At 42.3% G+C, this 115,343-nt stretch carries 92 protein-coding genes and 3 tRNA genes (1 of these 95 running past the window's edge); 39 read left to right on the forward strand and 56 right to left on the reverse strand.

Annotated features, from left to right (window positions below; translation table 11 throughout):
• Positions 1–870 (forward strand): response regulator (locus tag PQR79_RS08130; RefSeq protein ID WP_274408443.1); only part of this gene is annotated, 870 nt, incomplete at its 5' end.
• Positions 871–884: 14 nt separating this feature from the next.
• On the forward strand, positions 885–1,880 hold the full coding sequence (locus PQR79_RS08135; RefSeq protein WP_303648408.1) for a response regulator: 996 nt from the start codon (positions 885–887) through the stop codon (positions 1,878–1,880).
• A gap of 447 nt (positions 1,881–2,327) precedes the next feature.
• Here PQR79_RS08135 and PQR79_RS08140 read toward each other — a convergent pair whose 3' ends face one another.
• The 3 genes from PQR79_RS08140 to PQR79_RS08150 form a co-directional block, all read right to left on the reverse strand.
• Complete coding sequence (locus tag PQR79_RS08140; protein ID WP_238103250.1) at positions 2,328–3,941, reverse strand: PepSY-associated TM helix domain-containing protein; 1,614 nt, start codon at positions 3,939–3,941, stop codon at positions 2,328–2,330.
• Positions 3,938–4,237 (reverse strand): hypothetical protein, encoded by a 300-nt coding sequence (locus PQR79_RS08145; RefSeq protein WP_238103251.1) that lies wholly within the window; start codon positions 4,235–4,237, stop codon positions 3,938–3,940. The genes PQR79_RS08140 and PQR79_RS08145 overlap by 4 nt, the downstream gene beginning before the upstream one ends.
• Before the next feature lie 371 nt (positions 4,238–4,608).
• A complete protein-coding gene (locus tag PQR79_RS08150; RefSeq protein WP_238103252.1) occupies positions 4,609–6,744 on the reverse strand; it encodes a TonB-dependent siderophore receptor in 2,136 nt (711 codons plus the stop codon).
• Positions 6,745–7,017: 273 nt separating this feature from the next.
• On the opposite strand from PQR79_RS08150, the gene PQR79_RS08155 reads away from it, so the two are divergent.
• Positions 7,018–7,194, forward strand: a complete 177-nt coding sequence (locus PQR79_RS08155) for a DUF6435 family protein (RefSeq protein WP_238103253.1) — start codon at positions 7,018–7,020, stop codon at positions 7,192–7,194.
• 245 nt (positions 7,195–7,439) lie between these two features.
• Complete coding sequence (locus PQR79_RS08160; RefSeq protein ID WP_238103254.1) at positions 7,440–7,769, forward strand: hypothetical protein; 330 nt, start codon at positions 7,440–7,442, stop codon at positions 7,767–7,769.
• 8 nt (positions 7,770–7,777) lie between these two features.
• Here the strand turns inward: PQR79_RS08160 and msrQ are convergent, their stop codons facing one another.
• Positions 7,778–8,383, reverse strand: coding sequence for a protein-methionine-sulfoxide reductase heme-binding subunit MsrQ (msrQ, locus tag PQR79_RS08165; RefSeq protein WP_238103255.1), 606 nt, complete (start codon positions 8,381–8,383; stop codon positions 7,778–7,780).
• A complete protein-coding gene (gene msrP / locus PQR79_RS08170) occupies positions 8,383–9,420 on the reverse strand; it encodes a protein-methionine-sulfoxide reductase catalytic subunit MsrP (RefSeq protein WP_238103256.1) in 1,038 nt (345 codons plus the stop codon). The genes msrQ and msrP overlap by 1 nt, the downstream gene beginning before the upstream one ends.
• A gap of 268 nt (positions 9,421–9,688) precedes the next feature.
• On the opposite strand from msrP, the gene rmuC reads away from it, so the two are divergent.
• The 8 genes from rmuC to recD all read left to right on the forward strand — a co-directional run bounded on the left by rmuC (position 9,689) and on the right by recD (position 27,244).
• Positions 9,689–11,206 (forward strand): DNA recombination protein RmuC, encoded by a 1,518-nt coding sequence (gene rmuC, locus PQR79_RS08175; protein ID WP_238103257.1) that lies wholly within the window; start codon positions 9,689–9,691, stop codon positions 11,204–11,206.
• 89 nt (positions 11,207–11,295) lie between these two features.
• Positions 11,296–13,224, forward strand: coding sequence for a transglycosylase SLT domain-containing protein (locus PQR79_RS08180; protein WP_238103258.1), 1,929 nt, complete (start codon positions 11,296–11,298; stop codon positions 13,222–13,224).
• Between the two features lie 116 nt (positions 13,225–13,340).
• Positions 13,341–14,252 carry an AAA family ATPase gene (locus PQR79_RS08185; RefSeq protein WP_238103259.1) on the forward strand — a complete coding sequence of 304 codons (912 nt, stop codon included), beginning with the start codon at positions 13,341–13,343 and terminating at the stop codon, positions 14,250–14,252.
• Between the two features lie 20 nt (positions 14,253–14,272).
• Positions 14,273–15,370, forward strand: a complete 1,098-nt coding sequence (locus tag PQR79_RS08190; RefSeq protein WP_238103260.1) for a DUF58 domain-containing protein — start codon at positions 14,273–14,275, stop codon at positions 15,368–15,370.
• A complete protein-coding gene (locus tag PQR79_RS08195) occupies positions 15,367–17,418 on the forward strand; it encodes a transglutaminase TgpA family protein (protein WP_238103261.1) in 2,052 nt (683 codons plus the stop codon). The genes PQR79_RS08190 and PQR79_RS08195 overlap by 4 nt, the downstream gene beginning before the upstream one ends.
• Before the next feature lie 126 nt (positions 17,419–17,544).
• Entirely contained in the window at positions 17,545–21,294 is a 3,750-nt protein-coding gene (recC, locus tag PQR79_RS08200; RefSeq protein WP_238103262.1) for an exodeoxyribonuclease V subunit gamma, read from the forward strand.
• The gene (locus PQR79_RS08205; RefSeq protein WP_238103264.1) at positions 21,291–25,103 is read left to right on the forward strand and encodes a UvrD-helicase domain-containing protein; all 3,813 of its coding nucleotides are present in this window, start codon (positions 21,291–21,293) and stop codon (positions 25,101–25,103) included. Before recC ends, PQR79_RS08205 begins: the two co-directional genes overlap by 4 nt.
• The gene (gene recD, locus PQR79_RS08210) at positions 25,097–27,244 is read left to right on the forward strand and encodes an exodeoxyribonuclease V subunit alpha (protein WP_238103265.1); all 2,148 of its coding nucleotides are present in this window, start codon (positions 25,097–25,099) and stop codon (positions 27,242–27,244) included. Before PQR79_RS08205 ends, recD begins: the two co-directional genes overlap by 7 nt.
• A gap of 105 nt (positions 27,245–27,349) precedes the next feature.
• Here recD and PQR79_RS08215 read toward each other — a convergent pair whose 3' ends face one another.
• The gene (locus PQR79_RS08215; RefSeq protein ID WP_238103266.1) at positions 27,350–29,248 is read right to left on the reverse strand and encodes an alpha/beta hydrolase family protein; all 1,899 of its coding nucleotides are present in this window, start codon (positions 29,246–29,248) and stop codon (positions 27,350–27,352) included.
• The gene (locus PQR79_RS08220; protein ID WP_238103267.1) at positions 29,245–29,802 is read right to left on the reverse strand and encodes a hypothetical protein; all 558 of its coding nucleotides are present in this window, start codon (positions 29,800–29,802) and stop codon (positions 29,245–29,247) included. Before PQR79_RS08220 ends, PQR79_RS08215 begins: the two co-directional genes overlap by 4 nt.
• A 224-nt stretch (positions 29,803–30,026) precedes the next feature.
• Here PQR79_RS08220 and PQR79_RS08225 point away from each other — a divergent pair, with 224 nt between their 5' ends.
• Positions 30,027–30,383, forward strand: a complete 357-nt coding sequence (locus PQR79_RS08225) for a YkgJ family cysteine cluster protein (RefSeq protein WP_238103268.1) — start codon at positions 30,027–30,029, stop codon at positions 30,381–30,383.
• A 64-nt stretch (positions 30,384–30,447) separates the two neighbouring features.
• Here the strand turns inward: PQR79_RS08225 and PQR79_RS08230 are convergent, their stop codons facing one another.
• Together PQR79_RS08230 and PQR79_RS08235 are read right to left on the reverse strand one after the other, a co-directional pair.
• Complete coding sequence (locus PQR79_RS08230) at positions 30,448–30,921, reverse strand: PA2404 family protein (protein ID WP_238103269.1); 474 nt, start codon at positions 30,919–30,921, stop codon at positions 30,448–30,450.
• Positions 30,921–32,090 carry a PepSY-associated TM helix domain-containing protein gene (locus PQR79_RS08235; protein WP_238103270.1) on the reverse strand — a complete coding sequence of 390 codons (1,170 nt, stop codon included), beginning with the start codon at positions 32,088–32,090 and terminating at the stop codon, positions 30,921–30,923. Before PQR79_RS08235 ends, PQR79_RS08230 begins: the two co-directional genes overlap by 1 nt.
• 253 nt (positions 32,091–32,343) lie before the next feature.
• Between PQR79_RS08235 and PQR79_RS08240 the strand changes: the two genes are divergently transcribed.
• Together PQR79_RS08240 and PQR79_RS08245 are read left to right on the forward strand one after the other, a co-directional pair.
• Positions 32,344–34,446: a TonB-dependent siderophore receptor gene (locus PQR79_RS08240; protein ID WP_238103271.1), complete on the forward strand. Its 2,103-nt coding sequence runs from the start codon at positions 32,344–32,346 to the stop codon at positions 34,444–34,446.
• Positions 34,447–35,069: 623 nt separating this feature from the next.
• Positions 35,070–36,080, forward strand: coding sequence for a D-alanine--D-alanine ligase (locus PQR79_RS08245; protein ID WP_238103272.1), 1,011 nt, complete (start codon positions 35,070–35,072; stop codon positions 36,078–36,080).
• 114 nt (positions 36,081–36,194) lie between these two features.
• Here PQR79_RS08245 and PQR79_RS08250 read toward each other — a convergent pair whose 3' ends face one another.
• The 7 genes from PQR79_RS08250 to PQR79_RS08280 form a co-directional block, all read right to left on the reverse strand.
• On the reverse strand, positions 36,195–36,782 hold the full coding sequence (locus tag PQR79_RS08250) for a cytochrome c3 family protein (protein WP_238103357.1): 588 nt from the start codon (positions 36,780–36,782) through the stop codon (positions 36,195–36,197).
• Positions 36,783–36,802: 20 nt separating this feature from the next.
• Positions 36,803–37,273, reverse strand: coding sequence for a nitrate reductase cytochrome c-type subunit (locus PQR79_RS08255; RefSeq protein WP_238103273.1), 471 nt, complete (start codon positions 37,271–37,273; stop codon positions 36,803–36,805).
• 11 nt (positions 37,274–37,284) lie between these two features.
• Positions 37,285–39,774 carry a nitrate reductase catalytic subunit NapA gene (gene napA / locus PQR79_RS08260; RefSeq protein WP_238103275.1) on the reverse strand — a complete coding sequence of 830 codons (2,490 nt, stop codon included), beginning with the start codon at positions 39,772–39,774 and terminating at the stop codon, positions 37,285–37,287.
• Between the two features lie 2 nt (positions 39,775–39,776).
• Complete coding sequence (locus tag PQR79_RS08265; protein ID WP_238103277.1) at positions 39,777–40,034, reverse strand: chaperone NapD; 258 nt, start codon at positions 40,032–40,034, stop codon at positions 39,777–39,779.
• A gap of 45 nt (positions 40,035–40,079) precedes the next feature.
• Positions 40,080–40,238 carry a periplasmic nitrate reductase, NapE protein gene (locus PQR79_RS08270; RefSeq protein ID WP_160053316.1) on the reverse strand — a complete coding sequence of 53 codons (159 nt, stop codon included), beginning with the start codon at positions 40,236–40,238 and terminating at the stop codon, positions 40,080–40,082.
• Positions 40,239–40,692: 454 nt separating this feature from the next.
• Complete coding sequence (locus PQR79_RS08275; RefSeq protein WP_238103278.1) at positions 40,693–41,601, reverse strand: class I SAM-dependent methyltransferase; 909 nt, start codon at positions 41,599–41,601, stop codon at positions 40,693–40,695.
• 33 nt (positions 41,602–41,634) lie between these two features.
• Positions 41,635–42,783 carry an AI-2E family transporter gene (locus PQR79_RS08280; protein WP_238103280.1) on the reverse strand — a complete coding sequence of 383 codons (1,149 nt, stop codon included), beginning with the start codon at positions 42,781–42,783 and terminating at the stop codon, positions 41,635–41,637.
• Between the two features lie 154 nt (positions 42,784–42,937).
• Here PQR79_RS08280 and folX point away from each other — a divergent pair, with 154 nt between their 5' ends.
• Both folX and PQR79_RS08290 read left to right on the forward strand, forming a co-directional pair.
• The gene (gene folX / locus PQR79_RS08285) at positions 42,938–43,306 is read left to right on the forward strand and encodes a dihydroneopterin triphosphate 2'-epimerase (RefSeq protein ID WP_188740430.1); all 369 of its coding nucleotides are present in this window, start codon (positions 42,938–42,940) and stop codon (positions 43,304–43,306) included.
• 81 nt (positions 43,307–43,387) lie between these two features.
• Positions 43,388–44,278 carry a TIGR01777 family oxidoreductase gene (locus PQR79_RS08290; protein WP_238103282.1) on the forward strand — a complete coding sequence of 297 codons (891 nt, stop codon included), beginning with the start codon at positions 43,388–43,390 and terminating at the stop codon, positions 44,276–44,278.
• A 566-nt stretch (positions 44,279–44,844) separates the two neighbouring features.
• Here the strand turns inward: PQR79_RS08290 and PQR79_RS08295 are convergent.
• Complete coding sequence (locus tag PQR79_RS08295) at positions 44,845–45,741, reverse strand: LysR family transcriptional regulator (RefSeq protein WP_238103284.1); 897 nt, start codon at positions 45,739–45,741, stop codon at positions 44,845–44,847.
• A gap of 126 nt (positions 45,742–45,867) precedes the next feature.
• Positions 45,868–46,587, reverse strand: coding sequence for a pseudouridine synthase (locus PQR79_RS08300; protein ID WP_238103286.1), 720 nt, complete (start codon positions 46,585–46,587; stop codon positions 45,868–45,870).
• A gap of 108 nt (positions 46,588–46,695) precedes the next feature.
• Between PQR79_RS08300 and PQR79_RS08305 the strand changes: the two genes are divergently transcribed.
• Positions 46,696–46,950: a TIGR03643 family protein gene (locus PQR79_RS08305; RefSeq protein ID WP_238103288.1), complete on the forward strand. Its 255-nt coding sequence runs from the start codon at positions 46,696–46,698 to the stop codon at positions 46,948–46,950.
• 91 nt (positions 46,951–47,041) lie between these two features.
• On the opposite strand, the gene PQR79_RS08310 is transcribed toward PQR79_RS08305, so the two are convergent.
• Together PQR79_RS08310 and PQR79_RS08315 are read right to left on the reverse strand one after the other, a co-directional pair.
• The gene (locus PQR79_RS08310) at positions 47,042–49,525 is read right to left on the reverse strand and encodes an ABC transporter permease (RefSeq protein WP_238103290.1); all 2,484 of its coding nucleotides are present in this window, start codon (positions 49,523–49,525) and stop codon (positions 47,042–47,044) included.
• The gene (locus PQR79_RS08315; RefSeq protein ID WP_238103292.1) at positions 49,525–50,274 is read right to left on the reverse strand and encodes an ABC transporter ATP-binding protein; all 750 of its coding nucleotides are present in this window, start codon (positions 50,272–50,274) and stop codon (positions 49,525–49,527) included. Before PQR79_RS08315 ends, PQR79_RS08310 begins: the two co-directional genes overlap by 1 nt.
• A gap of 61 nt (positions 50,275–50,335) precedes the next feature.
• On the opposite strand from PQR79_RS08315, the gene PQR79_RS08320 reads away from it, so the two are divergent.
• Together PQR79_RS08320 and PQR79_RS08325 are read left to right on the forward strand one after the other, a co-directional pair.
• Complete coding sequence (locus PQR79_RS08320) at positions 50,336–50,893, forward strand: arylesterase (RefSeq protein WP_238103358.1); 558 nt, start codon at positions 50,336–50,338, stop codon at positions 50,891–50,893.
• Positions 50,894–51,303: 410 nt separating this feature from the next.
• Positions 51,304–52,374 carry a DUF3083 family protein gene (locus PQR79_RS08325; protein WP_238103293.1) on the forward strand — a complete coding sequence of 357 codons (1,071 nt, stop codon included), beginning with the start codon at positions 51,304–51,306 and terminating at the stop codon, positions 52,372–52,374.
• Between the two features lie 72 nt (positions 52,375–52,446).
• Here the strand turns inward: PQR79_RS08325 and sohB are convergent, their stop codons facing one another.
• Positions 52,447–53,457 carry a protease SohB gene (sohB, locus tag PQR79_RS08330; protein WP_238103360.1) on the reverse strand — a complete coding sequence of 337 codons (1,011 nt, stop codon included), beginning with the start codon at positions 53,455–53,457 and terminating at the stop codon, positions 52,447–52,449.
• Between the two features lie 121 nt (positions 53,458–53,578).
• Complete coding sequence (locus PQR79_RS08335; RefSeq protein WP_238103295.1) at positions 53,579–56,068, reverse strand: VolA/Pla-1 family phospholipase; 2,490 nt, start codon at positions 56,066–56,068, stop codon at positions 53,579–53,581.
• Positions 56,069–56,327: 259 nt separating this feature from the next.
• Between PQR79_RS08335 and PQR79_RS08340 the strand changes: the two genes are divergently transcribed.
• Positions 56,328–57,065 carry a YciK family oxidoreductase gene (locus PQR79_RS08340; protein WP_238103297.1) on the forward strand — a complete coding sequence of 246 codons (738 nt, stop codon included), beginning with the start codon at positions 56,328–56,330 and terminating at the stop codon, positions 57,063–57,065.
• A gap of 62 nt (positions 57,066–57,127) precedes the next feature.
• On the opposite strand, the gene PQR79_RS08345 is transcribed toward PQR79_RS08340, so the two are convergent.
• The 6 genes from PQR79_RS08345 to pspA form a co-directional block, all read right to left on the reverse strand.
• Positions 57,128–57,472, reverse strand: a complete 345-nt coding sequence (locus PQR79_RS08345) for a ComEA family DNA-binding protein (RefSeq protein WP_238103299.1) — start codon at positions 57,470–57,472, stop codon at positions 57,128–57,130.
• Between the two features lie 165 nt (positions 57,473–57,637).
• Positions 57,638–58,723: a TIGR01620 family protein gene (locus PQR79_RS08350; protein ID WP_238103301.1), complete on the reverse strand. Its 1,086-nt coding sequence runs from the start codon at positions 58,721–58,723 to the stop codon at positions 57,638–57,640.
• A 23-nt stretch (positions 58,724–58,746) separates the two neighbouring features.
• The gene (locus PQR79_RS08355; protein WP_238103302.1) at positions 58,747–60,189 is read right to left on the reverse strand and encodes a YcjX family GTP-binding protein; all 1,443 of its coding nucleotides are present in this window, start codon (positions 60,187–60,189) and stop codon (positions 58,747–58,749) included.
• A 69-nt stretch (positions 60,190–60,258) separates the two neighbouring features.
• Positions 60,259–60,654, reverse strand: coding sequence for an envelope stress response membrane protein PspC (gene pspC / locus PQR79_RS08360; RefSeq protein WP_238103303.1), 396 nt, complete (start codon positions 60,652–60,654; stop codon positions 60,259–60,261).
• Positions 60,641–60,880 (reverse strand): envelope stress response membrane protein PspB, encoded by a 240-nt coding sequence (pspB, locus tag PQR79_RS08365; protein ID WP_238103304.1) that lies wholly within the window; start codon positions 60,878–60,880, stop codon positions 60,641–60,643. Before pspB ends, pspC begins: the two co-directional genes overlap by 14 nt.
• A 20-nt stretch (positions 60,881–60,900) precedes the next feature.
• Positions 60,901–61,584: a phage shock protein PspA gene (gene pspA / locus PQR79_RS08370; RefSeq protein WP_238103305.1), complete on the reverse strand. Its 684-nt coding sequence runs from the start codon at positions 61,582–61,584 to the stop codon at positions 60,901–60,903.
• 192 nt (positions 61,585–61,776) lie between these two features.
• On the opposite strand from pspA, the gene pspF reads away from it, so the two are divergent.
• The 7 genes from pspF to fabV all read left to right on the forward strand — a co-directional run bounded on the left by pspF (position 61,777) and on the right by fabV (position 69,549).
• Positions 61,777–62,847 (forward strand): phage shock protein operon transcriptional activator, encoded by a 1,071-nt coding sequence (gene pspF, locus PQR79_RS08375; RefSeq protein ID WP_238103306.1) that lies wholly within the window; start codon positions 61,777–61,779, stop codon positions 62,845–62,847.
• An 83-nt stretch (positions 62,848–62,930) separates the two neighbouring features.
• Positions 62,931–64,556 (forward strand): ABC transporter substrate-binding protein, encoded by a 1,626-nt coding sequence (locus PQR79_RS08380; RefSeq protein ID WP_238103307.1) that lies wholly within the window; start codon positions 62,931–62,933, stop codon positions 64,554–64,556.
• Positions 64,557–65,588 carry an ABC transporter permease gene (locus PQR79_RS08385; RefSeq protein ID WP_238103308.1) on the forward strand — a complete coding sequence of 344 codons (1,032 nt, stop codon included), beginning with the start codon at positions 64,557–64,559 and terminating at the stop codon, positions 65,586–65,588.
• The gene (locus PQR79_RS08390; protein ID WP_238103310.1) at positions 65,575–66,465 is read left to right on the forward strand and encodes an ABC transporter permease subunit; all 891 of its coding nucleotides are present in this window, start codon (positions 65,575–65,577) and stop codon (positions 66,463–66,465) included. Before PQR79_RS08385 ends, PQR79_RS08390 begins: the two co-directional genes overlap by 14 nt.
• Before the next feature lie 2 nt (positions 66,466–66,467).
• A complete protein-coding gene (locus PQR79_RS08395; protein WP_238103312.1) occupies positions 66,468–67,475 on the forward strand; it encodes an oligopeptide/dipeptide ABC transporter ATP-binding protein in 1,008 nt (335 codons plus the stop codon).
• A complete protein-coding gene (locus PQR79_RS08400) occupies positions 67,456–68,241 on the forward strand; it encodes a peptide ABC transporter ATP-binding protein (protein WP_238103313.1) in 786 nt (261 codons plus the stop codon). The genes PQR79_RS08395 and PQR79_RS08400 overlap by 20 nt, the downstream gene beginning before the upstream one ends.
• Positions 68,242–68,346: 105 nt before the next feature.
• Complete coding sequence (gene fabV, locus PQR79_RS08405) at positions 68,347–69,549, forward strand: enoyl-ACP reductase FabV (protein WP_238103314.1); 1,203 nt, start codon at positions 68,347–68,349, stop codon at positions 69,547–69,549.
• A gap of 331 nt (positions 69,550–69,880) precedes the next feature.
• Here fabV and PQR79_RS08410 read toward each other — a convergent pair whose 3' ends face one another.
• Positions 69,881–71,641 (reverse strand): flavocytochrome c, encoded by a 1,761-nt coding sequence (locus tag PQR79_RS08410; protein WP_238103315.1) that lies wholly within the window; start codon positions 71,639–71,641, stop codon positions 69,881–69,883.
• 271 nt (positions 71,642–71,912) lie between these two features.
• Here PQR79_RS08410 and PQR79_RS08415 point away from each other — a divergent pair, with 271 nt between their 5' ends.
• From PQR79_RS08415 to PQR79_RS08425, 3 genes are all read left to right on the forward strand, one after another.
• Positions 71,913–72,968 (forward strand): porin, encoded by a 1,056-nt coding sequence (locus tag PQR79_RS08415; RefSeq protein WP_238103316.1) that lies wholly within the window; start codon positions 71,913–71,915, stop codon positions 72,966–72,968.
• 190 nt (positions 72,969–73,158) lie between these two features.
• The gene (locus tag PQR79_RS08420) at positions 73,159–74,037 is read left to right on the forward strand and encodes a LysR family transcriptional regulator (protein ID WP_238103362.1); all 879 of its coding nucleotides are present in this window, start codon (positions 73,159–73,161) and stop codon (positions 74,035–74,037) included.
• Between the two features lie 13 nt (positions 74,038–74,050).
• Positions 74,051–75,295, forward strand: coding sequence for a DUF819 family protein (locus PQR79_RS08425; protein ID WP_238103317.1), 1,245 nt, complete (start codon positions 74,051–74,053; stop codon positions 75,293–75,295).
• Positions 75,296–75,356: 61 nt separating this feature from the next.
• On the opposite strand, the gene PQR79_RS20275 is transcribed toward PQR79_RS08425, so the two are convergent.
• From PQR79_RS20275 to PQR79_RS08475, 10 genes are all read right to left on the reverse strand, one after another.
• Positions 75,357–76,262 (reverse strand): AraC family transcriptional regulator, encoded by a 906-nt coding sequence (locus PQR79_RS20275; RefSeq protein ID WP_238103318.1) that lies wholly within the window; start codon positions 76,260–76,262, stop codon positions 75,357–75,359.
• A gap of 116 nt (positions 76,263–76,378) precedes the next feature.
• Complete coding sequence (gene ppiD / locus PQR79_RS08435; RefSeq protein WP_238103319.1) at positions 76,379–78,256, reverse strand: peptidylprolyl isomerase; 1,878 nt, start codon at positions 78,254–78,256, stop codon at positions 76,379–76,381.
• Between the two features lie 219 nt (positions 78,257–78,475).
• Positions 78,476–78,748 carry a nucleoid-associated protein HU-beta gene (gene hupB, locus PQR79_RS08440; RefSeq protein WP_160053351.1) on the reverse strand — a complete coding sequence of 91 codons (273 nt, stop codon included), beginning with the start codon at positions 78,746–78,748 and terminating at the stop codon, positions 78,476–78,478.
• Between the two features lie 263 nt (positions 78,749–79,011).
• Positions 79,012–81,363: an endopeptidase La gene (lon, locus tag PQR79_RS08445; RefSeq protein WP_238103321.1), complete on the reverse strand. Its 2,352-nt coding sequence runs from the start codon at positions 81,361–81,363 to the stop codon at positions 79,012–79,014.
• Positions 81,364–81,493: 130 nt separating this feature from the next.
• Positions 81,494–82,774 (reverse strand): ATP-dependent protease ATP-binding subunit ClpX, encoded by a 1,281-nt coding sequence (gene clpX, locus PQR79_RS08450; protein WP_238103322.1) that lies wholly within the window; start codon positions 82,772–82,774, stop codon positions 81,494–81,496.
• Positions 82,775–82,906: 132 nt separating this feature from the next.
• The gene (gene clpP / locus PQR79_RS08455; protein WP_238103324.1) at positions 82,907–83,518 is read right to left on the reverse strand and encodes an ATP-dependent Clp endopeptidase proteolytic subunit ClpP; all 612 of its coding nucleotides are present in this window, start codon (positions 83,516–83,518) and stop codon (positions 82,907–82,909) included.
• A 90-nt stretch (positions 83,519–83,608) separates the two neighbouring features.
• On the reverse strand, positions 83,609–84,913 hold the full coding sequence (tig, locus tag PQR79_RS08460) for a trigger factor (protein WP_238103326.1): 1,305 nt from the start codon (positions 84,911–84,913) through the stop codon (positions 83,609–83,611).
• A 385-nt stretch (positions 84,914–85,298) separates the two neighbouring features.
• Positions 85,299–85,374: transfer RNA gene (locus tag PQR79_RS08465), tRNA-His, on the reverse strand.
• A gap of 8 nt (positions 85,375–85,382) precedes the next feature.
• Positions 85,383–85,459 (reverse strand) — tRNA-Arg (locus PQR79_RS08470).
• A gap of 94 nt (positions 85,460–85,553) precedes the next feature.
• Positions 85,554–85,630: transfer RNA gene (locus PQR79_RS08475), tRNA-Pro, on the reverse strand.
• Between the two features lie 281 nt (positions 85,631–85,911).
• Between PQR79_RS08475 and folD the strand changes: the two genes are divergently transcribed.
• Positions 85,912–86,766: a bifunctional methylenetetrahydrofolate dehydrogenase/methenyltetrahydrofolate cyclohydrolase FolD gene (gene folD, locus PQR79_RS08480; RefSeq protein ID WP_238103328.1), complete on the forward strand. Its 855-nt coding sequence runs from the start codon at positions 85,912–85,914 to the stop codon at positions 86,764–86,766.
• A gap of 88 nt (positions 86,767–86,854) precedes the next feature.
• On the opposite strand, the gene cysS is transcribed toward folD, so the two are convergent.
• A complete protein-coding gene (gene cysS / locus PQR79_RS08485) occupies positions 86,855–88,234 on the reverse strand; it encodes a cysteine--tRNA ligase (protein WP_238103329.1) in 1,380 nt (459 codons plus the stop codon).
• Between the two features lie 143 nt (positions 88,235–88,377).
• On the opposite strand from cysS, the gene PQR79_RS08490 reads away from it, so the two are divergent.
• Positions 88,378–88,872, forward strand: a complete 495-nt coding sequence (locus tag PQR79_RS08490) for a peptidylprolyl isomerase (RefSeq protein ID WP_238103330.1) — start codon at positions 88,378–88,380, stop codon at positions 88,870–88,872.
• A 2-nt stretch (positions 88,873–88,874) separates the two neighbouring features.
• The gene (locus PQR79_RS08495; RefSeq protein WP_238103331.1) at positions 88,875–89,600 is read left to right on the forward strand and encodes a UDP-2,3-diacylglucosamine diphosphatase; all 726 of its coding nucleotides are present in this window, start codon (positions 88,875–88,877) and stop codon (positions 89,598–89,600) included.
• Positions 89,601–89,635: 35 nt separating this feature from the next.
• Here PQR79_RS08495 and miaE read toward each other — a convergent pair whose 3' ends face one another.
• On the reverse strand, positions 89,636–90,400 hold the full coding sequence (miaE, locus tag PQR79_RS08500; RefSeq protein ID WP_238103332.1) for a tRNA isopentenyl-2-thiomethyl-A-37 hydroxylase MiaE: 765 nt from the start codon (positions 90,398–90,400) through the stop codon (positions 89,636–89,638).
• Between the two features lie 387 nt (positions 90,401–90,787).
• On the opposite strand from miaE, the gene PQR79_RS08505 reads away from it, so the two are divergent.
• Positions 90,788–91,384, forward strand: a complete 597-nt coding sequence (locus tag PQR79_RS08505; protein ID WP_188919214.1) for a Yip1 family protein — start codon at positions 90,788–90,790, stop codon at positions 91,382–91,384.
• Between the two features lie 63 nt (positions 91,385–91,447).
• Here PQR79_RS08505 and glnS read toward each other — a convergent pair whose 3' ends face one another.
• The 15 genes from glnS to PQR79_RS08580 all read right to left on the reverse strand — a co-directional run bounded on the left by glnS (position 91,448) and on the right by PQR79_RS08580 (position 111,156).
• A complete protein-coding gene (glnS, locus tag PQR79_RS08510; protein WP_238103333.1) occupies positions 91,448–93,118 on the reverse strand; it encodes a glutamine--tRNA ligase in 1,671 nt (556 codons plus the stop codon).
• Positions 93,119–93,335: 217 nt separating this feature from the next.
• A complete protein-coding gene (feoB, locus tag PQR79_RS08515; RefSeq protein WP_238103334.1) occupies positions 93,336–95,648 on the reverse strand; it encodes a Fe(2+) transporter permease subunit FeoB in 2,313 nt (770 codons plus the stop codon).
• Positions 95,641–95,880, reverse strand: coding sequence for a FeoA family protein (locus PQR79_RS08520; RefSeq protein WP_238103335.1), 240 nt, complete (start codon positions 95,878–95,880; stop codon positions 95,641–95,643). Before PQR79_RS08520 ends, feoB begins: the two co-directional genes overlap by 8 nt.
• 184 nt (positions 95,881–96,064) lie before the next feature.
• Positions 96,065–96,613 carry a GNAT family N-acetyltransferase gene (locus PQR79_RS08525; RefSeq protein ID WP_238103336.1) on the reverse strand — a complete coding sequence of 183 codons (549 nt, stop codon included), beginning with the start codon at positions 96,611–96,613 and terminating at the stop codon, positions 96,065–96,067.
• An 89-nt stretch (positions 96,614–96,702) separates the two neighbouring features.
• A complete protein-coding gene (locus tag PQR79_RS08530; RefSeq protein ID WP_188739788.1) occupies positions 96,703–96,981 on the reverse strand; it encodes a peptidylprolyl isomerase in 279 nt (92 codons plus the stop codon).
• Between the two features lie 82 nt (positions 96,982–97,063).
• Positions 97,064–98,893 carry a DUF885 domain-containing protein gene (locus PQR79_RS08535; RefSeq protein ID WP_238103338.1) on the reverse strand — a complete coding sequence of 610 codons (1,830 nt, stop codon included), beginning with the start codon at positions 98,891–98,893 and terminating at the stop codon, positions 97,064–97,066.
• A 278-nt stretch (positions 98,894–99,171) separates the two neighbouring features.
• Positions 99,172–100,419, reverse strand: coding sequence for a tetratricopeptide repeat protein (locus tag PQR79_RS08540; protein WP_238103339.1), 1,248 nt, complete (start codon positions 100,417–100,419; stop codon positions 99,172–99,174).
• Positions 100,419–101,039: an energy transducer TonB gene (locus PQR79_RS08545; RefSeq protein WP_238103340.1), complete on the reverse strand. Its 621-nt coding sequence runs from the start codon at positions 101,037–101,039 to the stop codon at positions 100,419–100,421. Before PQR79_RS08545 ends, PQR79_RS08540 begins: the two co-directional genes overlap by 1 nt.
• A gap of 1 nt (position 101,040) precedes the next feature.
• The gene (locus PQR79_RS08550; protein WP_188739792.1) at positions 101,041–101,445 is read right to left on the reverse strand and encodes an ExbD/TolR family protein; all 405 of its coding nucleotides are present in this window, start codon (positions 101,443–101,445) and stop codon (positions 101,041–101,043) included.
• A gap of 13 nt (positions 101,446–101,458) precedes the next feature.
• Positions 101,459–101,986 carry a MotA/TolQ/ExbB proton channel family protein gene (locus PQR79_RS08555; protein ID WP_188919228.1) on the reverse strand — a complete coding sequence of 176 codons (528 nt, stop codon included), beginning with the start codon at positions 101,984–101,986 and terminating at the stop codon, positions 101,459–101,461.
• Positions 101,986–103,341 carry a MotA/TolQ/ExbB proton channel family protein gene (locus tag PQR79_RS08560; RefSeq protein WP_238103341.1) on the reverse strand — a complete coding sequence of 452 codons (1,356 nt, stop codon included), beginning with the start codon at positions 103,339–103,341 and terminating at the stop codon, positions 101,986–101,988. The genes PQR79_RS08555 and PQR79_RS08560 overlap by 1 nt, the downstream gene beginning before the upstream one ends.
• Complete coding sequence (locus tag PQR79_RS08565; protein WP_188924960.1) at positions 103,341–104,123, reverse strand: DUF3450 domain-containing protein; 783 nt, start codon at positions 104,121–104,123, stop codon at positions 103,341–103,343. Before PQR79_RS08565 ends, PQR79_RS08560 begins: the two co-directional genes overlap by 1 nt.
• Positions 104,124–104,506: 383 nt before the next feature.
• On the reverse strand, positions 104,507–105,469 hold the full coding sequence (locus tag PQR79_RS08570) for a class I SAM-dependent methyltransferase (RefSeq protein WP_238103342.1): 963 nt from the start codon (positions 105,467–105,469) through the stop codon (positions 104,507–104,509).
• Between the two features lie 92 nt (positions 105,470–105,561).
• Entirely contained in the window at positions 105,562–108,171 is a 2,610-nt protein-coding gene (locus tag PQR79_RS08575; protein ID WP_238103343.1) for a TonB-dependent receptor domain-containing protein, read from the reverse strand.
• A 582-nt stretch (positions 108,172–108,753) separates the two neighbouring features.
• A complete protein-coding gene (locus PQR79_RS08580; RefSeq protein WP_238103344.1) occupies positions 108,754–111,156 on the reverse strand; it encodes a DNA polymerase II in 2,403 nt (800 codons plus the stop codon).
• Positions 111,157–111,269: 113 nt separating this feature from the next.
• Between PQR79_RS08580 and dinG the strand changes: the two genes are divergently transcribed.
• The 4 genes in view from dinG to PQR79_RS08600 are tightly spaced (at most 9 nt apart) and all read left to right on the forward strand, a layout consistent with a single transcriptional unit that may run on beyond the window.
• Positions 111,270–113,345, forward strand: a complete 2,076-nt coding sequence (dinG, locus tag PQR79_RS08585; protein WP_238103345.1) for an ATP-dependent DNA helicase DinG — start codon at positions 111,270–111,272, stop codon at positions 113,343–113,345.
• Positions 113,346–113,353: 8 nt separating this feature from the next.
• Positions 113,354–114,127, forward strand: coding sequence for a TSUP family transporter (locus tag PQR79_RS08590; RefSeq protein WP_238103346.1), 774 nt, complete (start codon positions 113,354–113,356; stop codon positions 114,125–114,127).
• A complete protein-coding gene (locus PQR79_RS08595; RefSeq protein ID WP_238103347.1) occupies positions 114,124–114,786 on the forward strand; it encodes a primosomal replication protein in 663 nt (220 codons plus the stop codon). Before PQR79_RS08590 ends, PQR79_RS08595 begins: the two co-directional genes overlap by 4 nt.
• Positions 114,787–114,795: 9 nt before the next feature.
• Positions 114,796–115,343 carry the 5' portion of a DUF2057 domain-containing protein gene (locus tag PQR79_RS08600; protein ID WP_238103348.1) on the forward strand. Its footprint extends 157 nt past the window's final position, so 548 of the gene's 705 nt are visible here — the first part of the coding sequence; its start codon is at positions 114,796–114,798; the stop codon falls past the right edge of the window.

The following is a 115,343-nucleotide window of genomic DNA, read 5'->3' on the forward strand; positions in this document are numbered from 1 at the left end:
ATCGATATTGTCTTAATGGACGTGCAAATGCCCATCATGGATGGATTAACGGCATCACGTCTGCGCCGCGAACTCGAAAAAAACCAGCAATTAACACGTATGCCCATTATTGCATTAACGGCGAGCGTACTGCCTGAAGATAGGCTTGCGGCTATAGATGCCGGCATGGACGGCTTTGCCAATAAACCCATTGATATAGCCTTGTTAAATAATGAAATAGCGCAAGTATTAAAGCTTGATACCAATATAAACATACCTGAATCAACGGCAATAACTGCAGAACCCACACAAGTGGTTAACGAGCAAAAAGGCATGAGCTTGTGGGGCGACAAAGCCACACTAGTGAAAGAGATCAGCGGCTTTAACGTCAAACAACAGCATTGTATTACCGAGTTAACACAGTTAATTGCTGAAGATAACTGGCGAGCAATACAGGCACAGATCCACGGATTAAAAGGTTTAGCCGGTAATTTAGCACTGCCGCAATTAACCCGCTTACTCACCGATGCTGAACGGATCGCGATGATAAAGTCTGCAAAAGACTTACTGGCAATCTTACCCAATATTGAACACGCATTGAGCAAGGTAAATGACTATGTTCAGCAACAACAGATAGTCCCTGAAAACATCGATAAAGCGCAACAAGAAATCTGCTTCAACCCCATTAAGTTGAAACAGATTATCAATCGAATACGCCTTGCAGCTAAAGATAACGAATACAATGAGGCCGATCTCAACTCATTGATGGCAAGTACGCCTTCTGCGTATCGCCTTAAATGTATATCAATACAGCACGCCTTAGACGATTTTGAATTTGAACAAGCATTAATTGAACTCGATAATCTCGACGCGCACATTAATGCACAGTAACAAGAATTGAGCAGATGATATTTAACCGACAAGACAGTAAACAAACCATCCTGATTGTGGACGACGAGCCAGCAAACCTTAGAGTACTAAAAAAAATGCTCGAGGAACAATACCGCCTCATTTTTGCTAAAAGTGGTGAAGAAGCATTGCGCTTAGTGCAACGTGAACTTCCAAACCTAATTTTGCTAGATGTCATGATGCCAGGCATGACGGGGTTTGAAGTTTGCGAACAACTCAAAGCAGACATGCTTAGCAAAGCCGTACCGGTTATTTTTGTCACCGCACTGAATGATGAAGTAGATGAGGCCAAGGGATTTGAGGTGGGTGCAGTTGATTACATCACCAAGCCAGTGTCACCTGCAATCGTTAAAGCGCGAGTGCGAACACACCTATCACTGGTGCAGGCAGACGATTTACGCCGTACTCGTTTACAAGTCATTCAACGCTTAGGCCGTGCATCAGAGTACAAAGACAATGAAACAGGCATGCACATTATGCGCATGAGCCATTATTCAAAAATCATTGCTCTTGCCTATGGTTTATCTGATTTTGCCGCAGACAATTTACTCCACGCAGCGCCTATGCACGACATAGGTAAAATCGGCATTCCAGACAGTATTATGCTTAAGCCAGGTAAATTGACCGACGAAGAATTTACCATCATGAAGACTCATCCTGAAATTGGTGCAGAAATTCTCGGTGATTCTGATTCCGATTTAATCGCATTGGCTAAAGTGGTGTCCCTCACCCACCACGAAAAGTTCGATGGAAGCGGATATCCTAAAGGCTTAAAAGGTAAAGAAATTCCTATAGAAGGTCGCATTGTGGCCATTGCCGACGTATTTGACGCGCTCACCAGTAAACGCCCTTACAAGGAAGCCTGGACCGTCGAGCAAGCCATGGACTTTATTGAAAGCCAAAGCGGTATTCACTTTGACCCAGATTTAGTGGTGTTAATGCAACAATGTCTGCCCAGTATTCTGTACATTAAACAACGCTGGCAAGATTAATAAGGTCATGTCGATACCTTATAAGTTAACGCATCAACTAATGGAAACACAGTGCCACAAAGGGCAAGTTTTACACGCGATTAAGCTGTGGCTCTTGCTCATTTAACTGATTTTTGGAAAGGGTTAAGTATTACCCGAAATCAATTTCTTGCCTAAACACGTGTAAATTCTTGCTTGAATCGAGCATCTTAAGGTTAATTGAGTGTAAGTGTCTAATAAATTCCATTTTCATTTATTATGTGACCAATCAGAGACACTCAGACAGTTCAGTTTGAGGCGCATTGTTGACACAATGGTTATTCCGCGACAAAGAAATGGACTGTCAGAGCGTCTCCTAYATGACAGGTTTCTTCGCCTACAATCCTATTACTTGCCTATAAGGCACAGAGCAGCCTGATAATGAGTGGATTAGGTATACAAGTTCATGGGCTTAACAATTGCCACGATTTATGCTTTGTTTAACATTATAGAATCCACTGGTGTCTCTGGGTTTGGCAAGGCCCATATGCTATTTCTTTCACCTTGATATGCTCTTTTTTTAGTTTTAAGAAAACAATAAAAGAACACAGCTGAAAATAACAATGCTATCCCCTCAATCGCCAAACTTGAAAATATTATAGGTTGTATTAATCCTATACTCGGAAACAATAAAGCTACAACCGAAGTTAACGGGATCAATAAACACGTTACAAATAATATAAATTGTAAATCAATCGCACTTTTAGCCGCTCCTCGAATAAAACTGTATATAAAGGCACTAATAAAACAGACGTAATAACACCAAAGGTAATGAGTGTTAACCTCTGACCCAACTAGATATAACCATTTGCTGATTAATAACGTTATCACAACGGCCACCATTGAACCTAAGCAGACACCAATAGTAAGCGACGCCATGATACGGCTAGATTGACTTTGTTGAGGTTGCTTTTTACGACGTTTTTCCAGCCAAAGTAAGTTACCACTGTAAAATATAAAGGCTCCTAACAACCCTAAAACGAAATACACCCAGCGCCCTAAATCACCAGCAAACCCACCAAAGTGTAATGAAAAAAATCCGGCCACGATGGGTATATATATATCTTCATCACTCAATGGAATACTGCTGTAATTTACTTTAAAAGTATATGGATTCATGTAAATAAAATCACCCGAACTCACTCTCATCATTTCATGTTGATTAATAATAGTGATTCCAACACTAGGGTTTGCTGATGATAAATTTGAAAACGCCATTGATTCAATTTTATACCCTTCAGCAATATCATCAATTTTGTTAAGGTAACTCGAAATAGGCGGGAGTTGTTCAACAGTATATTCAATTGAGGGCTTATCTCTTATTTCAAACATCGGTTCGTCACCATAAACAAGGCTTAAACCGCCATAGAAAAAATCATGAAAAGCGAACACAATAACTGTCCAAGCGATAATCAAATGAAATGGTAAACTAATGATACCTACTAAATTATGACTATCAAGCCACAGTCGATTACTGCCTTTATGTGGTCTTAATGCAAAAAAGCTTTTAACTAACGTCGGCAATAAAATAACAACACCAGAAACTAATGCTAGAAAATATAAAACGGATGCGACACCTAGAATTAACACACCTACATCTTCATGCCCCGCTTTACCGGGTATGCCTGCGGTTCGATGGAGCATGTCAATTAACTCACCCAACTCATTTGTTGGATTAACTTGAGTGATTAATTGACCGTCCGCGGATAGCGTTGCATGTTGCATCACATTATCGAGTGCCAACTCTCGACCGCCACCGTGTTCAAACCAAGTTAATGGTGACAAGTGCTCATTAAAGTTAACAGTAAAGCTTTGTCCTGCTTTAGAAAATTGGGATGAAGCTTGTTGTATCAGTTTGTCGAATTTCTCAATAGGGATCTGTGCTAACTGGTGACTCGCAGGTGTAGCCCAGTGAGTGATCTCATGCTTAAACATGGTTAGCGAGCCAGCATAAAAGCCAATAAATAGCACTAATCCCGCAATGATGCCGGTCCAAGTATGAATCGACTGATAGGTGCGTAAAATATCTCCACGAACTCTCATGACAACCACCTTAAGATGAAAAAAACACCATAAACAACGGCATTTACAGAGAGTAAATAAACAACCGCATTAAAACCGGTTTTAAATAAATAACTCAATGATAAAACCAAGATCCAAATAGGGCAGATCATCCACATGTTAAATTGAACTTTTACTGGCGCATCAATTCCGCCATAACCATACCAAGCAAAAATGCCGACAATGCCATAAGCCAACATTAAACCTAAGAGAAGTCCCGCAAGCGTTTTACTCCACCAATGCGGCTGTATCTTTTCATTAGCTGATAACCTGACCATTATTGACTACCTTTAACATGAAATAAGTGATTAAGGCTTAATAGAGGGATAACCGTAAGGGCGATAATGATTGTCAATATCCAAATAAAAATCGCGGCACTCACCACAAACAAAGAAAGCCATAAAAATAAGGATATGCTCCAACATAAAAGGGTTACCCACCTCCAATATTTAACCAATGGCTTCGTCATTAAGTTCTGATTTTTGTTGGTGAGATAAAGAACTGCCGCACCTGTAAATGTCAACAGCAATGATAAAAATGTAAACATCGATATAAACCTTTAAATAAATAACAAACCATGAATATCTGCCGCGAATAAATGATTTATTCGCGGCAAATTAATCGTTGGATAATGTGTATTAAACGATATTTAAATACTCATTTTTACTTTTACCGCAAAAGTACGAGGCTCACCAATGCGTAATGCACCGTATGCATCACCAACGGCCCAAAACTCTTTATCAAACAAGTTATCTACAGAGCCAATAATCGTTAACGACTTATCATAAAGTGTAGTGTTGTAGCTTGCCCCTGCATAAAATAAGTTATAAGCAGGTAACTCCCAATTATTATTGGAATCCAGTGTTGTTTTTCCAAAATGTTTAGCGCCTAAATTAACCGCTAAGCCCGGTATCGCATCAAAGTCATAATTAGTTTGTATCGTAAATTGCTCGTTAGGTGTACCAGCAACATCATTACCTTCCACTGCACTATTGGTTTTATCGTATGTCGCATCTAACAACATTAAATCGCCATATAAAGATAAATTATCGGTCACTTCCCATGCTGCACTAAATTCAAAACCTTGGTAAATACTCAGTCCATCCTGAATAAGGTAGTTATCATCCGTGACCAATGTTGCACCACGTTCAATACGGAACAGTGCAGATGTCATTGACCAACCGTCACCTGCGGTTTTAACCCCTAATTCATATTGCAGGCTTTCTAAAGGTGGCAATAATTCATCAGCATTGGCATACGTCTCACCCACATAGGAAGTCGTACCTTCAAATGATTCAACATAGCTAACATAATAGGTTGTATTCGTATCAGGCTTGTACATTAATGCCGCAGTAGGAGTCACGGCGCTGTCTTCATTATATGCTTGATATGAAGAGAAATACTCGCTTGGAGTGTGCTCAATTTGAGTGCCCCTAATACCTAATAACACTTCCCATTCGTCAGTAAGCGATATAAAGTCACTAACATAAAAAGACTCTTGTTTATCAGTCCAAGCCAGCGATAAATTATCTTCTAAGGTTGAATTATAAGCGGGTAAATCGACTGGGTCGTAAAGATTATCGGTGCCATAGCCCCAAGTCACTTTGCGGTCAGGGTCATTTCGGTAGGTAGTCGACTTTTGATAAGACGCGCCAACTAATAAACTGTGACTTATGCTGCCAGTGTCAAATTCGCCATTAACTTGCACCTGTACTTGGTCATAATTAACATCAAAATATTGGTCATATAAGGCAATATCGATGTCGCCGGTGGAACTTTCTAAATACGCTAAGGTTTTTACCCAACGAGTTTCATTTTTAGAATAGTCATACTCAAAACGAACACTCCACGTTTCATCAATGTCCCAATTTAAGCTCGTAAGTGCCACGATATTTTTATAATCATCAAAGGTACCTTCAGGGGCAATGCTACGAGTACCACTTACAGTATCAGGCAATGATTCACTACTATCTAAATTATTGCTCATGGTTGTCCATGAGTTTTCAGTTAAACGGTCACTGTAAATAACATCAACGGTCCAATAAAGAGAATCGGTGAGTTGCGCATCAAACGCTAATGAGGCGGTTTCACGATCAATGGTGCCATTTTCTAAATAAGTGTCACCTTCTTCTTTAACTAAATTAACTCTAATACCATATTCATCATATTCGCCTATCCGAGTACTGGCATCGACATGCCCACTGAAGACACTGTCACTGCGCAAACCAAAATCAACAATAAGTTGATCTTCTTTGGCTTTTTTAGTGACATAATTCACTACCCCACCTGGTGCAGCCATACCATACATGAAACCAGAAGCCCCCTTTAGTAAGGTGACTTGTTCAAAAGCTTCATAAGGTAATTCGCCACTAAAATTATTAATAGACATGCCATTTATTTTAAAGCTATTGGTATAATCTAATGGCAGACCACGCACCCGAATAGTCGAACCAAAGGTGCTATATGCGCTACCATCAACTGATACTGAAGCTTCTCGGCTAAAAAGACTATCTAAGGTATTTACCTGCCGAATTTCCATATCTTCAAGAGAAATCACATCGACCGAAAAAGGGGTTTCTAATAACGTTTTATTGCCTAACGCCCCCCCATTATTACCAGCGCTTAGCTCTGTCAATTTATGACCGACAACACTGATCGATTCAATGTCATTATTATGTTGTTCAACGTCATCCTCTGCGGTCTCTGCGTAACTGTTTAGAGACAATGCACAAGCACATAAAGCAGCTAATTTGTTTTTTGAAAAGTTTAAACCATTGTTTATCATCGAATATCCTATTTAGTATTTATAAAAAAATACACCTCTAAATAGATGTTTGCTTACTCGTTCAACATCACAAGATGAAAAAACTTTAATACTAACGATAATCGTTATCAATATTATTTACATTAAGAATGTAATCTTTACTTTACTAAAGGCGGATGATGAAAATTAAAGCCGCAAAAGAGCGAACTTCAACCAATAAATAAAAGCGGAAAACGTAAACCACGAACCGATTTACGTCGTATCAGTAACACTACCTATAACAGAGTGCCTTCAATGTTTTCATTTTTAAAGTCAGACCCAATCAAAAAACTGCGTAAAACCTACGATCAAAAGCTTGAACAAGCCATGCAAGCACAGCGTAAAGGCGACATTAAAACCTACTCACTATTAACCGCTGAGTCAGAAAACATTTGGCAGCAGATTGAAGCGCTAGAAAAATCGAGCACATAAGTTAACGATAAAGTGAAAAACTGGCTATATTTTGAAATACTGCAGTCTCGCTCAAAGAATGATAACCATGGGGTCGGTCTGCAAAAATCGTCTACGTTGGCTCAGGTCAAGGTTTACTATAAAAGACAGCGGCAAATGACATTTCATTAAATTAATATGAGCAATTTGTGAACAAGCATAGAGAATAAATGTCCCATAAGGCTTATGCTAAAGCCCTGATCGATTGCTAGCTTGAGGACAACATTATGTGGTGGCGTGTCATCATTATTACCTTAGCCTTTTTATTGTTAGGTGCGCACTTTGTTCGCTTTAGTCAAACTGAGTGGGCCATCATCGCTTGTGTCATGCCATTGTTGATGTTTATCCGTCACAATATCATCAACCAATTATTAAAGTTTACCCTACTGTTAAGTGTTATTTTTATCTGGGCGGTCACGACTTTTAACTTTATAGACATGCGCATGACTTTATCTGAACCTTGGCTCAGACTGGCAATGATTATGGGTGGGGTGATGATATTTACTTTGTTTGCTGCGTTTTGTACCGATGGCTTAAACCAACGATTACGCCATTAATTGGCTCATTAACGCTTTGGCATCAGCCATTTTTTAATACTGACTCTACGGTAAAGCAGTAATCCAACAAACAGCGCAATGTAAATGCTCGGCTCAATAATTTCAGACTTTACTGACCAATAAAAATGAACCGGTGCCAACAGTGCAACCACATAAATCCAATTGTGGAGTGATTGCCATTGTTTGCCCATTTTGCGCTTAACCTTATTCGGTGATGTGAGCGCAAGCAAAGTCACAATGATCAACGCGGCAGCACCCACTAAAATGTATGGCCGTTTAACCACTTCCTCAAACAACAATCCCCATGCAAACAACAAATCTAAGCTAATAAATGCAGCAATGTGCAATAGTGCATAGGCAAACACATACAAGCCCACTAAACGTCGTGTTTGTATTAACGCAGCCAACTTAACGCGTTTCGCAATGGGTGAAATCAATAACGTGGCAAGCAAGCTATTTATCGCCCCCATGCCGGTGTAATGGATAATATATTGCACCGGATCGCCACCCGCATTGTCAGTCATCACAAGTGTAATAAGGTACAAAGCCGGAAATAAAAATACTATGTGCAGCACAACCTTAAGCCAAAACACACCTTGAGGGCTTAAACGCATTAGTAAAACTTCCTTAAATCCATGTTTTTATATAAATCTGCGACAAACTCACCGTAACCATTAAACATTTGCGTCGGAATACGCTTAGCCGAAAACAACCCGCCCTCACCAATGCTACGTTCGCTTGCTTGCGACCAGCGAGGATGATCAACCTCTGGGTTTACGTTGGCATAAAAGCCATATTCATGTGAGGCTAATTGGTTCCAGCTCGTTGGTGGCTGCTTATCCATGACACGAATTCGCACCACAGATTTAATGCTTTTAAAACCGTATTTCCAAGGTACAACTAAACGGATCGGTGCGCCATTTTGTGGCGGTAAGGTTTTACCATACAAACCCACGGCTAAAAAAGGTAATTCATTCATCGCTTCTGCAATCGTTAAACCTTCAACGTACGGATAATGAATACCGCCGCCCATTAAACGGCTTTTTTGCCCTGGCATTTGCTCGGGGTCAAATAAGGTTTCAAATGCCACATGGGTGGCATTGTGTTTCACGCCCGCTTCTTTTAATAATGCGGCCAGAGAAAAACCTACCCAAGGGACAACCATCGACCATGCTTCGACACAACGTAATCGATAAGTTCTTTCTTCAAGAGCAAAACGCTTTGTCAGTGCTGCTAAATCAAGGGTAATGGGCTTATCAACTAGTCCATCAATCACCAATGTCCATGGATCGACGTTAAAACCTTGGGCGTTGTCATAAGGGTCAGACTTACCGGTACCAAATTCATAAAAGTTATTGTGGCGTGTGACTTTATCTTCGGGTGTTTTCACATCAGGCAGCACAAACTGACGCGGCACAGAATAATTTAAGCTTTGGGTGGTAAACGCATTCTTAGCTTGTTGTTCACCAAATAAATCAAATATGCCCGCTTGTACTTGCCCAGGCAAACTGGCGCCTAACGCACCTAAACCTAATACCTTAATAATATTACGGCGGTCATTAAATACAGATTCAGGCGTGACATTGTTGTCTGCGACATGCCATGGAGCCCGTTGTAATATGCCTTGAGTAAATCGATTTTTACGCGCCATAAATCACCTCTTAAAAGCCTATTATTTAGTTATTTTTACCATCTGTCATGAATAGACAGGTAAACTGATGTTTTTATTTCAAATGACTTAAAAATACTTGCTAACGTTTTTTAACAAAAGCCTGATATCACTAACAATACGCCTTTACCAATGGATTAGTTTTAAATTTAATCATTAACAATAAAAAATCATTAATTCCTTATTTTGCCTCTTGCAGGCAATTATTAGCCGTGCGACCCTTAGCCATTATTTTCTATCGGTTTTTGTTATGCCTTTTGCTGTGTCGTTAACTCCTCCTCAAATTGCTGCGCTGATTGCGGTTGCGTTTCTTGCCTTTTTGATAGGTGCTCTAATCAATCAACGCTTAACCCGCCAACGCTGGGAACAACTAAAACAACAACATGAGCAAGAAAACCTCACATTAATCAACGAAGCCCATGCAGAAGTGTCGAGATTGCAAGATATGCTCGACGATAAAATTGATCACAGTAATCACCTGCAAAATAAAATCGAAAGCTTGATTTCACAATTGTCGACAGCAGAAACCAAAGCCGACCGTGTTTATACCGTTGAACAGCAATTAGTCGATGCTCAACATCGCCTAATGGAGTCACAACTGAACTTAGCCAAATCAAATGCAATACAACAAACTATATTGGTTAAAGCCGAGACTGAGCAAAAATCCTTACAAGACAAAATCGCTTTACTCGAATCAGCAGAAGAGCGGCTTAAACTGCAATTTGAAAACTTAGCTAACCGTATTTTTGACGAACGTAGCGAGAGCTTTAAACAGCAAAACGTCTCACAAATGGACGGTGTACTTGGCCCGTTAAAACAACAACTTGAGGGTTTTAGACGTCAAATTCATGAGTCGTATACCCATGAGCAATCTGAACGCAGCGCGTTAAAACACCAGTTAGATCATCTGCGCGAACTTAATTTAAAAATGAGCCAAGATGCTATCAATCTCACCAAAGCATTAAAAGGTGATAACAAGCAACAAGGCAACTGGGGCGAAGTGATTTTAGAGCGCGTATTGCAAGAAAGCGGCCTGCGTGAAAGTCATGAATACCAGATACAACAAGATTTAAAAGACGATAACGGCAAACGTTTTAAACCTGATGTCATCGTCCATTTACCAGAACAAAAAGATGTGGTCATTGACGCAAAAATGTCGCTTGTGAGTTACGAGCGTTATTTTAATAGCGAAGACAAAGACATCCGTGAGCAAGCCATCAAAGAACACGCACTGTCGATTAGGCAGCACATCAAAGGCTTGAGTCAAAAGGACTATCACAAACTGCATGGGCTTAAGAGTCTTGATTATGTATTGATGTTTATTCCTATTGAGCCAGCCTTTTTGTTAGCCATTGAATACGATCCAAGCTTGGTTAACTTTGCCCTAGAACATAATATTATGCTGGTGAGCCCAACCAATTTATTAGTGGCCTTGCGGACCATTAACAACATTTGGCGCTATGAGTATCAAAACCAAAATGCCCAAAACATTGCCAAACAAGCCAGTCGAATTTACGACAAGCTTTGCGGCTACTTAGAAGACATGGAAAAACTTGGCCGCGCATTAGACAGCGCAGAAAAAAGTTATCAAAACGCCATGTCAAAATTGTCATCAGGTAAAGGTAACCTCATTAGACAAGCACACTTCATGCAACAACTAGGTGTCGACACCAGCAAGCAACTCGATAAACAATTGTTAAACCGCGCGTTAGACGAGTCAATTGAAGATGCCGATGATGAAACAGATGCGCAATCAGTACAGAATTAATCTTTATTTAATTAAGGCACGCAATAGTAACCCATAGGCGTAAGTCAACCGTACAAACACGAAATATTGAGGCGGAGATTCTCTTTTAAATGCGTAACACTTGGGCTAAAAAACTGATTACTGGTGCATTGATTTTATCAGCACCCTTGGCTTTTATGGGCCAAGCCAGCGCGTTAACCGCGCAGCAGCAAACCTATCTTGACGCCCGCAAAGCACTAGACAACAAACAGCTGGGCCAATATCAAACATTACGCAATAAATTAGCGGATTATCCGCTCACCGTTTACCTTGACTACCATGCTAAAATGGATAGCATTGTGCAATTATCTGGCAACGCTGCGCTCAGCGCAATTAACCAGTTTGATACCACTCCTTTGTACAATAATCTTCGTTATCGTTACCTGCTCAATGCGGGTAAAAAGCAGCGTTGGCATGATTTTTTGGTGATTTCTCCAGATACACCGAACGACATTCGCCTACAATGCTATTACTACCAAGCGCAGCTTGATGCAGGTAATAAAGACATGGCCTATAAAGGTATTGAACGTTTATGGGTGCACGGTTACTCACGCCCAAATGAATGCGATCCCGTATTTGATATATGGACAAAAGCGGGTTATCGCACTCAAGAAGTGATTTGGCAACGTATGCTACTGAGCTTTAATGCGGGGCAAACCAGCCTATTGAGTTATTTATCGAATAAAATCACCCAACATAAAACCCAGGCTAACTTATTGATGTCGGTGTATCGCGACCCCAATATATTGCGCCACATGAATAAGTTTGACAGTTCAAAACCCATTATCGGCGATATTGTCGATGTGGGATTACGTAAACTTGCCCGAAAAGACTTACATCAAGCTATCAAATTGTATGTAAGGTACCAAAAAGCCAATCGTTTTAGTGACTTTGAAGCACGTCAGCTTAATCGTTATTTAGTGCGCAGAGCATTAATAAAACAAGACTCTCAACTGGTCGGCCATATCGACAACATGTTGCCATTACTGGCATCTGACGACTTATACGAAATGCGATTGCGCTGGGCACTGCGCGAGCTTGACTACCGCACAGTCGACACCTATTTGGGGTTATTAAGCGACCAAGGTAAAGCCAATCCACGCTGGCTTTACTGGCAGGCAAAAATGATGGCACGCAAAGATAAAACCAAATCCACAGAGTTACAGGCGGCGTTAAGTCGTCAGCGGAATTTTTATGGTTTTAGTGCAGCACAAGCATTAGGTAATCCACTGTCAATGAACAATGACAACCTTGCATCTAATCCAGAACTACAAGCTAAACTACATCAAGACAAAGGCCTTGCTCGTGTGATTGAGCTCATGGCATTAGACAAAATTATCGACGCTCGAAACGAATGGGTTTACCTGATGCGCCGACATAATAATGACATGACTGGACAATATGGATTGTACGCGCTAAAGCAGGGGTGGCATGGATTTAGTGTTGAATCGAGTATCCAAGGCAAATTATGGGACTCGTTAGTACTGCGCTTCCCGCTTGCTGCCAATGATGAGTTTGTTGAGGCCAGTAAAAAGTATAATGTCAATATTGATGAAATTAGAGCGATATCTCGCCGCGAAAGCGCATTTTATCCCTATGCAACATCAGGCGTTGGCGCCCGGGGGTTAATGCAATTAATGCCTGCAACCGCCAAACAAACCGCTAAAAAGAACAAAATACCATTTAAACAGGTTAAAGACTTATACGACCCTAAAGTCAACATCATGTTAGGCAGTGCTTATTACAGTGAATTGCTTAAACAGTTTGACCAAAACAGAGTCTTAGCCACAGCCGCCTACAACGCAGGCCCAGGCAGCGTACGTCGTTGGCTTAAAGCTTCAAATGGTACCTTAGATGTAATGACATTTATTGAAACCATTCCGTACACCGAAACCCGTGAGTACGTTCAAGCCGTATTAAGTTATAGGATGATTTTTCAACAAAAAGATCAATCAACCAATAGCATGTTTAGCCCTAAAGAACTGAGCTATCGATACTAGCTTTAGATGTGCTCTCAGGGTAACGTATCAGATTGATGAGCGACGTTGTCATCAATCTGCAAACCACCAATTAGCTAAAACCTCTATCGTTAGAGGTTAATATACTGGGAGCGTTCGTGTCGCAATCAACTATCGAAACCTTAATCTCACAGCTTGGTAAAGTATTATTAGGTAAGCCTGAACAAATTAAACTTGCGGTAACCTGTATTCTGGCAAAAGGTCATTTACTGATTGAAGACCTACCTGGCATGGGAAAAACCAGTTTATCTCAAGGCATCGCCAGTAGCCTAGGCATGAGCTACCAACGCATTCAGTTTACCAGCGACATGTTACCAGCAGACATTCTTGGGGTGTCAATTTACAGCAAAGAGCAGCAACAGTTTGTGTTTCATAAAGGGCCGGTATTTAACCAAATGCTGCTTGCCGATGAAATCAACCGTGCCAGCCCTAAAACCCAAAGCGCGCTGCTGGAAGCCATGGCTGAGCAGCAAATCACGATTGATGGTATTACTCATCACTTAAGTTCACCCTTTTTTGTCATCGCGACCCAAAACCCATTAGATCAAGCTGGTACGTTCCCGCTGCCCGAATCACAGCTTGATCGTTTTATGATGCGAATTTCGATTGGCTACCCAAGTCATGAAGCCGAATTGGCCATGCTAAAAACCCACACCCAAGCCACCAAACAAGCGGCATTAGCGCAATGCATCACACCACAAGAGTTGTTATTACTTCAACAACAAGTGGCACAAGTGTCAGCGTCAGATGCGGTGCTTAATTACCTTATTGCCTTGGTCGATTTTTCACGCCAGCACGATGTTGCCAGTGGTTTGTCGCCAAGGGCCAGTATTGCCCTATTGCAAGCAGCCAAAGCATGGGCATTTATTCACCAACGCCAATATGTAGTACCCGAAGACATACAAGCGGTATTTGCCTCCGTTGCTGAGCATCGTATTCGCAGTAGTAGCCAGTTCCAGGGTCAGGCGCTGTCTGACACGATCCTGGCCAGTGTTAACCCCATTCGCTAACGCCAAGGGCAACCGTTAACATGAGCAAACACCACGCCAACAAAGCTCAGTCAGGTTATAACAAACCTTCGTGGCTGCAACGCCTTATTCCTGCGTCACTATCTAAACGTTGGGACCGTTGGCTCACTAGGCGTTTACCGCCTCAAAAGCACATCACCTTAAACCATCGCAGCATTTTTATTTTGCCCAGCGGCTTTGGTTTATTTTGGATGGGGCTGATTGTGCTGCTCTACTTATTTGGCACAAACTACCAAAACAATTTAGTGATTGCTCTAAGTCTATTGTTAGCTAGCGTATTCCATACGTGCATTATTTATAGCTACAAAAACCTTGCAGGGCTCAGTTTTAATGCCGTCAATCCGCCCATTGCCTATGCAGGAGACGACAGTCCATTTCCTATCATGCTAACCGGTCACACACGCAATAAACACAGTGACACCACTCATCAACAAATTTGTTTGCAGTTTAGTCACCAGCGTCATGTTCGCTTAAAACACATGGAACAACAATCCGTGGCAACCGTACCATTTGAGCATCCTAAACGTGGGCACTTAAATCCTGGGCGCATTAAAGTGTCGTCCAACTTTCCATTAGGCTTGTGCCGCGCATGGTCATATGTCGACCTTGATATTCATCATGTGATATTTGCCAAACCCGAAGCCTGTGACATTGTACTCTCTAGCCAAGTGAGTGATAGCGACAGCCAATATGAGCACGGCAAATTACGCCCAGGTGTTGATGATTACAAAGGCTTGCGCGCTTATGTACCGGGAGAGTCACTTAAACAAGTCGCTTGGAAACAATGGGCCCAAGACAAAGGCATGTTGTCAAAAGAATTTGCCGAGCCAGAAGGTTTACCCGTCTGGCTTTCGTTAGCCCAAACCAGTGGTAAAGATCTTGAACAACAACTCAGTCGCCTTGCCTGGCAAGTCGATAAACTCAGCCAAACCCAACAAATTTTTGGTTTAGTACTTGGAAGCACCGTCATTAATCAACACACAGGCGAAGCTCATCGCATAGCTTGCCAAACGGCAATTGCAACCTATCAAGCCTATGGCCGCATCAATCCTCACTTTACCCCAAGCTCGGCTAACATCGATGCAGAGGCGACATCATGAAAGATAATTTTGACGCCATCATCAGCCGTAACACCCTATTTTGGTTACTCGTGACCAATGTCGCTGTATTAAGTCCACTCTATGAAAAAGCCACACTGTGGAGCATCGGCATCTGTGCTATTTGCTTCGTATGGCGAGTCGGGATTTACCTTGGAAAAGTGGCCGCGCCGCCTAAGATATTAGTCACATCATTAGCCATTGGCGCAGCCATCACCCTCGCCTTAGTGTCATCTGAAATTGGCTTACTTAACGCGTTAGTCAATTTGCTGATTTTAGGATATGCCCTTAAATACATTGAGATGCGCGAGCAGCGAGATGTTAAAGCCATTGTATTGGTTGGGTATTTTTTGATTGCGCTTACCTTGCTAGACCAACAAGGCATGCTCAATACCTTGCATTTATTGGCTGTGGTAGTCATTAACACCGGTATTTTAATCAGCGTATACCAAGACAAATCCAACAAATTCGCCAACCTTGGCTTTAGCGTTAAAATCATCATACAAAGCCTACCCCTAGCCATTTTATTATTTGTGGTGTTTCCACGCTTAGGTCCTTTATGGTTAGTGCCCAACATGAAATCGGCTACCACAGGCTTATCTGATGAAATGTCTTTTGGCGATATCAGCAAATTAACCCGCTCAGCAGATCTCGCCTTTAGGGTTGGCTTTGAAAATCTAGACGGCAGCACCACAGGCCCATCAAACCAGGATTTATACTGGCGCACCTTGGTAATGGAAAACTACGATGGCAAAACATGGCGCCAAGATCCCAGCATCAAAAATTTACAACGTCAGGCATTTTTTCAAAAACCACAACGCGATAAAGCCTTACAGAGTAAGCAAAATCGTAAAATTGATTACATTGTCATTAGCGAACCCAGCCATCAAAAGTGGTTGCATGGCCTCGATGAAGCCTTTAGTGAAAACAATCAAGTGGTTGAATTACCAGACTACCGTTTATATTCGCTTAGACCTGTCGATCAGCGCATGAGTTATCGCGTAACCTCATATCCAGACAGCATCATGGAGCCTACATTAAAAGACAACACCAAAAAATTAAATTTGACATTACCTTCCAACAGTAATCTAAAAACCCAAGCTTTAGCACAGCAGTTTGCGCAAGAATATCCCGATCCACAGGCACGTTTAAATGCCATGATGAATTACTTTGCCGAGCAAGCCTATTATTACACTTTGAGCCCACCACCCGTTGGCGAACAGCAAATTGATGACTTTTTATTTGAAAATCGCGCTGGTTTTTGTGCGCATTACGCCTCAGCAATGGTGTTTATGGCCCGAGCAAGCGGCCTACCTGCACGTATGGTCACCGGTTATCAAGGTGGCGAATACAACCCACAAGCAGGTTACTACAGCATTTATCAATACATGGCCCATGCTTGGACAGAAGTGTGGCTAGAAGGCAAAGGTTGGCAACGATTTGACCCCACCGCCATGATTGCACCGCAGCGAATTTTAGATGGTTTTGACGCCACATTTGACAGCCAAAGTAGCTACCTGCAAGACAGTCCGTTTAGCACGTTAAGGATGAAACAATATCCTTGGCTTAATGAATTACGTCAGCAATTGTCTAGCCTCGATTACTATTGGAGCGTGTGGGTACTGGGCTTTGATGAAGAACGTAAACAGCAAGTGTTATCTAAACTGCTAGGGGATGTTACCAGTAGTAAAATTGCCTTAATGATGATTTTTAGCTTTATCATCATCGCCTTAGTGATCGGTTACTATGCCGGATTATTTAGTCAAAATACTCAACAAGATCCGCTGAACAAACGTTATCAATTGCTCTGTCAGCGTTTAGCTAAACGAGGTATACCGCGCCCACAAGGCCAAGCGCCACAAGATTACGCTAACGATGTAGTGGCACGTCTCAGTGACAAGCATCCACGTTTAGCGGCCGACTTTAACGCACTAAGCCAGGCCTTTATGGCAATCAAATATCAACCGCTGACGCCAGAACAAAGCCAGCAACAACAGCAGCAATTTATGCGCTTATACCGCAAATTACGACTCCGTTTATTGCGCAGTTAATCCTCAGCACTGGTTAAATAAAACAATGCATATTAGTTCAGCAAATAATATGCTTTTACACTGTTTTGATTGCTGAAATTCTCCAGAGTCCATAGAATGAATTAATGTCAAATCAGCGAGTTGCTCATGCTTACCTTAATTCAATCAAATCAAATGGAAGTGTTATCGCAACAGCTAGCCAAATTGCTGGCGATTAGCTCCGATAACCTGAATGTATTGAGCGGTGAACATATTCTGGTACAAAGTCCCGGTATGTCGACGTGGTTACGATTAGAAGTGGCCAAGCATAATGGTATTGCGGCGGCATTAACCTTTCCCCTGCCATCGAGTTTTACTTGGCAGTTATGCCATGACTTACTGCCCAACGTGCCAAAAGATAACGCATTTACTAAAGCGGCAATGACCTGGAAATTAATGGATTTATTGCCAAGTTTGCTAGACAACAGCGACTTTAGCCCATTAAAGCAATATTTAAGCCCGCAGATCACCCCAGACAATAATCTGAACGACACAGTAACCGTCGAGCACGATGACGAAACAACTAACGCTCCTGATGATACCGGCAAGCATAGTCACGCATTGCAAACTAACGACACCGCCCACGAGGCGATTAAGTTATTTCAATTATGTGGTCGCATTGCCGATATATTTGACCAATATTTGGTGTATCGCCCTGAGTGGATTCTCGCCTGGGAGCAAAACCAGCCTCTGAGCCAAACAGATGAACAACTTGAACTCGATGACAATCAACGTTGGCAACCTATTTTGTGGCGCGCACTGGTCGATTACAATCGCCACCAGCTACAAGCTAGCCATTATCATCGCGCTAATTTACATGCCGACTTACTGGCCGCGCTGATAAACCCTGACACCGATTTATCCATGTTACCTGAGCGCTTATATGTGTTTGGTATTTCATCCATGCCACCACAAACCCTTGAGGTGCTTTACCATTTAGCTTCAAGAATAGACGTGATTATGTTGTCGCTAAGCCCGTGTCAGCATTATTGGGGCGACATAATCGAGCCCAAAGCCAGAGCGCGCATGGCACTGCAATATGCCAACAAAAAACAACTCGACCAGGGCTGGGAAGACAAGCTAGAAGTGGGCAACCCTTTACTGGCAAACAATGGCCAAATGGGCCGCGAATTACTCGATTTAATGCTCAGTTTGCCACCCGAGCACACCGACTTTGGTTACGATTGTTATGTTGAGCCCACACCAGATAATCTATTACATGGCGTACAGTACGACATTTTACAAATGGAAACCCTAGGCCAACCATTAGGCCCAGATGCTGACATTTACCAGGACTTAAGCGCAAGACGAGAGCTGCACATTAACGACAACTCCATTACGCTACGCAGTTGTCACAGCGCCTTAAGAGAAGTCGAAACCCTACACGATCATTTACTTGAGCTGTTGTCTAATGACAGCAATTTACGCCCTAAAGATATTGTGGTGATGATGCCAGACGTCGCTGCATATGCGCCGTTTATCGACGCCGTATTTGGCACAGCAAATAGCCAATACTTTGCCGACACAAACCCGCAAAAAGGCGACTACTACCTGCCCTACGCCATTGCCGATCGCGGCGCAGCGCAAGAGTCACCACTGATAAATAGTTTTTTAACCCTGCTCAATATCAATCAAAGTCGCTTTGGCTTAACTGAAATTATCAGTATTTTAGAAGTACCGGCTATTTTACGCCGTTTTGATCTCGATGATGACGAGCTGTCGCTTATCCGCCGCTGGTTAGACGAAGCCAATGTACGTTGGGGGCGCGATCAAGATACACGCAGCCAATTAGGCGTGGCCCCCTTTGCACAAAACTCATGGGCCTTTGGCATTAAACGCTTAATCTTAGGTTATGCGTTTAACGACCAGGCGGAGATATATCAAGGCACGTTAACCGTACAAGGCGTTGAAGGTCAGTCGTCACAAGCATTAGGTAAACTGCTTAACTTTTTAGAAACCATCGACACCTACTACAGCTTATTTGCCGGCGACTTTAGCACCCAACAACGTTTGGCCCAATTACAGCAATTATTGGCCGACTGTTACGACACCAATGATGACGAACGTGAGCAAATTCAAGCAATACGTGACGCCTTGGTGGTACTAGAAACAGAGCTTGAAAGTGCCGGACACCAGGGACAAGTGAATATTGAAGTATTAAAGCAATGGTTTAACCAACGCCTTACCGAGTCTCGTGTTGGCCAACGCTACCTTGCCGGCAGCATAAACTTTTGTACCCTAATGCCAATGCGCTCAATCCCATTTCAGGTGGTGTGCCTACTGGGCATGAACGATGGCGTTTATCCTCGAGTACAACACCCTGTCGGCTTTGATTTAATGGCCCACTTTGGCCCTAAAAAAGGTGACCGATCGCGCCGTTTAGACGACAGATACTTATTTTTAGAAGCACTCTTATCCGCCAGACAACAACTGTACATCAGCTATATTGGTCACAGCGAACGCGACAATGCTGAACGGATTGCTTCAATGCTAGTGTCAGAATTAATTGAATATTGCCAATTAAGTTACTTGCCATCAACACTTAAACATCAACTTGAAAAGGGCAATGAGGTCAGCAATGATGACGCCGACAACCTAGTATTACAACAACTGATCCAAGCACAACCATTACAGCCATTTGATGCTAATTTATTTAGTAGCAACCGCAATAACATCTCACTACAGCAAAGCTATAATTCACAGTGGTGTCCACCTGCTAAACAAGGAATGATTAGTATGCCATTTTTTAATCAACCATTGCCCTTATCAGCCGAACAGGCTGACGAAGTGTTTGCTCATAGTCATATTGATAGCCAAGGCATTAAAGTGGTCGAATTAGAGCTGTCATCGCTAATCCGCTTTTATCGAAACCCAGCTCAGTTCTTTTTTAATCGCAGTTTAAAAGTGGATTTATCATTAGATATTCAAGCAGACGATAACGATGAGCCATTTAGCCTCAATGCATTAGAGCGCTTTATATTGCAATTATCGATGATAGATAACGCCATCGACAATAAACTCAGTGTACCAAGTGATGCACTCATTAACCGCCTTAAAGCCAGCGGCGAATTGCCTATGGCGCCATTTGATAATATCTTGCTGGCGCAATATCAACGCGACATCGTGCCACTAATTAACCGAGTGCAGTTTTTGCAAGACGAGCAACCTATGCACACGGTGAATATCGACCTCAATTTTGACTTACTCACCGAAGATGACAGCACCAACATTCGGGTTAATTTGCTTGGCCGCATAGATGATATCTTGCCAAAAGGTCTCGTTAATTATCGCCCGGGCACCGCACACGGCCGCGACTTTATTAGAGTGTATTTACGTCACTTATGCCTCAATGCCATGGCTGATCAAGCTTCGCCAACAGCGCAACATAAAGCCAAACAAGGCTACAGTTACTTGCTCGACATTGGTCATTTTCATGCTTTTGCCCCCATCACTGCCGAGCAAGCCCGCGAACAACTGATGCGCTTTATTGTGTGCTTTATTCAGGGCCAGCGCCAACCACTGTGCTTTATGCCTAAAACCGCCTTTGCCTATGCCGAAGCTGAGGGTGATCACGAAGATAAACTGCTTAAAGCCGAAGCGAAATGGGACGATGGCCAAACCCAATTTGGCGAAGCCTTTGACCCGCACAATCAGCGTTTATTTAACTTCCCTGATGATTTTAGCCAGGAACGTTTTGGCCAACTGGTCGAGCATTTATTACAACCCATGATAAGTCTGTATCACAAAGATAAGCTGGCTGAACTTGAAAGCTTTGTCAGTGAAATAACCACTCCTAATGCGCCAAAATCAGCTGATGTAGTCAGTATTACCCGTTCGACCACGGGATCGAAACAATGAAGCAAGCCAGCAGCGACAATAAAGTCACCCCGTTAAACGCATTAACCCTGCCCTTTGCTGGCTCAAGTTTAATTGAGGCCAGCGCCGGTACTGGTAAAACCTATACCATATCGGGTTTGTATTTACGTTTATTACTCGGCCATGGCGGCAATACACCACTGAGTTGTGAACAAATTTTGGTAGTAACCTTTACCAATGCCGCAACCGAAGAACTGCGCGACAGGATCCGCAAACGTATCAACTTAGCGTTTAAACGTTTTTTAGGCTTGCCCATTGACGATCCGTTTATTGAAAAGCTATATCAAGACATTAGCGAAGATGAGCGCCCTATCGCGCTGCGCCGCTTAGATTTAGCCTTAAAATCGTTAGACGAAGCCGCCATTTTTACCATTCATGGTTTTTGTCAGCGTATTTTATCCGACATGGCTTTTGAATCCTCACTCTTATTTGAGTCTGAGTTTACCCTCGATGACAGCGAATTTTTACATCATGCCGTGCGCGATTTTTGGCGTGAAGTCTGTTATCCATTGCCGGCTTTTTTAGCCGAAGCCATTAGCGATAAATTTGCCGAACCCGATACCTTGGCAAAAAATTTACGCCCATTACTTGGCGCCAGCCAGGCCCAATTGTCAAATCAGCCACTGGCATTTGATAAACTCAGCTCAGAGTTAAGCATAAGCCTAAATCGCTTTAATTTATTATGGCGAGGTAAGCACAACGACACCTTAGCATTACTGCATAAACTGCCCCTCAATGGCCAACGTTTTGGTAAAGCAAGCGATGGTTACCCTAAGCTTGCCAAGGTGTTTGACGACATCAGTAACTGGGCAACATTCAGCCAGGGTTTACCGCCAATTAAAGCCTTAGAGCAAATTGCATTATCAGAACTTAAGCTTAATAAAGGCGGCGTACTGCCAAGCGCAGCTGAAGCCCCCTTACTTGAACATATCGACAAGTTACTTGAGCTCATTAATCAACTAATTCCATCATTTTTAGTGCGCGCTCGTGAAGGGATCCGCCAACGTTTTGCCGGGCAAAAGCAGCAACGCAACTTAATGACGCCCGACGACTTGTTACTCAGTTTAGCCATGGCATTAAGCCAAAACCCGCATACCTTGGGTCAGGCAATAGCCAAGCGATTTCCAGTGGCATTAATCGATGAGTTCCAAGATACCGATCCGCTGCAATTTACTATTTTTAACCAGGTCTATCAGCAACCACTGGCCTCCCAACTTGAACTTGTTGCAGAGAACAGCCCTGAGCCAATTGAAGCAAGCAGCCCTGAGCAAAATGAAACAAACAGCCTTGAGCAACCCGATGCAAACAACGAGCAAGCTGGCAAGCTCAGTTTGTTAATGATTGGCGACCCTAAACAAGCCATTTATGCCTTTCGCGGCGCCGATATTTACACCTACATCGCTGCCCGCCAACAAACACAAGCGCACTATAATCTAGAGACAAACTATCGCTCATCGACCAAGTTAGTCGACGGCGTCAATCAATTATTTAGCCAGCACAGCAATCCGTTTATTAGTGATGAAATTCCTTATGACCAAGTCAATACGCCACCCACTTCGGCTCATAAACTGTTAAAAGAAGCCAATACAGACCCAAGCGCATTACGGATTAAATTACTCGCCGAAGACAGTGAACTTGGCTTAAATAAAGCCACCGCCCGACAGATACTTGCCGCCGACGCCGCCAGTGAAATAAAACGTTTATTAACCGAATCGCAGCAAGGGTTATGCACCATAAACAACAAAGGTAACGCAGAAGGCGAACCGCTCATTGCGAAACACATTGCCGTGTTGGTGCGCGATCGCAACGAAGCCGCGGTGATGAAAGCCGAGTTGTCAGCACGTAAAATTGGTGCGGTATTTTTAAGTCGCGACAGTGTATTTAATACTCTAGAAGCACGTGAAATGGCGCTGTTGTTGTATGCCCTCGCCACCCCAAAAGATGAGCGAGCCATTCGTGCAGCTCTCGCCACCGAGTTAGTGGGCTACAGCGCATTACAAATTCATCAATTTAATCAGGATGAAGAGCAGCGCCAACAGGTACTCAATCAATTTATTCACTGGCACGAGTTATGGCTTAAACGCGGCGTCATGCCAGCGCTGCTCAACTTTGCCAGCGAAACCCAATTAATTTATCGCTATCTGTCGCAAGCTGAGCAACTTAAAAGCGAGCACATTAACGATATTGACGACAGTGACAAGGCCACAAACAGTAAAGGTTCAGGCGAGCGCCGTCTAACCGACTTTAGGCATTTGGCTGAATTGCTGCAACAAAAGGCCACAGAACTTGACGGCAGTAGCGCCTTAATCAATTGGTATGAGCAACAACTCATCGACACTCAAGGCGGCGATGAGCAACAGCTGCGCCTAGAGAGTGAACAAAACTTGGTGCAAATTGTGACGATTCACAAAAGTAAGGGGCTTGAATACCCCGTGTGTTTTGTGCCGTTTATTAGCCTCGCCAGAAACAACAGCCGACGACCATCACCGATGCTGTATCACCAAAATGAACAATTAGTGTGGGACATAGACGCCACAGATGAAGGTTGGGAACAGCTTAAACAAGAAACCCTCGCCGAAGATTTACGTTTATTGTACGTTGCGTTAACCCGGCCGATTTATGTGTGTTATTTATACATTGCCAATCAAAGTCGCAAGCTCAGAGCGGGCATCAGCAGCCAACTGCACGAAACCGGAATTGGCTATTTATTGGGGATTGTCGATAAGCACACCGAGTTTAATTTAATCAAAGCGCAGGTCGACAAAATAGCCACCATAGAGGCCATCAGTGTAAGCCAAATAAGCGACAGCATCGATACCTCGGCATTAGCCAGCATAGATAACAACGATGTGCATTTAAGCGCTAAAGTGGTCACGCGTAAGCCAAGTTTAGCGTGGCGAGTCGGCAGTTACTCAGGCCTCGTGAAACATTTGCCCCATGAGCGCGTCGCCCCAGGTGCCGATGATGAAGACTTTAGTGATGAACTACTGCAATTGCAGTTACAAGATGACGAACTCCTTGAGCCACAACTTGACCGCTTTAGCTTTGAGCGAGGCGCTAACGCCGGTAGCTTTATGCACTTAGTGTTAGAGCTATTTGATTTTACCCAAGCAGACACTGAACTTGCCGGCGCGTTGCAAAAAGCCATGAAGCAATATGGTTTTGATGAAACATTATGGTTTGAACCGTTAAGCCTGTGGTATCAACATATTTTAGCGACACCGTTAGCCAAGCATCAATCAATTCACCATGACTCAGACGCGATTAACCTAATGCAATTGCCGTCCAAACAAACCAGTGTCGAAATGGAGTTTTATCTGCCTATCTCCACCTTACAAGCGCAGCAGTTAAACCACATATTACAGCAACACGGCTATGTCGCCGGGCTCGACTTTGACACCTTGCAAGGCATGCTAAAAGGCTTTATCGATTTAACCTTTGAGCACCAGGGCCGCTATTACATTGCCGATTATAAGTCTAACCATCTTGGCGACAAGTTTAGCGATTATAGCGAAAGCGCTATGGCACAAGCCATTAATAGCCACCGCTATAACTTGCAGTACATCTTGTATACCCTGGCATTGCATCGTTATTTACGCTTACGCTTACCCGGCTATGATTACCAGCAACACCTGGGCGGCTGCTATTACTTATTTTTACGCGGCATGAGTCCAGAACACCCCGGTAGTGGCGTATTTTTTGACAAACCACCACAAGCGTTAATTGAGCAACTCAACAGCCTATTTAATGGCGATGCGACTCACGCTGTTATGGAGACGCCAACATGCTAATGCTCAGTCAGCCTATCGATATATTGCTTAAACAATGGCAACAACAGCGCTTATTAACCCCGCTTGACCGCCATTTTGCTCTTGAACTTGCCAGTATTGAATCTATGCCAACTCAGGTGTCGGCTGACGCTTCTGTACAGAACACAGCTGCTAATACTGAAAACGTGCAACAGCCATTACAGCCAGATAACAGTTCAACATCGCTGTTTTTGTTAGTGTGTGCTTTATTGAGTCAGCAGTTGTCTAATCAACACAGCTGTTTGGTTATTAAGCAAATTAATTTAGCTAACCCAATGGCAGAAGACAGTCACAAATATGCACAAATTAACTGCCAAATCAGCCTAAGCCATAGCCAGCTGGTTGAACAAATCAGTCAGTTTGACGCTGTCGGTTTACCCGGTGACAATAAGCCATTAATTTTAGAGTATGGCCGTTTATACCTTAATAAATACCACTTTTTTGAAACCCAAGTCGCTAATAAACTGACCCAGCTTGCCAGCCAGCAAATCAATATTGATTTAAGCCAAAGTCAGTTGCCGCAGCTTATCGACAGCTTATTTCCCAATAAACAAACGGATAATTCTGCCACTATCGATTGGCAAAAAATCGCCACTGCAACCGCGCTCATCAACGCATTAGCGGTGATCACTGGCGGCCCAGGCACAGGTAAAACCACCACGGTAACCAAGTTATTATTACTGCTACTTACCCAATCGAATTTAACCATTCGCCTAGTCGCGCCCACAGGTAAAGCGGCTGCACGCTTAAGTGAATCGATTAAAGCCTCAAAGCAGCGTTTACACAAAGAGCTAACCCAATTAGCCGATCAAAACATTGCAAACGTGCTAATTGAAGCGCTCACCAAGATCCCTGAAGAAGCTTCAACACTGCATAGGCTCTTAGGGGTTATACCTAACTCGCACCAATTTAGGCATCATCAAGACAATCCATTACGGCTCGACTTATTAGTGGTCGACGAAGCCTCAATGGTCGACCTACCCATGATGCACAAACTGCTCAGCGCCTTACCCGCCCATGGCAGATTGATTTTACTTGGCGATCAGGACCAGCTCGCCTCCGTTGAAGCAGGCGCTGTATTAGCCGACATTTGCATTGGTTTAAAGCATGGGCAAGATAATATGCCTTCACCATGGTCAATGCGTTACAGCCAGGCCCAAGCGCTGCAAATTGGCCAACTAACAGGCCAAGATGTGAGTCAGTTTATTCACCCACAACCGAAAATCGGCGACAGCTTATGCATGTTAATGCACAGTCATCGTTTTAAAGGTGATGCCGGCATTGGCTTACTCGCAAATGCCGTCAATCAGGCTAACGTGACTGCTATCCGTCAGGTGTGGCGTCAGCAACACGCCGAACTGAATTGGTATGAACACCAACAAAATGCCCAAGGTGACAATACAGGTAAACAACAGTTACTGGCGTTATCGGTACAGGCTTATGGTGAATATTTACAGCAAGTTAACGCCAATCAACAGGCGATTTTGGCATACACTCAGCGACAAACTGACCCAGAGACAGAATCCCATGGGCCAATTGTGTTACCACACAGTGAACAAGCCATTATCGACAGCTTTAACCAATACCGTATTTTATGCGCCATGCGTGCCGGTGAATTTGGCGTTGAAGGCATCAACATTGCGGTGACCGAAAGCCTAAAACAAGCTAGGTTAATCCATGTTCAAGGTGAGTTTTATCTTGGCAGACCGATCATTATTCAAAGTAACGATTACAACCTAGGCTTATTCAATGGCGACATTGGCTTAATTTTACAAGACCGCAATAAACCAGAGCGCTTAATGGCGCATTTTGTGATGGCAGATGGCAGCTTATTAAAAGTATTGCCCGCCAGATTGCCAAGCCACGAAACCTGCTACGCCATGACAGTACACAAAAGCCAGGGCAGCGAATTTGATAAAGTCAGCTTTGTGCTGCCCACACGCCCGAGCAACGCCCAATGGCAGTTACTCACCAAAGAACTGCTATACACCGCCATCACCCGCGCCAAAAACCATTTTTATTGCCTAGGCAGCGCAAACATATTTGAAAAAGCCAGCCAGCAAGCCACCTCACGCGCATCGGGCTTGGCCTGGCGATTGTGGGGAGAGGGTAATCAAAATTGAGTTCGGAGATAATCGCGCTCGAGTTAAATCGATTATGTTGACAACTAATGAGCAAAATAAAGCGTCCACCTTTTGAACAAGGTGGACGCTACATATGTTTAAAGATTAATGAGCTGAAGCGACATCACTTTGAGCAAAACTTTGCTGCATGAATTGATCAATACTGCTGTATAGCGCTTGTTGTGTAATGATGTAATTAAAACCATGAACCTCATTACCAAAAAACATCGACTCATACGGCTTGCCTAATTTATCCAACACGTACTTCAAGCGGAAATAGTGCTCCGAATCAACCACACGGTCCCTGCCACCTTGAGCAATAAAAATAGGAATAGATAATTCATTCATTCTATACACTGGTGAGTACTCAACTAAGGTATCCCAAGATTCATTTGGATCGCCGAGAATATCAATCAACACCCGGCGTGAATCATCTTTTTCAGAAATATTATGATCAGAAAACAGCAATGGAATGTCTGTTACTCCAGCATAAGAAATAGCACATTTATACAAATCAGGTCGTCTTATAGCACTAATTAATGCAGAGTAACCACCGTAACTTATGCCAAATATACATACTTTTTGGCCATCAATATCTTGCCTAGCAATGGCTTGAGTCACCGCAGATTCAATATCATCTTCAATGAGTCGCCCCCATTGGCGCTTGCCACTATTAAGAAATTTTTTGCCAAAACCTGATGAGCCACGATAATTTGGCGTTAATACCGCATAGCCTTTTTGCACAAAATAATGCACATCCACTGAAAAATGTCGCGTGTCATTAACACCTAATGGCCCGCCATGAGGCATCACCAATAAAGGCACATCTTTCACAGAAGGATTGCTTGGCATGGTCAGATACGACTCAACTTCAACACCATCTGAAGAAATCGATTTAATCACTGAGCTTTTGCCTAATGAGTATTTATTTAACCAGGGACGTTCTTCACCAATTAGCTGACTATGACCTGTTTTAGTGTCAAATAAATAATAAGCTGAAGGTGAGTCAATCGATTGATTAATGGTGACGATTTTTTGGTAATCTTGGTCAAAGTGAATCACATAGCTGTCTTCTTTGTCCTTTGATGCACTGGTGTATGTCGACAACTTATTATCATAATTTTGCACCAATACACCGCCCTGCATGTAGGTATAACCTATGATGCTGCTGTCATAAGGGTTTTGAATAATGCCAACAATATCTCGCCCAGGCAAACTGTATACTTCGCCGCTAAACGTCTGAGACGGAATATCATAACGAGATAAATTCTGATACCCACTTTGCTGCTCAGATAAAACTAACAATTCATTTTTAGCATCATCAAACCACACGGGAATAAATTTAGTTTGATCACTTTGCCGCCAAACTTGTTGCCACTTTCGACTGTCGGCTCTTTTAACATGAACTTCTGTAACACCACCTTCGCTAATAAAATTAACGTTGGGTTCACCAAAAGAGTTAAGTAACCATCCCCCTTCAGGAAATGGGCCTTTTGATATACGCTTTTTACTCCGAAACTGCGATTCAAAACTATCATCAGCCATATTGATAGCAAATAATTGGGCTTCACCATTTTTATAGCGCTGAGCAATAAAGGTATCGTCAACCGCAAGTAGTGGGTCGAATAAATAAGTATGTTCTAGCAGGGCAACCTGACTCACACTATTAGTTTCATCCACTTTGTACACCAATAACTGCATACCAGAGTGGCGATCAAATGTGGTAACACTAAAATACGCTTTACCTAACCAGTCAAAATCACTAATGGTTCTTTTTGACTGCTGGCTGAAACTAATTACCTTTTCATCCCAACTGAAATCTGTGCCGGCAAGTACCACGGTATAATTGTTATCGACCAGCTTTTTATACAGTAAGTGTTGCCCCTGTGGACTTAACTTAGGCGCGACGACATCTGGGTTTCTGAAGAAGTCGTCTTCAAGGTTTGCTGTAGCGGTCATCGAAAAAAACGTTAGTGCGAAGAGAATACCGTTAATTAGCTTCATAATTGATTCCCTTCAATTGCTTTAGCATATTCAAAAAAGTGATCTTTCTCTTTGCCTGTGTAATTCAAATTATATTGCGCTAACACTTCAGGATGACTGGCTTCCATGTATTCCAACGCTTGGCTGGCTTTGTTATTAAAATAAAACCGAGCCCCACCAATCAAGAAATTTAAGCTGCCATTCATTTCGGTATACATTGAAAGGTGGCCAGCATAATTAATCTTTCCGGCCTCGACATTAATCACGTAATCTTGTTCGGATATATCAATGTAGGTCTGTTTAGCTAGGTACACACGGTCCCATGTGTAACTGCCTGCATCAACGACTTCGAGCCAGTAATTATAATTTGACGTAACGTCTTCAAACCTCAAGTCTGACAACCACCCATCAGTATCTAATGTAATATGACTCGGTACGTAACCTTGCTCAATTTTCATCGCAACAAGAATATACCCCTCGTCGTCACTCAATTTGGGAAGGCAATAGCCTAAAGTTGACACTCCACATAACGCCATACCAAAGACGCCTAACACCCATTGTCGATATTGATTCACACAACCACTCCATGTCGATTGTTATTATTATTGATGAAGTCGATAAATAACTGACCTCACTATCACTTTTAACTTTTTCAGCACAAAAAGATAACAAATAAAAGCTTAAGATAAAATAGACATTCTTAGGGTCAGTGAAAAATAACGTCGCCAATGTAAACTAAATTTTCTTCCCTCTGCCAATTTACGCTATCCTTAGCCAAAATAGTTAACCGCAGCCTTTAATGCCTTCAAATCTTATTGCCAAGTTTACCGATATTGCGCCGAGCGCCTCACCTCAATCAGGCAGTGCTATCGACACCGCTACGCCAAGCCAAAACCCGATAACCTGCTCAAATTGCCAAGCCTGTTGCTGCCGATTAGAAGTGATGTTAATCACCGAAACCGGCGTACCGAAGGCCTATATAGCCAAAGATAATTGGGGCGGAGAAGTGATGCGCCGACTTGATGATGGTTGGTGTGCAGCCCTAGACAGAGACACCATGATGTGTTCGATTTACGAACTAAGACCGCTGATTTGCCGTGAATTTGAAATGGCTGAATATGAATGTGAATCTGAGCGTAAGGCATTTGGCATTTAACGATTGTGCGTTATTGCTGGCGACTGATAGTTAGCCACCAGCAAATAACACACAAGGCTAGCAATCAGTGGTGAGAATATAATACCTCAGGTAAAGCCCAGCTCGTCACTTGTTGCTGCCCTTGCCAGTCTTCAATGGTCAACCAAATTTTATGTTCAGCAAGTAACACTTCTGGTGCAATGGCATGCACTTCTTGTCCATGTTGGCTACCGTGTAAAATCCCTGCGTCACCCGAGGCTAAAGTCGCTAATGGCAAAGGTGCTGAACCAATGGTTAAATATGCTTGGCGGATTGCACTCACCTGCCCTTTACTGAATAAGAGTAAAAAGTCTTTGGTATAAGTGCCATCATGCAAGTATGGGGCATCCACATTATAAGGAATTGGGGTGACTTCAAATGCACCAAGCTCCTGAGTAGGCAGCGCATCAGGAAATTGCGGAAACAGAGACTGATATAAAAAATAGCCCACCAGCACTAATATTAATCCATTGATTTTATATTTGTAACGGTTCCAAAGCGTGTTTTGCATGCGGGCCATTAGTGACTCTCCTGTTTAACAAAATGCGAGTTAACACTCGAGGTGTCGTCTACATTAGCTTTGGCTGCTTTAACGGTTCGCCCTGCCCACATTAAAAAGCCTGTAATAGACATGCCCGTTAGAAAAATGCCAAAAACAAACCAAATCGCTTTTGTCCACAACCCACCAATTGTGCCGTAATGCAGCGGATCGGCAATGTGCGATAGCGTTTGTAACGTGGTCATTTTTGCTGGTGTTCGCTCGCTTTCAACATTGCCGTTCCAGGGGTTAACTGTTACCCCATAGGCATACTGGTCATAAAAAATATGATCGCCTTGACCATACACTTTATACGTATCTCTTTGGTGTTCAGGCAACATCACATAGGTACTTTTAAAGTCAGGAAATTGCTGCTCAGCAACGTGTAATGCATTAGACAATGTATAAGGTCGTGTCGGCGCGTCATTAGACGACATAGGCACCTGACTCACTTCTATTAACGGTGCATGCTCTTCAAGCTCAATATGATTGTGCCACATGATTGCTTGTGCCAAATACCACAAACCAGTAATGCTCATAAGCAGTAAAAACCACATAGACCATACACCAGCTAAACGATGTAAATCTGCGAGCAGTGTTTTTTTGCCTTGAGTGACGCGTAATTTAGGTTGAGTGAAAGCCCGCCAGAAATTTTTATACACCACCAGCCCAGTAATGAGCGCCCCAAGCATCACAATGGCCATGGCACAAACAATGTAATAGCCTACGCTGTAATTACTATGCCAAGGAAACAGCAACCAGCCATGCAAAGACCGCATAAAATTAATGAAGGTGATGCCTTGGTTAATCTCCTGGATGTCACCTGTGTATTGGTTGACATAAGCAATAGCAAACGGCACGTCCTTATCGGTAAAAATAACCGCATTAACCAAATAAGGCTCAAAACTCATTACCGTTGAAATACTGGCCGTTGGATGCGCTTGCTGAACAATCTCTACCAGTTCCGACATCGGTTTTTCTTGGGCATGCTGCGGATTACTTGCCCGTGCTTCAGGGTTAGTCAGCCAGGTTAACTCATGGCTAATGACTGAAATGGTCCCTGTAAGGCACACAAAACAAAAAATGATCCACACGGGTAATGAAAACCAGCCATGCAGCCTAAACCAAAATCGATTATTAAGTTTTGCCATCTGTCTTCCGAATCTGTTCGCGGCCTAAGTAAAGACCAATATTGCCCATATGCTAATACGATTGATAACCAATCTCAACAACAATAGAATGATAATCATTATTAATTGTAAATAATGATTTATTGATCGCGTTTTGTGTTTTTTATCTCAATACTGGGTTGTAAATGATAATGATTAACAATACTATTCGCACATCTTAACATTGTGTCACGGTGTTAATTCCAGTCATTTTAGTAATCAGGTAAGGCAAACCATGCAACCTAAAAATATTTTTGCACTTTCAACATTAGCTTTGGCGATGGGCCTTTTCGTGCAGCCCCAAGCCCATGCTGCCGAGCAACAAAATGCAGATAGCAATGAGCCAAATATCGAAAAAATCCAAATTATAGGCGTGCGCTATAAACGTGTTAGCCAAGGCGCAACCGGATTAACCATGGAGATTGATGAGACACCGCAATCAATCAGTGTGGTCAGCAACGAGCAAATCACTAACTTTGCCGCTAACAACCTTAATGACGTGCTTCGTCTGGCGACAGGTATCAATGTCGAAGAGTGGGAAACCAACCGTACGCAATATACCTCTCGCGGTTTTGAAATTAAAAGTACCCAAATTGATGGGGTCGGCTTACCCAATGATTGGGGGATTGTGACCGGCGCAATGGAAGCTTATGGTTACGAAAAAATTGAAGTCATTCGCGGTGCAAACGGCTTACTTACAGGTATTGGTAATTCTGCTGGTACCATTAATTACGTACGCAAACGCCCAACAAACGAAAATGAAGGTGAAGTGGGTGTGTCATACGGTACGGACGATTTTAAACGCGTGCAAGCCGATTACTCAGTCCTGTTAACAGACAGTGGCAGTTGGGCTGCTAGGGTTGTCGCGGTTGCCGAAGATAAAGACTCCTACTTAGACGGCCTAGAAAATGACCGTGGCTATCTTTATGCTGTCGTTGACGGACAATTAACCGATAATTCAACATTAGCATTTGGCTTTTCTTACCAAGATGCCAACACCGATGGCAATACCTGGGGCGGATTAGTGTTTAATTACACTGACGGCACCCAGGCCGAATGGGACACAAGCGCAACAACCACCCAAGAATGGACCATGTGGGACACCCTCAATACCACAGCGTTTGTTGAATACACTTACACATTACCTAATGACTGGGATGTTAAAGTTGCTTATAACCATCAAGGCCTAGAAGACCAAAGCAAATTATTTTACGCCTATGGCACTATCGATAAAGACACGGGCTTAGGCTTAACCGGTTGGCCAGGACGCTATGACACTGATTTTTCAGCTGACTTGTTAGACATTACCACTCTTGGGCATTACAGCTTGTTTGGTCAAGATCACGAGATGACGTTAGGATTGAGCGGCTCTCAAAGTAAAAAGTACATGTACCAGTACCCATTTGATTACGCAACAACAACTGCATTTGGCCCTACCCCAGCTTTCCCATATGACATTGATGCCATCCCTGAACCTGAATGGGGCGATAAAGTGGAGTATTCTGACATTGATGTCAGCTTACTGCGTGCATATGGTTCAACCAAATTCAATATCAATGACAGCCTATTCTTAGTCGCAGGCTTTAATGCAATAAAATACACTCGCGAGGGTGTAAATAGCGGCGTTGATATCGACAACGATGAAAGTGAATTCAGCCCTTATGCGGGTGTGGTGTACAGCATCACAGATGATATCAATACCTATTTTAGTTATTCAGACATTTACCAACCGCAAGAGCAGTATGATTACGACGGCTACTTTTTAGCGCCCACTAAAGGGGTTAACTATGAGCTAGGGCTTAAAACCCTTTGGCTTGATAACGACTTAATGGCGACCTTTGCGTTATTTAGTGCTGAGCAAAATAACCTTGCAAGCTACGCAGGCCTTAATGCCAACGGCAATTACTACTATAAAGGGGTGAATGTCGAATCTAAGGGCTTTGAAGTTGAAGTCACCGGACGTATTACAGACAACCTTAATGCAGTATTTGGTTATACCTTGCTTGATGTCGAAGATGAAAACGGCGATAAAGCAAACGAATGGGCCGCTCGCAACGTGGTGAACTTCTCGATGGATTATACCCTGCCACAATTACCCGAAGTGAGTGTTGGCTTGGGCGGTCGATGGCAGTCTAAAACCAAAAATGTTGATTACAACGTTGAGCAAGATGCCTACCTAGTCGTTAATGCTTTTGCCAGCTGGGATGTGTCTGACGACCTCACCTTAAGAGCAAACATTAATAACCTGACTGACGAGAAGTACATCAATAGTTTAGCAACTGTTGGCTATTACGGCGCACCGGTTAACGGTTCTGTTAACGTAACCTATCGCTTTTAAACGCACGTTAGCCGTGGCTGATGTTAACGCCTTAGCCATGCTAATCTAGCCGATACCTCATGACACCTCTTTTATAAATATAAAGAGGTGTCATTTTTATATTGCTAGCCTAGGGCCTGTTGACCTTTCAAGGTTGTTTTTGCAGCGAATTGTTGGCCATTACTCATATACAAGTGCGCGGCAGAGACTTTGAGGTGTAGTTATTCTACATAAAAAGTCGATAACGCAGTAAAAATGACCAACAAACGCTGCCCACAGGGTTCGGCTAAAAACGTTTTACTCTTTGTTGAACAGATTTTGCTTAGGTGACTAGGCTACAATCCATTCGCCTCGATTAAAACGTTTTTAACTCGAACAAAATTCAACCAGCAAAGATCAACAGGCCCTAGCCACTAAACTCCCGCCCGAATACGCAATGCTTTAAGCATGTGAGTAACTTATAAGCGGTATACCCATTTATTACCTTAAATCAGCAATCAACCTCAAAAACCAGACTAAATATGCTGAAATATTATTAACTCTTACTTGCGCTGCATGGCTGTGGGTCTTTATCATAAGCACTTATTTTCAGGGCTAATCGGACAACACCCAAGCCCATTTTGTCGGTCTTTTCAGGAGTAAACATGCCAAAGATTAATCTGCTGTTATTGTGCGGCGGTGGCGGTGCAGAACACGATATTTCGTTAATGTCTGCACGTTTTTTTGAGTCATCACTGGCAACGTCAGATAAATTTTCGCTACTAAAATTAGTACTCGACAAGCACGGGCATTACCACACTGAAGACGGTAAGTTATGTGACCTAACCAACCGTCGTGAAATTCGTTTTGAAGATGACAGCACCCCAGCTTGGCCGGTAGATTATGTCATTCCTTGTATTCATGGCTTCCCGGGTGAAACGGGCGATATTCAGTCTTACTTTAATTTAATCCAACTGCCCTACTTTGGCTGTGAGTCAGAAGCCTCAAGCAATTGTTTTAATAAAATTACCGCAAAAATGTGGTTTTCAGCCCTGGGCGTGCCTAATACGCCGTACATTTTTTTACACCAACTCGACGATGATGCCATTAAGCAAACTGAAGCGGCATTTGATCAATGGGGCTCGGTATTTATTAAAGCGGCCTCTCAAGGCTCGTCGGTAGGCTGTTATAAAGTCGATGATAAAACCAGTATCGCCAAAGTGCTTCACGATGCCTTTAGTTATGCTCCCTACGTGGTCGTAGAGCAAACTATTCGCGCTCGCGAATTAGAAGTGGCCGTGTACGAATATCAAGGTGAAGTGGTTGCAACCTTACCGGGTGAGATTATTTGCGACAGCAATACCTTTTACTCATTTGACGAAAAATACGCAAAAAACAGCAAGGCACGCACCGATGTGGTGGCTAACAATTTGTCTGCCGAACTTAGCCAGCAAATTCGAGATTATGCCATAAAAGCCTTTAAAGGCATGAAACTACGTCATTTATCGCGTATTGATTTCTTTTTAACCCAAGACAATCAAATTCTACTCAATGAAATCAACACCTTTCCAGGGCTAACACCGATTTCGATGTTCCCGAAGATGTTACAACATCACGGCCACGATTTTACTGAGTATTTAATTGATGTGATTGGCAGACAAGTCGATTTGTCGTAACTCATTTTTTCATGAACAGGATTGCGATAAGCACTACGTGTTAAGTGTGAATACCAGACAAAAAAGAAGGCCAGCAAATTGCTGGCCTTGTTCATTTTATGATGATACTGAGCTTTAGAAACCTTCTACACCCGCCATGTCAGGTAATTGGTGTGCAATCCCCTTATGACAATCGATACAAGTTTTTTCACCGCTAGCTAAAGACGTTGAATGCATTTGCGATGCACGCTTAGACTGACGGGTAAAGTCCATGTAATCAAAGTTATGGCAGTTACGACACTCTAAAGAGTCGTTGGCTTTAAGGCGGTTCCATTCATTTTCAGCTAAATGGCGACGCTTTGCTTCAAACTTTTCACGGGTGTTAATGGTGCCAAATACCTTACCCCACACTTCTTTAGACGCTTGCATTTTACGGGCAATTTTATCTGTCCAATTATGCGGTACGTGACAATCAGGACACGTTGCACGCACACCACTGCGGTTAGTAAAGTGAATCGTTGTTTGCAACTCTTGGTAAACGTTGTTTTCCATTTCGTGGCAGCCGATACAAAATTCCTCGCGGTTGGTTAATTCTAAAGCCGTGTTAAAACCACCCCAGAAAATAATCCCCGCAATAAAGCCACCGATGGTCAAAAAGCCAAGACTGTAATGGACACTCGGACGACGCAGAATTTTCCATACCAGTTTTAGTTGTTCAAGCAGTTTTGCTAACATATTGACTCCTAGTGCTTAACCGCAGCTTTCGCTTTAATTAAGTGATCAATGTCAACGAAGTCATTTTCAACTAACAATTTCGCATCCAATTGCGGTGCATGACACTGGGTACAAAAATAACGACGTGGCGACAGATCTGCTAAGAAATTATTGTCGCGGTCCATATAGTGCGTCACGCTAACCATCGGTGCTTGTGTATGGCCTGTGCTGGTACGAGCATGGCATTGCATACATTTATTCACTTTAAGATCAACCTGATAACCGTCAATCTTATGTGGAATAACCGGTGGCTGCATTGGGTAATTGCGCACCTGTTTAACGTCAGTATTGATCACCGCTTGCATGGCTGGCGGAGTCGGTTCTACGTTAATGGGTGCTAAACGCAATGTGTCGATTTTTTCTTCAGGTACGCTGGTCGCCAAAACGCTAACAGAGAAGCCGAGCAACGCGATAATCGATAATAATTTACCTGTTTTCATGGTCTGTCTCCTTAAGCCTTTACAATCTTAATCGCGCATTTCTTAAAGTCGGTTTGTTTAGACAAAGGATCTGTCGCATCTAACGTCACTTTATTAATGAGCTGGCTGGCATCAAACCAAGGTACAAACACTAAGCCGACGGGCGGTTTGTTGCGACCACGGGTTTCAACACGAGTTTTAATTTCACCACGACGAGAAATCACCCGGATTTCATCACCACGACGTAAGCCGCGCTTCTTAGCGTCTTCTGGGTGCATAAAGCACACCGCATCTGGGAAGGCTTTATACAGTTCAGGTACGCGTTGGGTCATTGAACCTGAATGCCAATGCTCAAGCACACGACCTGTCGATAACCAGATATCGTATTCTTCATCAGGCTCTTCTGCTGCAGGCTCATAGGGTAATGCGAAGATAACCGCACGGCCGTCTGGCTTACCATAAAACTCAAAACCTTTACCCGGTTTGACATAAGGATCTGACCCTTCACGGAAGCGCCATTTGGTTTCTTTGCCATTCACTACAGGCCAACGTAAACCGTGCTCTTTGTGGTAAACATCAAAGTCAGCTAAATCGTGACCATGGCCGCGACCAAAGGTAGCGTATTCTTCAAACAAACCTTTTTGAACATAAAAGCCAAAGTGCTTCGCTTCATCATTTAAGTATTTAGGATCTGCATCGCTTAATGGGAACTTCTCAACATTGCCATTTTGGTAAAGCACTTCAAACAAGGTTTTACCTTTAAATTGTGGGTTAGCCGCTAGCACGTCAGCAGGCCACACTTCATCAGTGGTAAAGCGCTTAGAGAATTCCATTAACTGCCAAAGGTCTGATTTTGACTCACCCGGTGCTTTCACCATTTGGTGCCAAAATTGAGTACGACGCTCGGCGTTACCATAGGCACCTTCTTTTTCAACCCACATGGCTGTTGGTAAAATCAAGTCGGCAGCTTGAGTGGTCACTGTTGGGTAAGCATCTGACACTACGATAAAGTTTTCAGGATTACGGTAACCCGGTAAACCTTCTTCATTAATGTTAGGGCCAGCTTGCATATTGTTGTTCACTTGCACCCAGTAACAGTTCAAATCACCATCTTTTAAACGACGGTTTTGCTCAACAGCATGGTAGCCAGGCTTAGCAGGAATAATGCCGCTTGGGATGTGCCAAATGTGTTCTGCGTGTTTTCTATGCTCAGGGTTGGTTACGACCATATCGGCAGGTAAACGATGCGAGAATGTGCCCACTTCACGTGCAGTACCACAAGCAGATGGTTGCCCCGTCAACGAGAATGGGCTGTTACCTGGAGTAGAAATCTTACCCACAAGTAAATGAATGTTGTAAATCAGGTTATTACACCACACACCACGAGTATGTTGGTTAAAGCCCATGGTCCAGAATGAGGTCACTTTACGATTAGGATCTGCATACAATTCAGCCAATTCAATCAGTTTGTGTTCTGGCACGCCCGATAGTTTACTGACCGATTCAACATCGTAGTCTGCAACAAATTTAGCAAATTCATCAAAGTCGATTGGCGTTGAGTCGCCCGCTGTCGCCACGTTTTTGGCTTTCATTTCTAATGGGTGCGTTGGGCGCAAACCATAACCAATGTCAGTGGTGCCTTTGCGGAAGTTAACATGCTTGCTAATAAAGTCTTTATTGACCTTATCATTTTGAATAATGTAATTGGCAATGAAGTTAAGGATGGCTAAATCGGTTTGCGGCGTAAATACAATCGGCAAGTCAGCCAAGTCAAATGAGCGGTGCTCAAAGGTAGAAAGCACTGCCACTTTTACGTGTTGTGCACTTAAACGACGGTCGGTAACGCGAGTCCATAAAATGGGGTGCATTTCGGCCATGTTAGAGCCCCAAAGCACAAATGCATCAGCCGCTTCCATATCGTCATAACAACCCATTGGCTCATCAATACCAAAAGTACGCATAAAGCCACCTACCGCAGATGCCATACAGTGGCGCGCGTTAGGGTCGATGTTGTTTGAGCCAAAGCCCGCTTTCATTAACTTAACTGCAGCATAACCTTCAAATACAGTCCACTGACCAGAACCAAACATGCCAACAGCAGTTGGACCTTTAGCTTTAATGGTCGCTTTCCAGCGCTCAGCCATAGTGTCGAACGCTTTTTCCCAGCTAATTGGAGTGAACTCACCGTGTTTATCGTATTTACCATCGGTCATACGTAACATAGGCGTTTGTAAACGGTCACGACCGTACATAATTTTAGAAAGGAAGTAACCCTTAATGCAGTTTAATCCACGGTTAACTTCACTTTTTGCGTCACCATGGGTAGCAACCACTTTACCGTCGCGGGTAGCAACAATAACAGAACAACCTGTACCACAAAAACGGCAAGGTGCTTTGTTCCATTCAAGTTTGGTTTGCTCAGAGCTGGTAATGAGGTTTGTTGCACTGGTTGGTAAAGCCAAACCAGCAACACTTGCCGCAGCCATAGCAGCGTTGGCTTTCATAAAATCGCGTCTATTCATTTTCATTTTTCACCTTCTTCAAGCTCTTCACTTTGGTGATACACCATGGTGGCCGACAACACACCGGGAATGGCATTGATTGTTGAGATATCATCCATCAACGATTTTTGGCTTGTTCCTTCAACGACAACAACTAACTTAACGTCATTATTGGCTGATAATTCAGCATTTGGGATGGCCATAATTTTTTGTCTTACTTCAGCCATTTGCTCAGGTTGTACTTGGACAATTAGGCTGGTTACGTGAAGTTCACTGCTCATTACATCGCTCTCATATTTAATGTTTTTATTAATTTTATGGATGGATTAACCAGCGCCTGGAGGCCCTGTTAAAATTTGGCTAAACCAAATGCTAAAGCCCAGTGCACTGACCAGTAGCACTGATAAAATTGGCGCTAAAAACACGGTCAAAAAGATGAAGATTTTCAGCTCTAAGCCTTTCAGATTGGTAGTATCTTTACTCATAGACCCTCCAGTAGTGGGGGATAAAACAACCCAGACAAAATATGTGTTGTTCTTAATTAGGACTCGTGTGAATTTTAGCGTTTATCAATTAACAAACTATATACTCACAAATTGGTAAACGAAGGGTTATATGATCTAGATCATCAAATTAGCCAAATCATCGGCTAGATCAGGGTTCTTAAACATAAATATCGATTAAATAAAGGATTATTTAACGACAACCTGATCAATATCACCTTTTACTAAAATAAGTGTATTTTTACTGTCGAGAAGAGAAACTGTATAACCGTTTTGATTGAGATTTGTTCGAAATATAAACGTGTTAAATACAAAAGCTAGATTATAGTGTGATACAACATCACCTTATAAGCGGCCCTTAAGTTATGATTAAGCCATAAAAAAACCGACGCCTTAGCGGTGTCGGTTTTATACAATCTACAAAACGATGTTGTTATTAACTTAAACGATAACGCAATACTTTAAGCGATTTTTGCTCATCAATGTCAGCAAATACAACTGGATTGTCAATTCGCTCAACATAGGTCAATTGCGGTGCTGTATTGGTCACTTGTTGCATTAAAAAATCACATCCCAGCTCAGGCGCATTAAGACACAATAACACTTCTCCTTGCGGCGCTAACAAGTCGGGTAAACGTTTTAACAACCGCTCATAATCTTTGGTGGCCACAAAACTGCCACGTTGATTACTTGGCGGATCGGCAACAATTAAGTCATAAGGTCCAAGTTTTGTGAGTTTGCCCCATGACTTAAAAATATCATGGCCTAAATACCGAGCGCCTACCGGTAAATCGTTAAGTAAATGGTTTTGCTTACCAATACTCAACGCACCTTTACTCATATCCATATTAACCACTTCATCGGCGCCACCTTGCAGTGCCGCAACCGAAAAACCACACGTGTAGGCAAACAAATTAAGCACTTTTTTATGCTTGGCATGTTGCTTAACCCATGCACGACCATTGGCCATGTCTAAAAATAGGCCATGGTTTTGACCACGCAATAAATGCACTAAAAAACGACAACCGTTTTCAGTTACCACGTGTTGCTCTGGCACATCCCCAAACAATAATTCGCTAACGGTTTGGCCACCATGACGATATTGATAGACTAAATTAAGTGGCTGGTCCGAGTAAGTCGCTTGCCAAAACGTGACAATGGCACTCACCAATTCATCTCGTTGTTCATCGTCTAACTTTTTAAAGCTAGTGAGCAGTAATACCGGTTTATACCAATCTAAACAAAGGTGCTCATCGCCAGGAAATAAACCGCCACGACCATGAAATAAACGGCAAACATCTTCGCCAACAGTCAAACTGGGTAACACTTGTAAAAAACGCTTCATACTCTCTCTTACTTACGCTATTGACTCATCAATTTATGATGGTTTGGATTGTTCATCATCAGTATTAACTGGGCTTTCATCCGTCTGTTGCGCGGTGACATCCGTTGAGGAAGCAACAACTTGCTCGATATTTTCTGTTTGATTAACGATATCTTCGACATCATCGGACAATAATATCGACAACCAGCCGCCCGACTCACTTGATTCAAGACCAATTTTAACAATCATGGTTAATGGCACCGACAATAACATACCTACCGACCCCAATAGCCACCCCCAAAATATCAATGACAAAAAAACCACAAGAGTAGACAGGCCTAGTCCGCGCCCCATAAAGCGTGGCTCAACCACATTGCCCATCACCATATTCGTGCCAACATATAACAGTCCGGTAATACCTGCTGCACCTGGCCCCATTTGAATAAACGCTAACAATACGGCCGGTATTGCGGCAATAATAGAACCAATATTAGGAATGTAGTTAAACAAAAATGCAATCACGGCCCACAACAGCGCATAATCAACACCGATAATGCTCAGGCCGATCCCAATCACGCCTGCGGTGGCTAAGCTCACTAAGGTCTTAATTACCATGTATTGATTTACAGAGTGCAAAAACTTGTCAATTTGCTTTAAACGCATATCAGGGTCGTCTAACGCTAAATGGAATTTTTTGGGCATTGATTGCGCTTCAAATAACATAAACACAATCGTCAAAATGATCAGAAACAAATTCGCCATTACATTGCCGACCCCAGAGAGCATATTGGTGGTCATTGATAACGCCATACCGGGGTCGAAATAATCGAGCACTTTTTGCTTAGAGATTTGAATATTAAAGCTTTGTAGCTTTTCAATAATCCAAGCAAACTGCTCAATTAATTGTTGGCGGTACACTGGCATTTGTTTAGAAAACTCATTGATAGAACTGCCCACCAAACTGGCTAACCACAAGCCCATTAGCACGATAAATGTCATCAATAAAATAATGGATAACCATTTAGGGATCCGATACCTAGACATAAGCACAATCGCTGGATTACAAATTACCGCTAAAAAAGCCGACAATACAAAAGGCACCACAATAGGGCTGGCAGTTTTAATCCCCGCTAAAATAATCACTACACACGCCATAACCACAAAACTGCGTACAGTCACCGTTGATTGCTGTATTCCTTTCATAGAGTAAAAAATCCTTATTGCTACTTTTTAAAATGATTGATTATGCTAAGCTAAACTCAGTAACGTATTGCTAATTAAGTTAAAATTTATTGTTCTACTGTATCAGTTTGTTGATATTAGCAGCGAATCACATTAAGGGAATAACACAAATAATATGAAACCAGAAACCGCTATTATACGCATTAAAAACTTACGGTTACGTACTTATATCGGCATTAAAGAAGACGAAATCAATAATCAACAAGATATTATCGTCAATGTGGTTATTCATTATTGTGCTGATAAGGCCCGTAATAGCAACAATGTTGCCGATGCGTTGAATTATCGCACCATTACTAAAAAAATCATTGCCTTGATTGAAAATAATCGTTTTTCGTTATTGGAAAATCTTACAAATCAAACGCTGGCGATTGCCAGCGAACATGATTGGGTTGAATTTGCCAGTGTCGAAATAGACAAACCCCACGCGCTGCGCTTTGCCGACTCCGTGTCGATGGAGTTGTGTTACCAAAAACCGCAATAAGCCAACAGTATTCGCGGATGATCATTTTGATGTTGATGGCCGTATAATTAAGTTCTATCGGCATACTATATTGAGGGTGATATGAAAATATTAATCACTGGCGCCACCGGCTTTGTAGGCCAACAGTTAGTGGGCTCGCTCACACAGCATCAACTGGTGATATTAAGCCGTAATATGAGTGCTGCTAAAGCCAAACTGGGTGAGCAACATCAATACTGGTCAAGCCTAGCGGATAAAACTGACCTTAACGACATTGATGCGGTGATCAATTTAGCTGGCGAGCCCATAGTCGCAAAACGTTGGTCTCCTAAACAAAAGCAACTAATTTGCCATAGCCGCTGGGATATTACCGCCGCCATTAGCCAGCTTATACGCAACAGCAGCAACCCGCCTCACACCTTTATTAGCGGCTCAGCAATAGGTTATTACGGTGCTCAAAGTGCAACCCCTGTTGATGAAAAAAGCGGGTTTCACGCCGAATTTGGTCACGATATTTGCCAAAAATGGGAAGACCTCGCCCTACAAGCACAATCGCAACAAACCCGTGTGTGCATTACTCGCATAGGGATTGTATTGGGCAAAAATGGCGGCGCATTAGCCAAAATGTTACCACCATTTAAGTTAGGGCTTGGCGGGCCAATTGGCAAAGGCGATCAAGGCATGAGCTGGATCCACATCAGCGACTTAATTGGGTTAATTAACTATTTACTCGAGCACCCTCCTTTGCAAGGCGTGTTCAATGCCACTGCGCCAAATCCGGTAAGTAATAAAGTATTTTCACAAACATTAGGCAAAGTGCTCAACCGCCCAGCGATTATCACCACACCACCGTTAGCACTGAGACTAGCTATGGGCGAAATGTCACAGTTACTTATCGAAGGCCAATTTGTACTTCCCACCAATGCGCTCAAAGCCGGTTATGAGTTTAACTATACCAATATTGAAGCTGCACTTACTGATGTGGTGAGTTGAATGTGTTGTGAGTTAAATGTGTTCTGAATTGGGTCTGTAGTGAATTGAATGTGTAGTGGTAAAAGAAAGCCGAACAGTTGCACGGCTATAATAAAATATAATCACTTTCACAACTGACTCTTGGAAAAAGTGATTTATTTATCTGATGATTCTAGTCTAATTGGTCTTTGGTTAGCTTATTTAATATCAATAATCCTTTATTACTCATTGCCTGCCGCAACTGATTTACAGGCCGCAACGAATATCGCGAGCTCAAGTATGCGGAAAACCGACTGCCGCAGATGATTAAGTGAGACGCCACAAGCACATCCATGTGGGCTTAACCAAAACAACCCTGTTTTGGACACTCGCTGACTCATCTGCACCTGTCATTATCTCTCTTCGATTAAAACTTCGTGTAACTGATGGTGATAACTCAAAAAGCAAAAACGTATGATAAAAATATATATGTCTAGAAAACTCGAAGGTTATACCATTGCGCATTAATAAGTGACCACTCAGAATGCGTCCAGCGGTTTTTGATTAAGGCGTCGCTATGTAGTAATGGTTGTTCATCATAAACAGACTCAAACCAAATTATGAATAATATCGATGATGGGTTGGTAACGTTTTGCCAGCGGGCGGTGCTTTTTATTGATTAAAAATAATGGCTCACTAACGCCCTGCTTTGGCTCACCTGCGCTATCAAACGTTGCAATGCATATTTGTGTTTGCTGGGCAAAACTGTCTACGGCAGATTGAGGCAACACGGCAAAGGCTAAGCCTTTGGCAACAGGCACAAGTATTTGATTCAGCTGGTTAACATAACTTCTTATTGGCACTTGCTGTGCCGTGGCTTGTTTGTCATTAAAGTAATGATTCACGATTTGCTGCCAATAATGCATGCCATCGGGATGCGCTACCATGCCAAGTGCCATTAATTGTTCAAAGTTTATGGCGCTATCTTGATACTTTTTCGGCATCACAACACATAAGGCTTGCTGGCCAAGTGGCGTGAGATTGAGCTCATCGATATGAACGGCTTGGGTGATAATACCAAGTTCGACCTGGTTGGCTAATACATTGTCGATGATGCGTTTGTTAGGTGCTGCTTCTAATGAAATTTGTAATTGCTGGTGCGGCTGCTGATAGTCTATTAAATGCGGATAAAGTAAGAGTGCCAACGAGCCAGAGCAGGCTATTCGACACTCGCCAACATAAACATCATCAACAGCCAGTTGTGACAACAATTGTTGCTGCTGTTGCTGCCAAAGTAAGGCTTGTTGATGTAGTTGAATGCCCGCTTCAGTCAGCTCAAAACGTTTTCCAACCCGATATAACAATGCCACACCCACTTGCTCTTCCAACTTTTTAATGTGTTGGCTCACGCCGGGTTGGGTCATAAACAGTTGTTCTGCGGTGTGGGTAAAATGCCCGACTTCAACTAACTTAATAAAGGTGGTTAACCATTGCTGATTTAACATGCCAAACTCCAACGCTAAACGATGTCGATAGCATAACAGCTTTGATAATTTTAAATTATCGATAAGTCTATTTTTGATAAGTCTTTTATTGATAAGAAATGTTGAAAAACGAGTTTGATGTTGATGTTAGCTAAGAGCCCCTCCATCTTCGCTATTTACCGAGTAAAAAGAGCTGATCTCCTCTGCGGTTAAATAGCGCCACTGACCTTCATGTACATCGAGTTCTATGGCACCAATACGTTGCCGATGCAGCGCGACCACTTTATTGCCCACGGCGGCAAACATGCGTTTAACCTGATGAAACTTACCTTCAGTGAGTGTAAGCAACACCTGTTGTGCCGAGAGAACCTCTAACCTTGCAGGTAAGGTTAGGCCTTTTTCGCCCTGTAATAAGATCCCATTAGCAAAGCGCTCGGCCACATCCTCTTTTATCGGTTTTGCCAAATGGACCCGATAAGTTTTATAACACGCGTATTTGGGCGAGGTGATATTAAATGTCCAACGGCCATCGTCGGTTATTAACACCAATCCGGTAGTATCGGCATCTAAGCGCCCGGCAATATGAAGCTCTGAGGGCCGCTCAATATCCAGTAATGAGAATACCGATGGATAAACCCCGTCGACGTTTGAGCACAAGGTTTGCTGCGGCTTATGTAATAACAGATAACGAAAAGGACGCGGTACTAAGGTTTGCCCATTGAATTGCACCAGATTATTTTCATGCACTTGAGTGGCTTCATCGGTAACGGCCACGCCATTAACCCACACAGTGGCTTGGGAGATACAGTCGCTCACTTGCTGCGGCGTTAATTCGGTACTTTTACTGACAAAACGGTCAAGACGCATGTGATAGTGATACCCAGGATAATGATTTAAACATTTATAAACACGCTATAAACTAAGTCAGGCTGTTTAACGTATGTATTGGCAAACCCAATAACGACATCATACGCAATGCTTTCAGTGCAAGATACCTCAAGAATTATTGAAATGGCCTGGGAAGACAGAACCCCATTTGAAGCCATAGAGCACCTTTATGGCCTAAACGAATCTGCTGTTATCAAATTGATGCGCAGTAACATGAAACCAGGCAGCTTCAAACTGTGGCGAGCACGTGTTACAGGCCGAAAAACCAAACACCTTAAGCTGCGCCCAGAGGGAATAGCTCGTAGTTATTGCCCTACACAATATAAGCCGCGATCTAAATAGCCTGAGCTTGGGGTCTAAGAAGTAAAAAGCAAAAGGGAGATGACAATGCATCTCCCTTTTCGCTCATTTAGCGGTTATTCAGCTCAGTGTGCTAACCCGCTTTTAACATGTCGCTGCACGACTTGTTTAACAGCTGCCTGCAACGCCACACGCCGAGTGTTGAAACAATGGCGGCGCCAGCGACAGGCGCGATCCCCCACCATGGCCAATGCATATATACCACCAGCTCAAATACCTGCGTTTTTAGCATATACAATGCAAACTCAGCCACGATGACCGCTAACAAGCCAGCAATGGCACCCAGTAGGGCAAATTCAAACCCGGTTGATGCCCGCAATAACCAACCCGATGCGCCAAAGGTGCGTAATACCGCTAACTCACGTTGACGAGTGGCCATACCGGCCTCGGTTTGGGCAATCAGCACGAGTGCACTGGCCAACAACACCAATGCTAATACTAACGATAAAGACAAAGACACTTGCTCAATAATTTGCCTTAACTGCCCTACCATGGCGCCAACATCAATAATCGACACCGTCGGGAATTGCCTAATTAATTGCAACACCACTTGGTCTGCCGTTAACGTGCTGCCATCGGCGGCCAAAAGTTGATCATTAAGATGAAAACTGGCCATAGACGTATACGCAAAAGGCTCAAGTGCTTTTGGCGTAAAAATCATATAAAAGTTTGGCTGCAAGGTTTCCCACTGCACCTGTCTAATACTGGCAACAGTGACCGACAAATCTTGGTTATCGATTCGATAAGTCAGTTTGTCGCCCAGTTTCAGCGCCAAACGCTCAGCCACACCAGATTCAACAGACACCTCATCGTCAGTTTGATTAAACTGGCCCTCAAGCAATTTGTTATTGGGCGGCAAGGTATCGCGATAGGTTAAGTTTAACTCACGAGAGATCCCCACTCGACCTTCGATGCCCTCTTCTGATTGGCGACGAGAAATTAACTCTTCATCATTAATGTGGGTTAAACGTCCACGCACAACCGGATATATATCGGTAGCTTTTATATGATTGAGGGTTAAAAAGTCATCGAGCGGTTTACTGTCTTCAGGGGCAATGTTCACCAAAAAGTAATTCGGCGCATTTTCTGGTAACTGCTTTTGCCACTCGTTAAGCAAATCTTGTCTTAGTGCCAAAATAGTCAGCAGCAATACCAAAGCACTGCTAAAACCGACTAATTGCACCGCATTTTGTCTAGCGCGGCGACGCAGCCCAGCCAAAGCAAGTTGCAATGGATTGGTGGTTCTCATGCCAATGCCGTGGCCGAGGCGGATCATCACAAACCCTAATAGGCTCAGTAACACCCCCAGTAACATGACTGCCAACACTACCGTCATGGTGAGTGCGAGGCTTCTTGAATACAAATAGCCTAAAAGTGCCATGGCCGCTAGGCTGAGGAGCAAGTGCAACCACATGCCGAGCTGCAAACCCTCAAGCTGGCGTTGCAATACTCGAAGCGGTGGTATTGCTAATAAACGCATTAGTGGATAAGCCGAAAACATAAATGCGCTGATTAACCCGGTACTGACACCTAATACTACAGGGCGCAAGTAAGGCGGCGAATACGCTGCGATTTCGGGCGGTAAAAACGCCGTGATACCAAGGTCGAGTAACAAGCCACCGATTAAACCAAGCGCAATACCGAGCAATGTCACCAAAGATAAATGTAACCCAAATAACACACGGATTTGTTTACCCGATGCACCAAAGGTTTTCAACATCGCCACCACGTCGTAATGGCGCTGACAATAGCGCTGCGCTGCAATGCCAATTGCAGCACATGCCAATGCAATACCCAATAAACTGGCTAGCAATAAAAAGCGTTCTGCACGCTGTACCGCTGAGGCAATCGGTGAGTCGCCCGACTGCACATCAACCCAACGTTGGCTGTTATTGAGTAGCGGTTTAGCTTGTTGCTCAAAATCAACCAATTGCTGCGCATCACCGGTAAACTGGTACAGGTAAGTTACGCGGCTGCCCGGCTGAATAATCCCTGTTGCAGCAACATCATTTAGGTGAATAAGTAACACTGGTGATGAGGCAAATGGATTAAAACCGGCGTCAGGTAAGCGACTTATCTCTTCGGTTAGTGATAACTCACTGTTACCTAACTCAATGCTTTTAGGGTAATTAAGTAATCCACCTAAACGATTTTCATACCATGCCTGGCCTGTTTGCGGTAACGCTTGTGTGATACCTGTGCTGAGCTCAATGTCGCCTTTAAGTGGATAACCATCACCCACGGCTTTCACTGTAACTAACTGAAATTTATCGCCAGAATACACCATTGAGTTAAATTGCATATTGGTGACATGGGCAAGGCCAATCTCGTCTGCAATGGTTAACACTTTAGGGTCTAACTCAACGGGTGAATCAATAATGCGATCGGCTGCAATAAAGTTTGCGGCTTCACCATTAATCGCCACTTGTAAACGCTCGCTAACCCGAGCAAGCCCAGTGACCGACAATACGGCTAGCGTTATCGCTAACACAATTAAAACTAATTGGCCTTGTGCAAGCTCACGCTTAAACAAACGCCAAGCGATGCGCCATTCCATTAGTTTGCCTCCACTAGTTGTGCTTCTGATGTACTATTGTGCTGACCGTCTTCCGCTGCAGGCTCAGATAAATGACCGCTTTCCATCACAAGTTGCCTTGCACAGCGCTGGGCAAGGTGTAAGTCATGAGTGACCAGTACCAAAGTGGTGTCGCTTTCTTGGTTAAGGGCAAATAACATGTCGGCAATTTTGTCGCCATTTACACTGTCTAAGTTACCTGTGGGTTCGTCGGCAAATAACACTTTTGGTTCACAAATAAATGCTCTGGCAATCGCCACACGTTGCTGCTCACCGCCCGATAATTGTTTCGGTAAGTGGTTTAAGCGATGCGACAAGCCAACGCGTTCAAGCATGGCTTGGGCTTTTTGCTTGGCATCGGTAACGCCAGCAAGTTCAGCTGGCAACATGACGTTTTCTAACGCGGTTAAAGTATCGACCAACATAAAGGATTGAAAAATAAAACTGACTTTTTGTTTACGCAGCGCGGCTTTTTGCTCTTCATTTAAACCAGATAATGCCACCCCATCAAGGACAATTTCACCTGAAGTTGGTGTGTCTAAAGCCGCTAATAATCCAAGTAAGGTTGATTTACCCGAACCCGATGGTCCAAGAATAGCAATACTGTCGCCCTGCTTGACTTCTATATTAATGCCGTTGAGGATAGTCAACTCTCCCTCTTGGGTCACCACAGTTTTATTAAGGTTAGTTACAGTTATGGCACTGGTATTTCGAACGCTATTATTAGACATACAATCCTTCTTATTTTTGTCGCTTAAACGCATGTTAGCTGCTGCATTTACGTTAATGTTGATGTGCGCGCCTGCCTATGCTGCCACGGTTTTGATACTGGGCGATAGCCTTAGTGCAGGTTATGGCATGCCAGAAAACCAAGGTTGGGTACAATTGTTACGCAATGAACTGCCACAACACACAATTGTTAACGGCTCTGTTAGTGGTGAAACAACAGCAGGAGGATTACGTAGACTCCCGAGTTTACTGACCTCTAGCCAACCAGACATTGTTGTAATCGAACTCGGCGGCAATGATGGACTACGCGGTTTTCCACCCAATCAGTTGAAATCAAATCTTACAAAAATCATTACGCTAGCCGAAGAGCAAGGCGCAAAAGTGTTATTAACTGAAATTATGGTGCCACCTAATTACGGTCCTCGTTATAGCAAAATGTTCACTGAGGTTTATCATCAATTAGCTGACGAATATGCTATTAACTTAGTGCCGTTTTTTATGCAAGATATTGCCGCAGACAAAAGCTTAATGCAACGTGACGGTATACACCCCAATGAACAGGCTCAAGATAAAATTACGCAATGGATGCTGCCTTGGATCACTCAATTAATAGCGGAGTAACTATTTAAATTTTATGACTTTCACGACAAATGTTAAAAAGATTTTAATAAAATGAATGAAAGTCATATTAATTTCAGTTTCAATGTTTAAAATGGATACCAGCAAGCAACTCAATAACGATAAACTTTAGACAACAGCTTGGGTATGTTGCGCTTTCAATTTTTTGTGGTTATTTAAGGCTTTTAGTACAACACCGCGAAGGCTAAAGATGGATTAACAGCCAAGCGTTCACGTTACATAACAGCCCAAATGCAACCTACAGATTAGGTTAAAAACAGAGTGTCACATGGGTTAGCTCACTTCATTATTAAAGTAGCAAACACTGTGAACACATCAATAGAAACACTAACCTCTGTCTCGAAAAATTGACGATGAAAGTACAGCAACCCTCAGACTATAAAGGAAATAATATGTCCGTCAGTCGTCAAAAAAAAGTATATTTACCCAGTGCGACCCGTAAAAACCAATACATCACGATCGGATTTCCATTAACCGACGATTATCTCAGCAAGTACAGTAGTTTAGAAAATTGCTACGAAGAATTCAGCAAACTTGTATACCAACTCGCTGAAAAAAACGAACTGTATAATGTTCATGTTGTGACTACCGATAAATTGCCTATGGTGCGCTTTCACAGTGAAGCTTACTGTTTAAACTCCAATGAACAACTGCGCTTCTTTTATAACCCTGCCTATCATGAAGCAAACAGTTTACACAGCACCCCGGGGTTCAGAGCGCGTAAATTACGGATTGTCTTTTTAGCCACAGGGGCTGATTTACGCAGCAATGCAGCCGGTTTTCATAATAAAGTGAAGCAATTTATTGCCGATCTAGCCCCCCAATTACCTGTTAAAGATTTGCCGATTAAAATTCGCGATCATCAACATATTTCCTATGACTTTTTTGCTAAAGCAAAGGGCTTAAAAGAAACATACGGTTATAAACTGCGTGCGGTAGACAGTCGCTATCACCGACGCCAGTGCGAACTGCCTGAAAACGTCAGTACCTTAAACTACGTCACGATCAACATTCCTATTGATCGCCGGATTAAAAAGCAATTACTGGCAAATGATTCGGTTGATTTGGCTTCCATTTATCAAAATGTGTATGACAAATTTGTCGATGCAACCAAAAGTAAACAATTAAAACGTGTTGCTATGGTTGCCAACGGTAAGTTGCCCTTGGTTCGTAACAGTAAATATGAGCAACTCACCAGCACTGATGAGTTTCAGATGATTGGTTTTGACCCACACGCTCAATCTCCAGAACCTATCGGGCATTGGGACAGCAGTAAATTAGTCGACGTATTTCGATTTGTCATTGTTGCGGGTAAAAGTGATGAAACCGATGAGGGTTACGGCCGCTTTATGAACCAAGTAGAAGATGCACTGCGCACGTTTACTCAAGCATTTGATATCGATAAAGAACATGTTGATGTGATTCTACGCTTCCACCAACACATCAGTTATAAAGCTCAATAATGACGTCATCATTATAATGCTTACCAAAAAAACGACAGCCTAGGCTGTCGTTTTTATTCATCAAAATCTGTATTACACCGATTGATTACGCTCAATGAGCTTGTTCATCACGGCATTAACCGATAATGATGCACCATGGGCGATTTTATCAGCCAGCTTCTTCTTCATTTGATATCTAATTTTGATCACTTGATGGGTATTGGCTAAGTTTAAAATGACATCATCACTGGTTGATATTTCATCAATTAAGCCTAATTCAATGGCCTGCTGACCATACCAATGCTCACCCGTCGCCACTTTACTAATGTCCATCTCAGGACGATAACGGCCAACAAACGCTTTAAATAGCACGTGCGTTTCTTCAAGTTCTTGTTGAAACTTAGCACGGCCTTCATCGGTGTTTTCACCAAAAATGGTTAACGTACGCTTAAAATCGCCCGCGGTATGTTGCTCGTAATCAATATCATGCTTTTTAAGTAAACGATTGAAATTAGGCACCTGCGCTACAACACCAATTGACCCGACAATGGCAAACGGTGCGGCATACACTTTATTCGCCACACAAGCCATCATATAGCCGCCACTGGCTGCTACTTTATCAATACATATAGTCAATCGAATGTTCGCTTGGCGTAAACGATCTAATTGGCTTGATGCTAAACCATAACCATGCACCATGCCGCCGCCACTTTCTACATTCACCAACACTTGGTCATCTTTATCAGCAATGGTTAAAACAGCCGTCACTTCCTCACGCAAAGAAGCCACTTCGCTCGCATCTATACTGCCTTTAAAGTCAATAACAAAGACTTTACCTTTTGTAACATCCGATTTTTCAGCCGCTTTCTCATCCGCCTTGACTTGCTTTTCATAGGCTTTAAATTGCTTTTTCGAGAGCAACTCTTCTTTCAAATGATGCTTTAGCTGAATGAGTTCATCTGAAATATCAGTGAGTCGGAGCTCACCTTTGTCAGCTTTGTTTTTTATGTTACTGGCAAGTATCAATACCACGACGGCCAATATCGCGACGACGATTGTTACGGCTTTTGCTAAAAATAAACCGTATTCATATAAAAATTCCAAATTTAGCTCCAAATAGGAAAAACTGTCTCGCGCTATTTTATCAGTTATTACCGATAAGTAGACAACAAAAAACCCAGCAATTGCTGGGTTTTGAATCAAAACGAAGACTAAATAGTAAGGATTAGTTACAACCTTGAATAACGTCACTGTTTGAGATGGCAATTGTTGCCTGCCCAGCTCCTGCAGTCATGGCAAAACCAGCTACTTGAGATTGCATTTCTGCTGTTGCGGCAGCAGCCATACCATCTGTAACACCATCAACTTCACTTGGGCTCACAATCGAGCTGTGATGACCTTTAGAGAAGCGCACAGCACCAGAACCAGGCATTGTTGCATCGACACAATTCAAACCAATGGCTGCAATTAATGGCTCCGTACCAGAAAGAGGGAAACCAGATACACTGTTAGGTAAGGTTTGGTCAGGTAAGTTACCGGCGCCATCACCCACAATTTCAATTAAATGCACAGGCACTTCTGTCGCAGCTAACATACCTGCATGGTTTAATGGATCTGCTGAGTCAACAGCGGTTTGTACTGCTAACGCGAACGATGGAATAAATGCAGCATAAACGCCTTGCACTAATGCTTCATATTCGGCGCTACCCACTTCATAACCAGCAGTGTTGGCTTCGGCCACTAATTCAGCAAACGTGTCAGATGCAACAACATTTTCGAACAATTGTGGCCCAAATGCCGCAGAACCCGCAAATGCACCAGCTAAACCGCCCGCTGGAGCGACTAACGAACTTGCGTTAATCGCATATGCATTGGTTAAGCTTTCGCCTGACGTTGGATCAACTAAACCAGTACTTGCATAAGTTGAGAAAGTGGTCCCAACAATGGCACCTAAACTCAAACCTTGAGCACTAATTTTAGAGACATCAAATACTTGAGGCTGGCTCGCAGCTGCTAATTGCTGCGCCATACCCGTTAACAATAAACGCAGTGCTAAATGATCTAGGGTCGCTTGGCGGAAGTTATCACGCACAGTTAATGAACTGGCAATGTTAACAAAGACAAGCGGGTTACCATTTGCGTAAGCTTCTGGTTGCCCCACTAAATCACCATAGCTTGGCGCTGTAGCCGAAATCTCATAAGCGCCACCGTTACCGATTTCATATGACCGTTCACCGTGTAAAGGCATATCAATGGAAATTGTGGCAACACCCGCTGCGGCATAGGTACCAGCATAGGCTAGGTTCATTTCTTTACCGCCACCAAGACCATGCATAGTAATAGTGGTTGGCCAACCATTTTCAGGAGGAACAAACGTGCCACCTTGAGCAGCAGTAAATGCGGCTAACTTAGCCGCATTCGGTAAGGTAATTTGCACAGGGATTGTTTCATAGCTCTGAATAGCAGGAATTGGATTTAAGCGAGTTAGATGCTTAGAGATATCAGCCGATGTGCCATCATCAAGTAACCATTGTTTACCAGCAAGTAATGCCGGATTAGCCAACGCTGCTTGTGGATCAACACCTTGCTCTGTCGCTTGGGCAAAGAAGTTCTCTTGGCTTAATGTGCCAGCCTGAAGCGCGAGTAACACTGATACAGGGCTGTCACCTTGAGCAAACCAACGGCCGTTAGGTGCTGTCGGCGCACCGTCAACGACAGGAATAACACAACTACTTGATGAACAATCACCATAAAATGGCACTTTAATTTGCGCAGTATACACATCGGCCATATCTGCAAGAGTATAAGCTAAGCCGCTAGCAGACGTTAATCCTAATGCTTGTGCGGCGGTATAACCTGCTGGTGTGGGTGTTTGTACAAATGAAGGCATATAGGCTTCATTTGATGCCATTAGCAATTTAGCAGTCTCATACACATTTGCAACTGACTGGGTGGTAAATAGACCAGAATAAATAATACTTTCAGAGTCAACACCGTGTTCAGCCGCCACACCTTTTTCGTAACTATTAACCAAACCTTGCAACTGTAATTGCGCAGCCGTTTCTAGCGGTTTAGTTTCGATATCTAATTTGAGTAAATTATAAGTTGTCGATGCTGCGATACTGCGACCTAAAGAGTCTTGAATTAAGTCTGTAACAACGTAAATATATGACTGAATAGGCTTTAATGGTTTTAGTGGCACAATGACTACGTTATCACCCGATACTGTCGTGACAAAATCAACACCAAAGGTCAATTCTTCGCCCACTTTACAAGCAGACACAGATGCCAAAGAAGTACATTCAGGATCAGTAGACAATGACCCACCCACGGTTGCTTCAAACACCCGTATCGCACCAGGCTGGGATACCGATGACGCATCAAGAGTTAACGCATTACCTTGAAGGTCGTTTGCTAGCTCCATTGTTATTGAAATTGGTGAGCTAGTTGACCAACCGTCTAAACCGCCAAGTGCGATTGAAGGATCGGTGTAATCGACACCGGTTTCACCGGGAATCTGAAGGGTGCCATCGAGGGTACCACTAAACAGTAAATCGTTTGGTATAGGAAGCAATCCGTTTGCTGGATCAAATTGAACATGCGACACAGGCACCAAAGGTTCGGCTTTTTCTTTTGCTTCGTTAAAACTATCGCCGCCACATGCCGTTAAACCGAGAGCAGATGTTATTGCAACACCCAAAATGAGTCTTTTCATCTTTTTTCCCCAAATCTTGTTTTAATAATTTTGTTTTCCCCAAGAATTGGTCACAATAGTCCTATCATGCGACCAAAAGGACTTATGTTAGTCCTTAACTATTCTCAAGTTAACGCAAAATTATAGAGTTAGCTACAAGTTTGTTACATACAAATGACGTATTCGTATACAATTATCAATCATTTGTTTCAAACGGTCGTTTAAACTTTAGCCAATTCTAGATTTGACGGGCGATTGCGCTCAGAGGAAATAATTAATCATGTTGGAATATCAAGCGGTAAAAGATTCACTTAATAACAAAACTATCTTGGTAACAGGTGCTGGTGCTGGCATTGGTCGCACCGCCGCCATTGAATATGCTAAACATGGCGCGACCGTTATTTTATTGGGGAAAACGGTTAAAAAGCTTGAGGCTGTATATGATGAAATCGTGAATGCGGGTTACCCAACACCTGCCATTGTGCCGCTTGATTTAAAAGGGGCCACTGAACAGAATTATATTGATATGGCTGAAACCATTGCAGAACAGTTTGGCCACCTTGACGGGCTTTTGCACAACGCTTCACAACTTGGTGCGTTGGGGCCTTTTGAGCATATTGACTTGGAGTCGTTAGAGACCATCATTAAAGTCAACGTAACTGCTCAAGCGATTATGACTAAAGCCTTGTTACCGATTATGCGCAAAGCACCAAATGCTTCGATCATCTTTACCTCTAGCAGCGTTGGCCGTAAAGGTCGGGCATATTGGGGGCCTTATGCATTTTCTAAATTTGCTACCGAAGGAATGATGCAAGTACTAGCCGATGAGTGTGATGGCACCTCTGTCAGAGTGAATACCATTAACCCGGGTGCAACTCGAACTGAAATGCGTGCAAAAGCTTACCCTGGCGAAGATCCACAAACATTAAAAACGGCACAACAAATTATGCCGACTTACCTATTTTTAATGAGTGATGAATCCATTAATACCAATGGTCAAGCACTAAACGCACAATAATCTCTTTGTGCCAATAAAAAACGGAAGCAAAAGCTTCCGTTTTTCATGGTCAATTTAACAGGTTAAAAACTGATGGTCTTGGCATTTTGACTCACCAACTTTTCTCCTACACCTTTAACCATAGTCAATTGTTGCAAGTTTTTAAACTTCCCATTTTTAGTGCGATAATCGACAATCGCTTGTGCTTTAGCTTTACCAATTCCCTTAAGTGACTGTAACTCTGTCACATTGGCTTTATTCACATTGATGCTTTGCACTTTGGTGGATGATTTCTCAACGGCTTTGGTAGATTTTTGAGATACTTCGGCAACCGTTTTGGTTTTCGTTGAGTCTGCAGCAAAAGATGAGGTGCTAAAAAAACAACATAAGCACATGAATACCGCAGTTAATGTTAATGATGACTTCATTAGAGTCTCCTTGTTTTTTATTTTGCTGGTCCCGTCCTATTGTTTACAACATAGTCATAGTCCAAAAACCAGCGCGAAGATTCAGAACGTTATTCCGTTTCCAAATCGGAGACTAACTTTAGTCAACAACCCTTAATTGTACATAAAAAACACAATTCGCTAATATTAACGCTTCACCTTATCCTCAGGTTTAACTTTTTTGCTGGCCATTATTGATGACGTAAACTGTGTCAATTCACCTAATAAGTGTTGATGCACTTGCGTTAATTTGGGTTTATTGTTTGAGGTAAAAGCAATGGGGCGACATAAATTCATAGCCTGATAACCTAATCTAGCGGTTAATAAACCGCCACCAAGGCCTTGAGCGATACGCGTTGATAGTTTTCCGGTCATTTCTACTGACAATAACTGGGTTCCTAAGTCGGTAATCACTTCAGTACTGCCAGCATAGATAACATTGACAATAATACTGCGGATAAGCTTAATACGACTCCAATAGCCTAACTCAACAGCATAAATAGCAGCCACTTGATTAATCATTTTTTGATTACGCCACAAAATAATCGCCATATCCAGCGCAGCTAAGGGACTTGCAGCTAACAGTAATGCCGACTCAGCCGCAAAACGATTGACTGTTTTTTTCGCTAAGGTGTCACGTTCACTCAATACCATTTTGTCAAACAACATGACAATTTCAGCATCATTGTGCTCTTTATTGCTGGCCTGAATATATTGTTGTTTGGCTTCAGTATTGGGATATTTGGCCAAAATAGGCGCGATAAATTTATTGGCTTCACCCATTTGCATACTTTGCGACAATCGCTCAGCCCTTGCCTGATGATCAGCAACTTTTTTTAGATTAGCTAACTTTCGCCACTCATTAATTACACCAACCCCAGCCCATAAGCTTACAATACTTAATACCGTGGCATAAAAGCCAAATAACCAAGGACTTTGATTAAACGATTCCATTAATCCTACGGCCGTTTGCACTATAGTTAACAGCCCAACACTGATTAGCGATAACACCGCCAATTTTGACCAACCTTTAGGTTTGCCTGACGCAATACTGTCGCTGATAGATTCGGGTAATTCGGCCAAGGTTTGTTCACACACAAACTCAACCTCATTGAAAGATTGAGTAGGTTTGATTGCTTCTGCAGATTGATGAGTTTCAGAGTCACCGATAAGATCTGCGTCATCGAAGACTTGCGATTTCTTTAGCCCTGAAGCGCTATTTGCTTGATTCATAATTGATACTCATACTCTTGCAACTAGGTTAATTTATCGCCTAATAAAAACTCTAAAAGATGGTCAAGACGTATATGCTCAAACTTAGGATGAGCCTCATTTAAATGGCTGATATTAGGAGGTAAAAATGAGTTAAAATTAAACCCTTGCTGTTGCCAAAAAGTGGCATCTGGCAAGGTTGTCGGCACATCTCCCGGATAAACAGTAATTTGTTTGCCCTCTAAGTCCGTACCTTTAACCACTTCTTGTTGACCACTATCGGTATTGACCATGCCATGTTGCGTCGCCTTGATGGCACTGATGGCCATCGTTTCAACGTCACTGCCTTCAAAATTGGCGTAATGCTGACTTTGCTGCAGCATGGCCGTTAATAAACTCAACACATGACTTTGCTGATCTCGCGTCACTCGGTCAACTTGGCTCGCGGCAAATAACACTTTGTCAATGCGTGGTGAAAACAACCGCTTAATTAAACTTGATTGGCCAAATTGAAAGCTTTCCATAATGCTGTTTAAGGCGCGCCCCATGTCATTAAATTGTGCTTGGCCATGATTTAACGCATTTAAACAATCCACCAGCACCAACTGACGATCAAAACGTGAAAAGTAATCACGATAAAATGGCTTCACTACTTGAGACACATACTGCTCATAACGTCGCTTTAAAACATGGTAATTAGAGTCATTTGGACTTGATGCCAACTCAGAATGGGTTAATGGACTCAGTGACAATAACGGGAAAAAAGCCAGTAATGGGGTATTTTCATATTCACCAGGTAACAACATGCGCCCTGGTTGAGCATGATAAAACCCTTGCTGTCGAACTAAATCAACCAGCAATGCTTGGTACAAATCGGCAAGGTACTTTAGCTGTTGCTCATCTGCAACTTGGGCTAAATCCACACTATTCATTGCTTGAGTGAACGCTTCATAACAAGGTGATTGGCTTAAGTTGGCAACATTTTGCTGTTGTTCAAGGCACCAGTGAGTAAAGTCATGTTTTAGCATAGGTAAGTCGAGCAGCCACTCACCAGGATAATCGACAATATCAACATACAAAGTGGCAGTGTCAGTTAATTTGGCCAGTATTCCTTGTTGCGGCTGATATTTAATGGCTAAACGTAATTCAGTAATGGTCCGAGTCGATGCAGGCCACTGAGGGGGCGATGAATTTAATGCATTCATTGAGCCTTGATAGTCAAAACTGGCGATGTCTAAATCGGGCTGCATTGCACGTTGTACGCCAATTAATCGCCCTTCTCTTGCGACTTGCCATAATGGCAATGGATTGTGCTTATTACCTTTTCCTGCATGCAATAGTTGATTCACTAAACCACTGATGAATGCTGTTTTTCCTGCACCAGATAAACCAGTAACAGCCAATCTAACGTGGCGGTCAGTGCTGCGATGCACTAGAGACTGTGCTGTTTGGGAGACTTTAAACAAGGAACGATCTAAAAAATTCATGGTGGCTGACAGCTCCTAAAATCAAGGGAGAGCATAAAACAAGGGCGGTAAACCGCCCATTTAGAATAATTAAAGACTATTGATTTCCCGTTTTAAGTCAAAGCTATCTGACGTAACGTGTTTCTCTAGTCGTTGTAGACGGGCCTCGAGCCCATTAAATTGACGACTGACATCAAACAAAGCACGTTTTGCAGGCTCTCCTGCTTGCCATACCTTCTTTTTAACTTCGATATCCTTGTGTTGTTCGTCATATTCTAATGCGTGTGGTTTAACATCTAATATCATCCACAACGCAATATAAATCACAAACACCACACCGGTACCACCAAGGAGAAATATCGATACCGCTAACACACGCACTAACCAGGTTTCAAAGTTAAAATAGTCGGCAATGCCCGAGCATACTCCCGCTATTTTACCACTCTTAGGATTGCGGTATAGCGTACGACCGTTAGTTGTGCCCATGTTTCGCCCTCCACTCTGGTGAATCAGTATCTAAAATCGCTTCTAAGGTTTCTATGCGATGGCTCATTTTTTCAGCTTTAGCAATTAAATCATTAAGCTGAGCGAATTCTTCTTCTGTGAGTCCTTGGCTCACTTGTCGCTTACTGCGGTAGTGAAGAATCAACCAAATGGGTGCAACAATTACTAAAAAAATGATAATTGGTGCAATAAGAAGATCCATGTCCATAACTCACCTCTGAAAAATTATTATGCTTTTGATTTAGGTTGTTTTTTTGCGTTTACTTTGGCTTTTAATGCAGCTAATTCATCATTAACAGCATCTTCAGCTTCAAGGGCGGCAAACTCATCTGCAAGAGAATCTTTTTTACCTAAGTCATATGATTCTACCTGAGCTTCTAGGCCTTCTACACGGCGTTCGTATTGCTCAAACTTCATCATTGCATCATCAATTTTACTTGAATCAAGCTGCTTTTTAACTTCTAAACGCGAAGTCGCAGTTTGCTTGCGCATAATGATGGTTTTTTGACGAGCACGGGCATCATTCAATTTTTCTTGAAGTTGCGCCACTTCATCTTTTAAGCGAGTAATATGTTCTTCTACTACCTGCAATTCCATTTCAAGTGTTTGCAGCAAACCAACGGTTTTTTGCTTTTCAATTAAGGCGGCTTTAGCTAAGTCTTCACGCTCTTTCGATAATGCTAACTCTGCTTTGTCTTGCCAATCTTGCACTTGTTCTTGTACTCGACTAATACGACGAAGTAATTCTTTTTTCTCGGCCAACACTCTGGCAGAGGTTGAACGCACTTCGACTAACGTGTCTTCCATTTCTTGAATGATCAGACGTACCATTTTTTCTGGATCTTCTGCTTTATCAAGTATTGCGCTGATATTTGAATTAACGATATCTGCAAAGCGAGAGAAAATTCCCATAATATATTCCTCAAAAATTAACGTGGATGTCGCAATAGGTATTACACATTGCGTGCCAACTTTAAAAAGTTCTACAATATTAGTTGCTTATACAAATATTTAACTTTTTCTTTCATTTATTACCTAAGCAATCTATTATGATTTTCACCAATTATTAGTCTAATTCACTAACAATGTTGCGAGTAAGCTACTGTGAGCAAACAATACCAACAAGATAACCTCATCGGCCAGTCTAATGCATTACTTGAAGTATTAGAGCATGTATCTAAAATTGCGCCCCTCTCTAAACCCGTACTTATCATTGGTGAGCGCGGAACAGGTAAAGAGCTCATTGCTGAGCGGCTTCATTATTTGTCTGCTCGTTGGGATCAAAGCTTTATTAAACTTAACTGCTCATCGTTAAGTGAAAACTTACTCGAAAGTGAACTGTTTGGCCATGAGTCAGGTGCATTTACGGGTGCAAAAGGTAAACACGAAGGCCGCTTTGAACGAGCCGATGGTGGTACATTGTTTTTAGATGAGCTGGCTAATACCTCAGGGCTTATTCAAGAAAAACTATTGCGCGTAATTGAATATGGCGAGTTTGAACGTGTCGGTGGCAGTAAAACCGTACAGTCTGATGTGCGACTCATTTGTGCCGCTAACGAAGATTTACCGTCATTAGCTGACAGCGGCGAATTTAGAGCCGATTTATTAGACCGATTAGCATTTGACGTCATTACATTACCGCCACTTCGTTGCCGAACTGACGATATTATGCCTTTAGCACAACACTTTGCTGTAAGTATGGCCAGACAACTCGGGCTTGAATATTTTGGCGGATTTGGCGCCATCGCCATCGAACAATTGATGATGCACAATTGGCCAGGTAATATCCGTGAATTAAAAAACGTGGTTGAACGCAGTGTGTATCGAGAAGGCTCTGAAGGCCAAGAGATTGACCATATTATTTTAGATCCTTTTGCCTCACCTTATCGCCCAACGGCTCGAGTGAAAACCCGCGAACGCCAAGTGCAACCAATAGAATTGCCTGTTGCGTCCGTTGAAACAAGTGAAGAAACCCTGCCAGTTCCTCTTACCCACAGCAATATTGAGTTTCCGATAAACTTTAAAGAATACACTGAAAATGCGGAAATAGACTTGCTGCAACGAGCCCTTGCAGAAGGTCAATACAACCAGAAAAAAACCGCTGATTTATTAGGATTAAGCTACCATCAGCTTAGGGGCATTTTGAAAAAGTACAACTTGCTAGACAAGTCTTAAATGAACTCATGTATCTACGATTGCTCAGCTCGTACGAACACTGTTAAAATGAATCCTCAAAGTCGATAAAAAATGATTACACCATGCCTGTTATAGTAAAACGCTGGTATCAGCTGATTTCCTTGTGTATTTCCAGCACCTTGCTGGCAGCATGCGGACAAGCACAATTGCCTTCAGGGTTGGTATATTGCAGCGAAGGTAATCCTGAAAGCTTTAACCCCCAGTTAGTCACCTCTGGCACCACTATCGATGCGACTTCACACCAAATCTATAGTCAGCTGGTTAACTACAGTCAGGCCAAAACGGATATTATTCCTGGGCTAGCCACGCAATGGTCAATCTCAGAAGATGGTCTCAGTTACCAATTTACCTTACGTGAGCATGTTAGCTTTCATAAAACCAATCGGTTTACCCCATCAAGAGACTTTAATGCCGACGATGTCCTATTTTCGTTTAATCGTATTATTGACCCCCTACACCCTTACCATTTAGTCAGCAGAACGGGTTATCCTTTTTTTCAAAGTATTGGTTTTGATAACCTTATTGAGTCAATAGAGAAAGTAAACGATTACCAGGTCATCTTTCATTTAACTCGTAAAGATGCCTCCTTTTTAGCCAATTTGGCCACCGACTTTGCCGTCATTTTATCGGCAGAATACGGTTACCAATTGCTGGCGCAAGGTACACCCGAAGACATTGATTATTATGCCGTAGGCACCGGGCCATTTCAGCTTAATCAATATGTCAAAAATGAATATATTCGCTTTAAAAAACACCCTGTATATTGGGGGCCAACAGTCGAGCTTGACCAGTTAGTGTTTGATATTACTCCAAGAAGCACATCACGGATCGCCAAACTCATTACCGGAGATTGCAGCGTATCGGCTTTGCCTAAAGCAGCCGAATTAACCGTTGTGGCTGCACATCCTGATGTGGTGGTTGATGCTAAGCCTGGCCTAAATGTGTCATTTTGGGCATTCAATACTCAAAAGCCACCATTAGATGATGTTCGAGTTAGGCGTGCCCTAGCCCACGCCATCGATAAGAAAAACATTCTTGAAGCGGTATACAACAACACGGCAGTTGAAGCCACCGGAGTATTGCCTCCGGCGTCATGGGCCTATACTAAAAATTTATCGCCTAATGAATATAATCCTCAAAAAGCGATTGAATTACTCAAGCAAGCTGGTGTTGATAAATTATCCATCAATGTATGGGCAATGCCGGTGGCACGGATTTATAACCCAAGTGCACTGAAAACCGCCGAACTTATCCAAGCCGATTTAGCCCGAATAGGCGTAAAACTCAATATCATTAGCTATGATTGGAGTGTGTTTGTACAAAAGCTATCAGCCTCTAATTACGATTCAGTATTAATTGGATGGAATGCCGATAACAGTGATCCTGATAACTTTTTTACACCGTTATTGAGTTGTGCAGCATTAGCCTCAAACAATAACCGTTCTCGCTGGTGCCAAAAAGACTTCGAACATTTACTCGCCCAGGCACAAAGTGTTTCATCACAACCTGAGCGCAAAGCATTTTATCAGTCTGCTGAAGCCATTATTAGCGACCAGGTCCCTATGGTGACGTTAGCTCATGCCAAAAAAGTGGTGTTAAAAAAGAACAATATTACTGCAATGCAAATTCGCCCTTATGGTGGAATTTCATTCGCCAAAGCCATCCAAACAACAGAGGAAGACGAATAAATGTGGCGTTATTTATTTAGACGTATCACCCTGTTTTTGGCAACCTCTTTGGTGATGATAGCGGTATTATTCATCGCGACAGGCTTATTTCCAGCCAATAAAGCCTATTCATTGTCGGGGATTCAGTACCCTACTACTGAGCAGCAACGCCAAATCGAAACCGACTATCAACTTAATGATAATCAATTAATCCAGTTTACGGCTTATCTTCGTCAGCGTTTGAGCGGTAATTTAGGCATTTCAAGTAACTCACAACAAGCTGTTGCAGGCGAATTAGCGTCAGTGTTACCCGCATCGCTTGAACTATCACTTTTTTCAGGCTTCATAGCAGTTTTTTTTGGTGTGCCTCTTGGCGTAATTGCTGCGTTAAGCCGGAATAAAGCGCTACAACACAGTATTTTAGCTTTTACCCTAACGGGTTATTCTATCCCTGTTTTTTGGCTGGGACTCACGCTCTCCATGTGGTTTGGGGTAAATTTAGGTTGGTTACCGATTTCAGGACAAATCAACTTATTATACGAGATTGAACCTGTAACCGGCTTTATGTTAATCGATACATTAATGTCTGAATCTACATATCGCATACCTGCTTTTCATGACGCATTATTACACTTAATTTTACCTGCGGTCACACTCGCAGTGTTGCCATTTACACTCGTCGTGCGCATTACACGCCAAGCTATCATTAATGTTATGAATCAAACTTATATTCGTGCTGCAGAAGCGCGCGGATTACACACATTTAAAATTTTAGTCCGCCATGCAATGCCCAATGCGTTAATTCCGGTATTAAAAAGTATTGGCTTAATGCTGGGCTCCTTTGCCAGCTATGGCATTGTGGTTGAAGTGATATTTTCCTGGCCGGGTGTTGGCAGTTGGTTGGTATCAGGTATTTATCAGCGCGACTATACTGTGATTCAAGCTGGTATCTTTTCAGTGTCGCTATTGATTATCTTTTTGAGTATTTTAATTGACTTACTGCACACTATAATCAATCCGATGAGTAGAAAGGACTTATATGCCTCGCATTAAAATCTACCACGAAGACCATATAGATTCGCCATTGTGGCGTGTATGGAATACCTTCTCTGCGAATCCGTTTGCAGTGATAGGTTTATGGGCGGTGATTTTTTTATTGGTACTGACTATTTTTGCGCCGTTTGTTGCACCTTACTCCGCAGAAACACAGAACCAACAAGTCCTGCTATTACCACCCTCTTGGGATCCCGCCGGCAGTGTTGAACACTTTTTGGGTACAGATGATTTAGGCCGTGATATTTTTAGTCGTATTTTGCATGGGGTACAACTGACCTTTGGCATGTCATTACTGATTGTATCAGTGTCACTGTTCTTTGGGTTTATTATTGGTTCATTGTCAGGCATGATGCGTGGCATAAAGTCGAGTGTATTAAGCCATTTACTTGATGCTTTACTTTCTATACCCTCCTTGCTTATGGCCATTTTAGTGGTTGCAGTGATGGGACCGGGGCTGAACAATGTCTTTTGGGGCGTGGGGATTGCGATGATCCCGCAATTTGTTCGCGCCATTCATCAAGCGGTTCATGAAGAATTACAAAAAGAATACGTTACTGCTGCAAAATTAGATGGTGCAAATTCATTCCAAGTTTTTTGGTATGTGATTATGCCTAACGTTTGGGATGTGGTCATCATCCAAGTCACAATGGCAATTTCTGCCGCCATACTCGACATTGCAGCACTGGGATTTTTAAATTTAGGCGCCCAAGCACCTAGCCCTGAATGGGGAGCCATGGTCGCACAAGGGCTTGATAATTTATTACTTGCTCCCTGGACGGTAACGATACCTGGGATTGCCATTTTATTTACAGTGTTGTCGGTAAATTTAGTCGGCGACGGTTTACGCTCTGCACTTGCGCCAATAAGAAACTAACTATGCCATTACTCGACGTGCGTAACCTCACCATCGAACTTGATACCTCACAGGGGCGAGTCAAAGTACTCGAAAAAGTGAGTTTGACAATCAACCCCGGTGAAATTCATGGTTTGCTTGGAGAGTCAGGCTCAGGACGCAGCTTATTTGCAAAAGCCATTTTAGGTGTACTTGGCCCTAATTGGCACATCTTTGCAGACCGAATGATGTGGGACGGTCGTAATTTACTTGAAATGACAGCAAAAGAACGACGTTGTTTAATGGGTTGCGACATTGCCATGATATTTCAGGACCCTTCTGGCAGTTTAGATCCTGTTAAAACCATTGGCAGCCAAATTATTGAAGCCATGATGCCTAATAAAAACGTGCCCTTTTGGCGACGTCATCGCGATACCTATTTGAATGCACAAAAATGGCTACACAAAGTGGGCATTAAAACCCCTAAAAAATTGATGAAATGTTACCCGTGGGAGCTTTCTGAAGGTGAATGCCAAAAAGTCATGATCGCCATGGCGGTAGCTAATCACCCAAAGCTGTTAATCGCAGACGAACCGACAAACTCGATGGAGTTAAACACTCAAGCGCAAATTTTTAGGTTGTTGTCACAATTAAATCAATTGCAAAATGTGTCGATATTACTGGTGAGTCACGAGCTTGAAATTATGGTTAATTGGTGTGACAACCTAACCATTTTATATAGTGGTCAGGTGATGGAGTCAGGGCCGGCAGCGGCGATGGCCGAACAGCCTTTCCATCCTTATACCCGAGCATTGTTGAAAAACTTACCTGACCATACCCAAAAAATGCGCCACAAAGCCGATTTACCCACATTGCAAGGGTCGTCACCGTCGATGCAGCACTTACCTGCTGGATGTCGTCTCGGCCCACGCTGCCCAGAAGCACAACGTAAGTGCGTAAAACAGCCACATCTTGAACACATAAAAGATCGCTATTTTGCCTGCCATTTCCCTTATCAAAGTGAGCAAGAAGATGACGACGCCATTGCTTAAAGTCACCAACTTAAGTAAGCAGTACTTAACTGGCTATAAACGGTTCAAACCTCAATATTATCAAGCATTATCACCAATATCATTTGAGCTTGGGCGCGGTGAAACAATGGCGATTGTTGGCTCAGTTGGCTCGGGTAAAAGTACCTTAGCCCGTATTTTAGTGGGTGCAGAGCGACGCAGCGGTGGTGAGATTTTCTTTGAAGGTGAAGCATTAGAAACCCGCAACCAAAAACAGCGCTGCCGTTTAATTAGGATGATCTTCCAAGACCCCACCACCTCACTCAATCCACGCTTATCGATTGGCAACTTACTGAAAGAACCACTGCGCTTTAATACTCAGCTAAGTTCCAATGAGCGTAAAACGTTAGTCTTCGAAACCTTACGTAAAGTTGGGTTATTGCCAGAACATGCTGACTTTTATCCGCATATGGTGTCCGAAGGACAAAAGCAACGTGTTGCTGTTGCGCGTGCATTAATGCTCAACCCTAAAATTATTATTGCTGACGAAGCATTAACGGCTTTGGATATGTCGGTACGCTCTCAAATCATTAATCTGTTGTTAAAGTTACAAAAAGAGATGGGTCTGTCGTATATTTTCGTGTCGCATAACTTAAATATCGTCCGCCATGTGAGTGATAAGGTGATGGTGTTACAAAATGGTCAAATGGTGGAAAAAACCACCACAGAAGCACTGTTTACGTCACCCCAACATGAATACACACAACGCCTGATCCAAGAGCAAAGTCAATTTATGCAACGACGCTAAACTGCTCCAACCACTGTGATTTTAGCCTGATTTTCGCAAAAATCAGTGCCATTTAGGCGTCGAACTAATTATCCTAGAGCCAATATTAAAGGAAGAAACCAAAATATGATTATTAAACCTAAAATCCGTGGCTTTATTTGTACAACAACTCACCCTGTTGGCTGTGAAGCAAATGTCAAAGAACAAATTGAACTCACTAAAGCGAAAGGCAAAATAGCCAATGGCCCTAAAAAAGTCCTTGTTGTTGGCTCTTCTAGTGGTTATGGCTTGTCATCACGCATCGCGGCGGCTTTTGGTAGCGACGCTGCAACTATCGGTGTGTTTTTTGAAAAACCAAGCTCAGAGACCAAGCCAGGAACGGCCGGCTGGTACAACACAGCAGCATTCGACAAGTTTGCAAAAGCGGAAGGCTTATACTCTAAAAGCATTAACTGTGATGCCTTTAGCCATGAAGCTAAGCAACAAGTCATTGAGCTTATTAAGCAAGATTTAGGTCAAATCGACATGGTGGTGTACTCATTAGCTTCACCGGTGCGTAAATTACCAGACACTGGCGAAGTTATTCGCTCGTCACTGAAACCCATTGGCCAAACCTACTCAGCAACGGCTGTGGATACCAACAAAAATACGATTATCGAAACCTCGGTAGAGCCTGCAACGGAGCAAGAAATTGCCGATACCGTAACCGTTATGGGTGGCCAAGATTGGGAATTATGGATGAGCGCGTTAAGCGATGCTGGCGTATTAGCTGACGGTTGTAAAACCGTGGCTTACAGCTACATCGGTACTGAGTTAACCTGGCCAATATATTGGCACGGTGCACTTGGCCAAGCCAAAATGGATTTGGACCGTGCAGCACATGCGTTAAACAACCAATTAGCTCCGAAAGGTGGTTCTGCTAACGTCGCGGTACTAAAAAGCGTCGTAACTCAAGCCAGCTCAGCCATTCCTGTCATGCCACTGTACATTGCTATGGTATTTAAAAAGATGCGTCAAGAAGGTCTTCATGAAGGATGTATGGAACAAATTTACCGTTTGTTTACCGAACGTTTATACCGTGAAGATGGTCAAGCACCTGTCGTTGATAGCGAAAACAGACTGCGTTTAGACGATTGGGAATTGCGTGAAGACATTCAGCAACACTGCCGTGATTTATGGCCACAAGTGACCACTGAAAACCTAAGTGAATTAACCGATTACAATGAATACAAAGAAGAGTTTTTAAAACTGTTCGGCTTTGGTATTGACGGTATCGATTATGACGCGGACGTCGATCCTAACGTTAAATTTGATGTCATTGAGCTGTAACTATCAAGTTTATGCCCGTTAAAATAGGTTAAATTAACGAAAGCCGCAATGCACTGCATTGCGGCTTTTTTATGCCCCCCCCTTCCGAATACAAAACAATAATACCAATTACAGTAATGATGTGGCCCATCAGAGTCGCTCAGACTGTCCAGTTTAACGCAGTAGCCGTTGCCGATGAATCCTATGACTTGCCTAGAAGACACAGAACTCCCGCTGAATGACCTGATAATGAGTGGAATTGGTTTTAACGCTCTACTGCATAAAAAAAGGGTTAAGCCAAATGGCTTAACCCAAAGTAACGCAAGGGATAAAAGATGAATTTAACGATTTACTACTTTTTCTCTAAAGCATGCTTAGCAGCATTTTTACCCGCAATACGACCGAACACAACAGTGTCAGCAATCGCGTTACCACCTAAGCGGTTAAAGCCGTGTAAACCACCAGTCACTTCACCTGCAGCAAATAGACCAGACATTTTCCAGCTTTGTAGGTTTAATACGTTAGCATCGGTATCTACTGCTACACCACCCATAGTATGGTGAATACCAGGAGCAACTTTAACTGCGTAGAAAGGCGGTTTACTTAAGTTAAGTGGCATATCATCACGACCAAACGCGTCATCTTTGCCTGCAGCTTGATACTTATTGTAATCCGTTGCAGTTTTAGGCAACTTGCTCATACCAGTAATTTTAGCTAACTCTTCAATAGTGTTACCTTTACTTAGCATGCCTAAATGATCATAACCACGTACCATTTTCTTCTTAGCAACTAACTGCTCGTCAAATACTAACCAAGCATATTGATCTTTTTGCTTTAAGATTGCATCAGATGCGCGGTCACGAGTGGTTAATTCATTGATGAAACGCTCACCATCGGTGTTTACCATGATTGCGCCAACACCACGCACTGTTTCTGAGATTAAGATACGGCTGTCTTTACCAATTGTTGGATGCGCTTGAACCCAATCAATATCAGTCATTGACGCACCAATTTCTTTAGCCAGTAATACACCGTCACCAGTCGCGGTTACGTTGTTAGAGCTGGTCATGTCTTTCATTGTTGGACGGTAGTAAGCAATCATTTCTTTGTTCATGCCGTAACCACCGGTTGCTAATACGACAGAATCTGCTGCAACCATGTTGTAACCAGAATGACGACCGTGAACCACAACACCAGCAACTGATTTGTCGTCATTTAAGACAATTTTTTCAATTCTAGAGTTTACGCGAACATCAATATTACGCTCTGCAGCGGCTTTACGTAATGTGTCAATGATGTGCGGCCCAACTGAAGCACCACCTGATGGGCGATGAGTACGCTCAACACGAGCACCACCAGAACGTTTTAAATCGTCCATGTTTGCACCCAATGACTCAAGCCATTTAACTGCACCGGCAGACTCTTCTGCTAAGATTTGGACTAATTTAGGGTCATTTTGGTAACGACCACCTTTCATCGCATCTTCGTAGTACCATTCAATTTTATCTTCAATGCCTTTTTTCTTCTGCTGTGGTGTACCAACGGCGTTAATACCACCTGCAGCAAGCATTGAGTTACCACCTGTGTATGCTGCTTTTTCAAATAAGACGACTTTCGCACCCGCCATTTTGGCAGAGATAGCGGCGTTAAAACCAGCAGAACCACCACCGACAACAATCACATCAACGGTTTCTACAGGGCCTTTATCAATGGCTTTTTGGATTTTTTCTTGATCCCAAGCACCGTCCCATTTTTTCTTCGCTTTAGTGTCTGCAAAAGGCATTTCCATATCGAAGTTGTGGCAGTTGTTACAGGTTAACTGAGGTTTATCGTGACCAGAGTGGCAAGAAGTACAGTTAATGTCACCAAGGTGAGATGTGTGCGGATCAAAATGTAATTTGTCATTTGCTAGTTCAGCATAATCACCATGACATGATTTACACTGGGCGTTTTCATGAGTTTCGCTGTCGCTCACTTTTACCGGTTTAGTGTGGCATGACTGACAGCTGTCCATTTCGGCATGAAATGACGCGAGGTTGTCAGACTTCGCCACTGCAGCACCAGAAGATAGCATCATCACCGCCATCGCTGAGACTAAGTATTTTAGTTTCATTGTTCGTTCCTTTTCTTATGTAGATTTTTACTTGCTGTTGTTGAGTGCAAGGTTACCCACAAAGAGATACCAAAACTTAGACACACATCAAACTTGGAATTTGGTTAAGTTATTGTGAAACCCTGTTCAGAGTTTCTTAAAATGCTGCTTTAAAATTCGTGCTGTGACCCACGTTCATGTTCCCTCTGAAATTAGTCTTTAGCATTAGCCCATGCTTTCAACACAACGAGAAAGCCCACTCATTCCAAAAACATTAAACTAATGAGAAGAGATGACTATGAACACAAAAAAATCTTTACTATCAGTAGCTTTACTATCTGCACTATCAGTAACCTCAATCAGTGCGCTAGCTGATTCACCAACTGGATACGGTCGTTTAGACATTACACTAACCAATTCCGACCATGGTTTTACCACTCAAAATAGAAAAGCTGGCACCGTTTTAGAGAACAACTTTAGCCGTGTGGGTGTAAAGGGAAGTGAGAAAATCAATGACGATTACGAACTGCTTTATCAAATGGAAGTACAAGTAAACGGCGCAACAAATGAAGGTGATGACGAGGTATTTAAAGCAAGAAGTACCTACTTAGGTATAGCGTCAAAAATGGGCACCGTATTAGTAGGCCGTAATGATACGGTTATGAAATCTTCTAAGGGTAATGTTGAAGCGTTCGATCTTACCAACGCAGCCTATAACCGTATGATTGCAGGTCAAGACAGAAAGGCAGACGGCATTACTTATTACTCACCGACTTTTGGTGGCGTATTTACCGTTAACGGCACCTATTTAATCGATGATAACTACGAGGGCAGTGATGAAACCCAATATGCTATTAGTGTGATTGCTGGTGACAAAAAACTTAAAAAGCAAAACTATTATGTAGCAGGTGCATACAACACTATCGGTGGTGTTGATGCGTACCGTGCTGTTGGCCAAGTTAAAATGGGCAAATTTAAAGTTGGTGGCCTATTCCAAAATACTGAAAGCCAGACATACGACCAAAAAGAAGGTAACTCGTACTTTTTCACAGTGACTTACGATTTAAACGGTGTTGATTTAAAAGTTGAATATGGTCAAGACGAAGCTGGATTTGGTAAATTCATTAAATATAACTCAGCAGTAGCATCATCAGCGGACTTCAATCAAGCAACTGATGTTGAGGTGACTTCGTTAGTATTTGGTGCAGAATATCAATTATCAAAGTCGACCATGCTTCAAGCTCACTACGCCATGTATGACGGTGAATATCAAATCGATAACTCAGGTACTGTTATTGATTTGGAAGATGATAGCATCGCAACTATCGGTGTAAGATTTAACTTCTAATCCTAAACGTTATATATCGCACCCCGCAGAGCCAGGTTAAACAATTGATTGCTGTTTAACCTGGCTTTTTATAACGCAAATACGTTGGGAACATGCTCTTGTTAACATTTCTAACATTTTCACTAACCTTTGTACGCGAGAGCATAATGTGCGAGGTATAATTCATATATCAGCCATTATCAATATGCTTATGAGAATTACCTTAAAGCAACTATCCATTTTTAAAGCCATCCATAATTGTGGTCAAATTTCTAAAGCAGCAAAAGAACTGCATATGTCAGTGCCCGCCGTTAGTATGGCGTTGCGTGATTTAGAAGACTCATTGGGCAGTCGTTTATTTGAACGCAGCAGCAGTGGGTTAACCATCAATGACAATGGCGCGGTTATTTTACCTTATGCCAATGAAATGCTATCTAAAGGCAAAGAATTAGAACATGTTTTTGCGCAAGGTACGGCCATTAGAGGCACGATAAAAGTCGGTTGCAGTAAAACCGCTGGCAATTACGTATTGTCACGCAAAATCCCCTTATTTAAACAGCAACATCCGTCTGTCGATGTGAAGTTAGTGATCAACAATAGCTTAACCATTGAGCAAATGGTTGCAGAGAAAGAACTCGACCTTGGCTTTGTTGATGCCAAACCTGTACATAAAAATTTATTGCATGAGTCTTGGTTAAAAGACCGATTATGCATCGTTACAGGCGCTAACAATCCATTAGTCTCAGAACACATCACCAGCGAATTACTGTCACAACAATTATGGGTAATGGACGAAACGATCTCTGTATCGCGGATAAGAAATACCCAATTGCTCAAAAGTGCCAACGTTACCATTAACCAAGAGTTGTCAATGAACACCATGGGAGCGATAAAACGCGCTATCGGCACTGGAGTGGGCGTGAGTGTATTACCGCTTTTAGCCGTTGAAGAAGAAATTATTAGAGGTGACTTAGTTGAGTTACCGCTGAATTGTTGGGACTATTCTCGCCATTATTGGTCTATTTATCGCTCAGATGACCCATTAGATCGCTTAACCAGAGAATTTTTAGACTTTAGCTTACCAAAGTGAAGTACTGCGTCCGATGATTAATCAAGATCCGGTTATTTTAGGGCTCCTTGCAATAACATTAGGGCTTATTTTCTATACCAATGGGAGTCCCCATCGTTACTGGCAAACTTTTTATCGTTACGTGCCTGTTATGGTGGCATGCTATGTGGTGCCATCACTGTTCAACACCTTTGGGCTAGTTGATACTTCTACAAGTCAGCTGGGCAGCATTGCATCGCGCTATATCATGCCAGCTTGCCTAACTTTACTCATTATTAGCGTCGATATTAAGTCAATGTTAATGCTTGGCCCTAAAATAATTGTGCTGTTTATTGTCGGCAGTTTGGGGATTATTTTAGGCGGGCCCTTTTCGCTTTATGTGTTTTCAATACTGGCTCCTGAGTTATTAAACTGGGAGGGCAGCGCAGCGGCTTGGCGTGGTATGGCGACCCTTGCGGGCAACTGGGTCGGCGGAACAGCTAATCAACTGGCCATGAAAGAAGTCTATGCCGTTGATGACAATATGTTTGCCATCATGATCTCCGTCAACGTGGTGTTTTCAGCGCTTTGGATGTCATTTTTACTCTTTTGTGCCAATCACACCAACCTAATAGACAACAAACTCAAGGCTGACAATAATGGCATAAATAAGCTGGTTGAAAGCATTAACTTACGTGATCAAGCATTATCGAAGTTTAAGCAACCATTACCGACTCTATCCAGTTATATGGCGATTTTTGCGGTGGCATTTGGCGTGACAGGATTAGCCCATTTCGGCGCAGATCTCTTGGTGCCATTTTTTAGTCTGCACTACCCTCAATCAGAGAAGCTAAGTTTCACATCGCACTTTTTTTGGATTGTTATCATTGTTACCAGTGTGAGTATTATATTGTCTTACACCAAAGTACGCCGGCTAGAGCGCCAAGGAGCCTCTAAAATTTCAACCGTGTTATTGTACTTGTTAATCGCCACCATGGGATTAAAAATGGACTTAACCATGATTAATGACTTTCCAATCTATTTTGCAATTGGCTTTGTCTGGCTTAGCTTTCACGCCATACTGATTTTGATTGCAGGAATTGCCATGAAAGCGCCATTAGCTTACATGGCCATTAGCAGCCAATGTTGTATCGGTGGTGCGGCATCATCGCCGATAGTTGCCATGGCGTTTAATCGCCACTTAGCTCCTGTTGCGGTGATGTTCTCGGTATTTGGCTATGCATGGGCAAATTATATGGTGTGGATTTGCGCCGAGTTAATGCGCATGATTAATCAATAAAAACGTCATCCCTAAATAGCCGCCAATCATCTATGACGGCTCATTGATTAAAAAACAAAGGCTATTGCAAAGGAAGGAAAATATCGACCGATTGTTGTAATTCAACACCTGGTTCTGCAACTCCACCAATATTGAGCCGTTCAAACATTAATGGGCTATTGCGGAGTGAGTATGGGTGCTCGTTTAACCAAATGCGGTAAAGGTAATCCACTCCAGCATGCAATACTGTGTTGATATGAGGATGTTGCTCATCTGTTTTTACCGCTAACTTTGCATAACGTCCTTCAGCAATCACTTTGGTCTCAACACCCTCTTGAATTAACCCGGTACTTGCTAGTCTCAAACGCGTTTCTTCATCAAGTGATACACCAATATCCATATGATATAGCTGCGCTTGTGGCAGGCTGTGCACTAAATTAAACGTTCGGCCAACACTAGGCCCTACGGAATATTTTTTGCGCCATTGTATAAAACGTTCAATGGTCTTGGGTACAGTTTTCTCAGGGCCATTGTGCGTAACGCTAGCAAGCGTTAAGGCATCCATTGACACTATCTCAACGTCTGCAGAGAACATTCCATCTTGAGGAGACTGGAACGTTTTGAGCGGTTGTTGTTTAGTAAAAAAGTTATTCCAGTCGGGTGCTTGCCTGAATGATTTCGGAGTTTGGCCAATGCTATGGGTGAACGAGCCCACAAAGTCAGCTTCATTGTTATAACCCAGATTTATTGCGATAGCCTCTAGTGAAATTTGTTCGCCAAACCCTAATTGATGAGCAGCCTGTAAACTTTTAAGTAACTCAACATAATCTTCTATCGACAAACGGTACAATGAGTAAAACAAATTTTGGAAATGGCTGGCGGGTAGTTCTGCAATGCTTGCAAGAGAATCAATATCCAGCGGGACTGCTATATGCGTATCTATATAGGCGAGTGCTTTTTCGAATGACTGATCGAGTTTGTGGCCCACGGCTTCTCCTTCATTAACAAAATAAAAAGACCTAGACAGTATGCCTAGGTCTTTTCTGTTTCACTAATTTAACTGACTAAAGCGAATTGAGGTTAACTTAATTCGCTATCAATTAATTACTCAACTACAGGATACTCAATGTCAGCATCCGCTTTAAGCGTAGCAATCACAGCACGGTAATCCGCTTCACTGTTTTGAGGTGATAAGCGTTGCTTAAGGGTATTAATTAAGTTGTCGTTAATGCCTTGAGCTTCATTCACTTTATCAACCACAATCACTGCGTAACCCGTTGCTAGAGCTGCGGTATCAATTGATACACTGTTTTCAGCAGGTGCAGCAATCTTAAAGGCCTTGTTAGTGATGGCTTGGTCAATATCTTGATTAAAACGACCTAAACCCGGTAATGAAGTTAATGTTGCGCCGGTTAATGTCTCGTTACCCGCTTTTAACTGAGCCATAAACTCTGCCGCATTTTCTCGTGCAGTTTCGTTAGCTTTATCTTGTTTTAAGCGATCTACGATAGCCGTTTTAACGTCCGTAAATGGTTGCGTTCCTGCCATATTGTGTTGCTTAACGCGAATAACAACCACATGGTTTGGCGCTAACTCAATCACATCACTGTTCATGCCACTGGCCAATACTTGGTCAGAGAATGCTGCTTTAATAAATTCAGGATTATTGAATTTAGCTGGCACATTATCACGCGAGAACAGCGCTGTAGTTTGCACTTTAGCACCGACCGCTTGCGCAGTATCAATTAAGGTATCTGGGATCTCGTAGCTGGTGTCAGCAAGTTTGCTTTGTAGACCATAAAATACGTCTAACGCTTGCTTCTCTTGAAGCTGAGCAACAATTTTAGCTTTAACATCATCAAACGCTGTCGCTTGGCTTGCTTGCACGTCAAGTAACTTAATGATGTGATAACCAAACTCAGTTTTAACAACCGGTGAAACTTGGTCTTGTTGTAGTGCAAATAATGCTTCATCAAACGCAGGATCCATCACACCTTGTTCAAACCAGTCTAATTGACCGCCTTGTTCAGCACTTAACTGGTCATCAGAGTCGGTCTTAGCCACTTCAGCGTAATCTTCACCCTGATTTAGCTTAGCAACAATGGCATCAGCCTTAGCTTTATCTGCGCTATCATCGTCAGTAGCCGCAACAAAAATATGGGCAGCTAAGCGCTTTTCAGGCGTTTGGTATTGTGATTTGTGCTCGTCATAATACGCTTGCACTTCTTCGTCTGTGGTTTGGCTATTTTTAGCCATATCAGCAGCGTTAAGTTCAACATACTCTACGCTAACTTGTTCAGGGCTCATAAATTGAGCTAAGTTAGCATCATAATAAGTTTTAGCTTCTTCATCAGACACTGAAACACTTGATAAGTACGGTGTAGAATCGACCACTAAATAACGAATATCACGGGTTTGACCTTGTACTTGGGCAAGTTGTTTTGCTTCACCGTCTAATACAAACTCGCTGCCTACAAGCGCATTTAATAGCTGGCGACGAGTCATGTCAACGCGCATCATGTTTCTAAAGCTGGTAGTTTGATAACCTAATTGACGAAGTACCGCTAAGTAACGCTCGTTATCAAATTTACCATCAGTTTGAAATGCAGGTTCTTCGATAATGGCTTTTTTAATTTGGTCATCAGAAACACGTAACCCTAATTTGGCTGCAGCTTGATCAATTAACTTGTCGGCCACTAAACGGTCTAAAACACCTTGCTTAATGCCATTCATGTAATTGTCATCTGCGGCTAATGTGTTAAACATGTCACCGAGTTGCTGCTCAATGCGTGAGCGCTCATTTTGGAAAGCGTTTTCCAACTCACTAGCGCTGATTTCTTCACCATTAACGATGGCAGCAGGAACGCCCGTGTTAGAGCCTAAATAGCTACTCACACCGGCAAAAGCAAAAGAAAGTATCACAAGCACAAGAATTGTTTTAGCAACAACTCCTTGTGATCCTTCACGGATTTTTTCTAACATCTGAATTCTCGCTTGTTGCGATTAATAAAATAAAAAGGCGCATCACCTTGTGGATGCGCCTTAATGTAAATTATATGGAGTTATCAGACGCTACCACGGGTATGACCCAATACTCCCAATATTTATTATGCCTCGCATAACAATATTGCTTTTCGTAAAAAGCACCGCATAAGCAGTGCTTGTATTACGAATGCCTTACAAAGGCTACGTTGATAACGATTAGTTAACAGCGTCTTTTAGCGCTTTGCCAGCTTTGAACGCAGGAATATTCGCAGCAGCAATTTTAATTTCTTTACCCGTCTGTGGGTTACGGCCAGTACGCTCAGCACGTTGACGTACTTCAAATGTACCAAAACCAACTAGAGAAATCTTATCGCCTTCTTTAAGACCTTCAGTAACAGCAGCGATAAAAGAATCTAGTGCACGGCCAGCAGCAGCTTTAGAAATATCAGCACCAGATGCGATTTTCTCGATTAGTTCAGATTTGTTCATGTCATCCCCTTGAATGTTATTGTCGCGCCGCAACCAAATCCGTGTTTAGAGCGGTCTGCGGAGGCTTTATTTTAATAAGCTTGATAACACATCAAACTTAGTATGAAAACCAAAAAAATGAAATTGGATACAGCTCAAAGTCAGATGCCCCAAGGGCTTGGTGCACTTGACTCTCCACAGACCTAGGCTACCACAGGTCAGCGTTTTGTTAAGCCCCTTTTTTCATTTTTTTTATGCTCTACAGCAATTTTTTAACCAATAAGCTATTTTTTAACCACTTCGAAGCCTTCAACTGGTCGTTCAAGCGCCAATTTCAAGACTTCATCGACCCAACGCACAGGATGAATGGTTAAATCAGCAATCACATTTGCAGGAATCTCTTCCAAATCACGTTCATTTTCTTTAGGAATCAACACGTGTTTAATTCCACCGCGATGTGCAGCGAGTAATTTTTCTTTTAAACCACCAATTGGAAGTACTTCACCACGCAGGGTTATTTCACCTGTCATGGCCACATCACTACGCACAGGATTACCCGTTAAACTTGATACTAGTGCAGTACACATTGCCGCACCGGCTGAAGGGCCGTCTTTTGGGGTTGCACCTTCAGGTACGTGCACATGAATATCGCGTTTTTCATAAAAATCGTTATTAATGCCAAGATTTTCAGCGCGAGCCCGCACAACCGTCATCGCAGCTTGAATCGACTCTTTCATGACATCGCCGAGCGAACCGGTATAGGTTAACTTACCTTTACCGGCGACAGAGGTGGCTTCGATTGTTAATAAATCACCGCCAACCTGAGTCCAAGCAAGCCCGGTTACCTGGCCAATTTGGTTACTCGATTCTGCTTTACCAAAGTCAAAACGCTGCACACCTAAGAATGACTTAAGGTTGTCCTGATTAACGTCAACCACTTTAACGGTTTTGTCTAATAAGATTTGCTTAACCACTTTACGGCATATTTTCGAGAGTTCACGTTCTAATGAACGCACACCCGCTTCTCGGGTGTAATAACGAATAATACCTAAAATAGCACTGTCATCGACCTTGATCTCTTTCGCTTTAAGGCCATTACGTTCAACTTGTTTTGGCAATAAATGCTGTTTTGCAATGTTAAGTTTTTCGTCTTCGGTGTATCCCGATAAGCGGATCACTTCCATACGATCAAGTAAGGGACCTGGAATATCCATTGAGTTTGACGTTGCCACGAACATCACATCAGATAAATCGTAATCGACTTCTAAGTAATGGTCGTTAAAGGTCGCATTTTGCTCTGGATCAAGCACTTCTAATAATGCCGACGATGGGTCGCCACGCATGTCAGAACTCATTTTATCGATTTCATCGAGTAAGAATAGTGGGTTTTTAACCCCAACTTTAGACATCTTTTGGATGACTTTACCCGGCATAGAACCGATATAAGTACGGCGATGACCACGAATTTCTGCTTCATCACGTACGCCGCCGAGTGCAACACGTACATACTTACGCCCAGTGGCTTTTGCTATCGACTGACCAAGCGATGTTTTACCGACACCTGGTGGTCCTACTAAACACAAGATTGGGCCTTTAAGTTGTTTAACTCGGCTTTGTACCGCTAAATACTCAAGAATGCGCTCTTTGACTTTTTCAAGACCATGGTGGTCAGTGTCGAGCACTTCTTGCGCTTTGGCTAGGTCACGCTTAATTTTAGAGCGTTGCTTCCAAGGCACTGATGTCATCCAATCTACATAACTACGTACTACCGTGGCTTCTGCTGACATTGGTGACATCATTTTTAGTTTATTCAATTCAGCACTGGCTTTTTCTTTTGCGTCTGCGGGCATGCCAGCTTCTTCAATTTTACGCGCCAATACTTCAAATTCATCGTGGCTTTCATCAATATCGCCCAATTCTTTTTGAATCGCTTTCATTTGCTCATTCAAATAGTATTCGCGTTGACTTTTTTCCATCTGCTTTTTAACGCGGGTACGGATACGTTTTTCAACTTGCAATAAGTCAATTTCCGATTCCATCATCGCCATTAAATATTCAAGACGCTCACCGACGTTGATCATTTCTAATACCGATTGCTTGTCTTCAAGCTTTAACGGCATGTGCGCGGCCATGGTGTCGGCTAAACGCGCGGCTTCATCAATACCCGACAATGAAGTCAGCACCTCTGGCGGGATTTTTTTATTAAGTTTGATATAGCCTTCAAATTGGCCAATAGCACTGCGAACTAATACTTCTTCTTCCTTGTCGCTTAATGCTTGCGATTCAAGGTATTCGGCAGTGGCTGCGAAGAACTCTTCTTCTTGAGTGTAGCGGGTAACTTTTGCACGCTGGCCACCTTCAACGAGTACTTTTACCGTGCCGTCAGGTAGTTTTAATAGCTGCAAAATGGACGCTACGGTGCCAATATCAAAAATATCGTCTTTGGTTGGCTCGTCTAAATCAGCATCACGCTGAGCAACCAATAAAATTTGTTTGTCTTGTTCCATTGCCGATTCTAGGCAACGAATGGATTTTTCCCGTCCTACGAATAGCGGAATTACCATATGCGGATAAACCACCACATCTCGCAGTGGTAATACGGGGAGTTCGATATGCGCTTCACGCTTTTGGGTCATGGCTCGATTCCGTTTAATGAAATAGACTAATACTGAGTATATTGGGGTGTTGTTGTCAGTTTCAATGGTCAATACGAAAAAAGGAGCCCAATGGACTCCTTATTTTTCAGTTTATTAGCTTTTAGAACAATTATTGTTCGCCAGAAGCTGCCTGAGTGTCGGTGTTTTCATAAATTAAGATAGGGGCTGACTCACCTTTAACCACAGACTCATCAATGACCGCTTTAATAACCCCATCGGTAGATGGAATATCGTACATGGTATCAAGCAAGATGCTTTCAACAATTGAACGTAATCCACGCGCACCAGTTTTACGTGACATCGCTTTATGAGCAATGGCTTGTAATGCATCTTCGCGGAACTCAAGTTCTACGTTTTCCATTTCAAACAACGCGCCATACTGCTTAGTCAACGCATTTTTAGGCTCAGATAAAATCTGTACAAGTGCTGCTTCATCTAACTCTGTTAGCGTCGCAACAACAGGTAAACGACCAATAAATTCAGGGATCAAACCAAATTTAACTAAATCGCTAGGTTCTACTTGGCCTAAAATCTGAGAAATCGTTGCTTTATCAGCTTCGCCTTTTACTTCTGCACCAAAGCCAATACCTGTACCAGTGTGAGCGCGTTGCTCAATCACTTTTTCAAGCCCTGCGAAAGCTCCGCCACAAATAAACAGAATTTTGGAGGTATCAACCTGTAAAAACTCTTGTTGTGGGTGTTTACGGCCGCCTTGAGGTGGCACAGAAGCGACAGTGCCTTCAATCAACTTAAGCAAAGCTTGCTGTACGCCTTCACCAGATACGTCTCGAGTGATCGATGGATTGTCTGATTTACGGCTAATTTTGTCGATTTCATCGATATAAACGATGCCACGCTCCGCTTTCTCAACGTCATAATCACATTTTTGCAGTAGCTTTTGGATGATGTTTTCTACATCTTCTCCAACATAACCCGCTTCAGTTAATGTGGTTGCATCGGCCATGGTAAATGGCACGTTAAGTGAACGTGCTAAGGTTTCAGCCAGCAAGGTTTTACCGCTACCGGTTGGACCAATGAGCAAAATGTTACTTTTACCTAGCTCTACACCATCTTTGACCGCGCCATTACGTAAGCGTTTATAGTGATTGTATACCGCAACTGCCAATACTTTCTTAGCTTGGTCTTGACCAATGACGTAGTCGTCTAAATGCTGGCGTAGCTCATGTGGTGTCGGCAATTTATCTTCATCACGCTTAGGTGAAATCTCTTTGATTTCTTCTCGGATGATGTCATTACATAAATCAACACATTCATCGCACACGTATACCGATGGGCCAGCAATCAGTTTTCTCACTTCATGCTGACTTTTTCCGCAAAAAGAGCAGTACAGCAATTTGCCGCTGTCACCGTTATTTTTGTTATCGCCCATTATTCTACCTCTGGTTGCAGCCTAGACCTTACATCTGAGCTCTGCTTGTCGATATGCATACTGACTGTATATCTGGATTATTCATTCATTAATATGAAGAATAACCCAGTCACAGCAAAAAATCAGCCTGTATTAACTGCGGGTTGTTAAAACTGAATCTACTAGACCGTATTCAACCGCTTGTGGTGCACTCATAAAGTTGTCACGATCTGTGTCTCGTTCTACCACTTCAAGCGGTTGGCCTGTGTGCTCAGCTAACATTTGGTTTAACTTATTTTTAATACCTAAAATTTCTTGGGCATGAATAGCGATATCAGATGCCTGTCCCTGAAAACCACCTAGTGGTTGGTGGATCATCACGCGTGAGTTAGGTAAACAGTGACGCTTTCCTTTTGCTCCACCAGCTAATAAAAATGCGCCCATGCTTGCCGCTTGGCCAATACATACTGTACTAACATTTGGCTTAATGAATTGCATGGTGTCATAAATTGCCATACCTGCTGTGACCGATCCTCCAGGTGAATTGATATAAAGGTAGATGTCTTTATCTGGACTTTCCGACTCTAAGAATAGTAATTGGGCCACAATGAGGTTAGCCATATGTTCTTCAACTTGGCCAACTAAAAAAATAACACGCTCTTTTAATAAACGAGAGTAAATATCATAAGAACGTTCACCTTTCGCTGTTTGTTCAACAACCATAGGTACAAGCGCATTGAGTACTGATTCTGGTGCTTTATGCATTATTCATTTCCCTAAAATAAAAATGGCCCGCATGAGGAACCTCATACGAGCCATTATAAATGGCGAACGCCTTGTTAAGTCAAGCTTAGCTTACGCTTTGCCTGTAGCCTTGTTCATAAATTCTTCAAAAGCAACTTCTTTTTTAGTTACTTGAGCAGATTTTAGCAGGGCTTCAACAGCTTGCTCTTCAAGCGCTACATTGCGCATGTTTTGCATAAGTTCTTTGTTTGAGTTGTAGTACGCTACAACTTCAGATGGATCTTCATACGCAGAAGCCATAGATTCGATCAATGCGTTGACACGATCATCTTCAGCTTTTAGCTCGTTAGTTTTGATCACTTCGCCTAATAGCAAACCAATCTTAACGCGACGTTCTGCTTGCTCAGTGAATAATTCAGCTGGAAGCTCAGGCATGTTTTCTGTTTGACCACCAAAACGTTGCATAGCTTGCTGACGTAACACGTCAACTTCGCCATCAACCAATGCTTTAGGGATCGCAATTTCGTTAGCGGCTAATAAACCAGTAATCACTTGCTCTTTTACGTTCGCTTTAAGCGCTTGCTCTAGCTCACGAGTCATGTTCTTACGGATTTCAGCTTTAAGCGCTTCTAAACCGCCTTCCGCAATACCGAATAGTGAAGCAAATTCGTCATTCACTTCCGGTAAGCTGGCACCTTGAACTTCAGTTAAGGTAATCGCGAATTTAGCCGCTTTACCTTTTAAGTTTTCAGCGTGGTAGTCTTCAGGGAATGACACTTCGATATCGAAAGTTTCACCGGCTTTGTGACCAACAACACCCGTTTCAAAACCAGGGATCATGCGGTTTGAACCGATTTGAAGTTCGAAATCGTCAGCTTTGCCGCCTTCAAACTCTTCACCGTCGATAGAACCAACAAAGTTCATTTTAACTTTGTCGCCATCAGCAGCTTCACGTTCAACAACGGCATAAGTTGCGTGTTGTTTACGTAATGTTTCAATCATGGTATCAACGTCTGCTTCGTTTACTTCAGCGTGTGGCTGTTCAACGGCAATAGTGTCTAGTCCCGTTAATGCAACTTCTGGATAAACTTCAAACGTAGCAACGAATTCAAACGTATCACCTTCCGTTGTACCAGGCGTAAATACTGGTGCACCTGCTGGGTTTAATTTTTCAGCTACGATTGCTTCAATAAAGTTACGCTGCATCACTTCACCAGTGATGTCTTGACGAATGGCTTTACCATAGCGCTTGTTGATTTCAGAGACTGGTACTTTACCAGGGCGGAAACCTGGAAGACGTGCACGCTTTGCTTCGCGTAATACGTTGTCTTTAACCAATTTCTCGATTTGCTCAGCAGGTACAGAAATAGTTAGGCGACGCTCTAGGCCTTGAGTTGTTTCAACAGAAACTTGCATTGTTTTACCTCGAAATATGTCTAACGTTCTTTGTAATAGTCGACAACTCAACTATTTGATATTCGTTTCTTGACCGTGTGTTTAGCTAAGGCCGCCAGCACAGCGATATTAATGATGCTGAAGACGCTGTTGGTTCAGGTAGCTTATTTTTGATATTTATCAAGACGCGACATTATAGCCACCGTTTTTCGCATAGTCGAGCCTGAAAAGGTCGATTTAGGCGATAAAAGGGCCGACTTTGAGCCATTTTGACGTGTTTGCACGTTTAATGTGCTAATTGTTTTATGAGGTGGTCGATGAAATATTTAACACGAAGGTTTCTTTGATGACGATTATCACACTCTGGCTTAGCTACCGCCTAGAGTTTGGCTTAATCAAAGAAAAATGGGGTGACTGATGGGGCTCGAACCCACGACAACCGGAATCACAATCCGGGACTCTACCAACTGAGCTACAATCACCACTGAAATGGTACGCCCGGCAGGGCTCGAACCTGCGACCACCCGCTTAGAAGGCGGGTGCTCTATCCAACTGAGCTACGGGCGCATGGCACAGCAATTTGCTGTTTCCTGTCTGGCAAAACAAGCTTAACACTTGTTTGATTATTTGTTTAGTTAACACATAAACAAATAATTGAATTTGGTCGGTGATAGAGGATTCGAACCTCTGACCCTCTGCTCCCAAAGCAGATGCGCTACCGGGCTGCGCTAATCACCGAGTTTATCTATTCTCAAAGATACCAGCACAATGAAGTAAGCATCTTGTCTCGAGAACGGAGCGCATCTTAACGAGTCACTTTGTTATCGTCAACGATTTTTTTGAGCTAATTGTCTATATGTTGAATTTAACAGCAAAAAGAGTGATTAGCATCATAGCGCGAATAGTTTATTCACTGTATTTCCTTGTCTAGCAAATGACACTCTTTTAATCGCCTGTTAGAATAGCCCCGATTTTCACACTAGCCTCAACCTGCGCCATTCAAAGGAAACCCTACAGCCATGACTGCTCAACTTATTGACGGTAAAGCCATTGCACAATCTATTCGCAGTACCCTTAAACAAAAAGTCGCCGCACGAAAAGAAGCAGGTCTTCGGGCACCTGGGCTCGCGGTTATTTTGGTGGGTAGCGATGCTGCATCACAGGTCTATGTGGGTAGTAAGCGCCGTGCTTGTGAAGAAGTCGGTTTTGAATCGCAATCATTTGACCTTGATGCATCAACATCAGAAGCAGAGTTGCTGGCATTAATTGACCAGTGTAATGATAACCCTGCAATCGATGGCATTTTAGTTCAGTTGCCACTACCTGGGCATATTGATGACTCAAAAGTCATCGAACGTATTCGCCCAGACAAAGATGTAGATGGATTTCACCCATATAATGTAGGCCGTTTAGCACAACGTATCCCCGTGCTACGCTCATGTACACCCATGGGCATCATGACATTGATCAAATCTACTGGTGTCGATACGTATGGATTAGACGCTACGGTTGTTGGTGCTTCTAACATTGTTGGTCGCCCGATGACATTAGAACTGTTATTAGCCGGATGTACTACAACGACATGTCATCGTTTTACTAAAAACTTAGAGCAAAAAGTGCGTCAGGCGGATTTATTAGTTGTTGCGGTAGGCAAGCCTGGATTTATTCCTGGTGAGTGGATTAAACCAGGTGCAATTGTCATTGATGTTGGCATTAATCGTTTAGCCGATGGCCGCTTAGTTGGTGATGTTGAATATGACGTGGCTGCGCAAAATGCGGCCTTTATTACACCTGTGCCTGGCGGCGTAGGCCCTATGACGATTGCGAGCTTATTAGAAAATACCTTGTATGCTTGCGAGAAATACCATAGTTAAGTTCCCCAGATGAGTTTAGCGATAAGCGAAACCGATAAACAAAAAAGCCTGCAAAAACTGCAGGCTTTTTGTTTATGACTCTCTCGAACTATTTTTTACGCCACGTGGTGCCGCTTGGGCCATCTTCTAAAATCACCCCAAGTTCATTAAGACGATTTCGGGCGACATCAGCTGCTGGCCAATCTTTTTCAGTACGAGCTCGATTGCGTTCAACAATGAGAGCCTCAATTTCAGCCACTTCATCATCTGTGCCCTCACCCTTAAAGAACGCATCAGGTGTTTGACTCACAAGACCTAATACATCTGTTAATTGTTTGAGACTGACACCAAGCGCTGATGCTGCAGCCATATCAGTCAATTTAAGGCGATTAATTTCTCTAACCATATCAAATAACACTGAGTAAGCTTCTGGTGTATTAAAATCATCATCCATCGCTTGCTTAAACTTAGTGACATAGTGTTCAGCATCGGCTGGGGCAACGGTTAAATCTAAATCTTTAAGCGCGGTATATAAACGCTCTAGTGCAGCACGAGCTTGCTTTAAATTATCTTCTGAATAATTTAACTGGCTGCGATAATGGCCTGACAATAGAAAGTAACGCACAGTTTCTGGGTCATAATGCTCAAGTACATCGCGAATAGTAAAGAAATTGCCTAACGATTTGGACATTTTCTCACGATCAACCATCACCATACCAGAATGCATCCAGTAGTTAACATACGGCGTATCATGGGCACAGCAAGACTGAGCAATTTCGTTTTCATGATGTGGGAACTGTAAATCACTGCCACCACCATGAATATCAAAATGTACACCTAGATGTTTGCTATTCATCGCTGAACATTCAATATGCCAACCTGGACGGCCAGGGCCCCATGGAGATTCCCAAGTAGGTTCTCCAGGCTTAGACATTTTCCACAACACAAAATCCATTGGGTTTTGTTTGTTTTGATCAACTTCAACACGAGCACCAGCTTGTAATTGATCTAGGTTTTGCCCTGATAAACGACCATAATCTTTGTAAGAAGCAACACTAAAGAGCACATCACCATCAGCAGCAACATAGGCATGACCACGGTCAAGCAGCAATTGCACCATGTCGATAATTTCCGCAATATGCAGTGTTGCACGAGGTTCAAAATCTGGGCGAAGCATATTTAATGCATCAAAGTCGCGGTGCATCTCAGCGGTTAAACGCTCTGTAAGGGCTTCACATGATTCGTTATTTTCAGCGGCGCGCTTAATAATTTTGTCGTCAACGTCAGTAATATTGCGTTGAAAATTAACGTCATAACCAATGTAACGTAAATAACGGACTATCATGTCAAACGATACAAAAGTACGCCCGTGACCAATATGACACAAATCGTAAATTGTCACGCCACACACGTACATGCCAATTTTGCCAGGGGTTATTGGTTTAAACACTTGTTTTTCACGACTAATACTATTGTAAATCTTCAACATCGAAAGTTCTCTTTTACACTAATTTATAACGGTAAATGTTATCGGTGAGTCTACCATGATGTCACCCGTTTTGAACACTGCACTTTATGCCGCAACGAAGATAAGTTAGAATCGCGCAAATTATTTTTTCTAGGTGAATATTAATGGTTACTTTACACACAAATTTTGGCGACATTACATTGCAACTTGACGCTGAAAAAGCCCCTTTAACGGTGGCTAACTTCATGAAGTATGTCGAAGACGGTTTTTATGACAACACTATCTTCCACCGGGTTATCGACGGTTTCATGATCCAAGGGGGTGGTTTTACCGAAGACATGGGGCAAAAGCGTAGTAACGAAGCAGTGAAAAACGAAGCAAACAACGGCTTATCAAACCGCAAAGGCACCATTGCGATGGCGCGTACTTCTGATCCGCACTCTGCAACCGCTCAGTTTTTCATTAACATCAACGATAACACTTTCCTTGATTTTAAATCAGAAACAAGCCAAGGCTGGGGTTACTGTGTATTTGGTGAAGTCGTTGAAGGTATAGATGTTGTTGAAAAAATTAAAGCCGTTGCTACAGGCAACCGTGGCATGCATCAAGATGTGCCATTAGAAGCTGTTGTTATCAACAACGTTAGTGTAAAAGCATAATTTTGCGTCGCACTGTCTTTGTGGGCGATTTGCATTTAAGTGCAGATCGCCCAGATATCACCCAAGCTTTTATAGACTTTCTCACAAACGGTCTAGACGATGCCGAAGCGCTCTATATTATTGGTGATTTATTTGAAGTGTGGATGGGCGATGATATTGCAGAGCCATTTACCAATGATATTGCCAAAGCGATAAAAGTCGTTTCCACAAAAATGCCGGTGTATTTTATTCATGGAAATCGTGACTTTATGATCGGTCGCGTTTTTTGCAAACGAGCAGGCATGCAAATTTTGCCTGAAGTACACTGTATTGATTTATATGGCACGCGCACAGTGATTTTACACGGTGACAGTTTATGCACCTTAGATGAAGCTTATCAGCGTTTTAGGCGTTTTCGTAGCATTGCGGTGGTAAGGTGGATATACGCACATATACTGCCTAAACAAACCCGCTTAAATATTGCAGCAAAAATTAGACAAAAAAGTGTCCAAGGTAATCAGCTAAAGCACTATGAAATCATGGATGTTGAACCAACAGCTGTCGATGAACTCCTCGCTAAAACTAACTGCCAACGTATGATCCATGGTCATACCCACCGCCCTGATATTCATCAACTTAGCGACAATAAACAACGTGTCGTTGTGGGTGATTGGTACACCCAAGGCAGTGTATTATCCGTTACACCACAAGGTTGTGAGCTTGAACAGAGGCCTTTTTTAGAAACCTAGCGTTGTAAATACTACCGTGTATCTACATTTGGACTCTACACTGGAGTCCCGCTGTGAAAGCGAAACTCATTATCTTCAGACAATATCAATGCCGCTTCTTGTTGCCTGAAATAGGCAATTCTGTCACTAATATCGTCACCAGCTACATCTTGTGCTAAAGCTAGATAATCTTGATAATGACGAGCTTCAGAACGCAGTAAAGACACATAAAACTTCGTGAGTTCATCATCTAAATGTGGTGCTAATTTGGCAAAGCGTTCACATGAGCGCGCTTCGATAAATGCACCAATAATCAATTTATCGATAATTGTTAATGGCTCATGAGTACGAACATGACTCATTAATTGCTTAGCATATCGCCCAGCTCTCATATTACTGTATTCAATCCCGCGCACGGTCATGATTTGCAAGACTTGCTCAAAGTGATGAAACTCTTCTTTAATCAACCGTACCATTTTAGTCATTAAGTCTGCACTAATGGATAAAGACTGACTGGCAACAAGCTCGCTTGTGATGTCATTTTTCTTGACGTCTCGATTTAAAAAAGCGTTAACATCCCGTTCTTTGCTATATACAAATGTTTCATAAGGCTTAGCCCAAGCTAATAAAATTGCTGCACTCGATTTATCTATTGCGTACTTGCGGATCATCATCATCGCAGTTTGAGCCGCTTTGAGCTCACAATTACAATGATCAATTAATAATGCATTCAGTTGTGCTGGCTGCTTGGCAAAATTGACCCAGGCATCTGGTGTTTCACAACCTAAAAATTGATTAATTGGTTCAAGTAATTGCTGCATTTGCTTAAAGACCCTTTATAAAATAGCTATGGTTATTTTACCGTTTGACTGATCTTTTCTAAAGCTCAAACGTAATACAACTTGACGAATTAACATTTATGTTCAATTAATGTTCAATACTCGGATAATGAATTCCAATATCTGATTATTGCGTGTCATCAAACGAAGTTTCAGGTTTGTGCTAAACTAAAAAAGTAAGATCAATCTCCTTTAAGCACCTCCTGTTGGGATGAGGTGAGCACTGAACAATAACTTGTTAGCAAGCAGTCTGTTAACAGTTGATTGCAAAGTACTGTGAACTGATGAAGGCGATTGATTAAAAGCTGTAGTCAGTTCGTCTGTTGTTTGGCGAGCTAGGTTGAGAAATGCTAAACAAGGATAATTATAATGGTACTGAATCACTTAATGGGGCTATACACCCATCCGAAACAAGAGTGGCAAACAATTGAAAAAAACCATGAAGCGCTGAAAAGTAGCTTAAGTCATGTATTACTTATCGCGCTCATTCCTGCTATATGCTCTTATTTTGCTACCGCTCACATTGGTTGGCATCCAGGCGCTGGTGAATTGCTATTTTTAACGCCTAAAAGCGCCATGTTTATGTCGATTGGCATGTACTTTGGCCTAATATTTGGGGTGTTGGCATTGGCTTACTTAGCATATTGGATGGGCAAGACCTTTGATGCTGATCCAACTTACACTCAAGCATTAGAACTGGCTGCTTATACCGCAACACCTTTATTTATGGTCGGATTAGCCGCGTTATACCCTGTATTGTGGTTTATTATGGTCGTGGGGTTAATTGGCTTAACCTATTCGGTCTATCTTCTTTACGCAGGTGTCCCCATCATTATGAACATACCTGAAGAAAAAGGCTTTATTTACGCCAGTTCGGTTGTTACGGCGGGCTTGGTGTTATTAGTGGCACTGATGGCAAGCAGTGTTATTCTATGGAGCGTTGGCTTTGGCCCTATGTTACAGTAATATTTAGACAACAAAAAAAGGCGCTTAGAGCGCCTTTTTTGTTGTCTTATTTAACCGTAAACACTAAGAAAAAGTATCACGTAGTGGTACGGTTAAATTAAAGACTAAGTGATCAGCAGTAGAATCTTTGTTGTCAGCACAGAAATAGCCCTCACGCTCAAACTGATAAGCTTTTTCAGCAGGAGCATTAGCCAAACTAGGCTCAACTAAACCTTGAACAACCACTAACGACTGTGGGTTAATCACTTCATCTACGGTTTCAAACGCCGCTGGGTTTTCATCCGTAAATAAACGGTCATATAAACGGAACTCAGCAGGTTTTGCTGTACTCGCTTCTACCCAATGGATAACGCCTTTGACTTTGCGACCATCTGCAGGGTTTTTACCTAAGGTATCGGCATCATAAGTACAGTAAATTGTAGTTACATTACCATCTGCATCTTTGTCACAGCGTTCAGCTTTAATGATGTAGGCATTACGTAAACGAACTTCTTTGCCTAAAACAAGACGTTTAAAGTGCTTATTGGCTTCTTCTTTGAAATCTTCAACATCAATAAATAATTCACGCCCAAAAGACAGCTCACGGGTACCCATAGCTTCATTATTTGGGTGCGATGGCGCGGTGATTGTTTCAGGTTGCATATTGGGGTAGTTTTCAATAACCACTTTTATAGGTCTTAACACTGCCATTGCGCGAGGGGCATGCTCATTTAACTCTTCACGAATACACGCATCTAACATGCCGACTTCAACCAAGTTTTCTTGCTTAGTGACACCGATGCGCAAACAAAATTCACGAATTGAAGCAGGTGTATAACCGCGACGACGTAAACCAGCAATAGTTGGCATACGTGGGTCATCCCAGCCGTCAACTAATTTGCGGGTCACTAAATCATTTAGCTTACGTTTTGACATCAATGTGTATTCAAGATTTAAACGTGAAAACTCATATTGACGAGTACGGTTTGGTGCTTGAAAATCATCTAAATGATCTAACACCCAGTCGTACAAACGGCGGTTATCTTGAAACTCTAATGTACAAATTGAGTGAGTAATGTTTTCAATCGCATCAGAAATACAATGGGTAAAATCGTACATCGGGTAAATACACCACTTGTCACCCGTTTGGTGGTGATGTGCGAAACGGATACGGTATATGACCGGATCACGCATACACATAAATGGTGATGCCATATCAATTTTGGCACGCAAAGCACATTCACCCTCTTTAAATTCACCTTTACGCATTTTTTCAAACAATGCGAGGTTTTCTTCAGGGGTAGTGTCACGGTAAGGACTATTTTTACCAGGCTCTTTTAATGTGCCACGGTACTCACGAGTTTGCTCGCTATTTAAAAAGCAAACATAAGCAAGTCCTTTGCCAATGAGCTCAACAGCATACTGATGCAATTGATCAAAGTAATTCGATGAATAACGTATATCGCCAGCCCATTCAAAGCCTAACCAACGCACATCTTCCTGAATAGACTTCACATAATTGATGTCTTCTTTTTCAGGGTTAGTATCATCAAAACGTAAATTACATTGACCTTGGTAATCTTTCGCAATGCCAAAATTTAAGCATATAGACTTAGCGTGTCCAATATGCAAAAAACCGTTAGGCTCTGGCGGGAAACGAGTATGAACATGGTTGTGCTTACCGCTACTTAGGTCTTCGTCTATGATATTACGAATGAAGTTACTAGGACGTACTTCGGTGTCCACATGACTCATGGAATTCCTCTTGGCACACAATGGCAATATGAATAAAAAACAGATGATCCTACAGATCTTCAGTAGTTACAACTACTAGTAACGAAAAAGTTAGTTAGATAAACAAAAAATGCCAAATTGCATAAAACAAACTCGTTCAGTGAGTGCATTTACTGCGAATATAAACAAAAACCCAGCAAATGCTGGGTTTTTGAATAATGGTTAAGAACCACAAGGATTATTCCGTGACAATGCGTATGCCGGGAATAATTTGTTGTGCTTGTCTGCCTTTTTTACTCAACCACATGTAGAAACCGACTAAGGCTACCGCAAAGAAGCCAATCCAACAGGCTGATTGTAGCGGGTGCGCGGAGAACGTCGCACCTTGATAAATCACCGTAGCTGAACCGTACGCTAAAGAAAAAGTCCAAACTGCGGCAAATCGCGCCCATTTAGCTCCAAACTCATTCACTAATGCGCCCATAGCAGCCACACAAGGGGTATATAATAAAATGAACAGTAGATAAGAGAAAGCGGCTAACTGACTCTTAAAGCCTGTTTGTAATGCGCTGAAAGTTGATGAGTCAACCGACAACTCAGCAGCCGCCTCGTCTAAATCTGTAATACTGGCAATGGCAATTGACAATGGGTCATCAGGCTCAATACCTAATAAGTTCGTTGGTATTGTGGCTAACCCAACTTTTACACTATCCCATATTGATAACATTTCTTCTTCGTCACCTTCGGCATTGCTGTACAAACTGTTTAACGTACCCACAACAGCTTCTTTGGCGAAAATACCGGTGATGATCCCCACTGTCGCTGCCCAGTTGTCTTGTTCAATACCCATTGGTGCAAATAATGGTGTAACTTGCTGACTTGCCACGCTCAGTAACGACTCTTTACTGTCTTCGTGACCAAAAGAGCCATCGGTACCAATTGCATTAACAAAGTTAAGCAGAGTCACAACAATAATAATGGTTTTACCGGCGCCTTTAATAAAACTTTTGGTACGTTTAGTGGTTCGAGAGAATACAGCTTTAGCTTTAGGCATTTCATAACTTGGCAGTTCCATTACCACAGCGCTACTTGTGCCAGGAAGTAACGTTTTACGCAATAACAAACCCGTACCAATCGCGGCAAAAATACCAATGATGTAAAGTAAGAATACTAAGTTTTGTCCTGACTGTGGGAAAAATGCTGCAGCAAATAATGCGTAAACAGGTAAACGTGCGCTGCATGACATAAAGGGTGCCATCATACCAGTCACAATACGTTCGCGTTCACTGCCTAGAGTTCTGGTCGCCATAATAGCGGGTACTGAACACCCAAAACCGACAATCATAGGGACAAATGCTTTACCCGGTAAACCAATGCGGCGCATTAGTCCGTCAACTACAAAGGCTGCACGGGCCATATAACCAGATGCTTCTAACACAGATAGTGCTAGGAATAATGCGGCTACAACTGGGATAAATGTCGCAACAGTTTGAATACCTTGCCCTACACCACCAGCTAAAATAGTCACCAACCAATCAGGAGAACCCATAGAAACCAGTAACGCTCCAAAGTGGTCAACAAATATCGCTCCAGCAGTAATATCGAAAAAGTCGATAAACGAGTTACCTACGTTGATACTGAATAAAAACATCAAGTACATAACGAAAAGGAACACAGGAACACCCAAAGCAGGATGTAGAACTAGATTGTCTAACCGGTCTGACACACTGATGTGCTTACCTTGATTAACTGCAGCTTCAAACGCTTGTTGCACAAAATCATAACGCGTAGTCGCAATCATGATTTCGATGTCATTACCATTTTGTTCGGCACGTTGAGCACACAGCTGTACGGTGTCATGCAGTTGTACTTCACTTGTACCGCAAGCATTGCCATGGCAATTGGCTAAAATAGATAATGCTTGGCCGCGACTTAATGTACCAAGGTCTTGATTGTCATTTTGAAGCTGTAGCGCTTTGATACTGGCTTCAATGTCCGCTGGGTATTGCAGCGCAAGAGGCTCAACAGTATTATCGCTTTGCAATAGGGTAAGAATTTTTGCTTGAACCTGTTCAACATCAGCTTGACGACGTGAACAAATTGCAATCACAGGGCAACCTAAACGCGTAGACATCTGGTCGACATCAATAGTGATCCCAAGCTTTTTAGCCGCATCAATTTTGTTGATCACCACAATAACAGGTATGCCTAACTCGCGTAGCTGTGTGGTTAGATAAAGATGACGCTCTACGTTTGTGGCATCAACTAAGTTAATAATCGCATCGACTTGTTGATTGGCTAAATAATTTTGTGCAATTTGTTCATCTAAAGAGCAGTCACAACTATTCCCTGCAGGAAGCAAATCATAAATACCCGGTAAATCGGTCAAAAATATATCGTTGCCTGAATAGCTAAATTTCCCGGTTTTTTTCTCGACGGTCACACCTGACCAATTCCCCACTTGCTGGCTTGAACCCGTTAAGGCATTAAAAAGGGTTGATTTACCGGCGTTAGGATTACCGACGGTGACGCAATGAAATTGTTTAGTCATTCGTTATTACTACCTCAATGATATCGGCTAAATCGCGACGCATGCATAACTTACTGCCACGTAAATCAAGTTCAACACCAGTACCCATTGGTGCTCGGCGGATAAAAGAAAAATGCGTGTTGGGAGTGATGCCCATCGATAACAACTTACGCTTTACGGTTTGAGGTAATGTTAATTGACCTATTTGAGAGATAATTGCGCGATCTCCAGCTTTGAGTTCACTCAGTTTCATGTAGCACTACCTTCAACAACATTAATAACGTCTGAAATTTTATATGAGCTTTGCAAGCTAAACTCGAATCTAGATCAAAGTTTAAGCTGCTAACGAGAATAGTTTTCACTTGTATTACACATTATGTGACAAATGCCCGATAGAATACAGTCCACAATGCAATTATTTTATATGTAGAGTTGTATTAACTAAAAAGTGACACTCGTTGCGAAGTCAGTAAACCAAAGTAACAATCATCAAACCATTGTTGGTTGATACAGGTATGTTGTCTTAACGTGCCCTCTTTCACAAAGCCGACGTTTTCAAGCACTTTACGTGACGCTAGATTTTCATCGCAACAAATTGCAATATATTTATGCATTTCAAATTGCAACGCCCCCCAGTCAATAACGGCGCGCAAACTCTCAGTTGCATAACCATTACCTTGCTGCTCGGGGGCAACCAGATAACCGACCTCAGCTCGCTTTAATGTTACATCGTCACACCTAAACCCGATCAACCCAACGAATTGTTGATTATCAAGACGCTCAATAACCAATGATAACCATTGACCACTTTCAAACTGATAGGGGCCAATACGTTGTTCAAAACACTTTTTCAAATTGGCTTCAGTATCTACAGAGCGAATATATTGCTGAACCCCCTCATCTAAATGTAGGCGTAAAAAATTGGGCCAATCAGCAGGGGTTAAATCCCGTAGTTGCAACCTGTCACTATAAAGTATGGTTTTCATCAGCGGCTCATTACTTTTAAACTAAACAGATAAAAAGGATAAAAAAATGGCAGCCTAAGCTGCCAATTAAACAGTCAATGTTTTACACATTAACCACGACTAGTCACTTCCAGCAAGTGATAACCAAATTGCGTTTTTACCGGGCCTTGTACAACGTTTAACGGCGCGCTGAACACAACTTCATCAAACTCTTTAACCATCATACCTGGGCCAAATGAACCTAATTCACCACCTTGCGCACCAGAAGGACAAGAAGAGTTCGCTTTTGCAACATCAGCAAAATCAGCACCTGCTTCAATTTGTTGTTTTAACGTTTCACATTGCTCTTGCGTGCTAACCAGTAAATGTCTTGCTGTTGCTTGTACCATATGACGGCTCCTAAACGAGTATTGATAAATTAAAAAATAACACTAACATAATGACACTAAGATGACATACTGCCTACGACAGTTATTTAGCCAACTCAGCTTTTATCCAATCTGCAATTTTATCTTCCATCACGGCCATCGGTAACGAGCCTGTCGTTAATAGCTGATCGTGGAAACCTTTTAAATCAAACTTATCACCCAGGGCTTTTTCAGCATCAGCGCGTAATCGTAAAATAGTTAACTGACCCACTTTATACGACAAGGCTTGGCCAGGTATCGCCATGTAGCGCTCTACTTCGGCAACGATATCAGACTCAGCCATAGGTGAGTTATCTTTCATATATTGAATCGCTTGCTCACGGCTCCACCCTTTCGCATGCAGACCGGTATCGACAACTAAACGCATTGCACGCAACATCTCATCAGAAAGCTTACCAAAGTATTGGTAAGGATCATTAAATACACCCATTTCAATACCTAAGTATTCAGCATACAAAGCCCAACCTTCTTCAAAAGCAGTATAGCCCTGAAAACGTTGGAACTGAGGTACATCGGTTAACTCTTGCTTAATCGCAATCTGAAAATGATGACCCGGCGCCGCTTCATGTAATGATAAGGTTGTCATGCCCCATTTAGGCTGAGCTTTTAAATTATAGGTGTTGATATAAAAGATACCTGGACGAGAACCATCAACCGCAGGGCTTTCATAAGATGCGCCAGCAGCTGATTTCTCTCTAAAAGCTTCAACCGGTTTGACGATGTAATCAGCTTTTGGCATTACATCAAAATATTGTGGTAATACTGCATTTATTTTATCTTTAATGGTCATATAACCATCAATTAAATCTTGCTTATCGGTGAAAAAATATTGCGATTCAGATGATAACGATGCAAAAAATTCGGTCAAATCACCTTTAAAGCCAACTTGCTCTCTGACTTTATCCATTTCAGATAAAATACGTGCAACTTCTGATAAACCAATTTGATGAATTTCATCAACAGGAAGTGTGGTTGTGGTATGACTATTCGCAAGATGTTGGTACCAATCTTTGCCATTTGGTAACCCCCACCATCCGTCAGACGCGCGAGATTTAGGTAAGTACACTTGCTGAATATAATCACGTAACCCTTTTAGTGCGGGTAATAACTCTGCATTGATAACTGCAGTATATTGTTGTGTTAAGTCGGCTTTTTGCTCTGCAGTAAAGTTGTCTGGCAATAAAGTGATTGGCGAATAAAATAAGCTATTTTGAGCAGAGTCGACTAACTGAGCATCTAATTGGGGAATGATCCGTTCAACCAATACTTTAGGCAGTACTACTTTACTCGCAATACCTTCATCCATACGTTGCTGGGCTAATTCAGTCCATTTAATAAAGCCACGTAAACGCGATAACCAATGTTGATAATCTTCAACCGTTTTGAAAGGTTGTGCACTTTCACCTGTACCAAGTTGTACCATAGTAAAAACGGTACTGTAGAACTGGTTAATCGGTAGAAAATGTTCTGGATAAGATTCACCAACCAGTGCCATATTACGGTCATAAATAAACATGTCATAGCTTAATTTTAACGAAGCAGATAATTTATCAACGTCGATTGATTTGGCTTGATCGAAATAACGACTATTGAGCTCATGACGTTGTTTTAAATAGTCTTCTGTTAATGAACCGCCAAATTGATCATTATAGTCATTCACTCCAACAAAAGTGGCATAAATAGGCTCTAGCTTCAGTTGTTCATTAAAAAAAGCATCAACCATAGCAAGATATTTCTCAGAGGCGGTTTGCTCAACAGCTTGGTCAACAGAAGCAGGAGTAGAATTCACAACCTCAGATGTTTTAGCATTATCAGAACAGCCCTGAGTCGCTAATAGTAGTGACACCGACAGTGCCAATAAAGTTTTATTCATTGTTATTATTCCTTAACACAGCAAGCTCATTAATTATGAATCGTCAGCGCACATCGCTGACATTAATCATCGGCAACAAAAAGAAACCAGATACCAGATACCAGATACCAGATACCAGATACCAGAAATGCGAATGGTTATATTGTATCGATGCAAAGCCATACTTGAAACTAAACTTATTCAAATACACACAAATTAACAATTTTGCTCTTAAGAGCAGATTGATAAAGAGCAATAAAAAAGCCCCTAAAAAGGGGCTTTTTTTACATGCTTAGCAGTTAAAGCGTTACGTTGTGAATACGTGCTTTTTCTTTAATATAAGAAATATAGCTTCTTGCACTACGTTCAGTCTTCTTATCATTGGCAGCAAGTACTGCACGGTTATAAGCTGACTTGTACTTTTTCAAACTTAAGTAAGCTAAAGCTAACTCGAATTGAGCTTCACCAGGGTTATCAATTCCTGCATCAAGTGCTTTTTTAAGCACAGGAATTGCATCATTAAATTTTTGATCTAAAGCGAGAATACGACCTTGCTTTAAATATAATTCACCCTTGTTGCTAATTGCTGCGGCCTTACCATAGTAGGAGGCTGCTTCTTTTAGCTCTTTAGCGTTATGATAAAAACCAGCTAGAGTTGTGAAACTCTTCTCATTTTCAGCAATCAGACCAGACTTCATGTGCTTTTCAAAAATGGTAGCAGCTTTATAAGGCGAACCTTTTTGCGCTAATAATTGAGCAAGACGAGTAATGTTACCCTCTGTCTCTAAAAAGCCATTTTTGTAGGCAAGGTCATAAGTTGCTAATGACTTATCATAATCTTCAGTCATTAAGTAAAACTGAGCTAACTGTACCCATAGACGCTTATCGTCTTGGAACAAAGGCACCATAACTTCTAATACGTTAACGGCTTCTTTGTACTTTTTCTGGTTAAAGTAAGCAGTTAGCTTCATCTGATACAGACCTTTGTCAGGTGCGTCAGCTAAAGATAACCCTTTATCAGCTACTTGAAGTACTTTATTCCACTCTTTTAACTCAGTGTGAGCAATACCAATACGTCGATACATTTGAGCATCTGATTTACAGGTAAAGTCCATCCACTGGTAATAGTATGGAATCGCTTCTTTAAACTTTTTCTCTTGAAGTAATAAGTCAGCATACAAACGCAATGTTGCAGCATGATCTGTACCACCAAGAATGTCAGCATCAACAGCAGTCTTCAAATATTTGATAGCTGTGCCCATCTGACCTTTTTCAGCGTAGAAGTTACCTAACATACGATCGACATAAGCTTTGTCGAAATCGTTTTTAGCATTAGCTTCAAGCAATATTGAAATCGCTTGGTCTAAATTACCTTCTGTATAAGCTTCAAAAGATTTCTGAACTTTTTTAGCTGCACTTTCGCCTACTGCGCGAGATTGACGCTTATCAATCTCACACTTTTCAGCAGCCAAAGCAGAACTAGACAACATTGCACTTGTACAGACTGAAAGTATTAACGCTGTAGCGATACTAGTAACTTTACGCATTATCTACCTCCTTTCTCTAAAGTAAAATCAAGTTGTACAGTCATACCAGGTTGTTTTAATGGTTTTCCATCAACAATCTTTGGCTTGTATTTCCACTTTTTCAATGCGCGAATCGCTTCACGATCGAATAAACGCTTAGGTTCTGCCTTGATAACAGATACGTCATCAACACCACCGAGTTCGTTAATGGTAAAGGTAAGTTGAACCCAACCTTCTTTACCATCACGAGCTGCAGCAATTGGATACTGAGGCTCAATACGAACGATAGGTGTAGCGTCACCATCACGGGTCATCATGTTGCCTAGCTTAAAGCCTGTACTTGGCCCGCCAGCTTCAATTCCACCCATATTGAACGCCAAGTTGGTGTCAATATTAGATGATGAATCAGGCGGAGTAGTATCCGGCTTCGGTGGCTGCTCCGGTGGTGGAGGTGGCTTAGGTGTAACCCTTGGTTTTTTCTGTGCCTTCGAATCCTGTTTATCCATCGTAATTTCAATAACAGGGGTATCCTCAGATTCGGCGTTGCGCTGTGCACCTCCGCCGACTAAGAAAGCCATGAAAGCAAACAGCCCAAAAGTCACTGCGGCACCAATGATTATTGATACGAGTGCTCTTAGCATATTACTCATTCCCCGCTGATACTGAAATTTTGTCAATACCCGCAGCTTTTACGTTATCAAGAACTTTAACAACCAAACCATGTTGAGTGTCTTTGTCTGCTTGAATCAGTACTGCCGCTTCTGGTGCTTCTGCTAACATACGTTCTACGTTTGCAGTTACACGTTCGATATCAACCTGACGGTTTTCCATCATAATGACGCCAGTCTTGCTGATGCCAATAAAGATGTTTGCCGAAGGTTTAGACGTAGCCTGTGAAGCTTTAGGCTTGTTGTAGTCTAAGCCCGATGGCTTAACAAACGATGTCGTTACAATGAAGAAGATCAGCATGATAAACACGATGTCTAGCATCGGGGTCATATCAATTTGCGCTTCCTCTTCCATATTGGAATGCTTCTTACGTGCCATGTTCAATCTCTCTCTAGTGGTGAGGCATGCTGTCTTTTAGCTTTTCTAAACTGATTCTCATTTTTGAGTCTAAACGGGTGCTGAAGAAAACACCTGATAGTGCTGCAACCATTCCTGCCATAGTCGGCATTGTGGCCATTGAGATACCAGCCGCCATTAAACGAGCATTACTCGTCCCCTGAACTGCCATCACATCGAATACTGAAATCATACCGGTTACGGTACCTAATAAACCAATCATAGGACAGATTGCTACTAGGGTTTTAATTAACAGCATACGTGCATTCAAATCTTGCTTCGCTTGGGATACCCAAGCTTCACGGATACGGTGAGCATGCCAAGAAGTCGTTTCTTCTCTTGATTCCCATGAGGCAATTACTGCTTGATGTTGTTTAGGTGATATCCAATTAAGATACCAATAACGCTCAAGCATTAACACCCACATTAGAAATAGCACTGCTGCAACCAACCAGAGGACATCGCCTCCGGAGGCCATGAAGCCCCTGACGGAATCCCATACGTCCATCAGGATTAGCATCATTAGTCAGCCCTCTTCTCAGCGTGTTCTGCGATAATACCAGCACTTTGCTCTTCAAGAACTTGAACGATAGATTTGCTACGAGCAACCACTACAGCGTGTAATAACATTAACGGTAGAGCGGCAATTAGACCTTGAACCGTTGTGATAAGAGCCATAGAAATACCACCAGCCATCAGTTTAGGGTCACCAGTACCAAACAACTGAATAGATTGGAAGGTTGCAATCATACCCGTTACAGTACCTAACAGACCCATCATAGGTGCGATAGCTGCGATAACTTTAATGATTGAAATACGCGCTTCCAAAGCTGGAGTTTCTTTAAGAATTGCTTCGTCAAGTTTTAACTCTAAAGTTTCAACGTCTACGTCTTTATTAGACTGGTAAACTTTTAAGATGCGACCTAAAGCATTGTTACCTGGGTTATCAATGTTCTTACGTTGGCTGTTAACTTTACCACCAATGATAGTAAGCGTGATTAAACGCTCAAGAGCAATTAATGCACCTAATGCTAATAGCGCAAGAATGATATAACCAATTGTACCACCTGCTTCTAAACGATCTTCAAGACTTGCTTTGTTAGTGAAGATGTTCAGTAACACGCCACGTGCAGGGTCAATGTAAAAAGGTGCAACACCTGAAGTAGTGCCTTCCCATTTAGCAACTGCACTTACTTGGTAACCTTCTGGCTGTTGTGATAATTGCTGAATCAAATTTAGTTCAGGCTTATAAACAACGTACTTACCTTCAGCTGTTAAGTTGAAAGGACCAACACGGTGAATTGCAGTGTTAATTACGTTGCCGTCAATTGCAGTCACAGCACCGTCAAACTTAACCACTTTACCTGATTGAACCATTTCAAATAATTGAGCTTCCCAGAATTGTTCTAGTTCTTCAATTTTTGGTAATGATTTGCGAGCACCTAATTCTGCAATGAACGCATCACGGCCAGGGAATTGAGCACTGATGTTTGATGCAGCAAGTTTACCAGCGAAATCGCCAGCTTCACCTTTAACAACACCGAACATTTCACCTAAGTCACCTTGTGCAGTTTTTAAGTCTTCTTCTAACTGAGCAATTTTACGCTCGTTATCTAAGAATGCTTGGTTTAGGTCTTTACCACGTTGCTTTTCTGCCGCTAAAGCGTCTTTTTCACGCTTAAGTAGGGCAGCTTTATCGCCACGTTCTGCTTGGAATTCTCTTTCGCGCTTAGCGTTGGTTTTACCTTCGTTAGCACGGTCAACTTTAACTTGTTGTAACAGCTGATCAATAGTTTTAGGTGCATCTGCAGCTGAAACCATACCGGCTGTTAAAGAGAAAGTTGCAGCCACTAGAGCTGATGTAATTAACTTCTTCATTATTGTGCAGTCTCCGCAGCAGGAATTGGTAATCCGAATAGGTCTAATGCGCCTTGCTTACGAGCAATGCGAATACCTTTGGTGATGTCACGTAAATAGCTGTCTTCTAACTTGTTCCAAGTTTTAGCGTCAGCGTCGTACATCCATGCTGTTTTTTGATCTAAGCTTTGCGCATAAAGTGCAACACGACCTAGGTTAAAGAAGTCGACTAATACTTCTTTACCGTCTAAGTCTAGCTTACCGGTGTGAACTGCAACGAAGCTACCGTATTCACGCTCAATGCTGTACGCATCAAGGATCAAACGATATTTTTCAGCAAGAGTAACCTCTGCTGTATTTAGGATGTTCTTCAAGTTTTCAACACGTGCTTTACGAACTTCAGTGTTGAAAGGAAGATCTAAATTTACAAACTGATCTAAAGCTTCAACCATTTTGAACATTAAAGGCACAACACCTTGGCGTAATTTATCAACGCCATTGATATCTGCCTGAATTGAATCTAGTGTTTTCTGTTGATCAGCGACCAAGCCTGCAACGTAGTCATTATACGATTTTAATGACTCACGCTCATCAGCAACGCTGCCATACTCAAAAAGCATGTCTTGTGCTTGGTCAAAATATTTGTCGACTTTCTGTTGTGACGCAGCAGATGCAGCATGAAGGCTACTATCAGCTTTTTGAACGTCAGCTAGAGGACCTGCAACAACGAAGTTGCTACCAGCTAAAGCCAGTGCGCCAACAAGTGCAGTAGCGATTTTTGTTCTATTGCTTACCTTGGACATAGTTCCCAACCAATTTGAAGTGAATTAAAAAGATCAACTTGAGCACAAATTACGATGAAACAAATTTGTTACCAATGTTAATTCTACTAAGTATGTCTTTTTCTTGTGATTGTTAGTTTTTCTTCCCTTTTCTACGCCGGTTAAGGCGCAGACCCGTTGGCATCATTTCACAAAATGTTGACCTGTGTCAACATTTGCAAAGCGTAAAAACTAGTGGAAAGAGCTGTTAAGACGAGGAATGTAAATGAAAGGTGAATAAATATACATCTTCAACATCAATCTGTAGTAATTTAGTGCTATAGGTAATGTTTTACTTATTTAAAATCATGATCTTAATCAAATAAATCACTTATGCTTTTTTATTTATTTATTATAAAACTAATCTATTCGTTATTTTTTTGAGCGCTTAAATACCAAGCTAGCACTTCGTTTTGTTCATTTTTTAGTACTTTAAGCTCAATTAAAGAAAGTAAATTTTGGTTAAAACGGCTAATGAATTGACCTAGTTTTGCCTCATCAAATGAAGCGTTTAACAATTCCCTCAACCTCAACTTTAGTGTATCCATCTGTAATTTAATGAATTCAATGAATTGTTGCTTTTTTGCTACTGGCCAAAATAGTCCGTCCTTGAAAAACTGGGCCACAAACATCATCAGTTGACAGTCTTGCGCCGCTTTTTCGTCAAATAAAACCAAATGCTTTATCAGTCGGTTGATTTGTGCACGAATTTTTTCGCAGTTCAGATCTTGTTTAATCCTTGCAATATCATTAGGTGATGAGACCTTACCCATTGCTACAGTGATATCACTTAAACAAGTCACTAACTGCTCAGCTTCAGGTTGTTCAACCAAACGTAAAATTTTACGATTTCGATTAATGATCATCGAGTTTGCATGGTGAAAAACCAAGCTAAATTGTCCATTGTCTTTAAGGACTCTTGAGGCCTCTTTCAATGACAAATCGATATCAGAGTACTCGAAACCAAATTGCGAGGTGTATAAGTCAACGGTACCCGTTGCAAAAGGCAAAGATTCACTTGCTTCGTTTGATAGTAATTTAATGGCAGTATTAGATTGTTCAGCAAGGTTTTTTTCAGTTAATTTAACTTCAGCTAAATCTATGCCAACCACCTCACCTTTTATATCAGAGCCCTCTAATGATTCGCGTATTAAAAGGGGTAAAGAACCATTACCGGTCCCTATATCTACAGCCAAAAAGCCATCCTGTAACCCCGAGAATATAGGTTGCCATATCGACTTTAATATCCCCTCATAATTACCTGATAACGCATCGCCAAAAGAAGTTGTATGCCCTTGCTGCCAATATTCACTCCAATGGTTATTCATATACATCACCCGCTTAAAATTGACTGTGTTTATTGTAGTGGTCAAAGAAAAAGGCTCCCGAAGGAGCCTTTCTAATGCTAACTAATGGCTAATTAGAACTTCAATGTATAACTTGCACGGTATTCGCGACCATAGTTGTTATATAGGTCAGCGTTGTCGTAGATACCAGTAGAAGTTAATACTGGATCTTCATCAGTTAGGTTGTTAATACCTAATAAGATCGAACCGTAGTTACCTGCATCGTATACATAGCTTAGGTTATGAATTAACCACGAATCTAAGTGACCCGTGTCATCATCTTCGTAAGTAGAAGATGTGTAGTTCATGTTCCAAGAGAAGCTATGGTCACCAAACATGTAGTTAGTAGTGAAGTTAGACTTGTAGTCTGGTAAACCATTCCAACCAGAAATATCTACAGCTTCAGCACCACCTTCAACTTCTTGGATATAATCAAGAACAAAGCTGTTGTTCCAGTTAAAGCCAATGTCACCAATTGCAGTTTCAAACTTAGCATTTAAAGAAACGTCAACACCAGTAATTTCTAGCTTGTCACCGTTACCATAACCAGTACCGATTTCTAGAGCACGACCTAATGTACCGTCAGCTCCGTCTGGTGCACGAGTTACATAGAATGTATCGTTTTCTTCTAGAGTACCGGCTGCAACACCACGCATAACGTTGGTGATTGAGCGCTGACTGATTACGTCATCAATGTTCAAGTTGAAGTAATCAACTTTAATACCGATGTCATCTACGATATCCCATGCAACACCAACGTTGATGTACTCAGAAGTTTCAGGACCTAGGTCGCTGTTAGCACTGATGTAAGTATCGTATTGCTTAGAGCTACAATCTGCATCTGAAGTACCTGCAGATGTACAGAATGGGTAATCGGTACCTGTTTCAGCACTAAATGTAGTTGCTGCGTATAACTGGCTTAATGAAGGAGCACGGAACGCTTCAGAGTAAGAAGCACGTACAACAACATTATCAAGAGCTTGCCAGCGAACAGATGCTTTAGGTGCTAGGTTGTCACCAAAGTCACTGTAATCATCGTAACGCGCCGCAAGGTTTAACTCAACATCGTCAGTTAATGGTAATACTGCTTCGTAGAACGCAGCCCATACTTGACGATCGCCACCTGCAGAGTTACCCGCACTACCACCGATTAGACCAGCTTCTGACTGCGCGTCATAAACTTCGCTGAAATCTTGGTCAAAGTATTCCATACCTACATAGTGAGCAACAGCGCCACCAGGTAATTCAAATGCATCAAAGCCAATACCCGCACTCCACTGGTCAAATGTTGCACGACCTGTAGTTAAAGTAGTCGCTTTCATGTTATTGATACCAGCTTCTGAGCCTAAATCAATATCATTTGCTTGGTTGTAAGCAAGACCTGAATAGCTTAAGTAGTACTCACCCACTGACTTGTTGTCAGCAATATTGTGGTGGTAATAAACTTCCCATTCAGCATCGTTTAATGCGCTGATAGTACCGCGTAAACCCGTTAAGTAATCTTGGTTGTAGTCATCTACAACACCATCACGAGTACCAATACCCACCCAACGGAAGTAACCATAAGTTTCTTCACCGTATGGGTTATGTGGATTATCAGCAGCCATGTTATTCCAACCTGCTGCAGGAGGAGCATAACGACCAAATGATTGGTTTTGAGTAACCATTACACGACCAAACCATTCTACGTCTTCAGCAACTTCATAGTTAGCGTCAACATAAACAGTGTTACGGTCTACAGATGCCTTGTTGTAAGAAACGTTAGCATATGCATACATACAATACGTTGAACCTGCGCTCCAATCGTTGTCAGCAGCGACAGTTTGGAAAACGTTTGAACCGTATTCAGCTTCTAAATCATCACATAATAAAGATGCTTGTGTTGAAGAGAAATCTGGAGCGGCAATCGTTGCACCATAGATACTCCAACCTGCAGTTTCTTCATAGGCTTGGATAATACCATCACCATTAAAGTCAGTCATGCTAGCAGCTGTGTATGAACGGTCAGCGTCTGAGATACCTTGACGGTCTTGGTGGTCAAAAGAGAAAGTAATGTTACCTTTGTCCATTTGATAACCAGCAACAACCGAGAATTCTTTACTTGTTAAGCCGCCATCTTGGTCACGTGAACCACCACCAACGTTGAACTCAATACCTTGGTAGTTCTTTTTCATGATGATGTTAACAACACCAGCAATCGCGTCAGAACCGTAAGTAGAAGATGCACCGTCAGTTAAGATGTCGATACGTTCTACAGCAGCCATTGGAATAGCGTTTAAGTTAGCAGATGCACCACCTAATGTTGGTGAACCTGGGAAACGCTTGCCATCGATAAGAACTAGCGTACGGCTTGAACCTGCACCACGTAGGTTAATCGTTGCTTGAGACTGTGCAGAACTACCTGAACGCTCAGAGAATGAACCGAAAGAGTTCAAGTTACTGTTACGAAGTGCGTCAGCAACTGTAAAGTTACCTTCCATCTTCATATCTTCAGTAGTAATTGTGGTAATAGGTGAAGCGCCTTCAAGGTCAGAACGCTTAATACGCGAACCCGTAACCTCGATACGTTCAACTTTTGCGCCATCTTCATCAGCAGCAAAAACGGCTGGTGCAGTGAATGCTGTTGCAGCAGCACCACCGATCAATGCTAAACGCACTGACTTGGCTAGGATATTCTTATGCATTGTCTATCTCCCTGGACTTAATATCTTTCTTATAATTCTAACAACCTTATTTTAGGTGTTAGTACAATGAGAGAGTGCAACAGGAAATCATTACAAACGCTCAATTACAGATGCAATAAAATCACATTTAATACAACTAATCAACATTTGAAGTGCTGTAAGAACAAAAGTTAATCAAATGTAATATCCATTCTTGTTAATAAAAATGAACAACCATTCTAAAAAAGCCTAAAAAACATAACTTTATAGAACTTTAGTTTTATTTACATAAAATATGAATCACAAAAATAAATTTCTTAACATCCTGTTTTGCAGCATGATTTTATGTGCTAGGTGCTTTTTTTCTCACTGTATGAAGTAACAAAATGTTAACTTCTATTAATTAGTGGAAAGGTTTGAAATGTTAAATGTTTACATATTAGGGAGCCGGAACCGACCTGAGAAGTGAGATATTTGTCTGATAAAGTGGGGTTACGTGATGCAAATACCGTTGATGGTTTTGTTGGGCTTTTAATGATTGGTAGGTTAATTATTTAACATATCCATAAGCGCTATCGCACCACAAAAATGGATTTTGCAATGTTAAATAAGCGATAGTTGGTCATTCACTAATGCATCGAATCGCTGACCACAGAGTTGCAGAATGGGGTCGGCAATCGGTTGAATTTGCTTATTGATATAGTACTCATAATCAATATTGGTTGGATTTGCTTCAATTGGTTGTGCGCCTGTTGTGGTTATCACATACTTGATTTGTTGGCCTCTTCGGGTCACTTTGTTTGTCCCTTTTATTTGCGCTAACAATTTTGCCGCTTTGACGTGGGGAGATGATTTGGCAGTATAGTCTTCTACGTGCCTACGGAGTCGCTTTTTAAATATCAGCTCAGCATCTCTGTCACCTTGTTTAATTGCATCTAATTCTTGGCGTAAATAATCGATAACATCTTCACCTTTAAAAAACATTTCATATAAGACGTATTGCATTTTTCGAGCAATAGGACTCCAATCACTTCTGACTTGCTCCATACCTTTAAAGGTCAATTTAAGCTTACTGTCAACCCCTAATGAAGCTCCAACATAGCGTTTTTTACTCCCCTCTTCAGACCCTCTTAATGTCGGCATAATGAATTGGTCAAAGTGAGTTTCAAATTCTAGCTCTAGAAAACTGTGTAATTGATATTCAGCCTCGCACCAATCATGCCAGCGTGTTGTTATGCTAGTGGCGAGTTGCAACCCCAGAGCATTGATGTCTTCAACCCCATGATTTTCACCAAGCCACACAAAAGTGGAATCGGTATCACCATAAATCACTTGATAACCCGCATCTTCTATCCATTGTTTTGTGAGTTTCATAATTTGATGACCGCGCATGGTAATCGAACTGGCCAGTTTTGCATCATGAAACACGCAACCTCGCGATCCTAGTACCCCATATAACGAGTTCATAATAATTTTAATCGCATGAGATAACGGTGCATTCTTTTCGGCTTTAGCGATTTCCCTTTGACTGGCTAACTTAGCCACTAAATTGGGTAAAATAGCATTATCGCGGGCAAAATGAGCGCCTAAATAGCCCGCTACGGTTGCGGTAAACTTGCCTTGTTCGGCTAATTGCAAGCCTTGTATCAAGCCTTTAGGGTCAATCAGAAATGTGCGAATAATTGAGGGGTATAGACTTTTAAAATCAAGCACTAATATGTCTTTGTAATATCCGGGAATTGACGACATGACATAACCACCAGGACTTTCTAACCCTTGGCTAGCAGGATGCGCTGGGGCAACAAATCCACCACGGTGTAAGTGCGGCAAATATAAATGGTAAAATGCAGCAATTGATGCGCCGACACGGCCAAATTCAAGCCCGGTTAATTTAGCTCGCTCTATAGCAAAATCAATTAACTGAGTTTTTTCAAAAATGTCCCACACTAAACGGCTATCGGTAATGTTATAAAAAGCCAGTGCATTTTTATCGGTATTAAATAATAAAGTGATTTCTTGGCCACGGTTTTCTACATGATCAATCGCCTTGCCTTCTTCAAGCAATTGCCTTGAAACATATTCCAACGAGAAGCTATCAAATTGATAAAATGCAGCTTTTAACCAATCAATGCCATCAAGCACCACACGCCCCGGTAACGAGAGTGTTTCGGGCCTAAATTTATCGGCGACCTTCCAGGTCAGTTCAGTATCACCACGGCCGATCAATAAAGGAATAGCATGCAAAACACAACGTCGATAAAGTAAAGCTAAGTCAAATGTCACCACAGCCCACCCGATAATAATGTCTGGGTCGTATTGCCTAAACCAGGCAATAAGATGATGAATAAGATCAACTTCATCCTTTACCCACACAATAAAATCATGGCAATTTTGCTGCGGTTCACCGACCATAAATACACATTGGTATTGATCACCATATAAACCGACTGAATATAGCTCGCCGTCAAAGCTGCATTCAAAATCCAATGAAATCACACTCAGTGTCACATTGGCATCCGTAGGCTCTCCCCCCCACTGCCTTGCACGATGAATTAAAAGATTAGGTAACGTTTCTGTGTGGGGTTGAGGCAGGAAATGACCAATGCATTCGATATCTAATGCGATAAATCGTTCAATTAAATAACGTTGTTCAGCTCTGATGTCAGCTTCAAACAATGTAATACCTAAATCATTTGCTATGCGGCTAAGTAATTTTAATTGTGTGTTAGATTTTAAATACAACGCACTCACAGGTTCGTGGGCAAAGCTCATTAATGCGATAGCTTCAACCTTCAAAGAGAAATCGACTTTACTCGTTAAAGTATCAACATCTTGTTGTCGGCAAAAACAAATCACTTCACTGTGATGTAATTCGGCTAGAACAGGACCACTAGCTGTTTTAATAAAATATTGCAGCACCAACTGGCCATGGCGATAAATCGCATGACGTGTCAACACCTTGCCTTTAATGACTTGCAATTCTGGTGGTGTTTTTTCGTTAGTCATCTGTGGTTTAATTTGCGTCGCTAAATGATTCAATTTTATTTATTACTTCGTAGCATGCTAATTCACTGTTATTATGTACAGCATAATTCAGACAACGCAGAAATCATACTTCTATGCTACCGGATACGATAAAAAGTCAAATTCGCACTATTTATAAAGAAATTGCTAATGCAATGCCGCAATTTCGATCTCGTCGCGAACAAAACTATATGGTAGCCGAGATTTCCAAAACTCTGGCGGGTGAATATGACAAAGACCGACGCATTATTGTCGTTGAAGCAGGTACTGGGATTGGTAAATCATTATCATACATTCTTGGAACCATTCCTTTAGCCATTGCGAGCAAAAAAAAGGTGTGTATTGCAACGGCTACCGTAGCCCTGCAAGAACAACTCTTGCATAAAGACTTGCCGTTTTTTTTACAACAGTCTGGAGTCGATTTTAAATTTGGCTTGGTTAAAGGCCGCCAACGCTATGTGTGTTTAGCCAAGCTTGAAGCAATGCTCGGCACGCAAGACAGCTCACAAATGGCAATGTGGCAAACCAAACCCGATCAAAGCCAAATTAATGAATTACAAAAACTGCATCAAGATTTTCATCAAAAACGTTGGAACGGTGAAATAGATACCCTGCAACAACCTATCCCAGATTTTTTATGGCAGCAAATTTGTTGTGATAAACACAGCTGTCATCGTCAAGTGTCAGCCCATCACAATTGTCCATTTCATAAAGCACGTGAAGACGTTGACACTTGGGATGTACTCATTGCTAACCATAGTTTGCTCTTTGCTGATTTAGAGTTAGGCGGTGGGGTGATTTTACCCGAGCCTGAAGACATGTTTTATGTGATAGATGAAGCGCATCACTTACCCATCGTTGCGAGAGACTTTTCCAGTGCACAGGCAACGTTACGTGGTGCCTGTGATTGGCTAGAAAAAGCTTCAAAGACATGCTCTAAACTGCAAAACCAGCTTAAAACCAATAATATTATTGCCCCTGTGCAAGCCATGCTTGACCACATAACCGATTTAACCAACTTACTGACACAAGTCGCCCATTATTGCGACACCCAGCCACAGTTATTTGCCAATCCTGAAAGTCGTTTGCGCTTTGAGCACGGTCAATTACCCCAAGCGTTGTTAATTCAAGCTGAAAATGTGGCTACGGCATCCGGTTCGGCAGTAAAACAATTTAATAAAGTGGTGTCAGTATTAAGTGAAGCCATTAAAGATGGTGAAGTGCCAAAGCATCAATCTGAAGGTTTATTGTCTGAAACAGGCTTTATTTTACAGCGTTTAGATAACTTACATAAACTTTGGAAAATGATGGCCAAAGAAGACAGCAAAAAAGGCGCGCCAATGGCTCGCTGGGCAGAACTAATCACTGGTAAGCAACAAGACTACTTATTTTGTTCATCCCCCATTGAAGTTGGTTTTATGTTGGAGTCAATGTTGTGGCAAAAAGCGGCTGGCGTTGTACTTTGCAGTGCAACATTACGGGCATTAAACAACTTTAATCACTTTGCTCATCAAGTCGGCTTAGGCATTAATGATGGCAGCCGGTTTTTAGCCTTATTGTCACCTTTTGATTATGAAAACAACGCCACGTTATTTATTCCGCAAATGGCAACCGAGCCAACAGATGACAATTACACCGCCGAAATTGCTGAACACATAGTGACATTAGTTGATGGCGAAATGGCCACCCTTGTGTTATTTGCATCTTATTGGCAAATGGAGAAAGTGGTCGAATTTGTAGAGGGTAAAATAGCCAAAGATCAATTATTTGTACAAGGCGAAATGCCGCGGCAACAAATATTAGAAAAGCATAAACAACGTTGCGATGAAGGCTTACCCAGTATTATTTTTGGCACCGGCAGTTTTTCTGAGGGGCTCGATTTACCTGGAGACTACTTAACCAACCTAATTATCACTAAATTACCTTTTGCGGTACCAACGTCACCAGTTGAACAAGCACATGCAGAATATATCAAAGTAAAAGGTGGCAATCCCTTTTTACAGCTGACAATTCCAGACGCATCGCGTAAATTAGTCCAAAGTTGTGGTCGCTTATTACGTAAAGAGCAAGATTATGGCCGAGTCACCATTTTGGACCGGCGCTTAGTGACTAAACGTTATGGCAAATCATTAATTGATGCCCTTCCCCCATTTAGACGTGTAATAGAATAGGTATTGAGTTGGATTTATTATTAGACCCTAGCCATTGGGCTATATTAGCGGTCATTGGCATCATTGCAGGCTTTATTGATGCCATCGTTGGAGGTGGAGGATTATTATCCATTCCCGCGTTGCTCACGGTTGGTATTCCGCCCCACCTTGCCCTAGGAACCAATAAGTTAGCAGCATGCTTTGGCTCTGTCACATCCAGTTTTACCTTTTATAAACAGCAACTTTTCACCCCCAAATTATGGAAAGCCTGCTTTGTTGCAACCTTCATAGGTTCAATCACTGGCTGTATCTTGGTGTTTATGGTTGATCCCAAATGGTTAGATAAAATCTTACCGTTATTGATTATTGGTATTGCCATTTATACGTTACTTAGCCCTAAGGCCATGGGCGATGGCAATATCAATTTACCCGTTGAGCGCTCGCCCAAACATAAACAAATCGGCCAAGGCTTTATACTTGGTAGTTATGATGGCTTTGCAGGACCTGGTATTGGTGCATTTTGGACCGTCACGTCTGTCTCTCTCCATAAGCTGCCGCTATTGTATAGCTGTGGTTTAGCCAGAGTCATGACGTCTGTGAGTAATATTACCGCGTTGATAATTTTTGCCTCGATGGGGCAGGTTCAATGGGTATTAGGTTTGTGGATGGGCTTTTGCATGATGGCAGGCTCTTATATTGGCGCCAGAAGTGCCATTCGCTTTGGGATCCCATTTATTAAGCCCATTTTTATTATTATGGTATTGTCTATTGCGGTTCACTTAACTTGGAGTGCTTGGGGATGAATACCCAACAATTGGTTTCAATGTTAAAGCAACAACTCGCTCAACTTGAGCGCGATGCACTAGCACATGACCAAAACTTGCCCCCTAATCATCGCCAAACATTACAACAAACAGAACGCTTTAATAGCCAACTGTTTGCCCAACAAGGTGGTTTACTGAGCCCCTGTATCGCCCAGCTTCGCCAAGACATTCAAAAACTTGAAAAACAGTTATCGCTTAAACTTGGTGGTCAAGTTATTCAATTGAGCTGTGATCGTATCCAAGACCGTTTCATTGCTTTAAAAAGAGCGCTATTAACCACCGATATCAATTTAAAAGCCGAAGCACAACGCAAGGCCAGTAATCGTGCTCGGTATGCCAAAAAGCAGCTACAATCAGCTCAAAATAGCGGCTTTGGTTGGATTGCCAGTAATGTGATGCAAAACAGCCATCAATTATATGCAGAGCTCAATAAACACCTTAATTGGGCACAAAAATTTGAACAAAAAATTCACCAAATGGAAGCAAATCTTGAATTCTGTCATAGTGATGACAAAATTAAATTGCAAAATGACATCCTTTTGATGCATCGTCGCTTAGGAAAATGCAAACAAGCAATTAGTTATATTGAAGAGCGCATTCAATTATTTGAGCGACCTCGTCAAAGTTACCCTCGTTAAGGAGCAACAATGAAATCTGTATTCACCACTAGTGCGCTGTTAGCATTATTAACTTCATCTTCTGTATTTGCAGCTAATTTAACTATTCCAATGTCTTTTGAATATTTAGCGCTTGATGGTGAAGCCATTGAAACAAACATGTTTAGGCATCAATCAGATTTAACACTCACTAATGGCACTCATAAAATTGCGATACGTTATCACGACATCATCGATGACTCGTTTAGCGACAGCCAATCATTTGTGAAATCAACGCCATTTATTGTCACGCTAACCGTCGACGGTGATTATCAATACAACTTAAAACCAGCCGAAGGTGATGCCATCAAGGAGCCAAAGGCCTTTGCCAAAAAGCCGCAGGTAAAGCTTAACCGTAAAGATAATGGAACGGTATCTTATAGTGTTGAACACACTAACTTTACTGAAGAAACATTCATCAGTAATTTATTTAAAACGAAGCAACAACAAGACTTTGACGAATTATCCGTTTCTGCCACCACAGATGCTCCACAAATGGTGGCCCAGGCTCCAGAACAATCAGATATTACCGTAGCAAC

The sequence above is a fragment of the Shewanella metallivivens genome (assembly GCF_028750675.1).
Lineage (GTDB): Bacteria > Pseudomonadota > Gammaproteobacteria > Enterobacterales > Shewanellaceae > Shewanella > Shewanella metallivivens.

What these genes read in the sequence shown, in the direction of transcription:
- PQR79_RS08190 (WP_238103260.1), top strand. Translation starts at nt 14,273, where the DNA reads ATGAGCAAACACCACGCCAACAAAGCTCAGTCAGGTTATAACAAACCT.
- lon (WP_238103321.1), bottom strand. Translation starts at nt 81,363, where the DNA reads ATGACCCAAAAGCGTGAAGCGCATATCGAACTCCCCGTATTACCACTG.
- PQR79_RS08310 (WP_238103290.1), bottom strand. Translation starts at nt 49,525, where the DNA reads ATGGAATGGCGCATCGCTTGGCGTTTGTTTAAGCGTGAGCTTGCACAA.
- PQR79_RS08340 (WP_238103297.1), top strand. Translation starts at nt 56,328, where the DNA reads ATGTTGGAATATCAAGCGGTAAAAGATTCACTTAATAACAAAACTATC.
- PQR79_RS08525 (WP_238103336.1), bottom strand. Translation starts at nt 96,613, where the DNA reads ATGAAAACCATACTTTATAGTGACAGGTTGCAACTACGGGATTTAACC.
- folX (WP_188740430.1), top strand. Translation starts at nt 42,938, where the DNA reads ATGAAACCAGAAACCGCTATTATACGCATTAAAAACTTACGGTTACGT.
- PQR79_RS08270 (WP_160053316.1), bottom strand. Translation starts at nt 40,238, where the DNA reads ATGAGTAAAGATACTACCAATCTGAAAGGCTTAGAGCTGAAAATCTTC.
- PQR79_RS08575 (WP_238103343.1), bottom strand. Translation starts at nt 108,171, where the DNA reads ATGCATAAGAATATCCTAGCCAAGTCAGTGCGTTTAGCATTGATCGGT.
- PQR79_RS08265 (WP_238103277.1), bottom strand. Translation starts at nt 40,034, where the DNA reads ATGAGCAGTGAACTTCACGTAACCAGCCTAATTGTCCAAGTACAACCT.
- ppiD (WP_238103319.1), bottom strand. Translation starts at nt 78,256, where the DNA reads ATGTTAGAAAAAATCCGTGAAGGATCACAAGGAGTTGTTGCTAAAACA.
- folD (WP_238103328.1), top strand. Translation starts at nt 85,912, where the DNA reads ATGACTGCTCAACTTATTGACGGTAAAGCCATTGCACAATCTATTCGC.
- clpX (WP_238103322.1), bottom strand. Translation starts at nt 82,774, where the DNA reads ATGGGCGATAACAAAAATAACGGTGACAGCGGCAAATTGCTGTACTGC.
- PQR79_RS08140 (WP_238103250.1), bottom strand. Translation starts at nt 3,941, where the DNA reads ATGAGAGTTCGTGGAGATATTTTACGCACCTATCAGTCGATTCATACT.
- cysS (WP_238103329.1), bottom strand. Translation starts at nt 88,234, where the DNA reads ATGTTGAAGATTTACAATAGTATTAGTCGTGAAAAACAAGTGTTTAAA.
- feoB (WP_238103334.1), bottom strand. Translation starts at nt 95,648, where the DNA reads ATGACTAAACAATTTCATTGCGTCACCGTCGGTAATCCTAACGCCGGT.
- PQR79_RS08595 (WP_238103347.1), top strand. Translation starts at nt 114,124, where the DNA reads ATGAATACCCAACAATTGGTTTCAATGTTAAAGCAACAACTCGCTCAA.
- PQR79_RS08160 (WP_238103254.1), top strand. Translation starts at nt 7,440, where the DNA reads ATGTGGTGGCGTGTCATCATTATTACCTTAGCCTTTTTATTGTTAGGT.
- PQR79_RS08380 (WP_238103307.1), top strand. Translation starts at nt 62,931, where the DNA reads ATGCCTGTTATAGTAAAACGCTGGTATCAGCTGATTTCCTTGTGTATT.
- PQR79_RS08195 (WP_238103261.1), top strand. Translation starts at nt 15,367, where the DNA reads ATGAAAGATAATTTTGACGCCATCATCAGCCGTAACACCCTATTTTGG.
- PQR79_RS08205 (WP_238103264.1), top strand. Translation starts at nt 21,291, where the DNA reads ATGAAGCAAGCCAGCAGCGACAATAAAGTCACCCCGTTAAACGCATTA.
- PQR79_RS08425 (WP_238103317.1), top strand. Translation starts at nt 74,051, where the DNA reads ATGATTAATCAAGATCCGGTTATTTTAGGGCTCCTTGCAATAACATTA.
- miaE (WP_238103332.1), bottom strand. Translation starts at nt 90,400, where the DNA reads ATGCAGCAATTACTTGAACCAATTAATCAATTTTTAGGTTGTGAAACA.
- hupB (WP_160053351.1), bottom strand. Translation starts at nt 78,748, where the DNA reads ATGAACAAATCTGAACTAATCGAGAAAATCGCATCTGGTGCTGATATT.
- PQR79_RS08550 (WP_188739792.1), bottom strand. Translation starts at nt 101,445, where the DNA reads ATGGCACGTAAGAAGCATTCCAATATGGAAGAGGAAGCGCAAATTGAT.
- recD (WP_238103265.1), top strand. Translation starts at nt 25,097, where the DNA reads ATGCTAATGCTCAGTCAGCCTATCGATATATTGCTTAAACAATGGCAA.
- PQR79_RS08565 (WP_188924960.1), bottom strand. Translation starts at nt 104,123, where the DNA reads ATGTCCAAGGTAAGCAATAGAACAAAAATCGCTACTGCACTTGTTGGC.
- PQR79_RS08135 (WP_303648408.1), top strand. Translation starts at nt 885, where the DNA reads ATGATATTTAACCGACAAGACAGTAAACAAACCATCCTGATTGTGGAC.
- PQR79_RS08155 (WP_238103253.1), top strand. Translation starts at nt 7,018, where the DNA reads ATGTTTTCATTTTTAAAGTCAGACCCAATCAAAAAACTGCGTAAAACC.
- PQR79_RS08490 (WP_238103330.1), top strand. Translation starts at nt 88,378, where the DNA reads ATGGTTACTTTACACACAAATTTTGGCGACATTACATTGCAACTTGAC.
- PQR79_RS08520 (WP_238103335.1), bottom strand. Translation starts at nt 95,880, where the DNA reads ATGAAACTGAGTGAACTCAAAGCTGGAGATCGCGCAATTATCTCTCAA.
- PQR79_RS08235 (WP_238103270.1), bottom strand. Translation starts at nt 32,090, where the DNA reads ATGGCAAAACTTAATAATCGATTTTGGTTTAGGCTGCATGGCTGGTTT.
- clpP (WP_238103324.1), bottom strand. Translation starts at nt 83,518, where the DNA reads ATGCATAAAGCACCAGAATCAGTACTCAATGCGCTTGTACCTATGGTT.
- rmuC (WP_238103257.1), top strand. Translation starts at nt 9,689, where the DNA reads ATGCCTTTTGCTGTGTCGTTAACTCCTCCTCAAATTGCTGCGCTGATT.
- fabV (WP_238103314.1), top strand. Translation starts at nt 68,347, where the DNA reads ATGATTATTAAACCTAAAATCCGTGGCTTTATTTGTACAACAACTCAC.
- PQR79_RS08410 (WP_238103315.1), bottom strand. Translation starts at nt 71,641, where the DNA reads ATGAAACTAAAATACTTAGTCTCAGCGATGGCGGTGATGATGCTATCT.
- PQR79_RS08385 (WP_238103308.1), top strand. Translation starts at nt 64,557, where the DNA reads ATGTGGCGTTATTTATTTAGACGTATCACCCTGTTTTTGGCAACCTCT.
- PQR79_RS08215 (WP_238103266.1), bottom strand. Translation starts at nt 29,248, where the DNA reads ATGAAGCTAATTAACGGTATTCTCTTCGCACTAACGTTTTTTTCGATG.
- pspC (WP_238103303.1), bottom strand. Translation starts at nt 60,654, where the DNA reads ATGGGCACAACTAACGGTCGTACGCTATACCGCAATCCTAAGAGTGGT.
- PQR79_RS08145 (WP_238103251.1), bottom strand. Translation starts at nt 4,237, where the DNA reads ATGGTCAGGTTATCAGCTAATGAAAAGATACAGCCGCATTGGTGGAGT.
- PQR79_RS08420 (WP_238103362.1), top strand. Translation starts at nt 73,159, where the DNA reads ATGAGAATTACCTTAAAGCAACTATCCATTTTTAAAGCCATCCATAAT.
- PQR79_RS08300 (WP_238103286.1), bottom strand. Translation starts at nt 46,587, where the DNA reads ATGCGTCTTGACCGTTTTGTCAGTAAAAGTACCGAATTAACGCCGCAG.
- pspA (WP_238103305.1), bottom strand. Translation starts at nt 61,584, where the DNA reads ATGGGAATTTTCTCTCGCTTTGCAGATATCGTTAATTCAAATATCAGC.
- PQR79_RS08535 (WP_238103338.1), bottom strand. Translation starts at nt 98,893, where the DNA reads ATGAATAAAACTTTATTGGCACTGTCGGTGTCACTACTATTAGCGACT.
- PQR79_RS08180 (WP_238103258.1), top strand. Translation starts at nt 11,296, where the DNA reads ATGCGTAACACTTGGGCTAAAAAACTGATTACTGGTGCATTGATTTTA.
- PQR79_RS08290 (WP_238103282.1), top strand. Translation starts at nt 43,388, where the DNA reads ATGAAAATATTAATCACTGGCGCCACCGGCTTTGTAGGCCAACAGTTA.
- PQR79_RS08545 (WP_238103340.1), bottom strand. Translation starts at nt 101,039, where the DNA reads ATGCTAAGAGCACTCGTATCAATAATCATTGGTGCCGCAGTGACTTTT.
- PQR79_RS08275 (WP_238103278.1), bottom strand. Translation starts at nt 41,601, where the DNA reads ATGAAGCGTTTTTTACAAGTGTTACCCAGTTTGACTGTTGGCGAAGAT.
- PQR79_RS08230 (WP_238103269.1), bottom strand. Translation starts at nt 30,921, where the DNA reads ATGGCCCGCATGCAAAACACGCTTTGGAACCGTTACAAATATAAAATC.
- PQR79_RS08335 (WP_238103295.1), bottom strand. Translation starts at nt 56,068, where the DNA reads ATGAAAAGACTCATTTTGGGTGTTGCAATAACATCTGCTCTCGGTTTA.
- PQR79_RS08255 (WP_238103273.1), bottom strand. Translation starts at nt 37,273, where the DNA reads ATGAAAACAGGTAAATTATTATCGATTATCGCGTTGCTCGGCTTCTCT.
- msrQ (WP_238103255.1), bottom strand. Translation starts at nt 8,383, where the DNA reads ATGCGTTTAAGCCCTCAAGGTGTGTTTTGGCTTAAGGTTGTGCTGCAC.
- glnS (WP_238103333.1), bottom strand. Translation starts at nt 93,118, where the DNA reads ATGAGTCATGTGGACACCGAAGTACGTCCTAGTAACTTCATTCGTAAT.
- PQR79_RS08530 (WP_188739788.1), bottom strand. Translation starts at nt 96,981, where the DNA reads ATGGTACAAGCAACAGCAAGACATTTACTGGTTAGCACGCAAGAGCAA.
- PQR79_RS08560 (WP_238103341.1), bottom strand. Translation starts at nt 103,341, where the DNA reads ATGAAGAAGTTAATTACATCAGCTCTAGTGGCTGCAACTTTCTCTTTA.
- PQR79_RS08280 (WP_238103280.1), bottom strand. Translation starts at nt 42,783, where the DNA reads ATGAAAGGAATACAGCAATCAACGGTGACTGTACGCAGTTTTGTGGTT.
- tig (WP_238103326.1), bottom strand. Translation starts at nt 84,913, where the DNA reads ATGCAAGTTTCTGTTGAAACAACTCAAGGCCTAGAGCGTCGCCTAACT.
- PQR79_RS08400 (WP_238103313.1), top strand. Translation starts at nt 67,456, where the DNA reads ATGACGACGCCATTGCTTAAAGTCACCAACTTAAGTAAGCAGTACTTA.
- PQR79_RS08570 (WP_238103342.1), bottom strand. Translation starts at nt 105,469, where the DNA reads ATGAATAACCATTGGAGTGAATATTGGCAGCAAGGGCATACAACTTCT.
- PQR79_RS08325 (WP_238103293.1), top strand. Translation starts at nt 51,304, where the DNA reads ATGTCCGTCAGTCGTCAAAAAAAAGTATATTTACCCAGTGCGACCCGT.
- dinG (WP_238103345.1), top strand. Translation starts at nt 111,270, where the DNA reads ATGCTACCGGATACGATAAAAAGTCAAATTCGCACTATTTATAAAGAA.
- PQR79_RS08390 (WP_238103310.1), top strand. Translation starts at nt 65,575, where the DNA reads ATGCCTCGCATTAAAATCTACCACGAAGACCATATAGATTCGCCATTG.
- PQR79_RS08355 (WP_238103302.1), bottom strand. Translation starts at nt 60,189, where the DNA reads ATGAATTTTTTAGATCGTTCCTTGTTTAAAGTCTCCCAAACAGCACAG.
- PQR79_RS08350 (WP_238103301.1), bottom strand. Translation starts at nt 58,723, where the DNA reads ATGAATCAAGCAAATAGCGCTTCAGGGCTAAAGAAATCGCAAGTCTTC.
- PQR79_RS08225 (WP_238103268.1), top strand. Translation starts at nt 30,027, where the DNA reads ATGCCTTCAAATCTTATTGCCAAGTTTACCGATATTGCGCCGAGCGCC.
- PQR79_RS08295 (WP_238103284.1), bottom strand. Translation starts at nt 45,741, where the DNA reads ATGTTAAATCAGCAATGGTTAACCACCTTTATTAAGTTAGTTGAAGTC.
- PQR79_RS08540 (WP_238103339.1), bottom strand. Translation starts at nt 100,419, where the DNA reads ATGCGTAAAGTTACTAGTATCGCTACAGCGTTAATACTTTCAGTCTGT.
- msrP (WP_238103256.1), bottom strand. Translation starts at nt 9,420, where the DNA reads ATGGCGCGTAAAAATCGATTTACTCAAGGCATATTACAACGGGCTCCA.
- pspB (WP_238103304.1), bottom strand. Translation starts at nt 60,880, where the DNA reads ATGGACATGGATCTTCTTATTGCACCAATTATCATTTTTTTAGTAATT.
- PQR79_RS08320 (WP_238103358.1), top strand. Translation starts at nt 50,336, where the DNA reads ATGTGCGCGCCTGCCTATGCTGCCACGGTTTTGATACTGGGCGATAGC.
- PQR79_RS08555 (WP_188919228.1), bottom strand. Translation starts at nt 101,986, where the DNA reads ATGATGCTAATCCTGATGGACGTATGGGATTCCGTCAGGGGCTTCATG.
- PQR79_RS08505 (WP_188919214.1), top strand. Translation starts at nt 90,788, where the DNA reads ATGGTACTGAATCACTTAATGGGGCTATACACCCATCCGAAACAAGAG.
- PQR79_RS08345 (WP_238103299.1), bottom strand. Translation starts at nt 57,472, where the DNA reads ATGAAGTCATCATTAACATTAACTGCGGTATTCATGTGCTTATGTTGT.
- PQR79_RS08315 (WP_238103292.1), bottom strand. Translation starts at nt 50,274, where the DNA reads ATGTCTAATAATAGCGTTCGAAATACCAGTGCCATAACTGTAACTAAC.
- PQR79_RS08580 (WP_238103344.1), bottom strand. Translation starts at nt 111,156, where the DNA reads ATGACTAACGAAAAAACACCACCAGAATTGCAAGTCATTAAAGGCAAG.
- PQR79_RS08395 (WP_238103312.1), top strand. Translation starts at nt 66,468, where the DNA reads ATGCCATTACTCGACGTGCGTAACCTCACCATCGAACTTGATACCTCA.
- PQR79_RS08415 (WP_238103316.1), top strand. Translation starts at nt 71,913, where the DNA reads ATGACTATGAACACAAAAAAATCTTTACTATCAGTAGCTTTACTATCT.
- PQR79_RS08150 (WP_238103252.1), bottom strand. Translation starts at nt 6,744, where the DNA reads ATGATAAACAATGGTTTAAACTTTTCAAAAAACAAATTAGCTGCTTTA.
- PQR79_RS08240 (WP_238103271.1), top strand. Translation starts at nt 32,344, where the DNA reads ATGCAACCTAAAAATATTTTTGCACTTTCAACATTAGCTTTGGCGATG.
- PQR79_RS08305 (WP_238103288.1), top strand. Translation starts at nt 46,696, where the DNA reads ATGCTTTCAGTGCAAGATACCTCAAGAATTATTGAAATGGCCTGGGAA.
- PQR79_RS08245 (WP_238103272.1), top strand. Translation starts at nt 35,070, where the DNA reads ATGCCAAAGATTAATCTGCTGTTATTGTGCGGCGGTGGCGGTGCAGAA.
- napA (WP_238103275.1), bottom strand. Translation starts at nt 39,774, where the DNA reads ATGAATAGACGCGATTTTATGAAAGCCAACGCTGCTATGGCTGCGGCA.
- recC (WP_238103262.1), top strand. Translation starts at nt 17,545, where the DNA reads ATGCTTACCTTAATTCAATCAAATCAAATGGAAGTGTTATCGCAACAG.